This window comes from Solibacillus sp. FSL W7-1464 (genome assembly GCF_038004425.1).
In the GTDB taxonomy this organism is placed as follows: domain Bacteria; phylum Bacillota; class Bacilli; order Bacillales_A; family Planococcaceae; genus Solibacillus.
Window position 1 is genome coordinate 1263084 of record NZ_JBBORC010000001.1, and the last position, 115343, is coordinate 1378426.

Genomic DNA, 115343 nt, shown 5'->3' on the forward strand with positions numbered 1-115343 from the left:
AGAAAAAGTGAGAACACATATATCGAAAGCTATTTTACAAGGAAATGTAAAATTACTCGTTTGGAATCTAGAGCATTTGCATTTTATGGACAGTTCCGGAATTGGGTTAGTGCTTGGCAGAATGCGAGAACTCCGAGCTGTCGATGGACAAACGATTTTGTTAAATCCGTCAAAAACGATGCAGAAAATATTCCAGTATTCCGGTTTAGGAAATCTCATACAATTTGCATCTGAACAGCAAGTTATTTCACACAGCGAGGGGGATTGTCAATGGATAACGAAATGACGCTAACTTTTTTGGCGCGCAGTGAAAATGAAGGGTTGGCCCGTATTGCAGTTACAAGCTTTATGGCGCAACTCGATCCGACAATTGAAGAGCTATCGGAATGTAAAACAATCGTATCGGAAGCTGTATCGAATGCCATTATTCATGGTTATGCCGATAACCCGCATGGCATTATTACGGTTTATGCGGTTCGTTACGGCTCGGAAGTAAGTGTGACAATTAAAGATGAAGGTTGCGGAATTGAAGATATTGAACAGGCACGCGAGCCATTATTTACAACGAAACCGGAGCTTGAACGTTCCGGAATGGGCTTTACAATCATGGAAAGTTTTTCTGATTTCCTGCAAGTGGAATCCGTACTAGGAAAAGGTACAGTCGTAACATTCACAAAACAAATTTTGCCAATAGGGACACTCGTGACATAACGAAATAAGGGGATGGGGAACATCGAGCAGTCATCTGAAACGTTATTAACGCAAGCTTATATGCGTGAACTAATCGCCAAGTCACAACAAGGTGATCAAGTTGCGAGAAAAACGATGATTGAAGGAAATACTAGACTTGTTTGGTCTATCGTTCAACGTTTTGCTTCTAGGGGCGTTGAACTGGAAGATTTGTTTCAAATTGGCTGTATTGGCTTAATGAAATCGGTTGATAAATTCGACTTGTCCTATGAAGTGAAATTTTCCACATATGCAGTGCCGATGATTATTGGGGAGATTCAACGTTTTTTAAGAGATGACGGTATGGTAAAGGTAAGTCGTTCTATCCGGGAATTGAATTACAAAATTCGTCATGCGACCGATGACTATTTAAAAACGAATGAAAAACCTCCATCTGTTGCACAATTGGCGGAAATCTTGCAGGTTTCACAAGAAGATATTTTATTGGCAACAGATGCGATGCGGGATCCGGCAAGTTTGCACGATCAGCTCTTTGAAAATGATGGAGATTCCATTACATTAATGGACCAGATGCGGGACGATAAGTCCGAGCTCGCATTTGATTATGTTCCATTGAAAGACATGTTGAAGAGACTAGGGAAGCGGGAACAATCGATCATTTATTTCCGCTATTATCTGGATTTAACCCAAACGGAAATCGCCGATCGTCTCGGTATCTCACAAGTACAAGTATCACGATTGGAAAAGAAAATACTAGCCCAGTTGAAATCATGGATGGATCAGTCTACATTAAGCAGATAGGTTAAGCGACCCGCTATTACTCCATGGTGTTTTAGACTAAATATGAATAAGCGGTGAAAAAATGACAAATCAGCTTTTTACATCAATGAAAATTGCAGAAGGCTACTTCAATTCGCAATTTGAACCAGAAAAGAACTTTGATTTATGTATTAAGGAAATTACGATAAAGAATTTACCGACATTAACGGTATATGTGAGCGGTCTTATCAATGGGGACAGTCTGACGGAAATACTCTCTGATCTACAACGGGACAATGATGATGAAGAAATACTGGATGAACAGGACTATTTTCACGCCCACTTCAACTTCTTCGGAGTAGATTTAGCATCATCGATTGATGACTTTATGCTCGGAGTTTTAAGTGGCCGAGTCGGCTTTGTCACGAAGAGCGGTTATTGTTATTTGGCGGAATTCCGGAATTACCCGGGACGTAATCCGGAAGAACCGGATAATGAAAAGGTTATTCGTGGTTCGCGGGATGGTTTTGCTGAAAATATTATTTTGAATACGGCATTGATTCGTCGTCGGATTCGAAGTGAAAAGCTGCGTTTTCATATGCATCATGTAACGACGTATGGACAAACCGATATCGTTCTTTCGTATCTGAGTGATCTAGTAAATGATAACCATTTGAAATGGATTATTGAAAGGCTTCAGGAAATTGATCATGATGGGTTAACGATGAGTGACAAATCGCTGGAGGAATGGCTGTTTAAGCAAAAATATCATCCGTTGCCGTTTGTCCGCTATACGGAGCGGCCGGATATTGTAGCTGCCCATATTTTAGAAGGACACATCGCGATTATGGTCGATACGTCACCTTCTGTCATGCTCGTCCCTGTCACCATGTTCCATTTGCTGCAGCATGCGGAAGAATACCGGCAGGCACCGTTAGTCGGGACAATAATGCGGTTCCTGCGTTTTGGAGCAGTAATTTTAAGCTTTCTTTTACTCCCATTCTGGTATTTAATCGTTACACATCCGGAGCTGCTCCCCGATAAGCTGGCGTTTATCGGAATAAATGAGAAAGGTGAAATTCCTATATTCCTGCAAATATTATTTGCGGATATCGGGATTGAATATTTGCGAATCGCTGCGATTCATACACCGACCCCGTTATCGACCGCAATGGGATTAATCGCCGGTATTATCATCGGTCAAATTGCGATCGATGTGGGACTATTTTCAAGTGAAATCGTATTATATACTGCGATTACCGCAATTTTTACATTTGCGATTCCAAACTACGAATTGAGTATTTCGGTGAAAGTGTTCCGTTTAGTTCTATTAAGCGCAACAGCGTTATTTGGAATTAATGGATTCTTTATTGGGGCATTCCTGATTTTCACTTATTTATGTTCAATAAAACCGATGGATGTGCCGTATTTATGGCCGCTTGTGCCGTTCTTCCCGAAAGCATTCGCTCGAGTTGTTATTCGAACACCGATGTCGGAAGATGCACCAAGGCCATTTATCGTGAACGCAAAAAAGCGAAAACGTGTATAAACATGAATTGCATCACTTTGACACCTATGTTAAAGTTCTCATATAATATTTTGTGATTTTTGAGAATATTAGCGAGGATTAGCTAAAGTCAGGGGAGAATACGATGCATTTATATGGAACACAGCAAATTAATGAACTCGGTCATTTAACAATTGGCGGGGTAGATACAATTGAGTTAGCAAAACAATACGGAACACCGTTATTTGTTTATGATACAGCGTTAATTCGTAAACGTTCACGCGGTTTTATCAATACATTTGAACAATTAGGCGTCAAGGCGCAAGTTGCCTATGCATCTAAAGCGTTCGCATGTGTTGCGGCATATCAGTTGGCTGCACAGGAAAACCTGTCGCTGGATGTAGTATCGGGCGGAGAGCTATATACAGCGATTAAAGCTGGATTCCCGGCAGATCGCATTCATTTCCATGGCAATAATAAATCGGTTGCCGAACTTGAATTGGCGTTTGAAACAGGAATCGGTTGTATTGTAGTCGATAACTTTTACGAGATTTCGTTAATTAAAGAAATCGCACAGCAGAAAAATCAGCAAATGAAAATTTTATTGCGTGTAACACCAGGTGTTGAAGCGCATACACATGATTTTATTACAACGGGTCAAGCAGATTCGAAATTCGGCTTTGACTTAAATAATGGACAGGCTGATGAGGCATTTAAGCAAGTAGTAAACGATGAACAGATCGAGCTATTAGGTTTACATTGCCACATCGGCTCTCAAATTTTTGAAACAGAAGGCTTTAGTTTGGCAGCGGGCAAAGTAATGCAAAAAATGGGTGAATGGAAAGAACAGCATGGTTTTGCTGCACAAGTACTAAACCTGGGCGGGGGCTTCGGAATACGTTATACTGAAGAGGACAAACCTCTGGAACCTCATGAATATGTTGCGGATATGATTCGAACAGTTCAGGATGAAAGTAAAAAGCTGAATTTAGCGATGCCGGAAATTTGGATTGAGCCAGGCCGTTCATTAGTTGGCGATGCAGGTACATCACTGTACACAATCGGTTCTCAGAAAACAGTACCAAATGTGCGTGAATATATTGCGGTTGATGGCGGAATGAGTGATAATATCCGTCCAGCACTTTACGATGCAAAATATGAAGCGATTATTGCCAATAAAGCAAATGACCCGAAAACAAGTACATACACTGTTGCAGGTAAGCTATGTGAGTCAGGAGATAAGTTAATTATTGATGCGTCTTTGCAAAATGCACATACCGGTGATATTTTAGCGATGTTCTGTACAGGGGCATACGGTTACTCGATGGCATCAAACTATAACCGTGTTCCAAGACCGGCCGTTGTATTCGTTGAAAATGGAGAGCACCAATTAGCGATCAAACGTGAAAGTTATGAAGATTTAGTGACAAATGATTTGCCGTTAACATTAACAAAGGGTGAATAGTCGTTGAAATTATCCAAGCAAGCTAAATGGGGTATCGGTCTATTAATTGGAATTGTGATTTGGTCGCTGTTGTTTATTTACATTATTAGTCCGCTAATTTACAAATTTTCAAACTGAACGTTGGAAAATTGTGTTATTGCATTTCGGTCAAACTTTTGATAGGATGTGCAATGGTAGAATTGAGGGAATGTAAAATGTTAGTTCGATATAAAAAAGCACTTGAAAAAATTGCAATGGGATTAATTTCGTTAATGCCACAAGAAAAAGACATTAAACGCTTAATGGAAACCATTCAACAATATGAACAAAATGAAAATTGGACACTCTTCTTATGGAAAGATGGGGAAGAATATGTAGGGGCTATAGGGATTGCTGAAGAGAATGATACGGCAATCGTTCAGCATATTACAGTTATCCCGTCGTATCGCGGTGAAGGTGTCGCATTAAAAATGCTGCATGAACTGCAGAATATGGGATATGTGCATATTCAAGCGAATGAAGATACAAGTGCATTTGTCCAAAAATGTATACCTATATTAAAAGAAGTCGACTAAATTACTGTCGACTTCTTTTTTTAAATTCTCTGGCTTCCAGTATTTCTGTCCGGTCCCGAAGCATATGTTTATTGAATAGAAAGTGTGAATCCATAATAGGAATCGCCTTTATTCTCTGTTGTACGATCTCTTGCAAATGCTGGTTGGTAATAGGCAGTGGAAAGTGTGCAAATGGTTCTTTATCCTGCATTTTTCGGAGCAGGTTCCTCATTAGATGAAGCAGTTGATCTACATCAATATACTCGAAAAATTCACTGCTGCGGTTGAGCTCAAAGTTAACAACCGCTTTTTCCATTATGCGTGCAGCGCCGGTTACATTTGCCCGCCGAAAGTGGTACATACCTGTCGCAAGCTGGACATAACCTACTAACGGATGGAGCTTTTCTTTTGGTGCAATTTCCTTCCAATATTCTTCTAAAACTTCATGGCATTCAAAATAGTCATTATTGCCGTTAAAATAAGCGCAATAATTGATAAATAGTGGATGAAACAAAGGATGCATTGTTGTCCCCTTTCCTCTATACTAATTAGACAGGTTCTGCTGTATTTTGTTGAATTTTGACGAATAAGGCAACTGGCAAAACGTAAAATAATCATAGCGAATCAGGTGCTAATGATAATTTCCGAATAACGATAGGTGGTATTTTATGTCTTACGAAGTGAAACTAGACGCCTTTAGCGGGCCGCTAGATTTATTATTGCATTTAATTCATCGTTTGGAAATTGATATATATGATATTCCAATGGCGGAATTAACAGAACAGTATATTGATCACATCCATGCGATGCAAACATTGGAACTGAATGAAGCGAGCGAATATTTAGTAATGGCCGCAACATTATTGGCGATCAAAAGCCGTATGCTCATTCCGATTAATGAAAATGAAATCGATGCAGAGGAGCTCGAAATCGATGAAGTCGACCCACGTGAAGAGCTTGTTGCACGTTTAATTGAATATAAAAAATATAAAGAAGCAGCTGTCCAACTTCAGGAATTGGAAACCGAACGCGGCCAAGTGTTCACAAAAGCACCGGCGGACTTGTCGGAATTTATGCCGGAAGAACAATTAGCGCTATTTGATCAAAATGTAAATGTTTACGATATGTTAAGTGCGTTTCAAAAACTAATGCGTCGTAAACAGTTGAAAAAACCGTTATCAACGCGCATCGCAAGGCAGGAAATTTCGGTAAAGGAACAAATGCGTTCCGTTGTGAACATTCTAAAAAATGCAGGCGGAAGAGTAATGTTCTCGCAATTGTTTGAAGCAGAGGATAAGCCGATGCTAGTATTGACATTTTTAACATTACTGGAATTGATGAAGCGCCAAGTGATATTTGTCGAACAGCAAAATAACTTCGATGATTTATCTGTATTATTGACAAAAGAGGAGATCAATGATGAATTCGAACAACTTACTGAGCCGAATTGAGGCACTATTATTCGTAGCTGGTGATGAAGGTATGACCGTTAAACAACTTGCACAATATATAGAAGTGGAACCAATGGATATTGAAGCGGGATTGAGCGAGCTTCTGTCTCATTACAATGAGGAGGAAATGCGGGGGATCACATTAAAACAGCTTGCCGGTACATATCAGCTGACAACAAAACCGGAAGTGACCGACACGTTGAAAAAACTAATTGAAAACCCGACAAATCAAGTATTAACCGCAGCTTCATTAGAGGTTCTGGCAATTATCGCGTATAAGCAGCCAATCACGCGCGCGGAAGTGGAAGATCTGCGAGGGGTGAAAAGCGAACGCCCGATTGCGACACTCGTTTCAAGGGCGCTTGTACAGGAAGTCGGTAGGGCGGAAGGTACAGGACGGGCAATCTTATATGGAACAACAAAAGAATTCCTGAATTATTTTGGCCTGAAAAACATTAAAGAATTGCCGCCATTACCGGAAGAAGTCGATCAGGAAGATGATCAGCCGACCGATTTATTTTTAACGAAGTTCCAGGAAACATTTAACCAAAATTAAAGGAGTGGCCTGTTGAAAAAGTGGTTTGTTTCTATTGTTGTATTGTTCGTATTTTTGAGTGGTTCGTCACAAACTCGGGCAGCGTATAATAGCTATGTTGTTATCGATGCGGAAAATGGACGGACATTAATGGGTGTGAATGAACATGCACGCCTGCCGATTGCCAGCCTGACAAAAATCTGGACGGCCCTCGTTGTTTTGGAAAATAGCAAGCTTACCGATGAGGTAGTGGTTTCGAAGGAAGCGTCGCTCGTGGAAGGCTCCTCGATCTATCTACTGGAAAATGAGACGTATACGATCGATTACTTGCTTCATGGTTTAATGATGCAATCGGGAAATGATGCTGCTGTTGCGCTGGCAGAACATGTTGGAGGATCTGTGGAAGGTTTTGTTCAGCTTATGAACGAGAAGGCAGAGCTTTATGAATTGCATGAAACAACTTTTACAAATCCTACAGGGCTGCACAATGAAGCCCACCTATCCTCTGCCTACGATACGGCAAAAATGCTGCAAATAGCGATGATGAATCCACAGTTCAGAAAAATTGCCTCTACACAAAATTTTTCGGATGGCAGACAGTGGAGAAATAAGCACAGACTCATGCACGAGAAGGTTGGAGCCATCGCAGGAAAAACAGGCTATACAAAAGTTGCTGGACGAACATTGGCAACTTACTTTGAACGGGAACAAAAATCATTTGTAGTCGTTACTATTAATGAAGGAAATGATTGGAATATCCACCGGAACTTGGCGGATTTCATCGACAAAAACTTTGAACAGCAAACGATTGTGAAAAAGGGAAAATATAATGCGAACGGATTGGCAATCGAGTTGGATGAACCGTTCCAAATGCTGCTTCATAAGAAAGAACGCCCGAACTTTGAACATATTGTCAAAGTTTCGCGACTGAAAGGTTCGGATCGAGGCGTATGGCTTTTATACGCAGATGAAAATCTCGTATCATCAAAACTAGTTACCGTAAAATAATCCCAAAAAAGAAATATCTTTAACTTCAGGGTTGAAGTTAAGCCCCCGGGGGATGTCATGGAGGCATAATTGATTAAGTTCTGAAAGTATGACATAATTTTTATTCGTTAAGGATTTATTTTTCGCTCGTAATTGTGGATTGCAGCAATATTATATTATTAACAGAGCAGTAAACGAAAGTTGCAAGGGCGAATGCTGAAGAAGTATGCGTCTTTGCAGTTTATCAATCAATGAGGTGAACTTATGGAAAGATTACAAAAAGTGATTGCCTATGCAGGCGTTGCATCACGACGTAAAGCAGAGCAATTAATCGTAGAAGGTAAAGTAAAAGTAAATGGAGTCGTAGTTAAAGAGCTTGGTACAAAAGTATCCAACTCGGACACGATTGAAGTAGAAGGCGTAAAACTTGAAAAAGAAGATAAAGTATATTTCCTGCTATATAAACCACGTGCCTATATTTCGGCAGTTACCGATGATAAAGGGCGAAAAACAGTAACGGATATTTTTAAAAAACATGTCCATCAGCGAATTTTCCCTGTAGGACGTTTAGATTATGATACGACAGGATTATTGCTATTAACGAATGACGGCGAGTTTTCTAACTTGATGACACATCCGAAATTCAAAATAGACAAAACGTATATTGCACGCGTTAAAGGGATTCCAACAAAACAAGGTTTAATGAAATTGCAGAATGGAATTAAGCTGGAAGACGGAAAAACAGCTCCTGCAAAAGTAAGCATGACGAGCTTTGATGAGAAGGCCGGAAAAGCAATTTGTGAGATTACGATCCACGAAGGGCGAAATCGTCAAGTCCGCCGTATGTTCGAAGCTATCGGTACACCTGTTGTGAAATTAAAACGTGAGCGCTTTGCATTCCTGGATTTAACAGGTCTTAGCCCGGGCGAATACCGTCAGCTGACAAAACATGAAGTAAAACTACTGCGTGTATTAGCCGAAACAGGAAAAATTGAGTATAACAATTAAAAAGATTATACGATTCATAATTCATTCTAAAAGAAAAGAATTTAAATTTTGTAATAATTTGCTATAATAGGCAACAGTACTTGCTGAAGTGGAAGGGGGTTTTTTATTTGGATAAAAAGAAACAACGTTCTGTGACTCGCGGCATCATTTTAACCATTTTAGCAATCGCAATCGGATATACAGTATACGCTGCCGTAACGAAAGATAAAATAAATATTGTACAAGCCGGGGCACAGGCGCCTGATTTTGAAGTAGTAGATTTACATGGAAAAAAACATAGATTGAAAGACTACGAGGGAAAGGGTGTCGTACTGAACTTCTGGGGCACATGGTGTGAGCCGTGTGAACGTGAATTCCCTGCAATGACGCGTCAATATGCGGAATTTAAGGACCAGGATGTTCAAATTATCGCCGTTAACTTCGCACAGTCTGAATTCGAAGTAAAAAAATATGTGGCAAATATGGGGATGACGTTCCCGGTTGCGATCGATAAAACGAAGAGTGTTTTCACTGCCTATAATATTGGACCCCTGCCTACATCAATTTTCATTAAACCCGACGGTACAATAGACCGTATTATTACTGGAGAAATGACCGAAGGAGAAATTGTGCAATATATGGAGTCAATAAAGCCGGAATAGGAGTTTTTACGCAATGAATAAATTACTTTGTGAATGCGGGCATGAAAATCCTGAAGGTACAACACTCTGCCAAAAATGCGGTTCTCCATTATCCGCAGAAGAAAAAAGCAAAAAAATTGCAGATATGCGGTACGAAGGGTCAGCCATACGTTCAAAAACTTATAATAAGTCAATTATTGACAAGGTTTGGAATTTTTTCTCAAGTGTGAAAGTCGGAATTACACTCATTATTATCAATTTAATAGCAGCATCAATTGGTACAATCCTGCCTCAGGAGTTCTACATAAGCGTAGCGACTGACGCGGAAAAGGAAAAGTACTATTCTGATGTTTATGGATGGTTCGGTGAAATATACTACGCGTTAGGTTTATCGGATCTTTATTCATCCTTATGGTTCCAATTACTTGTATTAATGTTAGGCGTGTCCATTATTATTGCAAGTATAGATAGAGGTATTCCATTACATAAATCTTTGAAAAACCAACGAGTTAAACGACATACAAATTTTATGAAGCGTCAGCGAATTATTGGTGAGGGGAAACCAACGGAAACGCCTGAACAAACGCTCCAGCTCGTTGAACAATCATTAAAAAAATTAAAATACAATGTCAGACGTGAAGACGATTCCATTTTAGCGGAACGCGGACGTTTTTCCCGCTATGGTGCCTACGTAAACCATGTTGGATTAATTGTCTTTATAATTGGGGTCATGCTCCATTTAGTACCGGGCATGTACGTGGATGAATCGATGTGGCTTCGTGAAGGCGAGACACGTGCCGTACCGGGAATGGACGGGTACTTCCTGAAAAATGATAAATTTATTCTGGAAACATACGATAATGTTCCGCAGGGCGAGCAGATCAAACAAGGTGTCAATGTAGTCGCGAAAAACTTCCAGACAGACGTGACATTGTATAAACAGAAAGAAAACAGTGTGCCGGGACAGGCGGAAAACCTGGAAGAAGTGAAGCAATATGGAATTCAGGTAAACCATCCACTCAAGCATGAGGGGTATGCATTTTATCAGATGGATTTCCGTTTAAATGAGATTAGAACAATGGTGTTTGATTTGACGAATAAGGAAACGGAACAATCGCTTGGTCAAATTAGCATTGATTTAACAAACCCGCAGGAAGTGTATATGCTCGAAAATGGCGCACAAGTTGAATTAATGGGTTTTTATCCGGACTTTTCAGGTTTTAAAGAAGGTGTACCGCAAACCGCGACCCAGACACCGAATAATCCGGCATTTATTTTTAAAATGATTACTCCCGAAACACCAGAAGGAGAGACAAGCTTTGTTGCGATCCAGCAAACACTGGAGCCTGAAGGTGACAATATTTATAAGATGAAGTTTTCGAATGTGGAAACACGCCATATGTCAGGTTTAACGGTCCGATATGATCGGACAATCCCTATTTTAATCGTAGGGGGTATTATCTTTATGATAGGTGTTGCAATCGGTTCCTACTGGAATCATCGCCGTATATGGATTGAACAGATGGCGGATGGAACAATACGTCTGGCAGCACATACGAATAAAAACTGGTTTAGTATGAAAAAAGACTTAGATTCATTAACGAAGCATGCTCATTTACCGCAATACGTAGATCAACAGGAAATAGAAAACAATGAACATGTTGAAACAGAAAAGGATGGTAAAACCTTATGAGTTTAATCGATTTAAGCGGTTATTTACTGTATGCTGCATTCATTTCTTACTTAGTAGGTACATTTTTATTTGCAGGCGCAATCAAAGTGAAAAATGACACGGCTGCAGCACGGGCAGATAAATACGGTAAAATTGCCCTTATTGTTACTATTATCGGTTTTGTTGCACAGTTAGGCTATTTCATTACGCGCTGGATGTATACAGGACATGCACCGGTTAGTAATATGTTCGAATTTACGACAGCATTCGGTATGTTCATCGTACTGTCGTTTATCGTCATTTACTTTACGTATAAAGTTGCGGCATTAGGTGTTGTTGCTTTACCAATTGCATTATTGATTATTGCCTATGCCTCTATGTTCCCGACAGAAGTAAGTCCATTAGTACCTTCACTGCAAAGTCATTGGCTGACAATCCATGTGACGACTGCAGCATTAGGCCAGTCGATTTTTGGAATTAGTGCGGTAGCCGGACTTATATACTTGCTGAGAAATGTGAATATGGACGAGCGCTCAAAAGAGAGTTTTTGGCTGGAAACAGTCATGTTCTGCTGTGTATTGGTTGTAGGTTTCGTTGCGGCAACAGTTACATTCAGCGCGATGGATTATGAAGCGAAGTATGAATACGTTGATACATTGGATCAAGTGAGTACTTCAACATATTTGATGCCGGCTATTTTCGGTATGAATGAATATGTCGAACTGTCTGAAGACCGTATGACACCATTATTTGAGTTGCCGGCATTGATCGACGCACGAAAACTTACTACCGTTTTCTGGTCTGTTCTATTTGGTACAATCATTTATATATTGATTCAACTGATCTTTAGAAGAAAGATTGCGAAAATGTTCCAGCCATTAGTGAAACGGGTAAACTCGACGCTGATGGATGAAATCGCTTACCGTTCAATCTTGATTGCTTTCCCGATTTTTACATTGGGCGCACTTATTTTTGCGATGATTTGGGCCCAGGAAGCATGGGGCCGGTTCTGGGGCTGGGATCCGAAAGAAGTATGGGCACTTATTACATGGCTGTTTTATGCAGCATTTTTACACCTTCGCTTGTCAAAAGGCTGGGAAGGAAGAAAGAGTGCATGGCTTACGGTAATTGGTTTCCTTATTATTTTGTTCAATTTGGTCGTAGTAAATCTAGTTATCGCCGGATTACATTCTTATGCATAATGTGACAACAATTTGCTTTTTAAACTATCATGAAAGCTAGGTTGATAGTTTCCAATTCTATGCAAAATAATAAATAAACTGTCATAAAGTTAGAAAAGTTCAATCGGAATGATTGGGCTTTTCTTTTCAATCGTGTACTAAAAAGGTACAATAGAGAAGAGAAATAGAGTTTGAAAGGGGCAACACCAGTGTCTGAAAATATTTCTGTGTTAATTGTGGATGACGAGGATCGAATTCGTCGTTTGTTAAAAATGTATTTAGAGCGTGAGGGCTATACAGTAGAAGAAGCGGAAAATGGAGAACAAGCACTTTCGATGGCGCTTGAAAAAGATTATCATTGTATTTTGTTGGATATTATGATGCCTGAAAAAGATGGTTTGGAAGTTTGTGCTGAACTGCGTGAAAAGAAAACAACGCCTATTATATTGTTGACGGCAAAAGGTGAAGAAGCAAACCGTGTACAAGGTTTTGAACTTGGTGCGGATGATTATATTGTGAAACCTTTTAGTCCGCGTGAAGTCGTGCTCCGTGTGAAAGCGATATTACGACGTTCAGCAGTGTTTGCACCTGTTTCCAATGCTTCATCTTCGAAGGATTTGGTTGTGTTCCCGCATTTAACAATCGACCATGATGCGCATCGCGTAACGGCAGATGGAACAGAAGTAAATTTAACACCGAAAGAATACGAATTATTATACTTTTTGGCGAAGGCACCGGATAAAGTATTCGACCGTGAGCAATTATTAAAAGAAGTATGGCATTATGATTTCTTTGGTGATCTGCGCACAGTGGATACACATGTAAAGCGTCTGCGTGAAAAACTGAACCGTGTCTCTGAAAATGCAGCAAAAATGATTGTTACGGTTTGGGGAGTAGGCTATAAATTCGAGGTTGTAAATGATTAGAATAGCAACAAGTATTGTCGGGAAGCTATGGGTAACCATTTTGCTTCTCGTTTCATTTGTCCTGTTTATTTTCACCATTTTCATGTTGGAGTTTCTTGAAAATTATCATAACGAACAGTCCGAGGCTTCATTAAGGCAAACAGCCGCAGCTATTGCGAGTATTATCGATGAGGAAGAAATTGATGATAAACAGTTTGCGATCATTTCGGAGCTGTTAACGGAAACGACCAATGTACTGATCGCCAAAAGTTCAGATGAAATATTGTATGCAAGACAAGAAGGCATCAATAAAGAAGAAATACAGAAAAAAATTATTAGCAGTAAAGCATTTGAAGAAGTATATGCATCTTCAGAGCCGATAGTAAAGGAACTGACGCTGCCTTCAAATCGGGAAGAAACGAGCAGCTCCAATTATATTGTATTAGGTTTCCCGCTGAAAAGTGTGGAAGATTTACATGGGGCCGTCTTTATATACAAAAATCCCGATGCATTACACCAGACGAGTAATGAAACGACAAAAATTGTTGTTTTAGCGGCAGCTATCGCATTTATATTGACGACAATTTTTGCATTTTTCCTTTCTTCTAAAATCACGCTTCCATTGCGTAAAATGAGAGAGCATGCATTTGAATTGGCAAAGGGCCGATTCGATTCGAAGATTGAAACGAAGCAAAACGATGAAATTGGTCAGCTTGCCGTTGCATTCAACCAGATGGGCCGCCAATTGAAGCATCATTTGGAAGTAATCAACCAGGAAAAAGAACAACTATCGAGCATTTTAACATCAATGACCGATTCCGTGATTACATTCAATCGCGATAAAACGATTTTAGTGAGCAATCCCCCTGCTGAACGACTACTGCAAAAATGGTTCGTTGAAAACGGGTTGGATAGTTCAAAACCAATACCGGATGAACTTTATCAAATGCTTGATCATGTATTGAATTTTGAAGATCAGCTGGACGAAGAGTTTGAAATGGGAAAATCCTATTACAGTATAACAATTAGTCCCCTTTACAGCAGGGATACAATACGTGGTGCGGTCGCTGTTATACGAGATAAAACCGAAGAGACAAAACTGGAAAAGCTTAAATCGGATTTCATCGCCAATGTTTCACATGAGCTCCGGACACCAATTGCCATGCTCCAAGGCTATTCTGAGGCAATTATTGATGGGGTTGTGACAACGGAAGAAGAACGTATTGATATGATTCGGGTAATATATGATGAATCACAGCGTATGAGCCGTCTCGTAACAGATTTGCTTGACTTGGCGCGGATGGAATCTGGACATATGACCCTGTATAAGGAAGACGTTCCGTTAGTTGCGGTTATTGAACGAATGACACATAAGTTTGACCAGACAGCGAAAGAAAAACATGTGCAACTGCTAATTGAAACAGACTTTTCGGATGATACCCTTATTTCGATTGATGAGGACCGCATCGAACAAGTGTTAACGAACCTGATCGACAATGCGATTCGCCATACACCTGCCGATGGATCAGTAACTGTTTCCATGACTAATGAGCAAAATTATGCAAAGTTTCAAATTAAGGATACAGGGCAGGGCATTCCCCAAGATGATTTGCCATATGTATTCGAACGGTTTTACAAAGCTGATAAAGCACGTACGCGTTCGAAAGGTGGAACGGGCTTAGGCTTGGCCATTACAAAGAACATTGTGGAAGCGCATAACGGCAGAATTTCTGTCGATAGTGTGGAACAGCAAGGAACAACCTTTACATTTTACTTGCCATTATCTTAATTTAATGGGGTAATGGATTTATGAGTACGAAAAGTTTATCATTTTGAATCGTTCAAAGTGATAGACTTTTCTTTTTAATTGATTAGTTCGTTCGCAAACAGATGATTAATGTAACTTTTTTGTTTCGGATACGACAAATTACGTGAATGGAGGTGGGATGGGTGCAGCAATCCATTTTCCATCGGTTATACGATACGTATCATCAGGATGTGTTTAATTTCTTGTTTTACTTAGTAAAAAATCGAACGGCAGCTGAGGATCTTGCCCATGAAGTATACGTTCGTGTATTAAAATCATACGACCGTTTCGAAGGGAAAAGTACCGAAAAAACTTGGCTGTTTTCAATAGCAAAAAATGTGGCGATCGATTATTTCAGAAAAAAACAAGTCCGTGATAAGCATGCATTTACAGCGTTTGACTGGGAGACAGAGCAACTCGTAAGCCCGGTCCCTTCACCTGAACAATTTACCGAATTAAATGATCAGCTTCATCAATTGCTGGTTGCATTGGAAGAATGTTCAGGAGATCAGAAAATGGTGATTATTATGCGGTTTATTCAGGAACTTTCAATTCAGGAAACAGCTGAAATATTAGGATGGACGACCGGAAAAGTGAAAACGACACAACACCGTGCTTTGAAAAATTTGAGGGTGCTATTGGAAGCGCAAGAAGGAAGGGAGGCGAATCCATTATGAAAAAGGAGCAATGGGATGAAAAAGAGATTGAACTTTTTCTGAAAAAAGCACCGAAAGTAACCGATCATCGTTCAAAAGATGAAGTATTTAATCGTTTAAAGGATGAAGGGGTATTTAATGAAGATCCGCCTCACATACAGCAAAACAATCAAAAAGGTATTCGCTGGGCACCATTATTCGTTTCGATCGCGTCCATATTTATAATTGTTTTAATCAGTGCACAGTTTATAGGTAACAATGATTCGGTTACTATGCAGAATGAAGCATTCGATCTTGCTACTCCGGATTCGGAAGAGAATATGACGATGAGTGCGAAGGAAGATGCGTCCACACAAACCGAGCGCGCCATGATCAACAGTTTCTCGACGGAAGCACAACCGGAGCAAACATTGGTCTATGAAAATGAGCTCGCGGACAACACATTATTTGAAATTGGCCTTGCAGGGGATGATGCAGAAAGTGTACCTGTGAGCATATTGATTCCAAATGAAGTTGTTGCCGAAAAAACGGGTAAAGAAAATCCGTCGAAACTGGAACTTTATAAAACATTCGGTCCATTGCTTGATGAGCAGTCACTCGGGTTCAACGAATATCATCCGTACAAGGGTGAATTGCGAGAAGAAGAGAACAGGCTTGTTCATACGCTACCGGAAGATCACCAATATGATGCCGGAACAGCGTCCTTATCAAATTATCTCGGTTCCCTTGTCGATACTTTCAGCGACGCATATACGGAAGTGAAAATTGAAAATACGTCCGGAAAACCGATTTACTTTGATCATGTAGGCGATGTAAATGAGCCGTTTTTATTAAATGATGAGAACGCTCAATATAATTATTTTATGTATCAGATGCGGAATGGGGCGGTCTATTTAAGTCCGAATTTCCGGATGAGCTTTACAAATGTGGAAGAAGCAATAAAAAATATGACGGTGGAAGCGAATGATATATACAGAACGGTTATATTGCCGGGCGTCTATTTGAAAGTGCAAGACACTGAGTCAATCGTTACGATTACATTTGAAGAGCCTTTAAACTTGGAAAATTATGAACCTGCTCAAGCAATGCGCATGATTGAAGGATTAATCATGACAGCGGCAAGTTTTGATAAACAGGTTAAATTTAAGAATATCGTACAGGAACAATGGGGCGGTTTTGACTTCACAAAACGATTAGAGAAGCCGATTGCGGCAAACCGAATTCACTATGAATTTCAATAATTCAAATAATTTTACTAGGAATTGTAAGCAATGGGCTTTACAATTCCTTTTTTTTAGATATAATAATAATTATAGCAAGGTAATTGCTACATAATTTCATATTGATTCATCTTCGGGGCAGGGTGTAACTCCCGACCGGCGGTAATAAAAGTTATAACCTCTGACCATTTACTTGGAGGAAGTTATGTCGAACTTTTCGAGCCCGCGAGCCACTTTTTGTGTGCAGGATTTGGTGCAATTCCAAAGCCGACAGTATAGTCTGGATGGGAGAAGGTGAAGGTACGGTCGTCATTTTTGAAAATGCCGTGCTTTGCAGTACTTATTTCTAATTCCTTATTTGTTAACGGAATATTTTTCGTATACAAAAAACAGGAATGGCTGCAAATGCACAGATAGACCCTTTATTTAAGTGTGCCTATTTCTCCCTTATGCTCTATTTTTAGCATAGGGGTTTTTTCATGAAATGATTTGATACGTCCTTTCTTCTTGCGAGATGGAATCAGCAAAGAGGAGAGATTTATATGCAAAAAAGAAGTTTGAAGTTACGGTCATTCGTAACAATCGCAATGCTGAGTGGGGTTTCATTTGTACTAATGTTGTTAAACTTCCCACTACCATGGTTCCCAGTGTTTTTACAAATTGATTTCAGTGATGTGCCAGCATTGATTGCGGCAATTACAATGGGACCTGTTGCGGGTATTTTAGTTGAACTTGTTAAAAATGTGCTTGACTGGATTTACACAGGGGCTCCTGAAGGAATTCCGGTAGGTCATATGGCGAACTTCGCTACAGGTGTGTTATTCATTTTACCAGCTTACTATATTTATAAAAAATTCCCTTCTGCAAAAGGGTTAATGACAGGCTTAGTTATTTCTACAGTTGTAATGTCACTGGGAATGGCGGCATTAAACTACGTGGCGTTCCTGCCGTTGTATACGTACTTACTAGGCTTCGAATATAATATGTACGAAACGATCGTATTGGGTATTTTACCGTTTAATATTGTTAAAGGAATTATGATGATTGTTGTCGTGACGATACTATACCGCTCGATGCGTGTATGGATTGAAAACCAGCGCAGACAATATTCAGCTTAAATTTTATAATAAATGATGGAGTGATGTCATTAAAGTGTTAACTTTATGACGTTGCTCCTTTTATATTTACTTTGACTATTGTCATTCTGTTATAGTACTGATATGATATTGTACATTGTTAAGAAAATTAGGACGTTTCATTAAAACACCATGAAATGACATCTTGGGAGAGAATATGATGGACAAGAAAATACCATTTTCAACCTATGCAGTAATCGGGACGATGCTGTTTGGGATGTTTTTTGGAGCAGGGAATTTAATATTTCCGATTCAAATGGGGCAATTGGCAGGGACAAATTATTGGTTCGCGCTAATTGGCTTTTTAGTTACAGCAATTGGTTTACCGTTTTTAGGAATTCTGGCGATCGGATTGTCGGGAAGCAATGGACTGCGTGATCTGGCGAGTAAAGTACATCCGATGTTTGGATTGTTTTTTGCATTGGCGTTGTATTTGACGATCGGACCGTTTTTTGCGATTCCGCGTACAGCAACAGTACCGTTTGTCGTGGGATTTGAACCGTTTATCGATCCTTCTCAGGCAGCATTGTGGCTGGCGGTATTCAGTTTTGTTTTTTTCGCGATCGTTTTTTACTTTTCGTTAAATCCGGCGAAAATAATGGACATTATCGGAAAGTACTTAACACCTGCCTTTTTAATCTTTTTATTTGTATTAATCGGCATTAGTCTGTTTTCTCCTATGGGGAAATTCGTTGAGCCTGCCGGAGCCTATATTAACGAGGCATTTATGACAGGTTTCAAAGAAGGTTATAATACGATGGATGCGCTTGCTTCGCTTGCATTCGGTATTGTAGTCATCCATGCCATTAAACGGACAGGTATTACAGATAAAAAAGAAATTGCAAAAGCGACTTGGAAATCGGGTATTTTTGCAATGGCATTAATGATGCTAATTTATGGTCTGATTGCTTATATGGGGGCCTCGAGTGTAACGGCTATAGGTACATTTGATAATGGCGGGCAAATTTTTGCTGCAGTTGCAGATCATTACTTCGGTTCTTACGGCGCGATTTTATTGGCAATTATTATTGTACTTGCCTGTTTGAAAACGAGTATCGGGCTCATTACTTCGTGCAGTGAGTTTTTCCATGAGGTGTTTCCGAAAATCAGCTATAAAACATTTGTAGTCATGTTATGTGTTGTTTCATTTATCATTGCAAACTTCGGTTTAACGAATATTATTACCTATGCGATTCCGGTGCTGATGTTCCTTTACCCGCTGGCAATTGTATTAATTCTATTGGCTCTTTTAGGACCGCTGTTTAACTATAAAAAGCCTGTATTTGCAGGGGCGATTTTACTTGTATTCTTTATTAGTATAATTGACGGCTACAATGCATTGATTGGAAGTGTACCGGCATTTGAATTGAGTGTGCTGTCATCTGTTTCTTCGTTCTACGCGGATTATTTACCGCTTTATTCCATTGGTTTAGGATGGATTGTTCCGGCTGTAGTGGGAGCGGTTATCGGATTATGTGTTCCGAACACTAGTAATGATGTAAATACGAATTAAAAAATGTGTGTGTAAAAGGAGAAAATCCTTTTACACACACATTTTCTGTTTAGTGGATATTTTGTTTTTTGAAGCTGCCGCCTTTAACTTCAACCACTTCATAAACAGTCACAAAGGCATTCGGATCGATTTCACGAATGATTAACTTTATTTTACTTTCTTCCATCCGGTTGATTACGCATGTAATTTCCTGGAATTCCTGATTGGAGTAAGCACCGTATACCGTATTGAATGTCGCGCTTCGTCCTAAACGGTCACGGATTGTTTCGACCATTTTAACGGGTTCTTTTGTAATGATTTTATACGTTTTGGAACCGCTTAGTCCTTCTTCAACGATTAAAATAACTTTTGATGCGATATAGTACGCAATCGCTGATAATAATGCACCTTTAAATCCGAAAACAAACGATACAACAATGAAAACGAAAAAGTTTAAAAATAGAATGAGGTCACTTGTACTGAAAGGCAGTTTTCTTGAAAGCAGCACAGCAAGCATGTCTATCCCATCCAACGCACCACCATTACGGAGTGCTAACCCCATACCGATACCTAAAATGATTCCCCCTACAACTGTAATGAGCAAGGCATCGCCTGTAATGATTGTCGGTACATGGTGCATGAGTGAAGTACCGATCGCTAATGATGCAATCCCGATAACAGAATTAATCGCGAAGGTTTTTCCGATTTGTTTATAGCCTAAATAAATAAACGGGATGTTCAGTAAGGCGATCAGCATGCCTAATGATAATGGCGTTAGCTGAGAAATAACGATACTGATCCCCGTGATTCCACCATCCGATACGTTATTTGGTATTAATACAGCTTCTAATCCGTAAGCGGCGATTAAACCGCCAATAATAACGATGATTTTTTGTCCGATTGACTTTGCGATGTTTTGCTTCGTCATAAAATTCCCCCTCAATTTGCATGGTAATAATTATACATCAATTTCGGCTGGATGACTTTTCAACGAGTAAATTAACCAATTTTATTGCGTAAAAAATGGAAATCAAGTTATGGAATTATATATGCCAATAAAATTTTATTTCATTTCATTATAAAGTATGTCTCGAAATATAACATGGTTTAAAAAACCAAATAAGGAAATGTTCGAATTATGCGATGAAATCGTTCTAAAAAACGTATGTTAGTTTTTATAACATTAGATTGACAGTGGATGTTACATTGGTTTAAAGTAAATGGTAAGAAGAGGGAGGCGAGATAATGAGTCGAGAATTTCGAAGAGCGATGCCGTTACTGCCGATTAGCATGGTAATGCAATTGACTGAATTAACGGCCAGACAAATTCGTTATTATGAAGAACATGAACTAATCGTCCCTGCCAGATCAGAAGGGAATCGAAGGATGTTTTCTCTTGATGATATTGATGCATTGCTGGAAATAAGGGAGTTACTCGACCAGGGCATTAATATGGCGGGTGTGAAAAAGGTATTTGCAATGAGATCGAAAGAGTATGTAAAGAAACCTGACGTAGTTCGCGTGACAGATACAGAATTGCGGACGATATTACGTGAAGAAATGCAGCAAGCACAGCGCATGCAAAAGACATCACTACGTCAAGGCGATTTATCGCGTTTCTTTCAATATAAAACAGAGTAGGACCAACTAAAAAGGAGAGTGTTGAAGTATGGCAAATGTAATGGTGAATGGAACAAGCAAAGCGACGAAAGAAAGCATTAAAAAAATTGTGGCAGATAAAAATGTAAAATTTATTCGTCTGCAATTTACTGATATTTTAGGAACAATCAAAAACGTTGAAATTCCGGTAAGTCAGTTAGATAAAGCCCTGGATAACAAAATGATGTTTGACGGTTCTTCAATTGAAGGTTTCGTGCGTATTGAAGAATCTGACATGTATTTGCGTCCGGATTTAGATACTTTCATGATTTTCCCATGGACTGCAGAAAAAGGGAAAGTTGCCCGATTAATTTGTGACATCGCACGTCCGGACGGCTCTCCTTTTGAAGGGGATCCACGCTCAAACTTAAAAAGAATGTTAAAAGAAATGGAAGACTTAGGTTTTACAAGCTTTAACTTAGGACCTGAACCAGAATTCTTCTTATTTAAATTAGATGAAAAAGGCAATCCGACATTAGAATTAAATGATGATGGTGGCTATTTCGACTTGGCACCGACAGATTTAGGGGAAAACTGCCGCCGCGATATCGTACTGGAACTTGAGGAAATGGGCTTTGAAATTGAAGCATCACACCATGAAGTAGCTCCGGGTCAACACGAAATTGACTTCAAATATGCCAACGCGGTAGAAGCGTGCGATAACATCCAAACGTTCAAATTAGTAGTAAAAACGATTGCGCGTAAACATGGCTTACATGCGACATTTATGCCAAAACCTTTATTCGGTGTGAACGGTTCAGGAATGCACTTCAACTTATCATTATTCCAAGGCAGCAAAAATGCATTTTGGGATGAAGGGGAAGACTTGCAATTATCAAAAACTGCGAAACATTTCCTGGCGGGCGTATTAAAGCACGTTCAAGGATTTACAGCGGTGACGAATCCGACTGTCAACTCATACAAACGTTTAGTGCCAGGCTATGAAGCACCTTGTTATGTGGCATGGTCACCGAAAAACCGTTCACCGTTAGTGCGTATTCCGGAATCTCGCGGTCTATCAACTCGTATTGAATTACGTTCAGTTGACCCATCTGCAAACCCGTATTTAGCAATGGCTGTTATTTTAGCGGCAGGATTGGATGGCGTGAAAAATGAAATCGAGCCACCAGCACCGGTTGACCGAAACATTTATGTGATGAATGCTGAAGAGCGCGCTGCTTATGGTATTGCAAGTTTACCAGGTTCATTGGATGCTGCATTAACTACTTTAGCGAAAGATGAAGTAATCATCGATGCGTTAGGTGAACATATTTATGCAAACTTCAAAGAAGCGAAAGAAGTGGAGTTTGATATGTTCCGCACATCTGTCCACCAGTGGGAACGCGACCAATATATGAAGATGTACTAAGAGAAATGCGTTGGGGCTATATGCTCCAACGCTTTTTCGTTTTTACTGTCCACAAGCTGATTTTTCATTGTCCCAATTTCTCCATGTATTCATCGAAATTATGAAGTGTATTTTCTGCATGCTTATGCGATATATGAGTATATGTATTAATCGTGGTAGTAGCAGATTCGTGGCCAAGACGATCTGCAATGGACTTCATATCCCATCCAGCTTCAATAAGCATTGCCACATGCGTGTGTCGGGTAGAGTGAATGGGTATTGGTTCCAACTCTACGTCGGTTTGGGGACGTTTTACCTCAATAACTTTAATTAAACATATGGTAAAATTGTACAAAAGGGGGAGTGCGATTGTTTAATGAAATGAAAGATATGATTAATCATTTGGAAGATACAGAATTAAAATCATTATTACTTCAAGTCTTTTTGCGTATGCAAACTGTTGAGGAAAGAAAAGGCTATTCGGAGCAGCAATTCTTTTTAGAGGTAAAAAATACATATAACGACCTGTTAGCGTATAAAAAAACAAGTTAGTATCGAACAAGAACAATTCCACACGATGCATATTGTATTTGGCGATTCACCTACTGGTAGTTTAAAAATCGCTTTAAAAGAGTCCGGTTTAATTCAACAAGAAAATATTATTAACTTTTCCGATTTATTTTCAATAGGCCCGATTTTGAACTTACATGACGCACAAGGGTTTAACAGTCGGTATGAATGGTTAAGAACACATATAAGGATGGATGATGAAGGGATATTTACTTATGAAACAAGCTTTCGACAAACTATATTAAATATTGAACAAATTCCAAGTCACCACCTGATTGTGATTTGGGCTGGAGAAAATGCACATGAACAAACTGGCTTACGATTTGTTCTCTATTTATTAAAAGAGAAAAGAAACAATATCGTGATGATAAATATAAATGAGGCATATAAAACTCATTTTGAACGACCTGAAATCGATTTTATACCTCGATGTATGGGAGAACTTTCATCTGGGCAATTAAAGCAAATTTATGAAAATGAGAAAAATGCTCATGTACTAACACAAACGGAACGTAAAGCATTTGAACAGCAATGGGTGCAGCTATGTAACGAGAAAGAAGTTTTGCGAATCTGGGAAAATAATAAAATCATCAGTGTTCCAGAAAACTACTACGATGAGTACATCATCAATACAGTGAAGAATTTTCAACAGAAGAAAAAGCACAACGACTTTATAAAATCAGCTAGAATCATTGGCGAAGTAATCGGTCACTTGAATCAATATATTGGCGACCAATTTATCCATTATCGCATCATACGTTTAATCATGGATGGCGTATTGGACATGGAAGGTGTTCCAACAGCAATGCGATACTATAGCATTAAAATTCGATAATACATTAACGTCCGAACTGTAATTTCAAGATGTTCCCAAACACCGCTTTGGGAACCATTAAAGGAATCTATTGACCTCTTCTAGAAATATTAATATAACAACTTAGGAGGTGTTTAGATGTCTGCAAGAAAAGAAACACCAGAACAGGAAAGAGAACGTTTATATCGAGAAGAACAAAAAAAGAATCCTGCTGGGAATTTCAATGACAATCTTAATCGCACACAAGCAGGTATGCCTAATACTACTGGAATGAGTATTAAAGAAATCGGTGTATTAATTCTAATCATTCTTGTAATTTTTATTGTATATAGTATTTATAAGTCATTCTAAAAACGTTCCCAAATGACACTTTGGTAACCACACCTCTTAATTAATTGAACAGAGATGTTTTAATTTCTTATGAACAGTTACTAAACAAATATTACGGAAAATTCGTTAATATCCTTTGCGGATAAATGGGGGGATTGAGTATGGCGAATAACATTATCGAACAAGCAAAACGTGGCTTGAAAGGTTTTGCAATAGGGCATTTTCATGCTAGCGGTCATTATGGTAGGTATCAAGAAGAATATTTTAAATATTTTGGAGACTCAGATTTTGAAACTAGAAAATATTCAATCGCTGCATTTACTTGTATGTTAGGTACTTGGGAAACAGGGTATTGTCAGGTATTTCAGCCAATAAAAGAATGGGAAGAACGAAAAAAAAGGAGCTCGCATCCCTCGAATCAAATACGTTTTTATCACTTAAATGATTATGTTTATTCATTGTTAGAACATCATGAACAGATTGAAGAAGAATTTCCTTATATGTTCGAAACTATCATCTGGTGTTTAATAAATATTGAAAAAAATGAAGGAATCGATTATGAAGAGTGGTTTCCTGAATTTAACCCGAACATGTTTAAACGATTAAGAGAAGAAATTTTAATCCCTAAAAAACATTTAGCAGAAAAACTTAGCCATATAAAATACTTATTAAAAGAAATAGGTATTGAACCTGTTTTTGAATAAGATAAATTTTAAAATAAGTTTCAACACTAAAGGTTTATAAAGTATACAAAATAAACCTAATAAATCCCAAATTAAAGCTTGGTAACATTTCAAACAGCGACAAACACTGCTTTAACAGTGCTGTCGCTGTTTTTATTAGAAAATAACGATCTGAGACGCTGTGAGAAAATATTTTAAAGAGGACTGTTCGATTCACTTGTTCTGAATGGCGATAACATAAAAATAGAATCTCGATGAAATGTTCCCAAAGGACGTTTTGAGTGCTTTATTTTATTCAACTAAAGAGATAGGTTTATTGAATAAAAAGTAACAAGATACGAAGAATAAGGAGTAAACGTAAACCAGAGGTGAGTGTTGATGGTTAAGCATTACTTAGTCTTATTAGGATTTATATTGATTATTCTTACTTCTATGCAAGTAGCAAAATCAGAAACAATACCAAAAGCAGAAGAAATGTATGTCACAACAGAGGACATTATTTCAGACATTATCTTCCCAACTATTGATAAAAGAGTTATCAAAGAGTATGGAGGAGATAATCGCCTTATTTGGCACTGGAAAAGGATTGTTGGTATTACTTACAACGAGAATCATTCCTATGATGTTACTGTAAGAATTGAGATTCCTTCAAAACACATTAATGAAAATGTTGAAAATGTTAAAGAAGATTTGGTTAAGGTAAGAATATCCCCGTCCTGTGATAGTGAGAAGATTAATAGGCAGAAATGTAATCACGGTTTCAAAATTGAAATATTAGACTACAAACATTTATCTCAATAAGTAATATTACCTTTAACTAAACGCAACAAGGATTTTTAAAGTATACAAAATAAACCTAATAAACGTTCCCAAATGGAAGCTTGGTAACATTTCAAACAGCGACAACTACTGATTTAACAGTGGTTGTCGCTGTTTTTATTAGAAAATAATGCTCTGAGACGTTGCGAGAAATCATTTTAAAGAGGACTGCTCAATTCACTTGTTCTGAAAGGCATGAAAAGTTACCAAAGGACGCTTTTGGGATTAAATATAAAAGATTCAGACCATACCAAACATTTCCTTTTCCTTTATGATATCTTGCCAATTCTTAGGAAGTTCATAGGTTTCTATATGCTTAAAATTCTTAAGACTGACTCCACTACCTGCCGAAATAGAAAATGTTAATTGGTCTTTTCCGACTTCAATATGTGGACCAACAACTGGTGTGACTTCAATGGTTACTAAAAACAAAAACCCCCGATATCCATTAGTTCTTTCCATCTTTAAAATTTTTATTTGGTACGGATACACCAAAGGACTTGTGGTAAGATAATCTGAATAGTAATTAGAAACTGCCTCTTGAACATTCGGTAAAAGTAGTGAAAAAAACAAGTCCATCATGAGTTCTTCTTTTGACTCTTCAGCAGGCTGATAATAATCTGGTTCAGCATGAGTTAATATTTTTGGTATTAGAAGTAACAGTAAAAAAGAAGGAACTATAATAATTTTTTTCATTTTTACACCACCCTTTAATGTTTATTTTGCTCAGAAAAGATTAACTTATCTCAAACAAATATTTCATTTTTAAGGGTGCTTTAGTGCATCCAGAATTTATAAAGTACTCAAAATATGCCCAATAAAGTTCCCAAATCAACGAAAGTTTGGGAATGAACATAATGATCTATAGCTAATAAAGTCATCCAAAAATAATGAAGGTATTAAAAATGTTAGCCACTCTGTTCAACAATCGGGTGCGATTCTTTAATAAGATGATCGCGTTTTTTCTTAATAGGGCCATTTTCTGGAATAACAACAATACAACAATTGGATATATATGTTAAGTTTAATCTCCTAAAGTGAAAAGGGAGGGAGGGCCAAGTTTTAAATCCATTATTAACTTCAGGTACTTCTACAGGTACTTTTGTTGCAACAGTGGGACCCCGACCAATATATGAAGATGTACTAAGAGGAATATGTTGGGGCTGTATGCTCCAACGTTTTTTTCGCTATACAATGGTCTATATTTCATCCGAATGTTGTACAGTTTTTTCCTTCTTTTCCCTTTAAAATGAGGTTAGGAGGGGATGTAAATGAAACAATGGACAGAAACATTGCATGTAGCGCAATTTCGTATCGCGCGGCCGACGGATCAAATAGAGCAGATTGAACGCTTTTATTGTGAAGGGGTGGGTCTAAAAAAACTTGGAGGCTTTAAAGGGCATCGTGGATATACGGGTATTATGATTGGCTTGCCGGATGCATCGTATCATCTGGAATTTACCGAACATATTGACGGAAGCCCGTGTCCTGCACCGACGGAAGATAATTTACTTGTATTTTATATGCCTGATGTTGAGCAAATTCAAGCAGTGAAGGCTCGACTCGCCAGTATGGGATACCACGAGGTGCCGCCGGAAAACCCGTATTGGGAAGAAAAAGGCGTGACGATTGCGGACCCGGATGGCTGGCGTATCGTATTGATGAACACAGAGGGGATTTAATAAGTGGTAAACAATATATAGGAACAAACCTGCATTTTAATAGCGAGGACGTGTCCATAAATAAATACGGATAAAAAGAAAGCGTTGGGGCTGTTTGCTCCGACGCTTTTCATAATAAAACATAAATATGGCAGGTCCATGGGATGAACCTGAACAACATTATTTATGTATTCTCTCTATTTTACGCAGCAGTATCCGAATACTTATTAAGTAAATCATCCAATTCTTGACTGCAATGTACTACTTCAGGGTGTGTGAATCCTAGATCATTTGCTTTTTTGTACATGTCTTTTCTTTTAGATTCAATTCTTATTCTCAATCTTAGTCTGAATATTTTTTTGAAAAATAAAAATCTCATTGCTAAATTTATATTCCTTTCTAAAGTATTACGATATTTTATTAGTTTACCTAGAAATAAAACAACGCTTATCCATCGTAACTTATGAATATATAATAAAGTGTCGAAACATGGTAGAAATATAAAGTTCATAAATTTGTAAAAAATAGGTGTATTATACAAAAATAATTTCATCTCATATTGACTTCAATTATGAAACGAAATAGTTAAAGAAAGGTACTGTTTCAGAGGGGTTATTTCCTTTTAATTGAAGAATTTACCTTTTAATTTGTAAATTATTAATTGATAGATTATTCTAATAAAGTACCTGATACATCGAAACTTAAGTTTGTAACCGTTTTCAATGTCGATATATAGAAGGGGGAGGAGATTACACACATGTTGCAGGCATTAAAAGTTGGATTACTCATCGAACGCTCCAACCGAAAAAATATTGTTGCGTTACTCGCAGTGATCGTCATTGTGTTCGGATGTATGTTTTTTATTAAAGCACAGGCAGTAGGAGATCAGCTCAATGAAAAAAGGGGCGACTACTACAGTTCACGTGCTGTATTATCCAAGTTCCAAGTTCAGGATGCCTCAAGGGACGGGGATGGCAGTGATTTATTTAAAAATCTGACCCAGCAGAAAAGTGCCGTCGCTTTACAAATTGCCTCATTAACTTTAGAAAACTATCCGATGTATTATGAAGCGTCCTATCGTATTGCCGAACTACGGCAACAAGCGTTTGATATGGAAGATTACGAAAAAGTGAAGGATTTGCTGCCTACCAAATTCCAAAATTCATTGAATTACCTATATTTTAAAATGATGTACGAATCGGGCAAAAATACGATTAGCGATATATCTCATTACATACCGTTTTTGTTGTATTTCTTTAGTTTAGTAGGTGTGGGCTGGTACATATTTATGAGTTTCTATACGAGTTCGATTTTACTGGATGATTTTGAGCATTCAAGCATTATTAAAGGCTACCCGGTTCGGTTTGACCAATATGTGATATCCAAATGTATCATTGCCTTTTTGTATGTTGTCGCATTTATTGGGCTCATCTTTATTAGTGCGGCGCCATTGTTATTCAATGGAATGGGCGATAGTGCCGAAAAAGTGGCTGTTTATTTAGGGGAGCCGGCATTAATTTCAAGTGTGCGCTATATTGTGCTTTGCATTGTCTATATGCTGGTCATTTCAATGTTTGTCATGCTATTGTCCATTATTTTAAATGTACTGCTGAAAAATATGTATTTGACATTGTTTGTTCATTTTATTCTATTCTTTTTACCGATAATTTTCCCTTCGATTATTAGTGTGTTCCCGTACAATCCGTTCCATTTCATGAACTTCAATGAAATTTTAAATGGAATGCCGTTGGATTTAGTGCGTCCTGTGGATGTAACGATGAATATCGGGTTATTGATTATGAGTATTTGTATATTAATCATGTTATTCGTCATTAAAACATTCTTCTCTACAGGAAAAATTAAAAGGGCCTAAGGGGGGATAGAAATGTACGGATATTTTAAATTTGAACTGAAACAGTTTTTTACGAATAAGAAAAACTTGGCGATTTATTTTCTCTTGGCGTTTGCTGCGATATTTTATGCGTTTAAGATTGCACCTGCCTATGATCCGATTGAAAAAGTGGATCGAGAGGAAATTGAAGCCCGCTATTTAACACGTCAGGAATTTATCGATGATTTAAGTAAGAGGGACTTATGGCAAATTCATCCGCTTACAGTTGATGCGTACCATAAGTTTTCTGCTGTCAACCCGTTGGATAAGGCAAGAATGGATGCACTTGATGCAAATGATCTGAAAAAGTATGCGGAAGTAACGAGCACCTGGTATTTTGAGATGAGCTATATGACTTTTTATAATGAGCACCTTTCCTATAATGACCGTTATTATGTGGCAGACAGGGAATTTGCAAATAATGAAGGTGCTTTAAATGCAATGGATCAACATTACCGGTACAGTGCTTTTAATGAGGCGGATTACGAGTTGTCAATTGGTGTATTTGAACAGCGTACAGCATTGCAAACGCTTGAACGACTTGTAAAAGGACCGCTTCCTTTAATATTAATTATTTGTTCCTTGTTACTGGCAATCGATATTGTGGCGAAGGATCGTCGTCATCCGACTGTGCTGAAAGGTTTTCCGATTGCCGACTGGAAGAAGCTGCTCATGAAAGCAGGTGTTGCTTTTATCGGCAGTATTACTTTATTTGCTCCTTTACTTATTGGTTTTATGATCATTGGAGCTCAATCAGGTTTCGGGCATCTTAAGCTGCCATCACCTGAGTATGTATTTGCTTTCATACCATGGGGAAATGAGAGTTTAGCTAATATGATGACATTGGGCACGTTTTTGGGCCGGTCTTTATCACTCTTAATTTTATGGTTCATTGTCATCATCAATGTTGTGATTTTAAGCAGTGTGCTGTTCCGACAAGAAATGGTGAACTTGGCGGCCGGACTATTCGTCATTTTTGGCGAAAAGTTTTATCTGAGCCGCGGTATCGGTTATTTCTGGGAAGTGGAAAAAGTACCTACAACGTATATCCATGTCGGAAAAGTTGTGTCTAGTTATCAGAACTATTATTTAGGAAGTGAGAATGTAGATTATCAATACGGCTTGCTATTATTGACAATATGCGCGGTAGTATTATTGATAATTCCGTTGCTCATTTCACTCAGTAAACGTTTCAAGCTTGTAAAATAGGGGGGACAACGAATGATCGCTATTGAAAATATAACCGTTCAGTTTGCTGATAAAAAAGTGCTCAACGATATTTCGATCGAGTTTGAACAAGGTGAGATGATCGGTCTGGTAGCACCGAACGGAACCGGGAAATCGACTTTGATGAATGTCATTATGAACTATTTGCCGCCGACAAGCGGGAAAGTATCGTTTAACGGAAACCTTAGCTATTCGAGTAAATCAAATGAGGTGAAGATTCACGAGTTTGTGTCGATGATGCCGGACCAAAGTGATTTATATAATCATTTAAGCGGCCGTGCGCATTTAAAAATGTTCGCAACGATGTGGAAGTCCGATCCAAAACTGATCGACGAAACAATTGAAGCATTGAATATGGGCCATTATGTAAATAAAAAAACCGGTACGTATTCACTCGGCATGCGTCAGCGTCTTTGTTTTGCAATGCAGATTGTTGCCAACACCGACATTATGATGATGGACGAAGTAATGAACGGGCTCGACCCGAATAATATTGAAGTTATTTCAAAGATTTTAATGAAAAAAAAGGCCGAGGGCAAAATGATCATCATCGCTTCGCACTTGCTCGATAATCTGGAAAAGTATGCCGACCGGATTTTCCTGTTCAATGGAGGCAAACTGGTCGATACGAATGAAATTATTGAAGGGTTCAGCCAGGCGAAAATCAAAACAGTACGTGTAAAAAATATGGAGGAATCCGTAAAAGCGCTGCTGAAGGAGAAATATCCGCAAATTGAACAGCAAACACTCGTTACGGATATGACACTGCTGCATCTCCCTAGTTCGGAACCGATGCTGTTAAGCGATCTGACTGAATTTATGGTGGATAACAATGTAATGGATTTTGCATTTGGTAAAGTGACATTGAATGATTTATATGCTCTTTACTATCATGAAGTTGTATAAGATAACTCGCGAAAAACGCCATTCTTTTTAGGGAATGGCGTTTTTAACGTATGCATAAGGGGATGATGTAGCATAGTAAAATCGAATTTGACTAATTCATCAATGTAATGGATGGTGCAGATGCAATGGTGGAGGAATGAGCCAGCCTTTTGATTTGTTCAGGCGTAATAACTTTGCCCCAAGCTGTGCCTTCGCTGTATGGAATTGACCATACATTAACCCGATATCTTCCCTGATCGTCATACCCATCGCCTGGCTGCATGCAACTAAACCGGCAGCGACATCCACAGATAATGCGGCACTTATTTCAGAATCGTTGAATTTTGCTCCTGGCGGGATATTTTCGATCCGTGCTTCAGGACGTTCCGGTGGCGCAGGAGGAAGCCCAACGCCATTCAATTTAAGAATTTTTTCTAATTGCTTAACTTCATCTCGTGCAAATTGGATAAAATCTTCAATAATTTTTTTCAGTTCCTGGTCACCGGCATGATTATAAAATGTCTGATACCCGGCAATCATACTGTAACCTGCAGCTAAACTTGTCCAAATATTAAAGACTTCTCCATAATGTAACGGTTCATCTTTTGGGTTACCCGTTAAAATTCCCATCTTTACACTGAGTACTGCGGAGCGTTTGAGCCAGCAGTGCGGAACTTTAAGCCAGTGAATGCGGAGTTTTGAGCCACCGATTGCGGACAATTGAGCCACTTTTAAGAAAAGGAAAACAACTACTGAAATTGCAGCTAGTTGTTTTCCTTTTTAATTTGAAAATAATCTATCGCTTAAGTGGTTTTAGACCATGGCGCTCGCGCATCGAGACTTCGCCATCAATTAAAATGTGGTAAGAATCATGTACAATACGGTCTAAGATAGCGTCTGCGATTTGGGCATGGCCAAGTTTCGCGTACCAGCCTTCCGGCGCAAATTGAGAACAGAAGATAGTTGAGGCCTTTTTTAAACGAGCCTCCACAATTTCGAAAACGTTTAAAACTTGTTCCTCTGATAGGTCTGTTAAAAGCCATTCGTCTATAATGAGTAAATCGATTTTTTTGTAATGCTGAATAAGTTTTCGGTAGCTGCCATCTGCTTCATATTTCGCTACAGCTAGTTCATCTAGTAGTTCCGGGAGGCGTATATATTTAACTTTGTGAAATTGACGGCAGGCATGAACACCGAATGCATTGGCTATATAGCTTTTTCCGTTGCCTGAAGCGCCCATTAAAATGATGTTGTGGTGATTTTGAATGTAGTTTCCTGTAGCTAATTCTAAGATGAGGTTTTTATCTAAACGGCGATCTGGATGGTATTCAATATCTTCAATGGCAGCCGACGGCTCATTGAACGTCGCTTGTTTGATTAAACGAGCGAGTTTATTCGATTTGCGGCGATCATATTCTGTATCTGTTAAGAGACTAAAAAGATCATTAAAATCCATATCACGATAGGCTGGATTTTGGTTGATTTCCTGATAGAGTTCCGCCATTGCGCTTAAACCCATTTCTGAAAGCTTACGTAGTGTTTCTTGTTTACTCATTTTTTCTCCCTCCCGAAATAAGCAGCACCACGTGTAAATCCGTGATTTTCATTCGAAGTTTTTATGGATGGTACGCTCTTTGTTTTTGAAGCCTGTTTTGTTCTTTCTAATAGGCCTTTTAAAACTGTATTAGAGGGGCTTGATGAGATTTCAAGTAACGTCTTAATGGCTTGCTCAAGTTCTTCTGCCGTATATTTCTTCACCATGTTTTGTAATGTACTTAAAATTTGGAGTGCTTTTTTCTCTACATGATTTTCTAAAATATACGCGACATATTTTTCCGTAAATGAACCGATGGTTGTTGCCCATTTAGTTACGTTTTCAGGATTATGTTCTACGTAAGAACGATGGTGATCTGGCATATGATCAATGTTTGTAGAATATTGTCCTATCTCACCTTTTAATCGTTTATGGGATGCAATTCGTGCTTCTTTAAAGTACACTTCAATTAGATCTGTTGTTAAACGAATATCGACCGATTCACGGGCGTATTCGTAAGGGACGGAATAATACATGCGTTCAACTTGGATGTGGTAGTTCAGTTGAACCTTGGCGGTTTTCCATTCCGTCATTTTGAAGCGTGTTTGAGGCAGTTGCTGGAGAGTGCTTTTCTCTTCTTCCTCAAATACGCTTTTTCGTGTTCCTGGACGTTTTTGAAAATCGGTTGTGTTGATTTCTTCTAATTTTTCAGCGATATACTGATTCAGCTCGTTAATGTGAAAACACTGTGCGTTGCGTAATGCAGCGATGATTTGTCTTGAGGCATGTCCTACGCTACCTTCGGCACTTGGCTTATCTTTTGGCTTTTGCACACGACTTGGCACGATAACTGTACGATAGTGATCAGCCAGTTCACGGTATGCCTCATTTAAAACAGATTCTTCGCGTTTCGCTTTAATGACACCGGTTTTTAAATTATCAGGTACAAGGGTTTCCGTAACACCACCAAAATAATCGAAGGCATGGATGTGTGCTGTTAACCAACTCGTCGATTTCATGTCTAAAAAAGCTTCTACATACATCATTTGGCTGTACGGCAAAGCAGCGACGAATACATACGCAGGCATTTCTTCACCTGTTGCACGGTCTCGAATAGAGAGTGTTGCACCAGCCCAATCGACTTCCATAATTTCACCTGGCTTGCGTCTTAGCGGCATCGTTAGTTTAAATTTTCGCGCATAATGACCATATTTTTCAGCGAATGTCCGATAGGCATAGGGGATTTTCTCTGCTTCCTTTGCAGCTAGCGCGTACTCGTGATGTAAAAGTTTGAGCGTCACATGCTTTTTCTGTAATTCTTTATGCACCTTCTCCCAATCCACAGGATAATAGCCTTTTTCAATTGGCTGTTTCTCGGGGTAAAGATATTCCTCTAGCCAAGCGTTTGTCATCGTGTCGTTTAACAAAGTAATCCTGAGATTTCTCGCACGTTGGATTACGTCAGATATGGTATTGCGAGAGTGTCCGGTGCTAGCGCTAATCGTTCTTTGGCTAATGCCATCAAAGGAAAGAGCTAGTATTTTACGGTAATCAATCATAAAAAATCCTCCTGTTCTGAAGTGTCATGCTGGGTGGCATGCTCCTTCATTATACAGGAGGTTTAAGGGAATATATGTAAGTGGCTCAAAGTTTCCGCACTCGGTGGCTCAATTGTCCGCATTGAGTGGCTTAATGTTCCGCACTAGTGGTCTTTTTTGATCGCAATATTCATTTACACTTCCTTTCAAAATTAGGTGAATTTCATACAACGGTAGTATGAGCAATAAATATGTTTTAATTCATACCTGAATGAAAAACTTGATACACTTCATCAGACTTCAGAAAGCGAAGCGAACAATTTAACAATAAAAGTGAAAGTTCTTTTTTAACGGCAAAAAAATAAGACGCCTGCTACTTATCTGAATAGCAAATGTCTTATTTGTTGAATTTTATGTATAAAGTGGTAAGTCACTCAGTAACGAACAGTGTTGAAGTAAACGGGAGTTACTTCAACTCGTTAATGAAGAAATGCTTATTTTATAAATCAGTTAGCAGGTCCTTGAACTCTTTTATAAATTTCTTTTTCAATCACTTCTTTTGGCTTTTTAAGGGCAATTTCCAAGACATCAAAAATAATTGTTGAGAGTTGCTGTAAAATCTGCGAATCTTGTGAAGTTATTTTTTTCTCTTCTTTTTGTAATTCCAAATCTTTTCGTAGGAGTGTATTCATTAATTGGGCAGCTTCCAGATGATTATTCGCACTTAGGATTTCTGCGTGATTTCTTTGACGGTTTGTACTGCGGTCATTCCATTCGCTTGGTTCATTAGAGAAACAATCCATAATTTGAACAGCCTCTTCATAGCTTAATATTTTTTCAAGTTGTGAGTTTTTGCTCTCAACTGGATGATATAGCGTTACGCCCGGTCTGATTTTTGATTGCATAACATAGTAAAGCATAGGCTCTCCTGTGAAGTTCTGTTCTACAATACTATCAATCTGACAAATACCATGGGATTTATAAAACGTTAAGTCACCAATTTTATACATATATACGCCTCCGGAAAAAGTTATACATTTAATAATAAAGTAATTTACCATTTAAGTCAACTAGGTTGACTTAAATACACTGATAGTATCATGAACTTGAATTAATAGAGTAGCTTTAGTATGATGCTTGAGAATTATTTAAGAATGTTGTTAATAGAAAGAAGGGGGGAAGATAATGATTGACTTTATAGAATTATTGTATCGCCAGCATAAACAGTTACGCCAAAAGGCAGAAATTATGTGGAATGAAAATAATGACCTTCATATTACGAGTTCGGAATGGTTCGTCCTGAAAAACATCTATGAGGGCTATGTAACGGTACCGGAATTAGTGAAACAGTTGGACATTTCAAAACAAGGGGTTCATAAATTTGTGACTTCTTTACAAGAAAAAGAATTAATTACGACAGAATTAATAAAAGGCTCGAAAGTTCAAAAAATGGCTCATTTGACCGAAAGAGGTATCGTTATCTTTAATGAAAGCAAAAAGATGGAGCTTGAAATAGAAAAGATGGTAAGGAACACAATCGGGGATAAGGAATATGAGCTGCTGTTGGCAATGCTCAAAAAGCCGCTCCTGAAAATTTAAATCCGATAATTTATAAATGAAGGCATCTGAAAAACCGCACGAAAATACAGCTCCTTCATGCGGTTACTTCATTATATTTTATCTTATTTAAACGAACCTTCAAATACAATCTCGTTTAATGGGCGTCGACCTGATGGTGTTTCACGTGCCTGTAATTCAGGAGAAAGCATCTCTTTGTCTCCTTTGTAACCAACAGCGATTGCTAAATGCACATCAAACGTATCCGGAATGTTAAACGCCTCTTTTGCCACATCTTTATGAATACCGCTCATTGGATGTGTGATTAAACCTTCCTTAGCTGCCTGAAGCGACAAGAAGCCCCATGCCGTCCCTGCATCAAACTCATGTGAGCCCTTTGTATTGTCAGAAACGACTAATACTAAAACAGGTGCACGTTTTGCCCATACTATGTTACCTTCCACTAATACGGGATGGAACTTTGCTAAATCCTCTTCTGTTTTCGCTACGATAAAACGCCAAGGTTGGTTGTTGCCTGCCGAAGGTGCCCAGCGCGCTGCTTCAAATAGACGGTTTAAAACCTCATCGGCAACAGGTGTGTCTGCATAGGCACGTGGTGACCAACGATTTAAAAATACTTCAGAAATGTCGTGCTCCGCTGTTCGAAACTCTTTTGCTTGTAATACCATGAAAAATTCCTCCTAGTTCTATGTAATACATCTCCTATATTAACCAACGCTAAAATATAATTGCAAACAAAATGCTTACAAAAAGTAAGTAAATAATTTTTAGTTAGCGAATGTGGTTATTTAGCAAAAATATGCGTCTACCCATAAATAATTGATAAGGCAGAGAAAGTTGAATTTATAGTAGACAAATCCGATTTTTTGCTATATACTAAGGTCAATGAGATAGTTACAAGACATTAAATTCACCTATTACAAAGAGTATTCGTGGTTTAGTTGGTACTTTTTGTAATATGTGAATTTTTTTCTTTTTGAAGAATTGCGATCTTATTAAATTTAATTAATTGGAGGTCATTTATATGACACAAGGTACAGTAAAATGGTTTAACTCAGAAAAAGGTTTCGGTTTCATCGAAGTTGAAGGCGGTTCTGACGTATTCGCTCACTTCTCAGCTATTCAAGGTGACGGTTTCAAAACTCTTGAAGAAGGCCAAAAAGTTGAGTTTTCAGTAGAAGACGGTCAACGTGGACCACAAGCTACAAACATCGTAAAACTTTAATTTTAATGATGTAACGATATAAGAGGGATCCTTTCATTAGGATCCCTTTTTTTCGAGTATTTTTAAACAAAATAAAGCAGTTCAAATTTATGGGGAAGTAAATTTGAACTGCTTTTAATTTTGCTTATATTTAAAAAGCTTATCCGACTAAGTTATGCTTAACTACTTCATAAGCTTGGCAAATATTCTTGTACGCATCTTTTTGCTCTGCAATCATTTCAACTGCAATTTCATATAAGTCAGAAGAGTCTGTTGTAACTAAATCGTTTAGTACTGCAGCTTCCATTTTTTCTACATATGATAAAATTTCCGTATTCATCATGTCATCTCCGAATCTGTTTTGTTGTTACCCTTAATATACAGTAAACAGACGTCTGACTTCAAAAGGAATGAGTATGAATACGGGAAAAAATTTTAAAGTTTGACGATAAAATGAACTTAACGGATTTTAGCTCTTTGAAAGCGTTTTTCTAATAATTGTCTAAATATTACATAAAGAACTGTTTCAAAAGCGTTCTTCTGAAACAGTTTTATAGCATCTTTATAGGTTTACTACATCGGAAAACACAGCATCAATACCAAGTGATCCGATTTGCCGAGCTACTCTTGCATCATTTACTGTATATGTTCTGACGGTCATTCCGTTTTTAATCGCTTGCCGAACAATGGAACGCATCCCGTAGTAATAGGGGATATGTATAGCATCCGAGCCAAGCGTCTTGACATACTCCTCTAAGTTTACAATAAGCGAAGCAAATAGCAGTGCGGTTTTCACATTTGGCATGATTTGCTGGAAACGCGCAATACTTTCATGATTGAAGGAAGAAATAATGACCCGGTCTTCTAAATTAAAGTTATGAATTTCATTAGCAATGAGCGCTTCAATGCCGGGATACTCAAAAATATCCGACTTTATCTCGATATTGATGTGGAACGGGGTTGATTTAAAAATGGCTAATGTTTCCGCTAATGTAGGAATTGTCTGACCAGCAAACTCCGGTGCAAACCATGAGCCATAATCGAATGCCCGCAGCTCTTCCAGGGTCATATCCTTCACATAGCCTTTCCCTGTTGATGTACGGTCAATTGACTCATCATGAATAACGACTAACTGGTTGTCCTTTGTTAAATGGACATCAAATTCAACGCCCCAAATATCCAACTTTGCAGCTTCCTGAAAAGCAATTATTGTATTTTCGGGGTAGTTGGCACTGTAGCCACGGTGAGCGAGAATCTTCATTTAATTCACTCCTCCTATTTTTCGCAAGCAATCCCGTCCTTATCACGGTCACTTTTCTCATTTAATTTGTAAAGCTCCGCTGATACGAAAGGTTTATATTTTGTTTTGCCGCCTTTGTTCGTTGTTTTCGCATCTTTTGCAACGCCGCCTTTATATACCTTATTTAATTCAGTACAATTTTTATAAGCTACTGCTTTTACTTTTGTGGCTGCCTCTGCTTCAATTGCAGAAAACGAGAAACCGCTAATTAAAACAGCGCCCATTAATAATCCTGAAATATACTTTTTCATCGTAATGCTCCTCTATAAACAGTATTTTCCAGTATTTTACCATATAAAAAAGCGAATTCACAAGGGAGGCAGTGAATTCGCTTTGGACTAACCCATAATATTATAACCGCTATCGATATAAATCGTTTCGCCTGTCACACCTCGGGATAGGTGGCTTAACATCACGATTGTCATGTCAGCTACTTCTTCCTGGTTTGTGTTGCGTTTTAACGGAGATGTTTCTTCGATTTTATGCAGAATCTGATTGAAGCTTGGAACTCCTTTTGCTGCCAATGTACGAATGGCACCGGCAGAAATGGCATTTACACGAATATTATCTGCACCGACATCGGCTGCCAAATAGCGCATCGAAGCTTCCAGTGCAGCTTTGGCAACGCCCATTACATTGTAGCCGTCAAGAACACGCTGTGCACCTAAATACGACATCGTTACGATAGAACCGCCTTCTGTCATATAAGGTTTTGCAGCTTTTGTTACAGCGATCAGCGAATAGGCACTTGTATCTTGTGCAAAGGCATAGCCGTCACGTGTTGTTTCGACGAATCGGTTGTGCAGGTCTTCGGCGTGTGCGAAGGCAACAGAATGGATAATGCCATGAATTACTTTAAACTGCTCACCGATTTGATTGAACGCTTTTTCAATGCTTTCGTCGCTGTTTACATCACATTCAATAACAGTTGCATTGTGTTCTTCATAATTTGTTAAAAGCTTTTCGATTTTTCCTTTTGAACGTTCTTTACGATATGTGAAGATTACATTTGCTCCGACATCAAATAGTCGTTTTGCGATGCCCCAAGCAATACTTCGCTCATTGGCAACACCCATTACGACAATATTTTTCCCTTTTAATTGCAATAAATCCATAACGACACCCCTAAAATGATTAGTTAATATTAGTACCTACTACTAATATTAACTATAACATCTCGATTATAGATGCGCAATGAGAAAAAAGAGCAAAATAAAAAACGACCCTTTAAAAGGAATCGTTTCGTATGTTTGTATACTATTCGAATTTTAATGAGTCGCCGTCAAATGTTTCATCCGCAACTTTAATAGAGTCTGTTGGACAGCCTTCAAATGCATCTTGCATATCTTCTAGTAGATCTTCTGGAACTTCAGTAGTACCCATGTTATCATCTAAAATAACGAAAGCGATTCCTTCATCATCATAATCATAAATATCCGGTGCAGCAGCGCCACAAGCGCCACAAGCGATACAAGTATCTTTATCTACGATAGTATATTTTGGCATTGTTACCTCTCCTTTATCCGTTCGTTTCCATAAAGCTCTTACTTATTCTAATGGTGTTTTCAGCACTTTTCAACAGTTAAAACATTATATTTATGGAATTACAAATAATTGTAAAACCTTGTAAAATAAAGCCTCGCCTGTTAAAGGTGTCTCATCCGACTATATTGTATCATATTTCACCACAATCAAATTCCCGTTAGGAGATTATAATTTATAAACTGATTTAATGAGTACCAAGTTATATGTTTAATGCCTTCGTGATTTTCTTCACTTCTTTTGTTAAGTAATAAAGCTGTTCTTGTATTTGTTGTATTTCGATATCAGTATTGGCTTGATTATTAGCTTGTTGCTGAACTTCTTGTAAGGCCATAGCAGCTGCAATTGTCGAAATTCCTTCGGCTAATGTGGCGAATAAACCGGCTATTATTTCAAGGGAAGCTGCCTGACTTATCGGTGAATTATGCTGTGGGGGGTCATTATTTTTCTTTCGATTATTATTTTGCAATACTATAACCTCCAAAAATATTATTGTATATCATATGGAACTGATTAACATTTAAGAATAGTAAGAAAAGATTAAGGATATCTTAGTGCAGTTACATTTAACAGATAGTTAACGTACCCATTAAATTTCTACGGATTTATAAAGCCTTTAAAATACTGATATAATAGACATCAACAATATTTACGACGTACTATGTAACCTAATACTACGAAAAAGAGGGGTTTGATATGCTATTCCAACAAATTCTTTTGAAAATTTTACATACCTTCAAGCAAGAACGCACCATTTCGGCCGCATTTCACCTGTTAAAGGGGAAACGGTCAGGGCAGACGATTCACGATGTAGGATTATATAATTTGCATCAGTATTTTGGCCTTCTACCAAAACTATCCCGTAATAATTATGATGAACACATCGATATATTATTTGCAGGGAATTCAATAGTGATAGAAGAAAACGGTTATTACAGTATGACGGAAAGCGGAAAGGAGATTGCATCCAAACCACTTCCGGTATCGTTTGACAGTTGGAACTACCGTGGAAACGAGCATTTATTTTTTTCTCGACTTTCACTTGTTGTGCAAAGCTTATCCTATCAGCTCAATCAAAAAAAAGCGTTCATACCTATTGAAAAAAATGAGCAGATACAACAATGGGTAAGGGGATTTTTAATTCGGCATCACTATCAAAAACAGCAGCTGCAACAGTTGCTCTATACTGAAATGAAAAGTAGTCTGTCACAGCTGACGGTAGAAGACCATATAAAAGACTTCCTTATGTATCGACTTACAGGCTACAATGAACCAGGATTAACGTGGCAACAACTCGCGATTGGCTATGAAATGCAAGAAATAGATGTCCAGCTGCTTTATATAAGCGGGCTCCATTCATGGCTAAATGAACTATTTGACGGGGAATCCCGGTATCCGTTGTTAAATGATATGGTGCAGGATATCCGTGTTGAAAGTTTGTTGACTACCTCTGCAAGTGCTACTGCAAAGTTATACAGAAGTGGACGTACGATTGAGGAAATTAGTCATATTCGACGTTTAAAAATAAGTACGATTGAAGATCATATCGTCGAACTCGCGATGAATGAGGTAAACTTTTCTATAGAACCATTCGTTACAACAGAACAACAACGGCAAATTTTAGCTGCGGTAGAAGATTACGAGACGAAACGCTTGAAAAACTTGAAGGAAATATTGCCGCATTTGAGTTATTTTCAATTGCGGTTAACATTAGCGAAAGGAGCGGCAACATGATGAATTTACAACAGGCCTTAAAGCAACACTTCGGCTATGAATCTTTCCGTCCGGGGCAGGAAGAGATTATCGGAAATATTATCGCGGGCAAAGACGTTGTCGCCATTTTACCGACCGGTATGGGGAAATCTCTCTGTTACCAGCTACCGGGATATTTATTTCAAAAACCAGTGCTTATTGTCTCACCGCTTTTATCGCTCATGCAAGATCAGGTCGATCAGCTAAAGCAAATGGGGGAAAAACGGGTCGTTGCACTGAATTCTTTTTTAACGGTGGATCAGAAGAGATATGCACTTCATTTTTTGGAAGAGTACCGGTTTATTTTCGCCTCTCCGGAAATGCTGTTGCAACCTCAAGTAAAAGCAAGAATTCAAAACATGGAACTTTCTCTCATTGTCGCCGACGAAGCGCATTGTATTTCTCAGTGGGGTTTTGATTTCCGTCCGGACTATTTGCGGATTGGAGAAATATTATCGGAATCGAACCGTCCGCCAATACTGGCATTATCTGCCACAGCTACAGACACCGTATTGGCTGATATCCAATCCTATTTGAAAATGAATTCACCTTTTCACTATATGCATGCTGTAAACAGAGAAAATATTCATCTAGTAAAAAAGCTCTTTTCAGCGCGTGAGGAGAAGAGTGAATGGATTTTCGAACATGTTAAAAATACAGCCGGTCCGGGCATTATTTATACACAATCCAGGTCGAAAGCAGAAGCGATCAGTTTACAGCTTTTGCAGAAAAATATTTCGGCGGCTGCTTATCACGCCGGTAAGGAAGCACAGGACCGTCAGTTTATACAGCAGCAATTTTTAGCGGGTCAGCTTGAATGGATTGTTGCGACAAATGCGTTTGGTATGGGTGTCCATAAAGAGAACGTCCGTCAAGTCATTCATGAAACAATGCCTGCAACACTATCAAATTATATGCAGGAAATCGGCCGGGCAGGTCGTGATGGTAAGAAAGCCGTCGCTATTTTATTATATTGTGAGGGCGATGAGCAATTTGCAAAATTTATTGCATCAGAAGATTTGCCGAAAAACATTCATGTGGACAGGTTTACCGAAGTAATGGCAGCAGGTGAACAGCCGCAGTCATTACTTGCAAGTGGAGAAATGTCAGAAGTGGTTTTTCGTGTATTAAGTTATTGGCTGGCACGTGAATCGGCTCAGGAGGTAAAGAGCCGGATGCTGAAATTGCAGATTAAGAAATTTGAAGAAGTCCAGCTCGTATTAAAGCTTATTGAGCATGCGGAATGTATGCGTAAGCAAGTAGTTCAATACTTTGGTCAACAATTAACAAAGCAGCAGGAAAATTGTTGTTCCAACTGTGGGATCGAACTTTCTCAACTTGTGGAGGAGCGAGATCCATCAAGAAAAACGATTAAAATGACCAATTGGCAACATCGCCTCGAGAAAATATTGTTATAAACTCGTAATCTACTATCGAACCGTTTACTTTTATGTAGAAATTGGTCATAATAAAGTTATAATTTTTAGTAGTTGGAGGGGTGCAGGCCATGACAAAAGAAGATTACCGGGAAAAGGTAGAGGAGCATCGTCAAGAGATTGACCTACATAACGAGTCAGGTACAAAAATGTCACGTGTTAGCCGACATCGAAAGAAAAACGGAAAAAAACAAACAAATCCAATAATGACGGTCTTAACAGTTGTCTTAATTTTTATTCCTTTAGTTATTTTAGCTTATGTGTGGTTGATCTATGAACCGAAAACATCAGCAATTGAAAACGTAAACGTGGATAAGAAGGACGATTTGGTAGTGGAGATTCAAAAGCAGGATCCGAAAACACAGCCATCTGCTACGAACGATGACGAAGAAAAAGAAGAAACAAAGGATGACAATACAGCCGAAGTGGATGAGGCTAAAGCAGAAAAAGCAAAATTAGCTGCTGAAGAAGCGAAAAAGGCAGAGGCACGAATCGCAAGTGAAAAAGCAGCAAAAGAAGCAGCGGAAATCAAAAAGGCGGAAGAAGCCCAGAAGGTAGCGGCGGCTAAAGCGAAAGAGCAGGAAGCAAAGAAAAAAGCTGCTCAGGAAGCGGCTAAAGGACAGCAAAAAACACATACTGTCCAATCGACTGACAATCTATACCGCATTGCATTAAAGTACTACGGTAACGGTAGTACGGAATATGTCAATAAAATAAAAGCTGCCAACAATCTATCATCCGACAGTATTGCAACGGGGCAAGTATTAGTAATTGTTCCATAATTTTTTCTATCTTGTATAACGACTTGTAAAAAGACGAACCGTTCCGGCTCTCGTCTTTTTCTTTATGAGGGAAATTTATTGTTTAGCAAACTTAATTATGTTTACGCTTAATTAATGTTTATTAAAACATTAAATCAGGCTATTTTATAATTAGTCTTTTTGAATTGGAGGACCGTGTATGGTCATAATAAGTAGTATCGGAATCGCCTGTATTTTAGTCCTTCTCTATATGTTTAAAGAAGCACATGAGAATAATATCCGGTCACATGAAGTGAAAGCAAATGGCGATATGGAAACAATCCATCTTTTTTTTATATCAGATACACATGCGCGCAAAATTAATAAGGGAATGATTCATTCCATTGATCAAGATATAGATGCTGTCCTCATAGGAGGAGATTTTGTCGATCGTCGGACTTCTGAAGAAACCGTTCTTCATAATATACGCATGCTCACAAAACTTGGCCCTACCTATTTTATATGGGGGAATAATGATATCGAATTCGGTGAATCAAAGCTGCGTCAACTACTGGCAGATCATCATATTCGAATTATAGAGAACGGATCAATCAAACTGAAGAGCAAAAATGATGTGTCACTTAGCGCAGTATCATATAGTCCTGGGGATCAGAATATGAACCGGGCCATCGAGCAATGCGAGGAAAGGAACACAGTTTTCGTTGCACATAATCCGGAGTTGTTTCGCAAAGTACATAAGCATTTTCAACCATTGCTCAGTATTGGGGCCCATTTACACGGCGGGCAAATCCGCCTCGGGAAATTTGGGGTGCAACCGCACGGATATTTTAAAAAAATCAAAAACCGCTATGAACTTGTCAGCAATGGGTATGGCACGACTCTTATCCCGCTGCGCCTCTGTGCTAAACCGGAAAGTCATCTTATTACAATAAAATTTAAAAAAGATGAATGGGAATAAGCGAATCGCAAGCTATAGGAATTGAATTAAGGAGATGTTAGTATGCAAAAGGTAGAAGCAATCATTGTTGGTGGTGGTCCTTGCGGATTAGCTGCTGCAATTGAACTACAAAATATCGGATTGTCCCCAATCATTATCGAAAAAGGTAATATTGTCAATGCGATTTACAATTATCCGACACATCAGACTTTTTTTAGTACGAGTGAGAAACTGGCGATCGGTGATGTGCCGTTTATTATTGAGCAACGAAAACCGAAACGCAATCAGGCACTTGTCTATTATCGTGAAGTGGTGAAAGCAAAAAAACTTCAAGTAAATCGGTTTGAAACAGTGAAGAGTGTTGCAAAGGTAGATGATCTATTTACCGTGCAGACAGATAAAGACAGCTATGAAACACCGTATGTAATCATTGCGACAGGCTATTACGATCATCCGAACTATTTGAATATACCAGGAGAAAGTTTGCCGAAAGTTCATCATTATTTTAAAGAAGGGCACCCGTTTTTTGATTTGAAAGTGCTTGTAATCGGCGGCAAAAATTCTGCAATCGATGCTGCGTTGGAGCTTAACAAGGCAGGCGCACATGTGACGGTCATTTATCGCGGGAATGATTATTCCCCGAGCATTAAGCCATGGGTATTGCCGGAATTTCTTGGGCTTGTCCGTGAAGGGGAAATTACAATGCACTTTAATACTGAAGTAAAAGAAATTCGAGAAAACGAAGTCGTTGTAGTAATAGAAGGCCAAACTGAAATAATTGATAATGATATTGTATTTGCAATGACCGGTTACCACCCTGACCATCGCTTCATCCGTGAAATGGGCGTTGATATTGATGAACAAACCGGTAGACCGACATTCGATCCTGAAACAATGGAAACAAATGTAGAAAATCTATTTATTGCCGGTGTAATTGCTGCAGGTAATAATGCAAATGAAATCTTTATTGAAAACGGCCGCTTTCATGGTAATATGATCGCACAAAAAATTGCTCGTCAAACTACATAAGGGGTGAATGATATGAAGAAAAAAGTAGTGCTTATTACGACAGGTGGAACGATTGCGAGTACACGCAATAAGAAAAATAAGCTCGAGTCCGGTAAACTTGATGGTCAAGCCATTTTATCAATGTGCCAGCTGGAAAATGAGATGGATATTGAACTGATTGATCTCTATCAAATACCATCGATGCATATGACATTCGATAATTTAAATCTACTGAATCAAACGATCAAAAATGTCTTCAACGATCAATCAGTGAGTGGAATTGTCATTACACATGGTACGGATAGCTTAGAGGAGACAGCCTATTTTTTAGAGCTGACAATACACGATGACCGTCCGATAATCGTAACAGGTTCACAAAAATCGCCTGGCGACATTGGTACAGATGTATATTCGAATCTGCGTAATTCTTTATTGGTTGCCTCAAATGAAGAGGCGAAAAATATAGGCGTGTGTGTCGTCTTTAATGAAAAAATCATTCATTCCAGATACGTAAAGAAAATGCATTCTTCAAGTATTAACGGTTTTGGTGCCATTGGCTATGGAATGCTTGGCTTTATCGATAACGATGAAGTAATCATTTACCAGAAGCCGACCCATAAGGAAGTATATGAAATAAAAGAAAGTTATCCTGCTGTCGAGATTGTATTTGCGTATTTAGGCGCAAGTTCCATCATATTGGATGCCCTTTACGAAGCAAATGTCGAGGGTGTGGTACTTGTCGGAGCAGGCCGCGGTCAAGTTGCCCCGAATATGATGGGTGCAATCGAAAAGCTTTGTCAAAGGGGAACGAAAGTCGTATTGACGACATCGACAGAAGAAGGGCGTGTTTTCCCGACTTATGATTATTACAGTAGTGCGAACTACTTGAAAGATAGCGGTGTTATTATGGGAGGGGATTTTGATCCGAAGAAAGCTCGATTGAAGCTCCTGTTGATGATTGCAAACGGCAACACGAATTTTGATACATTTATGCATTAATGCTAAAAACTCGGTGGAAAAATCAGCCGAGTTTTTATATTTTCTAGACAAAAATTGGGTATGCTACACTGTTATGAAAAAAATAGTGCTATACTATTAGGAGTCGAGAATCGAAAGGAGCCGGCATGATGTTTATACTTTTATCAGCAGCGATTGCGCCGGGTTTAGCCCTTTTAAGCTACTTTTATTTACGCAATGAGATGGATACCGAACCACGGCGAACATTATTGCATTCCTTTATATATGGTGGGGTTATTACATTCCCTGTTTTATTCATACAGTTTGTTATAAAAGAAGAACAGACATTTTCGAATCCGTTCTTTATAAATGTAGTATTTACCAGTTCGATAGAAGAATTCGTAAAATGGCTTATTATTCTTGCGGTAATATTACACCACATTGAATTTGATGATCCGTACGACGGTATTTTGTATGGTGCAGCTGTATCGTTAGGTTTTGCGACTGTTGAAAACGTCATCTATCTATTATCTTTCGGAATTGATCAGGCTTTTATGCGTGCATTATTACCGGTTTCGAGCCATGCTCTGTTCGGTGTAGTAATGGGTTACTATTACGGAAAGGGGAAGTTTTCAAGTGATGAAATACAGAAGAAGTATATCGCACTTGCCCTCTGTGCCCCTATAGGACTGCATATTATGTACAATTCGATTTTAATGTTAGAAGAATATTTCATGTATGTAATGTTACCGTTTATGCTATTCTTATGGACGTTTGCATTGCGCAAAGTCAAGCAGGCACACGAACATCTAATTGAACATTTATCCCGCAGCAACGGGTAGTAATTTATTTGCCTCGAAAGCGTAGCGGCAGAGGCAAAACTACCCGTAACAGCCCGATTGGTTCGGGCCAATACGATGTTGGTCACACAAGCGCTGTCACAGGATGTGACGGTTTTAGCTTGTGTTCTTTCGAATCAGCGGGATGAAGAGTCCGCTGATTGAAGTTTCACTTTATCCCGCAGCAATAATTTATAAAAGGTTTGTTACAAATATTTTTGTAGCAAACCTTTTTCTATGTAAAAAACGGATTAGCCAAATGAAAATAAGTGAAGAAAATATTTTCTTCACTCTTAAAAAAGCAGTTTGACAATGTATAAACTTTTCAATTTTCTCCATCCTACTGAAAAAGGAGTGGAAATGTCAGTGAAAAAAATCGTCTTGTTCGTATTCATTATATCAAGTAGTTTTGTAAGTCATACATTTGCATTTTCAGGTCAGGATGTGCAGCGGGGTGCATTTGGTGACGATGTAATCGAGTTACAGGCACGACTTCAATATTTAAGTTTCTATAATGGAAAGATTGACGGGAAATTTGGTTACGGAACATATTGGGCACTTCGAAATTTCCAGGAGCAGTACGGCTTACCGGTGGATGGGATTGCCGGAAGGGCAACAAAGGAAAAGCTGGAGAATAATTCGGATTATGATAAGGCATGGGTTCATAAACAAATCAATGCAGGGAACAGCTTTACGTACTATGGCGGAATCGCGTTGGAAAATCAGGTGAAAAAAGGGGGGAATGGCGGAAAAAGTGCAAACGATACGACCTCCATGCAGCTTCCGCCAGGCTACACCGATCAGGACCTGCAAATTTTAGCGAATGCAGTATACGGGGAAGCACGAGGCGAGCCGTATGAAGGACAAGTTGCTGTTGCCGCTGTAATCCTGAATCGCCTGGAATCTCCGGAATTTCCGGATACAATTTCGGAAATTATTTTCCAGCCATTAGCTTTCACGGCTGTTGCAGACGGTCAGATTTGGCTTACTCCGAATGAACGTGCAAAACAGGCCGTATTGGATGCGATCAACGGTTGGGACCCATCCGAGAATGCTTTGTATTATTTTAATCCTGTTACAGCGACGAGTAATTGGATTTGGTCAAGACCTCAAATCAAACAAATTGGTGAGCATATTTTCTGCTTATAGGCGGGGGTAAAACATGAAAAAATTTGCATATTTATTAGGTTTATTTGTCGTCATATTAGCCTTTGTTTCCTTTGATCTATTTACACAAAATAAGGATTTGGAGCGAGCTGTTTATGCAACGCAATCAAGAGATTTATCGGCAGCTACTGAAAAATTATCGACATTGCATACAACAGTGGAGCAATCTCTACTTTTTCAGGATGAAAATGCATTAAATAATGAATTGGACTCCATCTGGCGGCTGAGCAGTGATTTAAGAAAAACTGTCGCGAATTTGCCGATCCAGGCAGAAGTACAAAATGAATGGATGCGTTATTTAGGGAAAATCGGTGATAATGCAAAACAGGCGGCTGCAACAGGAGACTACGAAAGTTGGCGCAAGAAAATGGGAACAGTAGCTTCCAATTTACATGCATTCGCCGAGGAATGGAATATTGCGACAGTTGCATTTTATGAAAATGATGGCAATTTAAAAAAATGGTCCAATAATCATACGACCGATTTAAAAGAGTCGCCATTCATGAATGCATCGAAACAACTGAAAACATATAATGAAACGGATTTTCCATTAACGGCCAGTGAATCGGATTATGAAAAAAAACGCGAGTTACAGCATCTAAAAGATAAAAAAATTACGAAAAACGAAGCCATTCAAAAATTCAAAAAATTTTTCCCGAAAATCGATGATGCCATTGTAACGGTCACAAAAAGCAGTGATGATGCACCATACCCGTTCTATCACATACAATTTATCCGCGGTTCCAAAATCGGGTATGCCGACATAACAGAAAATGGCGGTCATCTTCTTTCGTTCCTGCTTGAACGTCCGGTCAAAAAGGAGCCACGTTCACATGAAGAAATCTTAAATACAGCAAAAAGTTTTATGAACAAAGTGGGATACACGGATGTGAAGCTTTCCGAATCACGAGAAAACCACGAAGCGTGGCATCTCGTATTTACGAGAGTGTACGGAGAGGATGAGGCTTTAATTTACCCGGATAGTATTCAAGTGAAAATCGCTAAGGATAACGCGGAGATTTTGGGTGTCAACGCAATGGAATATATTCAGGAAGAAAAAATTAAAGAGCAAAGCGAAGTACCGATTGATTGGGATAACTTTTTTGCCGATCATGTAGGTGTTGAACAAGTGCAAAAAATTTATACTGGCAATGGCAATCTGGAACTTCGTAAATGTTATGAGGTTATTGCAAGGCTCGACAATAAGACACAGGATACGTACCGTGTTGTCATCGATACGGAAACACATGAAGTAATTAAAAATGAAAAAGTATTTTAGTGCCATGTATCAGGTGCAAGGGTGTATGGTTCAGCAAAATTAATTGTAAAAATATAGCTATATTTACATTCCCATGAGATAATAAAGTATCAATAATTTCTTATGGGGAGAGGCAAATGGAACTGAAAATTGGAACACAACTGACGCTGGAGCCAACCTATACGGAAAGGGTCGAAAAATTTAAATGTCGTGTTGTCGATAGACAGGACAATATAATTTTTATCGATTATCCAATTAATACGGCAACAAAAAAAATCGCATTTTTAGTTGATGGTGCACAATTTCGTGCAACATTCATTACTGAAAAAAAAGAAAGTTACAGCTTTAATACGGAAGTTTTAGGACGTAAAAGCGGCAATGTTCAAATGATACTGCTTGCATGTCCACCGGCTGAAGAGTTTATTAAAATCCAGCGACGTGAATACGTTCGGGTGGAAACACCAGTAGATATTGCCGTAGAACATGATGGACAGAAATTACAGTTTGCGGCCGAAGACATTAGTGCCGGGGGGACATTGATTCATATTAAATCACCGGTCAATTTTACTGAAGGTGATATAGTAAAGGCTTTTGTCGTACTGCCGTTTGTTAATGGCGAAATACGCTATGTCGAAACAGATGCGAGAGTCGTGAACATGTTCGAACGTAATGAAATGAAGTTGGCATCACTGAATTTCACGGATACAGATGATTATGATAAGCAGCAGATTGTCCGTTTCTGCTTCGAACGGCAAGTAATGATCCGTAAAAAAGAAATGAATGAATTATAAGCTAGATTGGCTAGAACTTAGATTTATAAAATGCTTATATAAACACGGATATTTTTCACACAGCAAAAAAATGCCATTTTTCCTTGGAGAAAAATGGCATTTTGCATTATGTTTCTGCCTGTTTTAAATAATGGAAACAAAGTTCACGGAAGAAAGTCAGCATTGTTGCAGGCAGCAGTTTTTTCAAAAAAATATAGCGTAAAGAAGGTAAAAAATTTTTCGGTTATGATACAATAGCAAACGGAAAGTAGGGAGTTAATTATGATGAAAAAAATTCAAATTGCAATTGATGGTCCTGCAGGTGCGGGGAAAAGTACCATTGCAAAAATTGTAGCCGAAGCACTTCGATTTACATATATCGACACAGGTGCAATGTATCGGGCAGTGACGTATAAAGCGATGAAAGAAAACATACAATTACATGACGCAGGAGCGATTGAAAAAATGCTGCAGCAAACGGCGATAACATTAAAACCGTCGGAGCAGGGACAACTCGTTTTTGTTGATGGACAAGATGTGTCACAGGCGATCCGTTCAAATGAAGTTACCGCAAATGTTTCAGAAGTTGCTGCACATGCCAATATACGTGAAATTCTTGTAGCAATGCAGCAAAAGCTGGCTGCTGACGGTGGAGTTGTCATGGATGGCCGTGATATTGCAACGCATGTTTTAAAAGATGCTGAGCTTAAAATCTACATGTCAGCTACAGTGGAAGAACGTGCACACCGACGCTTCCTGGATAATGAACGCCGCGGTATTCCTTCAACAATCGAATCATTACAGAAGGAAATTGCATTGCGGGACAAGCTGGATAGTGAACGTGAAGCTTCCCCACTTATCCAGGCGGAAGATGCTTTATTTTTAGATACGACGCATTTATCAATTGATGAGGCGGCACAGGAAATTTTGAAATTAGCGCAGCAAAAAATGCAGTAAACGCTATTGAAAAATGAAGCTAACGTACGAAATTTCTGAAAATAAAGGGTTATTTTTTGTCTTTGTAGAACTTATCGAATAAAATAAAAGTGGAATACGCGAAGGAGGGCTACATATGTCTGAGGAAATGAATTTAGGGTCAAACCAAAAATTTCAAGAAGGAGATATTGTGAAAGGTGTTGCTGAACAGGTTGAAGAGAAGTCAGTAACGGTTTCGATCGAGGGGGCACCTTTCGACGGGATTATACCTATTAGCGAACTTTCAAGCTTACACATTGAAAAAGCTTCTGATATAGTTTCAGTTGGCGATCAGCTAGAGCTTATGATTACGAAAGTTGAAGAAGAGAATTTTGTATTATCAAAACGCAAGGTGGATGCACTGCATGCGTGGGATGAATTAAAAGCAAAATTCGAATCTGGTGAAGTATTCGAAGCAGAAGTGAAAGATGTTGTGAAAGGCGGACTTGTCGTCGATTTAGGCGTGCGCGGTTTCGTTCCGGCTTCACTCGTTGAAGATTATTTTGTCGAAGATTTTGAGGATTACAAAGGCAAAACTTTACGTTTAAAAATTACAGAGTTAGATAAAGAAAAAGGCCGACTCATTTTATCTCATCGTGCAGTACTGGATGAAGAAAAAGCGTCGAAAAAGCAACAAGTGATTCAAAACATCCACCAGGGTGACATGCTGGAAGGTACGGTTCAGCGGTTGGCGAAATTCGGTGCGTTCATTGATTTGGGCGGCATCGATGGATTAGTCCACATTTCGCAAGTAGCGCATGAACATGTTGAAGATATTTCTACGGTATTACAGGAAGGACAATCTGTTACTGTAAAAGTACTGTCAGTGGATATTCCGAATGAGCGTGTTTCATTATCGATCAAAGATACGTTGCCTGGTCCGTGGACAGACATTGAAGAGAAGGCTTCTAAAGGCGCAATTTTAACAGGGACAGTAAAACGTCTTGTTACATTCGGCGCATTTGTAGAGGTGTTCCCTGGAGTAGAAGGACTTGTCCATATTTCTCAAATTTCCCACAAGCATATTACGACACCGCATGAAGTCTTAAAAGACGGCCAAGAGGTGGAAGTAAAAGTACTTGAGGTAAATGAAGCGGAAAAACGCCTTGCACTGAGCATTAAAGCATTGCAGGAAGATTCGGCAAGCGACGAAGATTTCGATTACGAGCTGCCTGAAGAAAATAAAGGCTTCTCATTCAGCGATGTCATCGGTGATCAGCTAAAAGGATTTAAAAAATAATACTATGAAAACCGCCCATGTAATGATAGCTTATATGGGCGGTTTTTTTTGGAGTAGATCGGACGGATTTAGTCAAATTTGGTTGGGATTTAGTCAATAATCGGGGGTTTTTAGTCAGCGCCGAGTTAAATTTAGCCAATCATGACATGAATTTAGCCAAACAGCGACTATTCACCAGCACAGGCGAAAAACCTTGCCGATAAAAAACGAAATCGATTTTGAATGTTGCGAAAAAATGATATAATAGTCAAATTCGTGTATAATACGGAAAGACAAGAGTTTGGAAGGATGAAGTACAGATGACAAAACCAGTAATCGCCATCGTAGGACGTCCGAACGTAGGTAAATCGACAATTTTTAACCGAATTGTTGGAGAGCGTGTATCGATCGTGGAAGATATTCCAGGTGTAACACGTGACCGTATTTATAGTTCGGCTGATTGGCTAGCACATGAATTTAATATTATCGACACTGGTGGTATTGAAATTGGGGACGAGCCGTTTTTAGAGCAGATTCGTCAACAGGCTGAAATTGCAATTGATGAGGCGGACGTTATTATTTTCATGACAAATGGACGTGAAGGTGTTACAGCTGCAGATGAGCAAGTAGCAAGAATTTTATATAAAACAAAAAAACCGGTTGTCTTGGCAATCAACAAAATCGACAACCCGGATATGCGTCATATGATTTATGACTTCTATTCATTAGGTTTCGGCGAGCCTTGGCCAATTTCAGGTTCGCACGGTTTAGGTTTAGGGGATTTATTGGACGAATGTGCCAAACACTTCCCGCAGCCGGATGAAGAACAATACGATGAGGATACAATTAAATTCTCACTGATCGGGCGTCCGAATGTCGGAAAATCTTCACTCGTTAATGCCTTTTTAGGTCAGGATCGTGTTATTGTAAGTGAAATTCAAGGGACAACGCGTGATGCAATTGACTCTCCGTACTCATATGATGGACAAGATTATGTCATCATTGATACAGCAGGTATGCGTAAAAAAGGGAAAGTCTATGAATCAACAGAAAAATACTCAGTTCTACGTGCACTGCGCGCTATCGAGCGTTCAGACGTTGTTTTAGTCGTTCTGAATGCGGATGAAGGCATTCAGGAGCAGGATAAGAAAATCGCCGGCTATGCACATGAAGCTGGTAAAGCGGTTATTATTGTTGTAAACAAATGGGATGCGATCGAAAAAGACGAGAAAACGATGAATATCTTTACAGAGCAAATTCGTGAACATTTCCTGTTTTTAGATTATGCACCGATCATTTTCGTTTCGGCGAAAACGAAACAGCGTGTCCTCAATATTTTACCGATTATTAAGCGTGTTAGTGAAAACCATGCGATGCGTATCCAATCATCAATTCTAAACGAAGTAATTGAAGATTCAATCGCACGTAATCCGGCACCGACAGATAAAGGTAAACGTTTACGTATTTACTATGCGACACAAGTGGCGATTAAACCGCCGACATTCGTTGTATTCGTAAATGAACCGGAAATGATGCACTTCTCATACGAGCGCTTTTTAGAAAACCGTATTCGAGAAACTTTCGACTTTGAAGGAACTCCAATACGCCTAATTACACGTGCTCGTGACTAAAATCAATAAAAAAGGGCGCTAGTTTATGCAAATGAACTAGCGTTTTTGTTCATAATAGGGTTTGACTTGAAGGATAAATTTTCAACAGACTTTAAGTGGAATTGGGGGTTTTTTAATGGAAAATGTAGTAGTTTTAGGAGCAGGTTCCTGGGGAACGGCACTGGCCATTGTTTTAGCGGAAAACGGTCATAATACGTTGATTTGGTCGCATCGCGAAGATCAGGCAACTGAAATTAATGAACAGCACACAAATAGAAAATATTTGCCGAATACGATTTTACCAAGTAATTTAAAGGCGACTTCAAATTTAGAAGAGGCTGCAAAACACGGTTCTACTATCGTTATGGCAGTACCGACTAAAGGAATACGGGAAGTCTGCGGCAAAATCTCGGCGTATTTAACTGAAAAAGCATTATTTGTTCATGTTTCGAAAGGGATTGAGCCGGATACATTAATGCGTATTTCAGAGCTGATGAAGGAAAGCCTTGATGAAAATGCGGTAAGTGACATCGTAGTTTTATCCGGTCCATCACACGCGGAGGAAGTTGTTTTAAAACATCCGACAACAGTAACGGCTGCATGTGAAAACTTAGAAGCTGCAGAAAAAGTGCAGGATTTATTTATGAATCAGTATTTGCGTGTCTACACGAATGATGATGTAATTGGCGTTGAAATAGGCGGGGCACTGAAAAACGTCATTGCACTGGCTGCTGGAATGACGGATGGTCTGGACTTTGGTGATAACGCAAAGGCTGCTTTAATAACACGCGGTCTCGCTGAAATTACGCGTCTCGGTGTAAAAATGGGGGGAAACCCATTTACATTTGCCGGACTGACAGGGATGGGCGATTTGATCGTGACATGTACGAGTGTCCATTCCCGAAACTGGCGCGCAGGCAATATGCTCGGCAAAGGAATGAAGCTTGAACAAGTATTGGATGAGATGGGGATGGTTGTAGAAGGAGTACGTACAACAAAGGCTACATACCAGCTCTCAAAAAAATACGATGTCTCAATGCCGATCACATCAGCGCTGTATGATGTGTTGTTTAATAATCTGGAACCGAGAGCATTGGTCGAATCATTAATGCTGCGCACGAAAAAGAGCGAAATTGATGAGATGAGCTGAACAAGCAGCGGATGACGTATCTACAGCAAGAGCACGTATTCATTTTCAATCAATGTGGATCATCATCCATATTTTGAGGTTGCTTTTAATATAACGTTCTGCCCTCGTAAATAAGCTTGAAGCAATAAAACATCCACGAATTTATATAAGAATTGCTACCATAGGAAAAACAGCTCCACCTTGGTTGAAAAGATAGTAGTGGCGTTGAGTACAGGCGGCACACTCCTGCGGGGGCAGCATGCGCGGAAAATCCAATGACCGGTGCCGCCGTCTAGGTACCGGTAATATAGTTGGAGCAATAACCGCGGAAAGCGTCCGCCGAAATGGAGCAGAGCGGCTCAAAAGAAAAATTTTTTGTCGTCCTCCATTTTTGGTGAAGAGCCATTAATTTAATATTTTGTCACAAATAAGGAGGGATACTTGTATGCCTCCTGTTTTTTTTACCTTGAAAAGGCTATAATTATTACCGGTATCAACAATAAATGGAAAGGCGGTTTTAATAGTGCAACATACTCTGCAGCTCATGAATCCACTATCAAATTTACTCTTAAATTCTGCACGTGGCCCATTAGCGAGCATGCATGCGTTAGATGTTATGTGGGTTTCTTTTTATTCGATCGGTTTACTGTTAGTATCAATTCTTATTATTACGGCAGTCCGCAAGTGGATACATAATATGGTTTTGTCATTTTTATTGAAATTAGTTGCCTACGTCATGTTTTTTATCGGCACATTGCTAATGGTTCTTGTCGTGCTTACATGGCCGAACTAATATAGGGGGAAATACATATCATGAAATTATCAAAATGGTTTGTTCTTTTATCGATGGTCATTTTATTGTCTGGGTGCGGCTCAACGACAAATTTTGACCAGTCCAGTTTAAGGCCGGATGTCGATATGCTTGCGGGTGTACAGCGTGCGGTCAATGAATATCGTGAAGATACAGGGGTCCTTCCGATTAAAACGCGCGACCAGGATACAGACATCTTCATTAAATACTTAATAGATTTTGAAAAACTGATTCCGAAATATATTGGATCCCCGCCGGCAAATTCCTATGAGAAGGGCGGCATTTTTCAGTACATTATTTGGGATCCGGAAGAAAATCCAACTGTAAAGCTCGTTGATCTGCGCACTCCGGAACGTATTCGTGAAATTAATATCCGCTTCAAAGGAACAACCTATCCGCAATTTAAAGATAAAGTAGTGGAGCACGTTTATACAGTTAATTTTAAGAATATTGGCTATAAAGAAGATATAACTGTACAAAGTCCCTATTCAAACAATCAATTACCGATTGTCGTGTCTGCTGAAGGGGATCTGTATGTCGATTATTCAATCGATTTATATACTTATATGAAAGACAACAATATTACAGCGGAACCGGGTGACGATATTCGTGAAATTCTTGTGGAAAACTTCCCGGTCGTTCCTGCTTACTCATTGCCGTATACGGTAGATGAAAACAATGAGCCTGTCATTATGTATGATCCGACTGAAAAATAAACAGTAAAAGGTGTGTAAAAAGTTAAATCTTTCTGCACGCCTTTTTCATATTTAAAAATGTCAGTACATATAGTGTTTTGATAATGAATACTTCTAATTGGAGAAGATTACGGTATATAAAGGAGGCAATACAATTAGCGAGCATATTTTTCAGCAATTGGCAGAACGTACGAATGGTGATCTTTATATCGGCGTTGTAGGACCTGTTAGGGTAGGGAAATCGACGTTTGTTAAAAAGGTAATGGAAGGCGTGATTTTACCTAATATCGAAAATGCCGAGGACCGCATGCGGGCGATGGATGAACTACCACAAAGTTCACCTGGACCTACAATTATGACGGCTGAACCAAAGTTTGTCCCAGCACAGGGAACTACGGTTGCCTTTGGGGAAAGTGCAATACCGTTTCGCGTAAGATTGGTAGATTGTGTTGGCTATGTGATTGATGGCGCAAAAGGCTATGAGGATGAGTCAGGACCGAAGTTTGTGCAAACACCTTGGCATAATGAAGCGATAGCGTTTCAGGAGGCTGCTAAAATCGGTACCGACAAAGTAATTCGGGACCATGCCAATATCGGAATTGTTGTGACAACTGACGGAACGGTAAATGGCATGTCGCGAGCGGCGGTGGAAAAAGCCGAACAGCAAATTATTGAGCAACTTACAGAGATCGGAAAACCTTTTGTCATTGTGCTGAATAGTACAACACCGCATTCAGCCGAAACCTTGCAATTACAGAATACCCTGGCACAAAAATATGATGTTCCTGTTATTCCGACGGCCATTCAACATATGCAGTTGAGCGATGTAATGCTCATTTTGCAAGAAGCGTTATTTGAGTTTAATGTAAATGAAATTCAAGTGGAAAAACCGGATTGGTTGGATGTTTTGGATGATACTCATCATTTAAATGAAACATTGGCATTTGCGACGGCGCAATTACAGGATGATGCAATGAAAATCCGTGATGTGGAAGCAGCAAGTCAACTGCTTCGTGAAATCGATTTTGTAGAAAGTTGCACCGTTGAAAATATTGATGCTGGACAGGGGATTGCAACATTACGTGTCAACATTCACAACGATTACTATAAGGAAACGTGTACCGAATTTCTCGAAAAACCGGTCGATACAAAGAAAGAATGGCTCCTATTTATTAAGGAAGCTTCAGAGGCAAAAGCGGCACAGAGAAGATTCCGCGATGCGATTGAACAGGCGAAGGAACACGGTTATGGTGTCACATTGCCTGCGATGGATGAATTTGATCCGAGCGAGCCGGAACTGATTGAACAAAACAATTTCTATGGGGTCCGCATGAAGGCGAAAGCTCCTTCTTATCATATTATTAGAATTGATATGGAAGCGGAATTCTCACCATTGATCGGATCTGAATTCCATAGTCAGCATCTGCTGAAAGATTTGCAGCATGCCTATGAATTTGATCGCCAGGCATTATGGCAAACGCAACTGTTCGGGACTCCGCTTCATGAAGTGCTGACGGAAAGTATTCGTTTCAAAATGAAAAGTGTTCCGACACATGCGAAAAACAGAATGCGTCTAATGCTCGAAAGATTGATAAATGAAGGTGAAAGAGGTTTAATTACATTTATTATCTAACATAATAACTGAATATGAAATACGAGAGATTACAGGGCTGTTCACTTTTATAGGTGAATTGTCCTGTAATTTTAGTTTTTTTTCGAAAAATGATGAAATATATATAAAACATGGAGGAATTCAGTTGCGTCGCGGTTTTCTGTATGTTAATCTTTTTACAGGATTTAGATTCATGACCCTTTGAGAGGAGGTGAATGGTGTGAATAAAACAGAATTAGTAAACTCTGTTGCTGAAGCTGCAGGTCTTTCTAAAAAAGACGCTTCTAAAGCAGTTGAAGCTGTATTTGATACAATTCAAGATGCTCTTGCAAAGGGTGACAAAGTACAATTAATCGGTTTTGGTAACTTTGAAGTTCGTGAGCGCGCAGCACGTAAAGGTCGTAACCCGCAAACGGGTAAAGAAATCGAAATTGCTGCTTCTAAAGTACCTGCTTTCAAGCCAGGTAAAGCACTTAAGGACGCTGTAAAATAATTCAGTTTCTCGAGGTACATAGAGCAGCTCTCAGTCTAACTGGGAGCTGCTCTTTTTTACGTCCAGGCTCAAGTGCCAGCTTCTCGCACCATTAGGACCCTCTTCCAAAACCAGTGAAGCGTTTACTTTTACGTCGGGACCTCCTAGTCTAGCGGCTCACATGAAGTGAGTCATGGGGGTTTGCCACAAGGTAGTGGCGTTTTGCCCACTCTGAGATGAACGCGCGCTTCAGCCCATCTGTTCATTTCAGTTGTTTTTAACCAACTATGCTAAAAATAGTAGAACTGTTTTGAACTTATGAGCTTAATGTGCTACGATTCAAGAGTGTATTTAACCTTTTTCGTATAGGGATTATCAAGCAGTGAAAAATTCAAATAGAATAAAAATTGATTTCATATAGATTTATACATAATAAACGTTTTGGTTTGTAGGAGGAATTTGTTTCATGTCAAATGTCGATTTAAAAAAGATAGAAGAAGCAGTAAAGATGATTTTGGAAGCAGTGGGGGAAGATGTGGCGCGTGAAGGATTACTGGATACACCAAAACGTGTTTCAAAAATGTATGCGGAAATGTTCAGCGGCTTACAAGAAGATCCGCGTGATTATTTCAGCACTGTATTCCATGAAGATCATGAAGAACTTGTATTAGTGAAGGATATTCCATTTTATTCAATGTGCGAACATCATTTAGTTCCGTTTTATGGAACAGCCCATATTGCCTACATTCCGAAAGACGGAAAAGTTGCAGGTTTAAGTAAACTTGGACGCTGCCTGGAATCGGTAGCACGCCGCCCTCAACTTCAGGAACGTATTACATCAACTGTAGCGGATACAATTATGGAAATGCTAAATCCAAAAGGTGTATATGTTGTCGTGGAAGCGGAACATATGTGCATGACGATGCGCGGATTAAAAAAACCGGGCTCTAAAACGGTTACAGCTGTAGCACGGGGAATTTATGAACAGGACGATGTAAAACGCAATGAAGTGAATACATTCATCCAAATGAAATAATAATAACAAATATGGTATTATAGACAAAGAAATTAACACGTGGGGAGATTGTATAATGGGACAATCAGAATATATTATTATCGAAGCAGAAGAAGATGGTGTACATGTTATTGGTTTAACGCGCGGGACAGATACAAAATTCCACCATTCAGAAAAGCTGGATGCCGGAGAAGTCATGATTGCCCAGTTTACTGAACATACATCAGCCATGAAAATTCGAGGGAAAGCTAAAATTCACTCTGCACATGGTACGGTTCAAAGTAAAAAGTAGCATATCGTAATTCTCAGACAAATATAGGATTGTACTTATGCTTTATAACATTGAAATGGAGTAATTTCTATGAATGCAACATCTATTACACAATCGGTTCAGACACTAAAATCTAATATTCTTCAGCATGTTCATCATAGAGCATTACTTCAAAATGTTGGACAACCGACTTTACAGGAAGAACAACTGTTTTTCATTCAGCTTCCGTTTTTAAACGGTGCTCTTATGGACGATGGACATAAGGTAAGTGCGGTCACTGTCGGGATTGTACATGCTTCACTTACAGAGCACGAAATGGTGAAGGAAGTGGAAGCAACGAGTAAAGAACAGCAGCTGCTTGTCCTTTCAGGTGATTATTATAGTGGCCGATATTATCAGTTACTTGCACAAACTGGGAATATTTACTTAATCCAAAAGTTATCGGAAGGAATCGTAAATCGCTGCGAGCATCAAATACGTGTTTACGAGGCGCAAAAACGGTCACTTGAACAGTGGATTGAAAGTTTGATGATAATTGAAAGCGAATTAATCGCCAAATATTATGATGTATACGGTTTCACATTCTATACAGAACTGATGCAGCAAACATTAACATATATTCGTTTGAAAAAAGAGCTGGATTTATTGAAAAAAGGGCAGCCTTGTTTTTTATCTAAGGCGTTTTCAGCGGATTTGACTCTGATGGACTCTATTGTTGAGGCTTTCCAAGATCATTTACATGACATGGAGCGACAATTGAGGGATAACTTGTCGAATATCGATATAAAAGATGAATTAAAACATTCCATTGAGCAATACATCACTTTTTAGTGAGTTTAGAAAGGTCTTGAAAAAAATGGCGAAATCGAAAGAACAACATGTTCATGAAGTGTTTGAAAACATTTCAGAGAGCTACGATAAAATGAACTCGGTCATTAGCTTCCAAATGCATGTTGGATGGCGTGAAGATACGATGAAACGTATGGCAGTAAAAAAAGGGTCGAAATGCCTTGACGTTTGCTGCGGAACAGCTGATTGGACGATCGCTTTATCAAAAGCAGTCGGTGAAGAAGGGGAAGTAAAAGGGCTGGATTTCAGTGAAAATATGCTGAAAGTCGGCAAGCAGAAAACAGAGAGCATCCCGAATATCGAACTGATTCACGGAAATGCAATGGAACTACCATTTGAAGATAATACATTTGATTACGTAACAATTGGCTTTGGCCTGCGGAATGTACCGGATTATATGCAAGTATTGCGTGAAATGAATCGGGTCGTTAAGCCAGGCGGAATGGTTGTATGTCTGGAAACGTCTCAATCTGAAATTCCGGTTTATCGTCAACTTTTCCGTTTTTACTTTAATCATATTATGCCGCTGTTCGGAAAGATTTTTGCGAAAAGCTATAAGGAATATTCATGGCTGCAAAAGTCCGCGAATGATTTTCCTGGCATGAAAAAATTAGCGCAAATGTTCCGTGAAGCCGGATATGAAAATGTCACATATAAACCATATAGCGGTGGGGCAGCAGCTATGCACATGGGTTTTAAGAAGAAATAAAAGTGGGAGTAGGTTTTGACGCGTGGAAAAGATGAAAATCAAAATGCTATATGCCGATATTAAATCAGATATAGAAGTCATCGAAAACGAATTGGAACAAGCGTTGAATTCATCTTCACACTTATTGAATGATGCCTCTATCCATTTACTGCAAGCTGGTGGAAAACGTATTCGACCAGTATTTACGTTACTAAGTGCCAAGTTTGGTGACTATAATATTGACCGAATGAAAAACATTGCCGTCCCCCTTGAATTAATTCATATGGGTTCATTGGTACACGATGATGTAATTGATAATTCCGATATGCGCCGAGGCCGGGAGACGGTGAAAGCACAATGGAACAACCGTGTGGCGATGTATACAGGTAATTTTATATTTGCACGTGCATTACAATATGTAACAAGCATTGAAAACCCAAGAGCCCATCAAATATTAGCCAAAACAATGGTTGAGCTGGTAAATGGTGAAGTCATTCAAATTGAGGATAAGTTTCGTTTAGATCAAAGTTTGAAAGATTATTTCCGACGTATTAAACGTAAAACTGCTTTATTGATTGAATCAAGTTGTGAACTTGGTGCGGTCGTAAGTGGTGCCGATGAACAAACAGCAAGGCATTTAAAGCGCTACGGTTATTTTGTGGGAATGAGCTTTCAGATAGTAGATGATATATTAGATTTTACAGCGACAGACAAACAGCTCGGGAAACCGGCTGGCAGTGATTTAATGAACGGGAATGTCACATTGCCGATATTGCTGATGAAAGATGATCCGCAGCTTGCCCCTTATTTAAAGAAAGTGGCATCGGCAGGATTAACGGAAGAAGAGCGCCAGAGTATGCTGGCGCTTGTTCGTAATTCGGAAGCAATTAAAGAAGCAACCCATATTAGTAATTTGTATTTAAAAAAGGCTTTAAAAGAGGTCGAGGCACTGCCGAAGCACCCAATGAAGAAAAAGTTGCGTGATATTGCGCTGTTCATGGGGAAGAGAAAATCCTAAAATAATCTAGCCAAATGATAGAATGATCATAAGTTATGGATGACAAAATTTAATGTCAAGGCAAGTTGATTGGAATGGAGGGGAGGCGAGTGTTCGTGCTGACGGTTTCACCTTTCGCACTGTTAAAACACTAGCTGACGGCTAGCGCCTTTCGCTAAAAGATTTTCTCTGTGACGAAAGCGTAAGCGACAGGAGCACTGACGCCTGAGACTGGGAACAAAAGCTAAGAACGCCACGTCCTGTGGCAATGCTTTTTGTGACCAACTTCGTGTTGGCCTCACGCCCGCGGAAAGCGTCCGACCCGCAATGGAAATCAACTCTATGTTATGAGACGTGCCAATTTATGGGCAAATCTAATATTTGTTGCAGTATGAGTAGGAATTTGGTAATATTTATCGGTAGGTGTAAAACCTTTTACTCAAATTTAAGGAGTGTTTATAATGGCAATCGAAAAAACATTTTTAATGGTTAAACCAGATGGCGTAGAACGTCAAGTAATCGGAGATATCGTTGATCGTTTTGAGCGTCGCGGTTTCGTAATGCGCGGAGCAAAATTAATGGTACCAACTCGTGATTTAGCTGAAAAACACTATGCAGAGCACGCTGAGCGTCCTTTCTTCGGTGAACTAGTAGACTTCATCACTTCAGGCCCAGTATTCGGTATGGTTTGGGAAGGCGAAAACGTTATCCAATTATCTCGTATCATGATGGGTGCTACAAAGCCGGAAGAATCAGCTCCTGGTACAATCCGCGGTGACTACGCTGTAACTTTATCACACAACGTAATCCACGGTTCTGACTCTTTAGCTTCTGCTGAGCGTGAAATCGGTTTATGGTTCCCAGAAGGAATCGCAGAATAATTAAATTTACAGAAAAGCTATCACTTTTAAAGTGATAGCTTTTTTTATATGGAACAGGAAAAGCATGGACGATTAATGGTATAATAAATCGGAATAATGAAACTATTTTTGGAATACATACGTATAAAAAGTATCGATTGAATTTAGTAGAAAGGGTGACATCCATGTTCTGGGCAATGATTACAATAATCGCTGTAGTAGGGATTTTAACGGATACGTATACGAAAAATAAAAATATCGAACTAAAACGCCTTGATAAAGAAATCAAGCTGGAAAAACTGAGACTTGAAACTTACGATAAAGAAACAGCGAAGATGCAGCTTGAATTGGAACAGACAAAGCAATTACTGCTGGAAACACAATTAACGGATCGGTCAGACAAGTAAAATAATAATAATAAGAGGAGCGTAATGAAGCGTATGGAAGATATTATTATTTTGTGCATTATTTTTGGTACAGGGGCTGGTATTGCATTAACGGCTATACTGACCGCACATAAACGATCGAGTATGAAGCTGCAAATCAGAATGCTGGAAAAAGAAGCTGAACTTGAACAGATACGTCTGCAAAGCTACCATTCCGAAACGGAAAAGATGAAGCTTGAACTTGAGCAATCGAAACAACTTTTGCTGGAAAGACACAATGATTAACGTTTATGGACAAAAGGTGTTTCGGGTTCTGAAATTTTCAGCTATAATAGGCATACGTTAGATGAGGGGAAAGATGAGTAATGTCAGATTATGTACAATTTATTGATGGCATTAAGCGCAAAACGGGCATTGATCTAGCCTTATATAAAGAAGCGCAAATGAAACGTCGGTTAACATCATTATATGAAAAAAAAGGGTATCGGAATTTTGTTGATTTTTATAATGCATTGGAGAAAGACCGCGAACTGATGAATGAATTTTTGGATCGCATGACGATTAACGTTTCCGAGTTTTACCGGAACGGAAAACGTTGGGAAATATTACAAAACAAAATCTTCCCTTTACTGCTGCAATCAAACAAGCGCCTTAAAATATGGAGTGCGGCTTGTTCAACCGGAGAAGAGCCATACAGCTTGGCAATGGTGCTGTCCCATCATTTACCTTTATCTCAAGTGAATATACTGGCAACGGATTTGGATGAAAATGTTATCCAAAAAGCGAAGTTGGGACTTTATCCGGAACGGTCTCTTGCAGAAGTGCCGAAACCTGTCCAGTCAAAATACTTCGTTCAGGAAGGTCCGTTTTACAAAGTGAAAGATGAGATTAAGCGAACGGTTAATTTTAAAAAACATAATTTACTAAGGGATCCTTATGAATCCAATCTTGATCTAATTGTTTGCCGGAATGTCATGATCTATTTTACCGAAGAAGCGAAAGATCAGATCTATGCAAACTTCAGTAAAGCATTGCGTCCGGGCGGCATTTTGTTTGTAGGGTCAACAGAGCAGATATTCAATCCTGCTAAATATGATTTTGAAGTCGAAGATACATTTTTTTACCGTAAAAAATAATAGGACAAACATAGATGCTCTGTCGAACGTAGAAGCTTAAAGTGAGATATACTTTTAAAAGCTATATATGAATGCGCTTTTCGGATAATAGAGCGAAAAGCGTATTTTTGTTTCTTTTTGCTGAAAAATGTGCCGTTTTTTAGTTGGAACGTTCAGAATATTCTAAACTGTATTATTTAATGGCGGAATCGGTACTGTTATTTAATTTGAAATATGTTATAGTGAAAAATACATACTTTAGCGAGTTGAAGGGAGAAAGTGTTTAATGCGTTATTTAACAGCAGGTGAGTCACATGGACCACAATTAACAACAATTATCGAGGGGTTGCCTTCTTTACTTCCAGTAACAGCAGAAAAAATTAATTATGATTTAAAACGTCGTCAAGGTGGTCATGGCCGAGGTCGTCGTATGCAAATTGAGACAGATACAGTGGAGATTGTATCAGGGGTCCGCCACGGAAAAACATTAGGCTCACCAATAGCATTAGTCGTAACAAATGATGACTGGAAACATTGGACAAAAATTATGGGTGCAGCCGAGTTGCCGGAAGATATCGATCCATCTGAAATTAAACGTCAGATCTCACGTCCACGTCCAGGCCATGCTGACTTGGTCGGAGGGATGAAGTACGGTCATCGTGACTTGCGTAACGTACTGGAGCGTTCAAGTGCACGTGAAACGACAGTGCGTGTGGCAGTTGGCTCTGTTGCAAAAGCATTGCTAAACGAGCTTGGGATTTCGATTGTTTCCCATGTTACGGAAATTGTAGGTATTAAAGCCGACAGCAGTTTGCTGGAAGGTAAAACAGCAGATGAAATCCGTGCAATCATTGAGAACGATCCATGTTACTGTATCGATCCTGAAGCTTCAGCAAAAATGGTTACTGCTATTGATGAAGCAAAGCAAGCCGGGGATTCAATCGGCGGTGTCGTAGAAGTCATCGTAGAAGGTCTACCTGCCGGAATCGGATCTTACGTGCATTACGACCGTAAACTGGATGCAAAACTGGCATCAGCTATGCTGAGCATCAATGCATTTAAAGGCGTTGAGTTTGGTATCGGTTTTGAAATGGCTCGTAAAAAAGGGTCTGAAGTTCATGATGAAATTTTATGGGATGAAGAAAAGGGCTATACGCGCGCAACAAATCGTCTAGGTGGTTTGGAAGGCGGTATGACGACGGGAATGCCGATTGTCGTTCGCGGCGTAATGAAGCCAATTCCAACATTATATAAGCCATTGCAAAGTGTTGACATTGAAACAAAGGAGCCGTTTAAAGCAAGCGTGGAACGTTCTGACAGCTGTGCAGTACCTGCAGCTTCCATCGTTGCCGAACATGTTATTGCCTGGGAAATCGCCAATGCAATTGTCGAGCAGTTCCATAGTGACCAATTACCACAATTAAAGGCGCAGTTAGATGAAATGCGTCTGTACACGAAGGAGTATTAATATGGAGATTCCGGTTCGTACTCCTTCACACTCGTATACTGTAACGATTGGAAAAGGCATATTACGTGAAGCTTTAACAGCACAGCATGACTTGTTTTCCAAAGCGGATAAAATCATCGTATTGACGGATGAAAATGTTTGGACAGCCCAGCAAAGCTATTTTGAAGCGAATTTCCCATATACATTCGAAGCACATGTCATGCCCGCAGGAGAAACATGTAAAAGCTTTGAAAATTACAATGACGTGCAAACCTATTTACTTAAGCAAAAATGTACGAGAAAATCACTCATTATCGCATTTGGCGGTGGAGCAGTCGGTGATTTGGCCGGCTTTGTTGCCGCTACTTATATGCGGGGAATTCCGTTTATCCAAGTGCCGACAACGATTTTGGCACATGATTCTGCTGTTGGCGGAAAGACGGCCATCAATCATGAATTAGGAAAAAATATGATCGGTGCTTTTTACCAGCCGGAAGCTGTAGTTTTTGATACAACATTTTTACATAGCCTATCTGAAAAAGAAGTGCGCTCCGGGATGGCAGAAGTAATTAAACATGCTTTAATTTCCGATGCGCTATGGGTGGAAGAGCTGCTCGAAGGAGATCATGTTACGGAGCTTCCGGAAGAACTCTTGGCGAATTATTTGGCGCATGGCATCCAAGTGAAGGCAACTATTGTCGAGCAGGATGAAACCGAACAGTCCGTCAGAAAGTACCTTAACTTAGGCCATACATACGGGCATGCGATTGAAGCTGCTGCAGGATATGGACGTGTAGCACATGGAGAAGCTGTCATGATGGGTCTTATTTTTACACTTTTATTAAGTGAGAAATTCGGAAAAGTAAATCATCAATTTACAAAGCGCTTTTTACATTTTGCAATGGAAAATGGCTATCCTTTCGAAGCGGTTCAGGAATTTACCTTTGAGCAGCTGACTGAATATTTACTGAAAGATAAAAAAGCCGACTACGGCCAATTGCAGTTCGTGCTGCTAGAAACGATCGGTCAGCCATTTGTCCAAAAAGTTGAACTTGAACAATGCAGAGAAATTGATCGTCAACTAAGAGCATTATTAGCGGAGGTGCAGCAATGATTCGTGGAATTCGCGGCGCAATTACGATTATTGAAGATAAAGCCGAGTATGTTTGGGGAGAAACGGCAAGACTTGTGAAAGAAGTTGCGAAACAAAATAAGATTGAACCGGAAGATATTGCCTCTGTGACAATTTCTACAACACCGGATATTCATTCCGCCTTTCCTGCCAAGTCGGTACGGACGATGCCGGGATGGCAGTATGTACCGATTATGTGTATGCATGAAATGGATGTGCCGGGTGCATTGCCGTTATGTATCCGTGTATTATTACATGTGAATACGGATACACCACAGCACGAAATCCAACATGTATATTTGGAAGATGCGGTAAAGTTAAGACCAGATTTAGTGAAATAATTGCGAGTTAGAGGAGACGTTGAGGATGAAGTGGAAACAACAGTTATTTGGAATGAAAGCTTACCAACCGGGAAAACCAATTGAAGAAGTTAAGAAGCTTTTCGGATTAGATGAAGTCGTGAAGCTTGCTTCAAATGAAAATCCCTTTGGCAGCTCACCAAAAGTAAAACAATTTTTACAAAAAGATGAATCCAATCATGCAATCTATCCGGACGGTTATGCTCAAAGTTTACGAACATCATTGGCGAATTTCTATGGCGTTGCTGAAAATGAACTCATTTTAGGGAACGGTTCGGATGACTTGATCGCAATCATTACCCGTGCACTATTATATCCGGGTGTGAATACAGTCATGGCGGATCTGTCATTTTCTCAATACTGGCATAATGCGGAAATCGAAGGAGCAGAAGTGCGTAAAGTACCATTGAAAAATGGTGTGCACGATTTAGAGGCAATGGTGGAGGCTATTGATGAAAATACATCGGTTGTTTGGGTATGTAATCCGAACAATCCGACGGGTACAATCGTATCGGACGAAACATTGAGTACCTTCCTGGCAAAAGTGCCTAAGGATGTTTTTGTAGTATTGGATGAAGCATATGTGGAATACATTAACGATGCCTCTTATAAAGATACATTGCATTATTTCCGAGACTACCCGAACTTGATTTTACTGCGCACATTCTCGAAAGCGTATGGACTGGCTTCTTTCCGTGTCGGTTACGGAATTGCCCAAGCGGATGTTATTGCGAAGCTTGACCCGGTCCGTGCACCGTTCAACAATACAATCTTGAGTCAGCAAGTTGCGCAAGTCGCGCTACAGGACCAGGAATACATCGCCAGCTGCCGTGAAGCAAATGAAATCGGCAAAAAACAGTTTGTAGAATTTTGCGAGCAGCACGGTTTAAATTATTTCCCGTCACAGACGAACTTTGTCATGTTTGAAGTGAAAGCTCCGAGCAATGTCGTATTTGAAGAAATGATGAAGCGCGGATTTATTATCCGAAGCGGTGCAGCACTAGGATTGGAAGGCTATATTCGGGTGACGATCGGTACAGAAGCTCAAAATGCGAGATTTTTACAATTACTTGGAGAAGTCTTAAATGAGCAGGGAGTACTTGCATGACACGAAATGTCTTCGTAATCGGACTGGGGTTAATTGGTGGATCTGTGGCGATGGCTTTGCAGAAGGCACCACATACAAAAGTATTCGGCTATGATGCTCATGAACAGACGCGACAATTGGCGGACACATTACAAGTCGTCCATGAAGTTGTTAAAAATCCTGCAGAGTTTGCAAAAGAGGCGGACGTAATTATATTTGGCACTCCGGTAAATATAACACTCGATTTTATGGACAAGTTAAAATCTTGGGAATTAAAACGCAATGTCATTATTACGGATACAGGCAGTACGAAGGCGAAAATAATGGAAAAAGCATTAGAGCTGAGGCAAATGGGCATTACATTTATCGGAGGGCACCCAATGGCGGGTTCCCATAAAAGCGGTATTACTGCAGCAAAACCGTATCTACTGGAAAATGCCTATTATATGCTGACACCTCTTGAAGGAGAAGAACTTGAAAAGCTGGCGGCACTGGACGACCTGCTGAAATTTACGCTCGGGAAAATGGTCGTTGTCGATGCAAAGGTACATGATCATATGACGGCTGTTGTCAGCCATTTTCCTCACATAATTGCGGCATCTTTAGTACACCAGTTAAATAGTGAAAAGCAGACTTATCCAATGACCTCTTCGTTAGCTGCCGGCGGTTTCCGTGATATTACACGTATCGCCTCCTCAAACCCTGCTTTATGGCGTGATATTACAATGCAAAACAAGCAGGAACTAGTCGGACAGCTTGATAAATGGCTCACAGAAATGCAGCGGGTACGCAATCTGTTGGCTGAGGGTGATGCGAAAGCAATCGAAAACTACTTCAGTGAAGCGCGTGATGTCCGGGACCGTTTGCCTGTTGCAAACGGTGCTCTGTATATGCCGTATGATCTGTATGTCGATATCCCGGATTATCCTGGGGTTATTTCAGAAGTGACAGGTTTATTGGCAGAAAATAATATAAGTATTACTAATATACGTATCGTTGAAACACGGGTCGATGTATTCGGGATTCTGGTCATTAGTTTCCAGACAAACGAAGACCGGGAACGTGCAGCGCAGTGCATTGAACACAAGGCAAAGTACGATACATATATTTCATAAAAGCATAAAAGAATTTCTTAAGGGGGGTTCATAGATGAGTACTACATTGCAATACAGTCAACCGTCATTACAGGGAGATATTACAGTACCGGGTGACAAATCGGTTTCGCATCGCTCGGTTATGTTCGGCTCGATTGCAAAAGGAAAAACGACGGTCAGCGGCTTCTTATTAGGAGAAGACTGTCTCCGTACAATTGACTGTTTCCAAAAGCTTGGGGTAGACATTGAAGTTAACGGGACTGATGTAACGATAAACAGTTCGGGAATCGATGGTTGGACAGAACCGAAAGAAGTGCTTTACACAGGAAATTCCGGTACGACAACGCGTTTAATGCTCGGGCTATTATCCGGCACGAAACTACATACAATTATGACAGGTGACGAATCGATTGGTAAGCGTCCGATGCGTCGTGTAGCAGATCCTTTACGTTTAATGGGTGCACAAATAGCAGGGCGAGACAATGGACAATATACGCCACTCGCAATTCAGGGTGGACCGTTAAAAGCGATCGACTACAAAATGCCTGTTGCAAGTGCCCAAGTGAAATCCGCTATTTTACTTGCCGGTATACGTGCGGAAGGTACAACGGTTGTGCGTGAGGAAGAGATTTCACGTGATCATACAGAACGTATGCTGCGACAGTTCGGGGCAACGGTAACAGTTGAAGATGGTGTCGTGTCATTGCAGGGCGGCCAAACACTGACAGGAACACATGTAAATGTACCGGGAGATATTTCCTCTGCTGCATTTTTCCTTGTTGCTGGTGCTATTGCGAAAAACAGTAAAATTGTTCTGAAAAACGTAGGTATTAATGAGACACGTGACGGCATTTTGGAAGTGCTTCAACAGATGGGTGCGAAAATGTCTGTTGCAATCGATGACAAGCATGCGGCAGAGCCAACTGCTACAATCACGATTGAAACATCCAATCTAGAAGGAACGACAGTGGGAGGCGCTATTATTCCTCGCCTAATCGATGAAATACCGGTTATTGCGCTGCTTGCGACACAAGCAGCCGGTAAAACAATCATTAAAGATGCGGAAGAACTTAAAGTGAAAGAAACAAACCGTATTGATGCGGTTGTCAATGAGTTAAAGAAGCTGGGCGCAAATATTGAAGCAACAGAAGATGGTATGGTAATCGAAGGTCCGACACCTTTACATGGTGGAAGTTTAAAAACATATGGTGATCACCGTATTGGGATGATGGGCGCAATCGCTGCCCTGATTGCGGACGGGGAAGTGGAATTGGATGATGCGGACTGTATCGCTGTTTCCTACCCGACATTTTTTGAACATCTGAATAGTTTATCGAAATAAAAGGAAAGCGGCAAAATTGTCGCTTTCCTTTTATTTTTTCTCGTTTAAAAAGAAATTTTAAAAATGTAATGAAATTTCTAATTATTTGGTTTATTATGAAATAAAGTTTCATAAAAGGATGTTTTGAATGAAAAATGCTATTACAAGAATTGAAATGATTTTCAACAACTTAAAACCTACTCAGAGAGAAGTTGCAAAATTTATTTTGGATAATCCTAATTTTGTAATAAATAATTCTATTCAACAAGTAGCACAGGCGAGTAAAAAAAGTGAAGCAACAATCGTGAGATTTTGTAAGGAATTGGAATTCGAAGGGTTTAAGGACTTAAAGATGGGAATACTAACATCTTTGAATTTGCAAAAGGATCAACAACAGCAAGGGATTTACAAGCAACTATTGAAAGACTCTACCTTGGAGGAATCTGTATCAGTTATCTCAAACAATAATCAAAATGCGATATTGGAAATGGTGAAATTGATTGATTATGGAAAGCTCAATGACGCAATTGAAATAATGTATAAATCCGATGCCATTTTCATTGCAGGTGTAGGGGCATCGGCATTAGTAGCCCAAGATTTCCTGCTGAAATGCCAAAGGATTGATAAACGTTGCGAAGCTTTGACGGACAGCCATCAAATGCTTGTAAAATCCGTTCATTTAAAACCGACAGACATAGTTTTTCTAGTGACTTACTCAGGAGAGACGAAGGAAATAGTAGAATTTGCAAAGTTGGCTAAGGAAAAAGGAACAACGATTATTGCCTTGACTACTTTTATTAATAATACGGTTCAATCGTTGGCTGATATTAATTTGTATGTTTCAGCTACTGAAGCCAATGAGCGTATAGGAGCGACATCTTCTCGTATTTCACAATTAAATATGATAGATATTTTGTTTACTTGCATTGCTCGGAAAGACTTTGAGAAATCTGTTCAACTATTTAAAGAGACGAAGGCAGTCATACAAAAAGGGGTGTGATTATTTGCTTCAGGACATCATTCAAAGAGGTATTGACGAACAATATTATGCAGGAAGTATTTGCAGTATTTGGGAGGCTGGAAGAGAATGTGAAACTATTATTTTAGGGTGGGCAAATAAAGATAGGGAAGTCTTAATGGACCAGTCGAAGCTATTTGATTTGGCAAGTTTAACAAAGTTATATACTACAACACTAATACTCCATCACATCTCAAATAAGCGTTTGTCTTTAGATGACCGACTGGGAGATTTCAAGTTAGGGCCAGCCGCAATTAGTAATATTACGGTTCGTGAATTGCTGCTTCATACATCAGGTATTACTAGCTGGTATCCATTTTATAACGATAAGCAGCATGGGAAAAGTTTTGAAATGATACTGAATAATATTGATGTAACAAAAGACGCACAACGCAATAGGGTGACGTATAGCGACCTTAATTTTATGCTATTGCGATTTATCTGTGAAAGCATTGACGATCGAACATTTGAACAGCAGATACAATTTATCCTGAAAGAGATTGGAGATGACGAGGGCGGGTTTTTATTGAACCGTCCGACTTCGGATTTTGTTGCTACGGAATATGGAAATCAAATTGAACAGAGGATGTGCAACGAGAGGGACTTAACATTTACAAATTGGCGGTCTACCCAACAATCAATAGTTGGTTATGTTAATGATGGGAATACCTATTATTTTTTTGAAGGGGTTTCTGGACATGCAGGATTATTCGGAAGTTATCGAACGGTTAGTAAGTTAGGTCAATTATACATTGAAGGGGGTGGTTCGCTCTTAGATGCTGAACTTGTAGAACATGTGCTGAAACTTAATGAGAATGATCGAACATTAGGATTCAGCAAAAGTGAATTATTTACCAACGGGCTGGGACACACAGGTTTTACTGGAACAATGTTGTACATTGAACCAAAAACAAAGAGAGTCATTACATTTTTAGCGAATCGACTGCATGTTAAAAATCCAAAAGACATGTATGAAATTCGGAACGAAGTAATTCATTATGTACGTTAATGGAGGGGTTTCAATGAAGAAGTATTTATTTTTGTTTGTCAGTATATTATTGACAATCGTTTTAGTAGCATGCTCAAACGATGATGCAGATAATTCAACAGAATCAGAACCTGCTACTGATGGTGGGGCAACTTCAGAAAATTCAGCAACAGAGAGTGAACTTAAAATTGCAAATGACCAAGAGCCTGCCGGGTTAGATCCTCATAAAGTACCGGCTGCTTCATCTACACGAATTTATTCACAAATATACGAAGGCTTACTTACGTTTGATAAGGATATGAATATTATAGGAAGTCTAGCAACTGATTGGACTCTGGAAGATGACACAATCTATACATTTAAATTAAAGGAAGGCGTTAAATTCCACAATGGTCGTGAAATGAAGGCTGAAGACGTGAAATACAGTTTTGAACGTATTATTGATGAAAACACAGCTTCCCATATTCGTTCATATTTTGCTGATGTGGCTTCGATTGAAACTGTAGGGGACTATGAAGTGAAAATTACATTAAGTAAACCACAAGCTACCTTCCTCTCTAACTTAACACATGCGAGTGCGGTAGTAGTTCCTAAAGAAACAGTGGAAGCAAATGGAGATTTACAGCAAAACGCTGATGGTACAGGTGCCTTTAAACTTCAACAATGGGTACCAGACAACAATGTTACATTAGTTAAAAATGAAGATTACCATGTAGAAGGCGAACCGAAAGCCGCAAAACTGGCATTCTATACAATGACAGAAGAATCAACTCGTTTATCTGCTATTCGTACAGGCGAGATCGATTTTACAACGATTTCAGCCAAGTCCACAAAACTATTGGAAAATAATGAAGATTTATCAATCATTCCGTACCAATCATTGGAATATAGCTATGTAGGATTTAATAATGCAAAGGCACCATTGGATGATGAGAAAGTAAGACAAGCACTAAGTTTAGCAACAGATCGTCAAGAGATTCTTGATATAGTTTGGAGTGGTGAAGGATTAATCTCAGGTCCGGTGGCACCATCGATGGGAGATTGGTCAGTAGATGTAGCTGCACTTGACCTTTATAAATTGAATATTGAAAAAGCGAAGGCCTTGTTAGCAGAAGCCGGTCATCCAAATGGCTTTGATATAACAATCACAACGGCTTCAAGTTATCCGGATATGGTGGATACAGCCCAATTATTACAGCAGCAATGGAAGGAAATCGGTGTAAATGCCACGATTAAGCAAATTGAGTGGGGCGAGTATATTGATACTTGGAGCAATAAGACTGCCGATATTTTAATAGGGCGTAACTCATCGGGTATTGACCCTGACCGTGCGTTAAATTACTTCTTCAGCTCAACAGGTTCTGCAAACGTTTGGAATTTTGCGAACGCAGACTATGATTCGATTGTAGTAAAAGGGTTGGAAACAACTGATCCGGCAGAGCGAAAAACAATTTATGCAGAAGCACAGGAAATGCTGATTAATTTATCACCAAATTTATTTTTAGTTTCTCCAAAAAATTATGTAGCTGTTCGAAAAAATGTTGCGGGTTATACGCCATATCCTCATAATGCATCAGATTTCAATTCAGCAGTAAAAGAATAAAATAAGCTATGAATAGAGTGGTAGGGAATACACTAGCACTCTATTTTTTAATAAGGAGATGAAATCGATACATGACAAGCTATATTTTAAGGCGGCTATTTATGCTTGTGCCTGTGTTGTTTGGTGTTTCTATTTTTATTTTCTTAATGATGCGAGTCGTGCCGGGAGATGTAGCGCAAACAATATTAGGTACGGATGCAACACCGGAATCTTTAGAAACATTACGTAATAAATTTGGGCTGAATGATTCTTACATTAAACAATATATGAATTGGATGGGTGGAGTTCTTACAGGAGATTTTGGTCAATCGATGAGAAATGGCCGGGATGTATTTCCGGAAATTTTAAGTCGCTTCACATTGACGTTCGAATTAACAATTCTAGCGGCTATTATATCTTGGCTAATTTCAATACCGTTGGGTGTATTGGCAGCGGTTAAACGAAATGGTGCTACAGATATTACCGTGCGTGCCATCTCATTATTAGGTGTTTCGATACCGAACTTTGCCTTTGCCACTGTATTGATTCTGATACTGGCTTTATTTTTTAATTACAGTCCACCTATAGGCTATGCCGGATTATTCGAAGACCCAATAAAAAACTTGGAAATTATGCTTATTCCGGCACTAGTACTTGGTACGACGATGGCAGCTGCAATTATGAGAATGACCCGATCCACCGTTCTGGAAGTTTTGAGGCAGGATTTTATCCGAACAATCCGTGCGAAGGGTGCAAAAGAACGGGTGACGATCTTAAATCACGCATTAAGGAATGCATTAATTCCTATCTTAACCATTATCGGTATGCAAATCGGTACATTACTTGGTGGTGCGGTCATAATTGAACAGATCTTCTCATTACCGGGATTGGGACAGTATGTATTAACAGGCATCACACAACGTGACTTAACCGTTGTACAGGGAAGTGTCCTATTTATTTCATTCGTCTTTGTTATGGTCAATTTAATCGTGGATATATTATACGCTTATTTAGACCCGCGGATAAATTACAAATAATGGTTTGAGGTGAAAACATGAAAGGATTTGCAAATCGATTAGTGAAAGATCGAATCGGGCTATTAGGAGCAATCGGAATTATTCTTGTCGTTATTATCAGTATATTTGCGCCAATTATTGCACCTTTCCCGCCAGATAAAATGTTTACAAAACATATTTTAGAGTCACCAAATAGCAGTTATTTTTTCGGAACGGATGAGTTTGGTAGAGACATATTTTCACGTATTTTATACGGTGCACAAGTATCGGTAAAGGTAAGTGTCATCGCGGTAGGAATCGGGGCATCGCTTGGATTGATTTTCGGGTTGCTTAGTGGTTATTTCCAAGGGAAAGTAGATAATTTCATTATGCGAATCATGGATATATTGTTCGCTTTTCCGGATATTTTACTGGCTCTTGCGATTGTAGCTGTGCTTGGTGCGAATATTACCAATACGATGATTGCGATAGGGATAGTATTTACGCCGGTATTTACGAGAACGGTACGGGCAGCAACGATTTCAGTAAAGGAAAATGAGTATATTCAGAGCGCTGTAGCAATTGGTGTAAAGCCGTTTCAAATAATTATAAGACATGTAATACCGAATATTTTAGCACCGTTTATCGTTCAGGTGACACTAGCTTTGTCGGGTGCAATCTTAACGGAAGCAGCATTAAGCTTTTTAGGTTTAGGAGTCCAACCACCAAATCCATCTTGGGGAAGTATGTTAAATGAAAGTCGGACATATATGGAATTTGCTCCATGGACAATAGTATTTCCAACGGTTGCAATCGTATTTACAATATTTTGTTTCAACCTGTTAGGAGATAGTTTACGAGATATTTTAGATCCTAAGATGAAATAAAGGAGTGCTGACATGACTGAGTTTCTTACTACAGAAGCATTAAATCCTGCAACTGAATGGATTGATAAACAATCCGTAACAACCATATTGCAGTGGATAAACGATGCAGATGCGACTATAGCAAATGCAGTACGGAACGAAATTCCTTCTATTAGTAAAGCAGTGGAAAAAATCGTCGAAGCTTTTCAAAATGGAGGTAGATTATTTTATATAGGGGCAGGGACAAGTGGCCGATTAGGTGTGCTGGATGCTTCGGAATGCCCGCCTACATTCAATGTACCAAATACATTAGTACAGGGCATTATTGCTGGGGGGACAAATGCTTTAACAAATGCAGTCGAAAATATAGAAGACAGTGAACAGGAGGCCATTAAGGATTTAGTTAGTAAAGGTTTGACGGCTAAAGATGTCGTGGTAGGAATAGCAGCCAGTGGCCGTACACCTTATGTGAAATCTGCACTTTCGTATGCACATGGGATAGGAGCCTATACTGTTTCACTTGCCTGTAACACCAATAGTGAAATTGCTCAGTTTGCGAATACAGTCATTGAAGTAAATACAGGTCCGGAAGTCATTGCCGGTTCAACAAGAATGAAGGCGGGTACTGCGCAAAAAATGGTTTTGAACATGCTGAGTACGGCATCGATGATTAAATACAATAAAGTGTACAGCAATATTATGATTGATGTACAGGCGACAAATGAGAAGTTACGTAGACGCGCCTTAACAATTTTGAGGAAATTCACAAATATAGATGATAATGAAGGAATGCGATTATTGGAAGAAACGGATTATAACATTCGCTTATCCATTGTTCATTACAAGTCAAATGCTTCAATAGAACAATGTAAGGAAGCGCTGATAAGTTCCAATCAACAAATCGATAAAGCCATCACGATACTTCTTAAGGAGGAATGAGTTATGTATGGAATTGGTGTAATGTCAGGTACTTCTCTGGATGGGTTGGACATCGTAATGATAGATTTAAAATTATATGATGAAAAGAAAGAGATACATATAGTAGCCAGTGATATGGTTGACTATGGGATTTACTTCAAAAGAAAGTTAAGTGAAATCTGTCATGAAAATACAGCCACTATATCTAAAATCACAATGATGAATGCTTATTTGGGGAAATTTATTGGGGAGCATATTAATAACTTCATTAATCGTCATAATATCGATAAAAATTTGATTTCATTTATCAGTTCACATGGTCAAACTATTTTTCATGTACCCTCAGGTGGAACAGAGTTTTATGAAGTGCCATCTACATTGCAGATTGGAGATATTTCATATATTTCGGAACTGACGGGACTACCCGTTATCGGTGATTTCAGAACTGCGGATATGGCGGCAGGCGGGCAGGGTGCCCCACTGTTATCTTATTTCGATATGGCTTTTCTTCAGGATAAAAACGCAGGGAGAGCTATTCAGAACATCGGCGGAATCGGTAATGTAACATACCTGCCTCCAAGTGGCAGTGATGATGTTATTTCATTTGATACAGGTCCGGGAAATGTTTTAATCGATAGAGCCGTTCAGATAATAACAGATGGACAGAAAAACTTTGACAATGATGGGGAAATTGCACGTAAGGGGAAGATTCAATATGAGATTATTGAAAAGTGGTTGGATCATTCTTATTATTCACTGCCATTGCCAAAAACAACGGGTAGAGAGCTCTATACCGAAGATTACCTAAATGACTGTTTAAAAATGATGGGAAATTGTTCTGATGAAGACCGTATTGCAACATTAACTGCTTATACAGTACAAACGATAAAACGAAGCTATGAAAGCTATCTGCCAATGGATGAGCTAAAGGAAATCTATATCAATGGTGGTGGAAGTCTAAACTCTTATTTAATGCAGCTTTTAAAAGAAGCTTTTCCTCAAATTAAGGTTTCCAGGCTAGATGAAATAGGTGTGCCTGGCGTGTGGAAAGAAGCGATTGCTTTTGCCATTTTCGGATATAACACAATGCTGGGAATTCCTAATCAGTTGCCAATCGCTACGGGAGCAAAAAAAGAAGTTGTAATGGGAAAAGTGGCATTTTCCAATGGAAATCCGTGGAAACGATTTGAACGATTGAGAGGTGAAAGCAGTGGAGAATCTATTATCAATTGAAAACTTAACCATTTCGTTAGATAAACATAATAATATTGAACCCCTCGTTAAAAATGTAAGTTTAAAACTGAAGGAAGGAAAAACTTACGGTATTGTGGGGGAATCTGGCAGTGGTAAAAGTTTAACTTCATTGGCAATATTGAATTTACTTGCAGATAAACTATCTGTCATTGACGGGGAAATCAATTTTTTATCAAAGGGAAATTTACTGGAATTAAAAAAACATCATATCCGTAAAATTAGAGGAAATGAAATATCGATGATTTTCCAAGAGCCTATGACTGCTCTTGATCCGATGTATACTATAAAGTATCAACTGTTTGAAGTATTAAAGTTCCATCAAAAGCTTAAAAAAGATGAAATGTATGAACAATCTTTGCAAATGTTGAAATCAGTTGGTATATCTAGACCTGAAAAGGTACTGAATAACTACCCGCATGAACTATCCGGGGGAATGCGTCAGCGAATCATGATTGCGATGGCATTGATATGTAAACCGAAACTATTGATTGCAGATGAGCCAACTACGGCATTGGATGTAACGATACAAGCGCAAATACTGGATTTGATGAAAGATTTGAAAAAACAGTTTAATACAACGATACTTCTCATTACACATGATTTAGGAGTTATTGCAGAGATTTGTGAAGATGTGGCGGTCATGTACGCTGGTGAAATTGTTGAACAGGGTATGGTCCAGGAAATATTCGATCAGCCAAAGCATCCATATACGAAGGGACTATTAAAAGCCGTTCACAGTATAGGTGATCAATCAGCAGAATTATATTCAATACCCGGCAATGTCCCAACACCAGATGAATTTCCTGAAGGTTGTCGCTTTGCATCAAGATGTCCTCATGTGATGGATAAATGCTGGAGTACCTCCCCCAAACCAATACAGATTACGGAAACACAGTTTGCGAAATGCTGGTTATTTGCAGAAGGAGTCGAAAATAATGAATGAGCAGCCAATCTTGCAATTAAAAAATATTAAGCAATACTTTCCTATTAAAGGAGGGCTTTTCAAGCAAACGGTTGGGCACATTAAGGCGGTAGACGACATTTCGCTTTCTATATACAAAAATGAAACGATTGCCTTAGTAGGTGAAAGTGGCTGTGGAAAGTCAACTACGGGTAAAATGATTTTGAGATTGCTGCAACCTACTGATGGAGCGATAATCTACAACGGAAAAAACATCGTGGAATTATCAAACTCGCAATTTAGGGAATTGCGTCGTGATATTCAGATTGTTTTTCAGGACCCTTATAGTTCCCTAAATCCCCGTATGACCGTTAAACAGTTACTTTTGGAGCCACTTTTGACACATAAACTATCGAATCGTAAAGCAGCGGAGCAGGAGATAAAAGAAATTATTCAAAATGTTGGACTGACAGAAAAAAGTTTATCAAAATATCCGCATGAATTTTCTGGAGGGCAAAGACAACGAATAAGCATTGCACGTGCGCTTGTTTTGAAGCCGAAATTTCTCGTGTTGGATGAACCTGTTTCAGCATTGGATGTATCCATTCAGGCACAAATACTAAATTTATTAAAGAAACTTCAGGAAAAGTATGATTTAACGTACTTATTTATATCGCATGATTTAAATATAGTTCGGCATGTAAGTGACCGAATAGCCGTGATGTATTTAGGCAATATCGTAGAAGTGGCCACAAAGGAGCAATTATTTTCAAATCCAAAACATCCATACAGCCAGGCGTTGATTTCTGCCATTCCTAAAAGCCATCCTAATGAAGAAGTTGAAAGAATTATACTGAAAGGCGAGATTCCGGATCCATCAAATCCTCCACAGGGCTGCCCATTTCATACACGCTGTCCATTCGCGATGGAAGACTGCAAAAAAGAAGGTATTGGAATGACGAAACTGTCAGAGGAACATGAAGTCGCGTGTATACTATATGAAAATAATTAAAAGAACATTATGTTGTCTCTAGTTGAAGTTGTATAGCTAGGGACAATTTTTTTTACTAACCTGATATTGGTTGAAATGCTTGATTTCAATAAAAAAATGTTATATGTTAAAGCTTTTCCTTGAGAAGCACCATTCAGTCATGTAGCATAAATATTGAGAACAAAAGAAAAAGGTGAAATACACATGGAACTATTACTACAAGCGATTCAAGAAGGCAATTTAGAGGAGATTAACCGACTTCTTGAATCTTTTTTAATGGATGCTGAACCCGCAGCACAATATGAAGTAGCTGAAGCACTTATGCATTACGGATTTTTAAACGAAGCAGACCGCGTTTTTGAGCATCTGCAATTTTTATTTCCTGAGGAAGCGCAAATTTCAATCGATCGCGCTAGTGTTCTGATTGAGCTTGGTGAAGAGGATAATGCCCTTGATTTATTAATGGGAATAGCCGATGACGCACCGGAATATCCTCAAGCGCTGTTAGTATTGGCGGACTATTATCAGATGCAGGGGTTATTTGAAGTGGCGGAACAACGGATTAATGATGCGTTGCAAATTTTACCGCATGAACCCTTACTGCAATTTGCCAAAGCAGAATTATTATTTGAAACAGGACGTTTTACAGAGGCTGTTCGAATATATGAGGAGCTTTATGCAATTGATAAAAAGTTTGCTGGTATAATATTAGCCCAACGTCTTGCGGAAGTTTACCGTGCAGGTGCAGGCTATGAGACGGCCCTGGATTATTATATGGAAGCACTTGAAGAAGAAGTTACAGCTGACTTGCTGTTTGGTTCGGCATATGCAGCTTTCCAGACGACAAAATATGAACTAGCTATAAAACAGCTGGAAGATTTAAAAGAGTTGGACCCTGATTATTTCTCTGCTTATCTACTGCTGGCAGAAAGCTATGCAATGCTTGAGGATAATGAGCGTGCTTTAAAAGTTATTAAAGAGGGTCTAAAACGAGACGAATACGATAAATCCCTCTATTTATTTGCAGGAAAAATGGCGATAAAAAACGGCAAACAACAGGAAGCGGTAGAATTTTTAAGTGAGGCCATCGCTCTGGATCCGGAATATATGGAAGCAATTTTAGTATTAATGTCTGTTTATAGTACGGAACAACGCTATGAAGAAATTATTTCACTATATGAACAATTGCATCAAAATGAGTTCGAATGGGTCGCATTATATCCATTTGTGGCCAATGCTTATAATGAAGAAGAACTGTTCGAAAAAGCATACGAAATTTATAAAGAGGCATATAATGAATTTAACGATGATGTTGAGTTTTTAGAGAAATATTTCCTGTTTTTAGTTGAGGACGGCAAGCGTGATGAAGCAAAACAAATTGCAGAGCGACTTGTCCAATTACAGCCTTCTGAACAGCAATGGACTGATTTATTAGAACGCTTTGAGTAAAGGGAGGATTGCATGTTGACATATTCCGTACCACTGAATGACAAAAAGTTGTTTATCAGGTGGTTTTTGAAAAATTTTCAGTTAAAAAGACGTGAAGGTGTATGGATTTTAAATTACTTATTAAGTAATAATGACTTATTGCAAAACGTTCACTTCGTTGATGAAGCACATTATTGTCCGCGTTCCATTGTTATGTCGACAATTGAAACGACGAGTATACCATTCCGATTTTATAAAGAAAATATTATGACATCCGATGCTGAAAAAGCATTTCATGATTTACGAATTAATGCACAAGAAGCGATTTATTTTCAGCTGAACTTCCCTAGTGTACCGCCTGATCCTCTCTATTTGGCGGTACTTGAGGAAAACCCGTATGTCCCTGCCGATCTATTTATCAGTGAAAAAGATCGTCTGGCAGCAGAGCGTTTGCTGGAGAATAGTGTGGTGGAATTTCAGGAACAGCAGCTATTAAAAGAAATTGATGAAGCGCTGGATTCCGGTAATAAAGAACGTTTTTTCGAGCTATCTAATTTATTGCAAGCATTAAAGCATACGAAGTAATTTTGAACATTATAAAAAAATTACTTCTTTCCTATTTTCAGAAGTTTTAAATGTACTAGGAGGAAAGAATATGAACTTTATTGTAAAAGATGTAGAACAGTTTCAGGCACAAAAGCAATTTATAGATACGGCGATTGTCCCGCTCGTACAATTGGATTTTACGGATCATGGAATGAAGCAGAGCAGTTCTGCATCAGAATATTTAATGACGTTGACGAACTTCATAGAACAGCAATTTAAAGGTCGTCTACTATTATTACCCCCCTTTTCATATACAATGGGAACGAAGTCAGATAATATCCCGGCAACAATGGAAAAAGAATTGAAGGAAGCAGGTTTTAGAGCAGTGGTCTTTATTACCTGTGACCATTCATGGACCGAATATAAAGAATATTTAAACATTATTTGGCTTCCGTCTATCCCGTTAGAGTCCATGGAACAGAGTGTCAAGCAGAGAATATTGGAAGATCAGCTGAAACAAGTCCTCCCGACTTTTACGAAAATTTGGGTTTAACGAGCATTTTTGTGCTACATTTGTTTCATTAAATGTTCACAAACTACACTTTTGGAAATGAATGCTATATTGACCAACTTATTCAGTTGATATATCATAGATATGTCCTAGTTATTTACTATTTTTAAAAGTATATGTCCGTTGGACTGACCTTTTAGTAAGAGGGGGGAAAAGGATGAGTAGGAATCGAGTTACAAGACGTCAATTTTTAACTTATACAATTACTGGTGTAGGTGGATTTATGGCGGCAGGAATGTTAATGCCAATGGTACGTTTTGCTATTGACCCAATTCTTCAGTCAAAAGAAGATGGAGATTTTGTACAAACAAGCAAAAAAATTGCCGAAATTACAGAAGTTCCGGTAAAAGTGGACTTCTCGTATGAACAGACGGATGGTTGGTACAAATCAGAAGTAGCAGATGCTGCTTGGGTTTACAAAGAAGGTGACGAAATCATCGCAATCTCACCTGTATGTAAGCATTTAGGGTGTACTGTAAACTGGGAAGGTAATCCAGAACACGCAAATCAGTTCTTCTGTGCATGTCATGCGGGGCGCTATGAAAAAACAGGTGTTAACGTTAAAGGTACACCGCCTCTTGGACCACTGGATATGTATGAAGTGTCAGAAAATGATGGTTTCTTAATGCTTGGGAAAAAAATCGCTAACACACACAGTAACTAAATAAGTTAGGGGGTACGACACAGTGCTAAATAAAATTTATGATTGGGTCGATGAACGTTTAGATATTACTCCTATTTGGCGTGATATTGCCGACCATGAAGTGCCAGAGCACGTTAACCCTGCCCATCACTTTTCAGCATTCGTTTACTGTTTCGGGGGATTAACATTCTTTATTACAGTAATCCAAATTCTATCAGGTATGTTCTTAACGATGTATTACGTACCGGATGTAGAGAATGCTTGGAAATCAGTTTACTATTTACAAAACGAAGTAGCATTCGGTGAAATCGTTCGTGGTATGCACCATTGGGGGGCATCTTTAGTAATTGTTATGATGTTCTTACATACACTTCGTGTATTCTTCACAGGTTCATATAAAAAACCGCGTGAATTAAACTGGTTAGTTGGTGTAGGTATCTTTGCCATTATGTTAGGTTTAGGTTTCACAGGTTATTTATTACCATGGGATATGAAAGCGTTATTCGCGACTAAAGTAGGTATCGAAATTGCTGCATCTGTTCCGTTTATAGGTGAGACAATAAAAATATTACTAGCTGGGGATTCCACGATTATCGGGGCGCAAACTTTAACTCGTTTCTTTGCCATTCATGTATTCTTCTTACCGGCAGCATTATTTGCTTTATTGGCAGTTCACTTTATTATGATCCGCCGCCAAGGTATTTCAGGACCTCTATGATCCGATACTAATTGTACTATTTTTTAAGGAGGGGACACTATGCAACGCGGAAAAGGTATGAAATTCGTAGGTGACTCACGTGTAAAAGCGAGTAACCGTATGCCGAATGTGCCAAAAGATTATTCCGAGTATCCGGGGAAAACAGAAGCTTTCTGGCCTGACTTCTTACTAAAAGAATGGATGGTTGGTGCAGTTTTCCTGATCGGTTACTTACTATTAACTGTCGCACATCCTTCACCACTTGAAGGTCCGGCAGATCCAACAAATGCATCGTATATACCGTTACCAGACTGGTACTTCCTATCAATGTACCAGCTATTAAAATACTCTTATGCATCTGGTCCATATAACGTCATTGGCGCAATGGTTATTCCGGGTATTGCATTTGGTGCATTAGCATTAGTGCCATTTTTAGATCGAACACCTGAACGTCGACCATTTAAACGACCATTACCGACAGCATTTATGTTGTTGGCAATAGCAGCACTTATTTATACAACATGGGAATCTGTTCAGGCGACTAACTGGGAAGCAGTTCATGCACAAGGTGAAATTACGGATAAACATCTAGGCTTACTTCCGGATGTTGAAGTAGATGAAACGTCTGAAGGTTATGAAATCTATCAGGCCCAGGCATCATGTATAGGATGTCATGGTGGAGACCTGGCAGGAGTATCCGGTCCTATGCTTCTTGGCAATGAGTTAACAGCCGAAGAGGTTCACGATGTAATTGTGAATGGGCGTGGCGGTATGCCTGCTGGAGCATTTTCAGGTACAGAGGAAGAACTTCAAGTATTAGCTGAATTCATCGCAGGATTAAAAGAAGCTGAATAATTTTTTACACTGGAGAGTCAGAATATTGACTCTCTTTTTAATTTTCCTTTAGTTGCGGTTTGCATTGTATGCTTGCGTAACAAATAAGAACATATATAATAAAAGACGTACAATATTTGGTTTAGTTGCACAGAATACATAATACGGATTAAAGAAGAATGAATAAGAAAAAGGTGAACAAATGAAAGCATATATGATGCAATTATGGTACGTATTAAACCATCGTGCCTTTTTAACCTTACTGCTTATAATTAACTTGCTAGGCACAGTGTACGGCTATTACTGGTATCGAGGGCAGTTGGCAATAACCGAACCGATCTACTATATATTCGTACCGGATTCGCCCACTGCAAGCTTATTTTTCTGTTTTGCCATTATTGGCTGGCTGATCGGCAGGAATTTCAGATTAATGGAAGTACTTGCCTTTATCACGTTGATTAAATATGGATTATGGGCAGTTGCGATGAATCTGCTGACGTTTGCAGAGAATGGACAGTTGGGAGCGGACGGATGGATGCTCGTTGCTTCACATTTTTTAATGGCAGTACAGGCTGTTTTGTATTTACCGAATTACCGATTTAAAATGTGGCACGTGCTGGTTGCGGCTGTTTGGACATTGCATAACGATATAATCGACTATTTGTTTGGACAAATGCCATTTTACAGAGTCATTTACCAGTATCCAAGCGAGATTGGATACTTCACTTTTTGGCTTTCGATGGCATGTATAATCTTTGCTTTTCTTGAAAGTCGTAAGCGGGAATATTTGCAACAAGACTAGAAAGCCTTTAAAATTAAAGAATAGAAAGAGATAGAAAGGGAGTTCGATAATAGTGATGTATATTATTTACTTTATCATCATTTTGCTGTTACCAATTTACGCACAAATGAAGGTGAAAAGTACGTACAAAAAGTTTGCTAAAGTTTCAGCTGAAAAAGGAATGACAGGTGCTCAAGTAGCACGTTATATTTTAGATCAACATGGTTTAACTGATGTTCGTGTAGTACCGACTCAAGGGTTTTTGGCTGACCACTATAATCCTGCAACTAAAACGGTTGCCTTGTCTGAGGACAACTACCACAATTCTTCAATCGCCGGTACAGCTGTAGCAGCGCACGAGGTTGGTCACGCGATGCAGCATGCGGAAGCTTATTCGTTTTTAACATTACGTTCGAAATTGGTGCCGGTTGCTAATATTTCATCGAATATGTCTTGGATTTTTGTAATTATTGGTATGATTGGTTCAATTCCATCATTATTATTACTAGGTATCGTGTTATTAGCGGCAGGTGTTGTGTTCCAATTAATTACATTGCCGGTAGAGTTCGATGCATCCAAACGTGCGATGAATGAAGTCGTATCTTTAGGTATTATCAATAATTCCGAGGAACGCTCTGCAAGCAAAGTTTTAAATGCGGCGGCAATGACATACGTTGCAGCAGCAGCTGTAGCAGTAATGGAGCTATTGCGTTTAGTCCTGATTTATACAGGCATGAATTCGGAAGATTAATATTTAATAGAAATTAGAAAAAGTCATTTTCCCATTGTGGAAAATGACTTTTTTGTTTGGATCAATGTTTAAGAATGAATCATAACCTCTTCATAACCTCTTCTTAAAATAAGTTAGGTTCACTTTGACTAAAAGCGAGTTGATTGAAATGGAGGGCGGCAGACTCCCGCGGCGTGCGTCAGCCCGCAATCGAAACCGACGGACATTGCAACGATAGATAAAATAACTTATTTAGCTTAATGAAGAGGCTGTTTTTTATCATCCAGTGTGAAGCCCTCTCCAGTTACATCACGGACGTCCATGATGGAAACAAATGCATGCGGATCGACGCCATGGACGATATTTTTTAGGCGGACGAGTTCGTTTCGGCCGATTACACAGTACAGAACATCCCGATGCTCTTTCGTAAAATGTCCATGCCCGTCAAAAACGGTTACGCCACGATCCATGTTATTCGTAATTAAGTTTGCGATTTCATCGGACTTTACTGAAATAATAAACGCACCTTTTGCCGAATAGGCGCCTTCCTGCACTAAATCAATGACACGGCCGCCTACATACACGGCTACTAATGTATACATCATCGAACGGGCATCCAAAAACGTCATCCAGGAAAGAATAATGACAAAAAAATCAAAGCCGAACATCGTTTTCCCCATACTCCAACCAAGATATTTATTCGAAAGTCGAGCTAGAATATCGACCCCGCCGGTTGTCCCGCCGAATCGGAACACGATCCCTAAGCCGATACCGACAAATACCCCAGCAAACAATGATACAAGGAATAGATCATCCTGCAAGTTCATATCGACTTCGTAAATTTGAAAGATTTTCAAGAATACAGATACGCTAAGTGTACCGATGATCGTATAGATAAATGATTTTTTTCCTAGTAAACGCCAGCCTAAAATAAACATTGGAATATTTAATAGTAAATTCATTAATGCTGGGTCCCAATTTAGTGTAAAATATAAAATAAGTGTAATACCACTAAATCCACCTTCACCCAGCTGGTTTTGCATATTGAAGTGGACAAAACCGAAACTGAATATCGCGGAACCGATAAGAATTCCGATGATATTCTGTATTTTTATTCCTTGCATAGTAAACCTCCTAAAATCGGTTGAGTAAAAATATATGTGTTGGAGCAGAAAAAAGGTTACATTGTTTATTATGTTTGATTTTGGCCTATTTGACAACAATATGGATGAACGCAATATTGCCGCATCCTATTACTCAAATTTATTAAACAAGGATAAAAAGCAACTAACAGTAAAAAGGAGTTTTTTCAGTATGACAATCAGAGTAGCAATTGCCGGTGCACGAGGCAAAATGGGAACAGAAGCAGTACATACAATTATGAAAAATGACGGAATGGAACTAGTATCGGCACTTGATTATAAAGAAGTCGGTACATCACTAGGCTTGCTCGAAGAATTTCCGGATCATTATGAAGTTCCGATTTACACGAATTTTGTCGAGCTAGTGCGTGAGACAAAACCGGATGTGCTTTTGGATCTAACAAATCCGCTTTGTGTTTATGAACGAACAAAACAGGCTTTACTACATAATATACGTCCAGTTGTAGGGACGACAGGTTTTACAGATGAACAACTTGAAGAACTGCAGCAAATGGCAACAGAAAGACAATTAGGTTGTATTATTGCGCCGAACTTCGCGATTGGTGCGATATTAATGATGAAGTTTGCCAAAGACGCCGCAAAATATTTCCCGGATGTGGAAATAATCGAAATGCACCATGATCAAAAGCTTGATGCGCCATCTGGTACAGGCATTAAAACAGCTCAAATGATCAGTGAAGTCCGTAAGGCGAAAAAGCAAGGACATCCGGAAGAAAAGGAAACACATACTGGTGCAAGAGGCGCAAACATTGACGGCATGCATATCCATTCAGTAAGACTTCCAGGTTTAGTTGCGCACCAGCAAGTTTTGTTTGGCAGTACTGGTGAATTGTTAACGATTCGCCATGATTCTTTAAATCGCGGAAGCTTTATGAGCGGTGTTACATTTAGTATTGAAGAAGTAATGAGAACCAATACATTAATCTACGGATTAGAGAACATCATTTAGAAATGGGTTGATAATTATGAAAATCGCATTAATAGCACATGATCGAAAAAAGGATAATTTAATTCAGTTTGCGATTGCCTATCGCGATATTTTGAAAGAACACGATTTATATGCAACAGGCACGACGGGCACAATGATTGAAGCCGAAACAGGTTTACCGATTACAAAGTTTCGATCGGGTCCATTAGGGGGAGATCAGCAAATCGGTGCGATGATCGCTAATAACGATATGGATATGGTATTTTTCTTCCGCGATCCATTGACTGCACAGCCGCACGAACCGGATGTTATGGCACTAGTACGGTTATGTGACCTGTATCACATACCGCTTGCGACAAACATGGGGACAGCGGAAATTATATTAAAAGGGCTTCAGGAAGGTTTTGTTGACTGGCGCGTTTTAGAAGAGCGCAGAAAATAAAGTGACAGTCAATTTTACTTTATAAATGCAGAATCATTTTGAAGAAAATTAAAATCGTATTGTTGAAAGGATGGGGAGCCGAATGAAAAAATTAAAAATTGGTATTACATGTTACCCGACAGTTGGAGGTTCGGGAGTTATCGCAACGGAGTTAGGCAAAATGTTGGCAGAACGAGGACATGAAATTCACTTTATTACATCAAGTGTGCCATTTCGACTTAATAAAATTTATTCAAATGTGTTTTTCCACGAGGTGGAAGTGAATAATTATTCGGTATTTCAGTACCCACCATACGATATTGCATTAGCAAGTAAAATGGCTGATGTTGTGAAAGAGGAAAAACTGGATTTACTGCATGTCCATTATGCGATTCCTCATGCGGTTTGTGCAGTTTTAGCCCGTCATATGAGCGGTGAGAACTTCGGCATCGTCACAACACTTCACGGAACAGACATTTCTGTTTTGGGCGAAGATTCAACATTAGCGCAGGCAATCAAGTATGGAATTGATTGTTCCGATGCAGTGACGACAGTTTCGGAGTCGTTAAAACAGCAAACATATGCTCTAATCGATACGAAGAAACCGATTGAGACAATTTTTAACTTCGTCGATGAGGATGTGTTTAAGCCTGTAGACCCTGGAAATTTAAAAGAGCAATTTGGCATTTTACCGCATGAAAAAGTTGTTATCCATATTTCGAATTTCCGTAAAATAAAAAATCTGCCGGACATCGTCGATTCATTTTTGAAGATTCGTGAGCGTATGCCGGCCAAATTATTATTAGTCGGGGATGGACCTGAAAAACACCGTGTCACAGATATGGTAAAAGATTCACCGTATACAGATGATGTGTTGTTTTTAGGTAAGCAGGAAAATATTACAGAACTTTTTGCAATCAGTGATTTGAAACTGTTGCTTTCAGAAAAAGAATCATTCGGGCTTGTTTTACTGGAAGCTATGGCATGCGGAGTACCTGGTATCGGTACAGCGATTGGCGGGATTCCGGAAGTGATTACTCATGGTGTGAACGGCTATTTGGTTCCGCTTGGAGATACGCAGGCTGTAGCGGACTATGCGGTTGAACTGCTGCAGGATGAAGAAAAACATCAAGCTTTCAAAGAAGCTGCACTAAAATCTGTACGCGAACAGTTCCATGAAACGAAAATGGTTGAACAATATGAACGTATCTATGAAAGAGTGGCTGAAAAAAAGAATGATTCCACAACAATGGCAAGCGGCAAAGGAAGTCATTAAAAAGATTGAACAAGCCGGCTTTGAAGCATTTATTGTAGGAGGAGCGGTACGGGATTATTATTTAAAAAAGGAAAATAATGATGTCGATATCGCAACAAGTGCATTGCCTGAAGAGATCCAAACGATTTTTTCCAAAACAATCGATGTAGGAATCGCTCATGGTACGGTCATTGTATTGGACTGCGGGGAACCGATTGAAGTGACAACTTACCGGACCGAGTCGACTTACAGTGACCACCGCCGTCCGGATTCTGTCGAGTTCGTGCGAAATTTACAAGAGGATCTAAAACGCCGTGATTTTACCATGAATGCGATGGCCCTTAGTCAAGCGGGAGAATACATCGATTATTACAATGGCCGCCAACATATCGACAGCAAAGTTATTTGTGCGGTAGGAGAGCCGGCTCAACGTTTTGAAGAAGATGCTCTCCGAATGTTGCGTGCTGTACGGTTTGCTGCACAGCTTCACTTCTCGATCGAGGAAAATACATTCGAAGCAATCCGAAAAAAAGCATCTTCAATTGAATATGTTTCAATCGAGCGCATTCAAGTGGAGCTTTCAAAGATCTTTACTTCTTCTCATGCATCATTCGGCATTGAATACATGGAAAAAACGACATTGGGCGATTATTTGTATGGCGATTTTGCAGCTTCTAAATGGGCACGATATTGTTCGGAAGACCGCCAAGTCGGCTGGGCATATTTCTGTTTAGTAAACGGCAGCGATGTGACGCTCCTTACGAAGTACCGCTGTTCAAATAAGGATAAGCACTTCGTAAAAACGGTGTTGGATGCTTATGAAAGTCTACAGAATGGGATAAGCCTTGGTGATCTAATGCACTTTGACTCAATGACTCTCAAAACAGCCTGCCAGTTCACTATCTGGCAAAATCGCAAACTTGAATTGAGCTACGAAGAGTTGGCGGCACGAAAAGATGCATTGCCAATTCAGCATGTGCATGAGCTCGCAATTACAGGGAAAGACTTGCTGGAATGGTCTTCGAAAAAGCGCGGAAGCTGGATTAAACAGACGCTTGATGCAGCAGTTGAAGCGGTCTTAAACGGGAAAGTATACAATGATAAACAACAATTAAAGGAATGGTTTTATGCATTTCACGATGAAGGATGAAATTTTGAAACGGTTTTTGACTGCAAATGGAGAACCGATTTCCGGTCAAGTGCTCGCGGATGAGCTAAATGTTTCTAGAACAGCAATATGGAAACATATGCAAACATTGAAGCAGGAGGGCTATGAGTTTGAAACAGTTAAAAAGCGCGGCTATAAACTGCTATCTGTACCGGACAAAGTGGATATGGGTCAATTGCAGCAATTTTTAACGACGGAACGCTATGGCCGTCAAGTTCACTATTATGAAACGGTCGAGTCGACACAGCTTGTTGCGCATGAACTTGTCCGAGCTGGTGCGCCGGATGGCACGGTTGTCATTGCGGAGCATCAAACTGCAGGGCGAGGGCGTATGATGCGGGAGTGGGAATCAACGGAAGGGCAAGGAATTTGGATGACCGTCATCATTCGCCCCGATATTGCCCCGCACCAGGCCCCTCAATTTACTTTGGTTACTGCTGTGTCCATTGTTGAAGCGATGAAGTCATGTTTTAAAAATTTCACACCTGAAATCAAATGGCCGAATGATATTTTGGTCAATGGTAAAAAGACAACGGGAATCTTGACTGAAATGGTAGCTGAGGCTGATCGAATCCAGGCATTGCTAATTGGAATCGGCATCAATGTCAATCAGCAGGAGAGTGATTTTCCAGAATCGCTGCAGTCGATTGCAACTTCAATTGCGATTGAAGAAGGAGAGCCCGTTGAACGTGTGCATTTCGTCGCGAATGTGCTTGAAGCCTTGGAGAAATACGGTGACGAATACGTTAAAAATGGCTTTAGTCAAATAAAACAGCTATGGGAAAAGTCTTCGGGGACGATCGGAAAACAAGTTAAAGCAACAACACTGCGTGAAGTTGTTGAAGGGGAAGCTGTCAGTATTACTGAGAGCGGTGTCCTGGAAATCCGTCAGGCAAACGGGGAAATTAAAGGCATTTACTCTGCTGACATTGAACTTTTATCATAAATACCTAGTTGAAAAAATCTTTTACAGTAATTATTTATTCTGTACGTTTTCTTCCAAACTTGTTATAGTAGCTCTAGGACAGTATCTTCATAGAACTGTACCTGCAACTGCTAGCCAACACTAAAAAAAATCTGCTTTGATCTACACAGGACAGAGACGGAAGAAAACGCGCATAAATAAATTCATTTTATACTATTGTCCGATTATATTTCCATTTAAAGTATGAAATGTATTGAATTTACGTATGGTACTACCCTTCTGTCTAATTTTAGATAGAAGGGTATTTTTGTTTTCTTTCCACTTAAGGAGGAAGAACATGAAAACAACAGCACAGTTTTTAAAAATGAAAGAGCAAGGCGAGAAAATTGTCATGATTACAGCTTATGATTATCCGGCAGCGAAATTTTCCGAAGCGGCGGGTGTTGATATGATTCTTGTCGGGGATTCCCTCGGGATGGTCGTATTGGGTTATGAGTCAACAATGCGTGTAACGGTAGAAGATATGATCCACCATAGTAAAGCGGTTCGCCGCGGTGCACCGGATACGTTTATCGTCGTCGATATGCCATTTGGCTCTTATCACGGAGATGTTAACGAAACATTGAAAACCGCTGTAAAAATGATGCAGGAAACAAATGCAAATGCCGTAAAAGTTGAAGGTGCAGATGATATTATACCTGTAATTAAGAAGCTGACCGATGCAGGTATCCCGGTTGTGGCCCATTTAGGATTGCTGCCACAATCGGCAGGAGTACTTGGCGGCTATAAAGTGCAAGGGAAAACTGCAGAGCAGGCGGAAAAATTAATAAAGGATGCTTTCCTTGTTGAACAGGCTGGTGCATGTGCGGTCGTACTGGAATGTATTCCGCATCAGTTGACGGAGGTTGTTTCGCATAATTTAACCATACCGACGATTGGCATCGGTGCAGGTGTAAAAGCAGATGGTCAAGTACTTGTATTTCATGATCTATTGCAATACGGTAAACATCACATCCCGAAATTTGTTGAAGCATTTGCTCAAGTGGGCGATGAGGTGGAGCAGGGGATTACGAAATATACAAATGCAGTAAAATCAGGTGCTTTCCCGACATTACAACAAAGTTTCACAATGAAAGAAACAGAGCTGATCGAGCTTTACGGAGGCGTAAAATAATGAACGTATTAACAACAATAGCCGAGTTGCGTGAAGTTGTCCAAATGGCGAAGTACAATCGGCAATCAATCGGTCTAGTCCCGACAATGGGCTATTTACATGAAGGACATTTAACATTGGCGTCAAATGCACGCAGCGAAAATGATCTTATCATCATGAGTATATTTGTTAATCCAACCCAATTTGGACCAAATGAAGATTACGAATCGTACCCGAGGGATTTGCCACGCGATACAGAACTTGCAAAATCTGTTGGGGTTGATTATATTTTTGCACCATCTGTAGAGGAAATGTATCCGCATAATGGAGGGATTTCCATTCGTGCAGGACGGCAGGCGCATATTTTATGCGGAGCGAGCCGACCTGGCCATTTTGACGGGGTTTTGCAAGTCGTAGCGAAGCTCTTTAATTTAGTGCAGCCGGACCGTGCTTATTTCGGACAAAAGGATGCCCAGCAAGTGGCGATCATTCAAACAATGGTACGCGACTACAATTTCCCGGTGACGATCCGTGTCGTGCCGGTTGTACGCGAAGAGGATGGATTAGCCAAATCAAGCCGCAACGTATATTTGTCTGCTGTAGAACGTTCTCAGGCACCTGCAATTCAGCAGGGGCTCCAACTGGCGAAAAGAGAACTGATGGAATCAGGAAGTGTGGAATCGGCCATTTCACTGGCAAAAAAAGTAATACATCACAACACAGATGGACATGTGGATTATTTGATGATCCTATCCTACCCGGATTTACAGGAAGTCGATGATCAGACGGAGCAAATTGTTGTTGCAGCTGCCGTTTATATTGGTAAAACACGTTTAATCGATAACTTAATCTTTTCGTTAAAAGGGGAAATAATCCATGTTTAGAATGATGATGAACAGTAAAATCCACCGTGCCCAAGTGACACAGGCAGATTTGAATTATGTAGGCTCCATTACAATTGATAAAAATATTTTGGATGCGGTCGGGATGCTGCCAAATGAGAAGGTCCATATTGTCAATAACAACAACGGTGCGCGCTTTGAGACGTATATTATTGCCGGCGAACGCGGTTCAGGGGTTATTTGCGTAAATGGAGCAGCGGCACGTCTTGTTCAAAAAGGTGATATAGTCATCATAATTTCCTACGTGTATGTGGATAATAATGAAGTCGCCGAACATCATCCGACTGTTGCCATTATGGGGGAAAGCAATACAATTAAAGAAATAATCGCATACGAACCGGAAGCTACGATAATGTAAAAGAAAATATATGAAGCTGTCATGAGGATTATTCCTAAATGACAGCTTTTTTTATATTACATTTTTGGTTGATAAAGGATATTTTTGTAATTTTTATATCATCTTCCTGTAATCTTTATGAAATATAAAATGTGTAGACTTGGGCTTAGCTATAGTTGACAAAATAGACAAAAGATACAGGGGGAAATAATTAATATGTTTCATAAAAAACTATTATTTAGCTTTGCCTTCTTTATGGTCACTACCTTATTCTTCGTGAGCGCTGCAATCGCAGCAACGCATACAGTGAAGAAAGGTGAAGAATTGGATGAAATTGCAGATCGTTATAATATCTCGTTAAATACGTTACTTGAATTAAATGGTGTAGAAGACAAAAAGGAAGTTTATGAAGGGTTTGTACTGATATTACCGGATCAAATTAAAGATAAAAAAGTAGTGGAAGAAAAAAAAGCGGTAGAAGAAAATAAAAAGGAAACAATCGATGATTACGAAGTTGTTAAAACATTGACTGTTGAAGCAAGTGCATTTACAGCAAATTGCAAAGGGTGTTCCGGTAAAACGGCTACAGGGATTAATTTAAAGAAAAATCCGGATATTAAACTAATTGCCGTTGACCCGAAGGTGATTCCATTAGGCACGAAAGTATGGGTGGAAGGATACGGGATAGCGGTTGCCGGAGATACGGGCGGGTCGATCAAAGGAAAACGAATCGATGTATTTATGAAATCGAAAAAAACGGCTCTAAATTGGGGACGTAAAAAAGTAGAAATTAAAGTATTGAAATAACGGCTAAATAAGCGGCGAATGCAATTGGCATTTCGCTGCTTTTTCCTTTGTCCCAATATTGGGAATTGAAAGAAAACCGGCGTCTGATTTGTTGCATTCCCGGAAGTGTAATGCTAATGTGAAAAATGAGGTGGTATGTATGGAAAAATTTGATTTAGCCGTTATTGGAGCAGGACCTGGAGGATATGTAGCCGCAATACATGCAGCAAAAAGCGGGTTGAAAGTAGCGCTTGTTGAAAAAGACAAAGTTGGTGGTGCCTGCTATAATGTCGGCTGTATTCCATCAAAAATTATGCTAGAGCATAGTAAATTAGTTCAGGAAATCCGGCGCGGAACCGATTGGGGCGTGACGGTACCAACCATTAATATTGATTTTCCGAAGTTAATGAAGCGAAAAGATCAAGTTGTTGATGAACTATTAATGAATATTGAAACGTTTATCGAAAATGCCCAAATCACGATGTTCAGAGGAAAAGCGACAGTAACTGCGGAACGGAAAGTAATCATCGGCAAAGAGGCATTCACAGCAGATCAGGTCATTTTAGCAACAGGCAGCCGACCGTTCGTTCCACCATTTAAAGGACTTGAAAACGCACAATATCATACAACCGATACGTTTTTTTCGATTGAGGAGCTGCCGAAACAATTAACGATTATCGGAGGCGGGGTTATTGCAATTGAAATGGCATTTGCTTTAGCGCCAATGGGAACAAAAGTAACCGTATTAAACCATAGTAAAGACATTCTGCAAACAGAAGAACCGGATGCAAGACCGATTATTAAAGAAAAAATGGTACAACTGGGAATCGAACTTGTGACAGACTTTACGTTCGAAGAAATCCATGCTGATCATGTCCAAACCTCAATCGGGAATTTCCCGTTTGAAAATTTACTGTTTGCGACAGGGCGCCGTCCGAACACCGAAATTGCGGAAGTGCTGGAGATGCAGATGGATGGCCGTTTAATAAAAGTAAACAACCACTATGAAACAAGTATTCCCGGCATTTTTGCAATTGGCGATTTAGTCGGCGGATTCCAGCTAGCCCACTCTGCAAGTGCAGAAGGTGTACATGCAGTCGACTATATTTTAGGTAAGCATCCGAAAGTGATTAATCAGCAGGAAATTCCGCGATGTGTTTATACACATCCTGAAATAGCGACATTCGGCATGCTGGAACACGAAGCACCTGCGGACAGTATTGTAACGAAAATGTATTTACCTACGAACCCAAAAGCATTGCTTGAAGGAAATACACAGGGCTTTATGAAGTTCGTGGCGAGTCCTGAAGGCGATATTTACGGGGCTTGTGTCGTTGGTGACGGCGCGACGGAAATGATTAACTCCATGCTGGCGGCTAAAGTATTAGGAGGATCAGTAAAAGATTTGGCAAGACTTATTTTCCCGCATCCAACGGTCAGCGAGCATGTTGGCGATGCGGCACGTTCTGTCTTCGGGAAAGCGATTCATGCAAAATAACTTGTGGCTACGGTGCAGAGGAGATGCTCCGTAGCTATTTTCAATCCAATTTCTTTTTTATTGTGCTGAATTCTACTATACTTGTTGTATACAATTCCAACATGAGGTGACATATGGAAAATCAGTCAATGGAGCTTGTAGAAAAAGAAGTGGAAAATACATTATATCAATGTATTGATTTTAATATAGAAGAAAACTACATTGCGATGGGACAACAGTTTGCTAAAGTACTTGCATTACTGCAGGAACATGGGCTTATCAGTCCGGCATTGAAAGTAATTACTGATCCTGAACAATGTCTGACGGAAACACGTATCTTGCTTGAAAGTCTTCAAGAGGCGCAAAGAAGGCATGCCTCACGCAGAAAACTGCTGACACACCGTCATATATTAAATGTATGGCTTAGAAAAAATCAGTATTTTCAGCGTGAAGTTTTGCCGGGGTTTTTCTAATCTTTCTATCTGACGATAAATAAAAAATATTCAGATAACGATAAAATGTTATTGCTTTTTCTATTTTAATTGTTTAAAATTAAGCTAATCTTATATGAAGCAAGGCATGGTGGAGTCAGTCAAATCTGGCACCCCCATGCCTTTTTGTATGAAAAAGGGGGATATTATGTTTATTTTTCAAATTGTAATTGTGCTGTTGGCAACAAAAATAGCAGGCCATTTATCAGTCCGTTTAGGCCAGCCTTCAGTACTCGGTAAAATTCTGATCGGTATCATTATTGGCCCTGCAATGCTTGGCTGGATTACTGACAATGAAATTATGCAAACATTCAGTCAAATAGGGGTTATTTTATTAATGTTTTTAGCCGGTTTGGAAACCGATCTGGAAGACTTGAATGCAAATATGAAAGGGGCCATTTTTGTTGCGATTGGAGGAGTCATTTTACCGATTGCAATGAGTTATCCGCTGGCATTGGCATTTGGTTTAACACAGGGTCAGGCGATTTTCATCGGGCTAACATTAGCCGCAACGTCAGTTAGTATTTCTGTACAGACTTTAAGCGAAATCGGCTGGCTGAAAAGTAAGGAAGGCTCTACATTGTTAGGAGCAGCCGTACTCGATGACATTATCGTCGTTGTGTTAATCGCAATTGCAATGAGTTTCCTTGTAGGGGATGATGTATCGATTCCTGTATTAATCGGTGGTAAAGTATTCTTCTTCGTTTTACTGGCTGTTGTAATGATATGGGTGATTCCTACATTCTTAAAGCTGTTTAGCCGCCTGAAAGTAACGGAGGCCCTATTAAGCGGAGCACTTGTTGCATGTTTTGCTTTAGCTTACATAGGTGAACATTATTTTGGTATCGCAACAATTATCGGAGCGTTCTTTATTGGTATTGCAATCGGACGCACGCCGTTCAAAGATACAGTCGAACATAAAGTAGAACCGATTGCAAACGGGTTATTTGTACCGTTTTTCTTCGTAAGTATCGGATTGTCGGTTACGTTTGCGGGGATTACAGAAAATATTTGGTTCTTAGTCATCTTCTCAATCGTTGCAATTTTATCAAAGCTTATCGGTTCTGGAATTGGAGCGAAATTGGCAGGCTTCAGCTGGAAATCTTCAACAGGGATCGGTGCAGGGATGATTTCTCGTGGGGAAGTTGCACTGATTCTTGCTGGTATGGGCTTATCTAGCGGATTACTGCCGGCAGAAGACTATACACCAATGGTAATCGTCATTATTATTACAACATTGGTTACTCCACCAATGTTAAAAGGTATTTTCGGAAATCGTTCAAATTTAATTGACTAATTTAGTTGAATAATTTCCTATATTGCGGTATTCTAATTTTTAGGTGCCAAAACCTCGGTGAAGATTTAGTCTTCACAACAAAAGCCTCCACCAACAGCACGGATTTGCTGGGAAGCTTTTGAATTGTGCAGGGAGATGAGCCCCTGCACACCTATACATAGTATATTAACCTAGTGTTGCCCTTGAGGCGGCACTAGGTTTTTTTCGTAATAAGAGTAAAGGTGCGCTGCGAATGAATTATATTGGAACATTTAGGAGTATAGTAGAAAACTTGCGTTGGGTATTCGAAGAACCGGAAAGGTATTAGAACAAATTGAGCTTTTATTAGAACAGTTAGCGGTTATATTGAAAAATCTATTTAATTAGAACAAATCAGATTTTATTGGATCAATTTAAAATATATTAGAATTTTTAACAACGTTCATATCGGCTCCAGCTCTCTATTTACGAAGGCAACATTCCACCGTCAGATTTCCGCTGATCTATTCAATTACATGACCTCCTTACCTCCAGTATGATAAAATGCCGTTATATTACTTGAACTGTGAGTTGAAGAAAAATGAAGGAAAGTCAAAAATATGCGATTGTCGATATTGAAACAACAGGCCATTCCCCTGTAAGCGGCGACCGCATGATTCAAATCGCCATTGTCATTATGCAAGAATGGGAAATTGTAAAAAAATATTCTACATTTATCAATCCGGGAAAACCGATTCCATTATTTATACAGGATTTAACTAATATTACAGACGAAGATGTAAAAGATGCGCTGCCATTTGAAGCGTATGCGGATTATATTTATGAGCTGCTGGAAGGGGCGGTATTTGTAGCCCATAATACCGATTTTGACTTGAACTTTTTACAGGAAGAATTTAAACGCGCCGGTCTATCGAAGTGGCATGGGAAGAAAATCGACACGGTTGAACTGACAAAAATTTTGTTCCCGATGTCGTTAAGCTACAAATTAGCAGATTTAGCGAATGAATTTCATATCGAGCTGCAAAGTGCACACCGTGCGGATGATGATGCACTCGCGACAGCCTATCTGCTTAAACATTGCTGGGAAGAGCTGTTAACATTGCCGCTCGTTACTTTGGAACAATTGCATAAACGTTCTTTCCGTTTGAGAACGGACCTGTCCCAGCTGTTTTTTGATGCGCTTGTTATAAAACGTACTAAAACAACACTAACGGATGAAGGGCATGTCTTTTACCGTAGAATTGCTATTCGTAAAATGGCACCAACGCCAAAAAGTGATGGGGAAGAACTTGTTTATCCGCAAACAACAGATGAAAAAATGGCCTTATTATTAAAAGGGATTCCCAATTTTGAAGAGCGCCCGCAGCAGTTTCAAATGATGGACAGCATATGGCATGCCCTTAATACAAATGCGGAGCATGTTATTGAAGCATCTACGGGAATCGGAAAAACGATGGGCTATTTAGTACCATCAATTTATTATGCTAAGAAAACGAATCAGAAAATCGGAATCAGTACGTATACTTCGCATTTGCTTGATCAGCTTATGCAAAATGATATTCCGATATTGGAAATTGCGCTTGGTAAACCGATTAAAATGGCCTTATTAAAAGGGATGAACCACTATATCGACGTCGAAAAATTCGAAAAAGAGCTAAAAACTCAAGACGATTCCTATGATCAGACATTTACCGTACTGCAAACACTTATCTGGCTTGCGAAAACAGAGACAGGTGATTTGAGTGAGCTGAATGTGTCAGGCGGTGGCCAGCTGCTCATTGATAAAATACGAAAGACCGCATTGCCGAAAACGACAATGCCGCTCTATGATTTTTATTCACGTGCAATTCAAAACAGTCGCCAGGCCGACATAATCGTGACAAACCATGCGATGCTGCTCAGTGATCTTGTACGCAATGAACAGATTTTTAATTCATTAGGCGGCTGGGTAATCGATGAAGCCCATCAGTTTATTCAGGCTGCAATCAATCAGCATGAAAAAATATTTACTTATATGAATTGGAAATATTTATTTGGACAAATTGGTATACAGGAAGATGAACAGCTGTTTTATAAAATTCGTCGGGTTGCCATTAAAAAACAGCTGCTGAACTATCCAACACTGGATCAGCTGGAAAAGCGCTACATTCAAATGGTCAATGCATTTGATACAGCAATGGCGGCATTGCTTCGTGGAGTGAAGGATGCGCATCATCAGTCTAAACAACAGAAAATTGAAGTCTTTGTTTCTGAATTGCCGCTGGGACGTGAAGTTTTAATGAAAGTTTCATTCACTGTACAACAATGGGTGGATGAGGCGACGGAGCTTATCCGGAAATTCACTTCAAGTGTTGAAGAGCTTGCGCCGGAGCATGAATACTTAATTGAGCAATGGCAGTATATCGTCAATGAGTTCACGATTAAACTCTCAGAGTGGGATGATGTGTTTTTAAGTCAGGATTCGGAGTATTCATGCTGGCTGGAGTTGGACCAACGCAGTGTTCCAGGAAGTATCCAGCTCTATAAAAAACCAATTGAAGTAACCTCGACGATTAGGAAACTAATGGATCCGATCCGAGAAAAAAGCGGCATTGTCTGGACATCCGGCACGTTGACAGTGCCAAGTAATGAGCGTTTTATTACGAACCAGCTTGGCATCAATCCATCAATTCCGATCGAAAAGCTGCATGCGGACCCAAGCTATTATGACGGGGCGGAAGTGTATATTGTTAATGACATGCCCGATATTCAGGCTGTTTCCCAATCCGAATATATTGAAGAAGTCGCACATGCAGTCACAAATACGGTGCGAATGACAAATGGAAGATGCTTTGTTTTATTCACATCTCAGGACATGCTACGTAAAACGGTCAATCTTATACAGGAAAGTGAATTGTTGAGCGACTATATGATATTTGCACAAGGTGTCACATCCGGAAGCCGTATGCGGTTGTTAAAGTCATTTCAGAAATTTAATCATTCCGTATTATTCGGAACGAACAGTTTTTGGGAAGGGGTCGATGTGCCCGGGGATGGCTTGTCTGCAGTAATCGTTGTCCGACTGCCGTTTTCATCGCCGGAAGAGCCGGCTTTTAAAGCGCGGGCCAATTATATAACGCAGCAAGGGCGAAATTCCTTTACGGAGCTTGCGCTGCCGGATGCTATTATTCGGTTCAAACAAGGTTTCGGCCGATTAATACGTTCCAGCCATGATAAAGGGGTATTTATCGTGTTGGATCGGCGGATTGAAACGAAATCATACGGACAGCAGTTTATCGAGTCATTACCGCCAATTTCCATACAAAAACTGCCTCTACACAGTATGGTGCAAAGCTTAGGAAATTGGTATAATGAAAAACGATGAGGAAGGAAAGCAGGTTGACAAAAATGAAACAATATTTTAAACAACAAACAAATACACCGGAATGCAAGGTGCAGTTATGAAAAACTGGATTATCTTTTCGGTTGTCTTTATTTTATCTTTGTCGCTTGTTATTTCAGTGTTCGTATTTTGGAAGGCCAATGCACCGTTTAGTGAAATAGAACAAAAGGCGGAAAGTTTTGCGCTGGATACGAAAGCACTTGCTGTTGTTGATGAGTCCTATGTTTATAATGGGAATAAGCCATATGTCACTGTTTTCGGTGTGGATGAGTATGGGAAGGAAAAGGCAGTCTTCGTCCCGATGAGTTTAGATGAGAATTCAATGCAAGAAGTATTTTTAGCAGATGGCATCACAGAAGATCAGGCATTGTCTGTTTTTCAGGAGGATACTGCTGTGAAAGAGATTCTTCATATGAAGTTAGGATTCGAGGAGCCGGGTCCTGTATGGGAAATCACCTATAAGAGTGAATCCGGCAGCTTGAATTATGTCTATCTTCTATTTGAAGACGGGCAATGGTGGAAACGCATATTGAATTTGTAGAGGAGAGAGCAACATGAAACAATTGTTGGCAAATCGTGTAAAGACTTTAACACCATCTTCAACTTTAGCAATCACAGCTAAAGCGAAAGAGTTAAAGGAGCAAGGTATTGATGTAATTGGTTTAGGTGCAGGGGAGCCGGACTTTAATACCCCGGAAAATATTTTAAATGCAGCAAAACAATCGATGGATGCTGGTCTTACAAAATATACACCGGCTGGTGGTTTACCTGCTCTAAAGAAGGCAATTATTGACAAATTGGCTCGTGACAATAATCTTACATACAAAGCTAATGAGATAATCGTTGGTGTCGGAGCAAAACACGTTCTGTATACATTGTTCCAAGTTATTTTAAATGAGGGCGATGAAGTAATTATCCCGATTCCTTACTGGGTTTCATATCCTGAACAAGTGAAGCTTGCTGGCGGTGTTCCTGTATATGTAGAAGGTACACAGCAACAAAACTTTAAAATTACAGCCCAGCAACTCCGTAATGCTGTAACAGAAAAAACAAAAGCAGTGATTATTAACTCGCCGTCCAATCCTTCTGGTATGATTTACACGAAAGAAGAATTGGCAGAGCTTGCACAAGTGGCGGAAGAAAAGGATATTTTAATCGTTTCAGATGAAATTTATGAAAAGCTTGTTTACAATGGAGTAGAGCATTATTCAATTGCGGAAGTTTCAGACGCAGTGAAAGCACGTACAATTGTAGTGAACGGTGTTGCAAAATCTCACTCTATGACAGGATGGCGCATTGGCTATGCAGCTGGTGACGCGACAATCATCAAAGCAATGACGGATTTAGCTTCTCACTCAACTTCAAATGCAACAACAACAGCACAATATGCAACGATTGAAGCATATAATGGATCGCAACATGCAGTAGAAGAGATGAGACAAGCATTTGAATCGCGTTTAGAAGCGATCTTCCCGAAACTGGCAGCAATTCCAGGTGTAAAAGTATTAAAGCCACAAGGTGCTTTCTACTTATTGCCGGATGTTTCGGAAACAGCCGCAAAAACAGGTTACACTTCAGTGGATGATTTTGTATCGGCACTATTAACGGAAGCAAATGTTGCGGTCATTCCAGGTTCAGGATTTGGTGCACCTGCGACAATACGCTTATCGTATGCGACATCTTTAGAATTATTAGAAGAAGCAGTGCGCCGAATCGATGCCTTTGTTAAAGCAAAATGGCAAGATTAAGCGGTCTCTGCAACTTAAGCTTTGGAGGACTATATGAAGAAAATTATGATTAAAGATATGCCAAATCATATTGGCGAAACAGTAAAAATTGGTACATGGTTGGCTAACAAACGTTCTAGCGGTAAATTGGCTTTCCTTCAGTTGCGTGATGGCTCAGGCTTCGCACAGGGCGTAGTTGTAAAAGCAGAGGTAGGAGAAGAACTATTCGCAGTAGCTAAAGGTATGACACAGGAAACATCGATGTATGTTATTGGTGAAGTAAAGGCGGACGAGCGTTCTTCTTTCGGTGCTGAATTAAATGTTACAGGTATCGAAGTAATCAGTCCTGCTAAAGACTACCCAATTACACCAAAAGAGCACGGTACAGAATTTTTGATGGATAACCGTCACTTATGGTTACGTTCTCGTAAACAACATGCAATCATGAAAGTACGTAATGAAATTATTCGTGCAACATATGAATTTTTCAATGAGAATGGTTTTACAAAAATGGATCCGCCGATCTTAACGGGCTCTTCACCTGAAGGTACGTCAGAGCTGTTCCATACAAAATATTTCGATGAAGACGCATTCCTTTCTCAATCAGGTCAGCTTTACATGGAAGCTGCTGCAATGGCATTAGGAAAAGTATTCTCATTCGGTCCTACATTCCGGGCAGAAAAGTCAAAAACACGCCGTCACTTAATCGAATTCTGGATGATCGAGCCTGAAATGGCATTTGTTGAGCATGATGAAAGCTTGGAAGTACAGGAACAATACGTATCACATATCGTACAATCTGTTCTGAAAAACTGTAAGCTTGATTTAGAGCGTCTGGGCCGTGATACATCAAAACTTGAAAATGTGAAAGCGCCATTCCCGCGTATTTCTTATGATGAAGCGATCGAGTTTTTACATGAGCAAGGCTTTGATGATATCCAGTGGGGCGATGATTTCGGTGCACCACACGAAACAGCAATTGCCAACCATTATGACAAACCGGTATTTATCACATGCTACCCGATCGGTATTAAACCGTTCTACATGCAGCCACACCCGGAGCGCGATGATGTTGTATTATGTGCGGACTTGATTGCTCCTGAAGGTTATGGTGAGATTATCGGTGGTTCTGAACGTATTTATGATTATGAATTAATGAAATCACGTTTAGAAGAACATAACTTATCAATGGATGCATATGCATGGTATTTAGATTTATGTAAACAAGGTGCTGTACCTCACTCAGGCTTCGGCTTAGGATTAGAGCGTACAGTTGCATGGATTTCCGGAACAGAACATATCCGTGAGTCCATCCCGTTCCCACGTTTATTAAACCGTTTATATCCATAATTTATGGCCATTCATCAATTGTTGATTGGAATGAAGGGGAGGCGACTCCTAGGGGACAAGCACGTTGCCTGAGACTACAGGCTCAGGACGTGCCCCTGGAAAGCGTCCGACCCGTAATGGAAATCAACATTATACTATGATGAAGAACTTAATTTATACAACGAGAAAACGTCCGGAATTTTGCCGGGCGTTTTGTCGTTACTAACGCACAAAGGGGGATTCAACTATGTCTAAGAATTTTAATCGAATCCGCGTTTGGACGGAGCAATTACAAATTACTATTCCACAATTATTTTTCAGACATTATAACGAACTGAACATACAAGATGATGAAGCATTAATCATTCTACATTTACTAACGTTCGAACAGGAAGGAATCGACTTTCCGACACCAAATGATTTAATGCAGCGGACAAATTTCCAATTGACTGCTATTTCTCAAATAATACAACGCTTAATGCAAAAAGGCTTTGTCGAAATTTCTCAAAGTACTGATGAATCCGGACGCCTTGCCGAGAAGTATTCAATTTATCCTTTGTGGGAACGACTGCTGGATCTTCTGCAGTCTAAAGCGCAACAACAGGTTTCAACTGCCAATAAGCTGGACGAGGCGAAAATTTTCCAGCTATTTGAACAAGAGCTGGGGCGCCTGCTTTCCCCAATGGAAATCGAAACGATCGGCATGTGGATGGACTTGGATCAGCACAGTCCGGAAATCATAAAAGCTGCATTAAAGGAAGCGGTACTGGCCGATAAAGTGAACTTACGCTACATTGACCGTATTTTGATCGAATGGAAGAAGCGTAACATAAAAACACTTGCCCAAATTGAAAAACATAGCGAGCAATACCGGAAAAATACGATGTCTGCATCACCGGTACAACCAGTACATCAGCAAGAACCGGTTCAAAAAACGGAGAAAGTTACTTTCTATAACTGGTTAGAGGAGCGAGAATAGGAGGACACTCAACTAAATATGTTAACAAAAGCAAAATGGAATCATTTTTTAGATGAGATGGATCGCATGTATCCCGATGCACATTGTGAATTAGTGCATGACAATCCGTTTGAGCTGACAATTGCCACATTATTGTCTGCACAATGTACGGATGTTCTCGTCAATAAAGTGACGAAACAATTATTTCAAAAATATAAGACTCCACAGGATTATTTAAATGTTTCGCTTGAGGAACTGCAAAATGATATCCGTTCGATTGGACTATACCGGAATAAAGCGAAAAATATTCAATTACTATGTGCACGTCTATTAAATGAATATGGCGGGGAAATTCCAGCTTCCCGTGAAGAACTTGTTACTTTGCCTGGGGTAGGCCGTAAAACAGCGAATGTCGTATTGTCCGTTGCGTTTGATATTCCTGCGATGGCTGTCGATACGCATGTAGAGCGTGTCTCGAAACGATTGGGACTTTGCCGGTGGAAAGACAGTGTGCTGGAAGTAGAAGAAACCATCATGAAAAAAACGCCGATAGAACGATGGAGCCGTGCACACCATCAAATTATTTTCTTTGGACGTTACCATTGTAAAGCGCAAAATCCGGGGTGCGGGTCCTGTCCGTTATTGGATGACTGTCGTGAAGGGCAAAAGCGTTTGAAAAAAGGTTTGGTGAAAATTTAATGATTTCAGTTCAACAAGAAGCAATTTCAAAAGATGTGGTGGACGCATGGTACAGTGAATGGGAGAAGATGCGTGAAGCGATTCATGCAGCCCATGAACGACGTGATGGATCAGCACAGCAATTCATGGTAGAAGGAATTGAACATTTTGAACAGTTTATTGTCAGCGGTTCTATGGCCGATACACCGTTCTCTGTACAAAGTGAGTATGAGCTCATGCCGATCAACGGGATGGAACGTCTGCAGTTTATAAAGGTGCGACCTGGGCAATATGCATGCTATCGTCAATTGGACGAACTTTATAAAGAAACGAAAAAGCGTTGTGCAAGACTGAGAGTTAAAAAGTAAAGTAACGAACAGTCATTGTTTTTAACATCTAATATAACTAGAAAAAAACATCAATTTTTCCCGTATTGAGAAAAATTGATGTTTTTTATTTTAATCTTCTTCTGAGTCTTCAGGTCTTGTTTCGCCGCCTGTAGTCGGTGGGCTAGGCTGGGTCGGTGATGGGGGTTCAGGAGTAGATTCATCCGGCTCGACGGTATTGCCATTTCCATTTCCATTGTCATTGCCATTATTACCATTCCCGTTTCCGTTTCCATTATTGTTATTGTTCCCGTTGTTTCCATTATTGTTACCATTACCCGGCTGTTCTGGTTGTTCCGTCTCAGTAGGGTCTTCAATAGAGTCATTCGGATCTTCGGGTTCTGTTATTTGTTCACCCTCAACAAACAATCCAACACTTGCCGGATCACTTCGTAAATCACCTGAAATCGCTGTAACTGTAAATGTATATTCTTTACCGCGCTCGATGTTAGGCACCTGAATTGCGGTTGCGCTTGTCGTTGAAATGACCGTTGCCGGACCGCCATCTATTTTCATCGAGACTTCAAATGTAACGGGGTCAGTATCTTCATCTGAACCGTCAAGTGATGAGTGTGACCATGAAACATCTGCCAGTTGAGCTGCATCATTGTATGACGCTTGTAAACCAGTAGGTGAATCCAGATTCTGAGGGACAAATTCCTCTGTATACTCAGTTGGCTCTGTTCCTTTAACAAACAGCTCTGTTGCACGTTGTGATGCCGGTGTATATTCATTCGCCAGTTTTAAAGGATTTGATCCAATTACAATCGATGCCGATACGACACTGCTTGGCTGTTTAAATGATGAAGACGGGTTATGCTCATTTAAATCCGTCATAATCGATTTGAACAATTGCTGTGGCAACCAGCGTTCTTCCCATGTTGTAATAGGATCTTTACGCTGTGGATAACCACCCCAAATGGCGATTGAATAGTTCGTTGTATAGCCGGTAAACCATGTATCCGGTACTGATCCGCTCTTTAAATTATATTTTTTGAAATCGTCCGAGCTGTAGTTTGTTGTACCTGTTTTACCTGCGATATCCACGCCTGAAACCATTGCACGTGGAGCAGAAGCGTTTCGTTTGTTACTGACAACATCACGTAAAATATCCGTTACCATATAAGCTGTATAATCACTCATCGCTTTTTTGGATTCCTGTTTATATGATTTTGACGTTTTTCCGTCACGGAATACGATTTTAGTAATGGCATGCGGACTGTTATATGTCCCGTTATTGCCGAATGCCGCATACGAAGCAGCCATTTGGACAGGAGAAATATTGACGCGTCCTCCACCCAACGCTTCGGCTTCCGTTAATCCTTCTGTTGTTTCAATGCCTAAGTTTCCTAAAAATTCCTCGGCACGTTTCGGACCAACTTCACGGAAAGTTTTCACCGCCGGAATATTTCGTGATGTATAAAGTGCTTCACGCACAGTCATCGCACCTAAATAGCGGCCGTCCCAGTTCCCGATGACCTGATCAGAACCGGAATACGTCATTTTTTCATCGACCGTAGTTTGACCAGTCGACCATTTTAAATATTCAAATGCTGGTCCGTAATCAATTAACGGTTTTAAAGTCGAACCAGGCTGACGTGTTGTCATATCATAGGCAAAGTTATAGTTGAATTCACCTGTATAGTTACGTCCTCCGCCAATCGCACGAATTTCACCTGTTGGTGTATCGATGACTGCAACACCGGCCTGAATCTCTTCAGTAGGGAAGGTGCTGTCATTGTTCATCAAATCTTCTACAATTGTCTGTGCTTTCGGATCAAGCGTAGTATAGACTTTGATACCTTCGGAAGTCAGTTCGCTATCCTTGTTCTTTTCAAGTTCTGCCAAAACAACATCCAAAAAGGCAGGATATTTCGTTGTACTGTTTGCTACACGTTCCTCTTCAGGAATAAGCCCACTTGTGATTTCTTCCTTTTTTGCCTTTTCAGCTTCTGCTTCGGAAATTTTTCCATGCTGAACCATTAAGCCTAAAACGATGTTACGCCGTTTTTCTGCACGGTCCGGTTTTTTATATGGATTGTAGTTGTTCGGACTTTGTGGCATCCCTGCTAATTGTGCAGTTTCAGCCAATGTTAATTCACTTAATTCTTTTCCGTAAAATTCTTTCGCGGCTGTACCAAAACCGTGAATTCTACCTGACATCAGGATTTTATTAAAGTACATTTCAAAAATTTCTTCTTTACTGTATTGACGTTCCAGCTGTACTGCGAGCCAAGCTTCCTGCGCTTTACGCTCCAGCTTTTTCTCATTCGTGAAGAATGAATTTTTTACGACTTGCTGAGTGATTGTACTGGCACCTTGTGCACCAAACCCGTCTCGGAAATTGGCAAGTACGGCACCACCTAGTCGCCATAAGTCAACACCGAAATGATCGAAAAATCGTGCATCTTCTGTTGCGATAATCGCATCAATCATTTTCTGCGGAATATCTTCATACTTTACGTAATTTCGTTTTTCTGCACCAATTGTTGCAAAAAGTTCGCCATTTATATCATAAAACTCTGATGAGATCGGATCCTTTAATGCTTCCTCGTCCAGTTCGGGTGCTTTGCTTACATAGTAGCCAAATAATGCGGCACCGCTTAGGAACCCGATAACCCCAATTAAAACGATTGCCAAAACAATACGCTTAATCCATTTCCCTGCAGAAGTTTTCGGTTTTCTGGATTTTTTATTTTTTTGTTGACGTTCGCGCTTAATTTGTTCGCGTGTTTTTCTATTTTCCGTCACGTTGTTTCTCCTCACTTTCACAAACATTGTTGTTTGCAATTAACTTTTTTACCGCTTGCAAATAATCGAGCCTTGGTACATAGCCTTCGGAAATTTCGATGGCCTCCTGCTCAAAAACGGCGATGGGTATGGATTTTCTTCCACCTTCATCCATTGCCGAAAACCATTTTGCCACAACATGATATGAAATGACAAAATTACGGTTCAGTGTGCTGAATCGCACAATGAAAAATGCAATTCCTTTTTGGCTTATAACGGAATGCATATGATCCATTTGATGAAGGTGAATGTTTTTTAATGGAAAGGAAGTTTTACTATCCGTTTCTTTTGCTTCAAAGTCAATGTAATATCCATTCCATACGCCATTATAATCCGTCGTTGAAGGGGTGCGGAAATATGCTTCTTTAATAACCGCTGCACTTCTGGCCGGATAATCTACTTTGACGATTTGTATAGGAACAGGTTTCTTGTGTATATTTGCCATATTCCTATGTAAATAAAACATATTTGTTTCATTTAGGTCATCTTCTAAGCTTTTTCCACGGTTACTGTAATTGACGGCTCTTTTATTTTTTTCTTTAGCAGCCGGTTGAGATTTAGCGGATTCCTTTTTATTCTCCATCTTTGGCGCATTTTCATAGAGTTTACCGTTCGGATAACGAATCACCATGGAATCACCTTCTTTCCTGGAAGAAATAATACTTTAATAGTGTATCACAAACAATGTACCCGTTAATAATTTTGTAAAAGCTATGCAAAATATAACTTCTTTTAGCGAATAGACACTATTTTTGCCACATGACAAGGATTCGCTGAAAAAAGAAAGAATCATTGTGAAAAGGGGGCATTATATGTCGAAATTATCACGCTTAATCGAACAAGTTGAAATGGCACAAACATTATTAACTTTGCAAATGGAACGCGAGCAATTAAGAATGAAAGTGGAGCATTTAACCAATCTACTCTCAGTTTATCAAAAAGTTAGCTTAGCTGAAACAAAGAGTCAAGTAAAGAATGCCTGTTCGCATATGAGTAGTACAAACGATGAGAATTTGATACACTTAAGAACAAATATACTTTAGCCTGAATGGGTAAAGACTAATAAAAAAGTAGCTGTTGTAGCAAACTCAGATAACTTATGCTACAAGGTTCAAACAGATGAAATTATTCGAGGTGCTTTATGCAATTAGTAAATGAAACAAACCAGTTAATAGAAGAATGTGATGCGTGTTTACACCGTTTTCAGGAAATGCGACGTCTGGACAGGGAGCCGGATTTCTTTAATGAGGTCAAGCCACATGTCGATGAAGTCCATACACGTATTCACGAATGGCAGCAGCATGCGACAAATTGGATAGAAAGCCAGCACCCAAAAAATTTATATGTACAGCAAATTGACCACGCAGCTGATGCGATGGAGCAATTTGTTGTACAGTCTTTCTTTAAAGGAACGAGCAAAAAACGGTTTATTCAATCGATCCAATCTGCCCAATACACATTGAAGCTGCTTGCAACAAAGATTGAGGAAGGTGAAGGCGGTGCTTAGTAAGAAAAGAACGATTTCGCAGCTTGTCGACGAGTGGCAATACGATGAAGAAATGAAACAGAATATTGTCGCTATGCATACGATTGATGAAAAGCAGGCCCAGTACGCAGATTTCCCTTCTAAATTACATCCATCGATTATTAAAGCATTGCATGGCCGAGGCATCGGGCAGCTTTATATCCATCAGCGCCAGGCATTCGACTATGCACAACAGCAAAAGCATTTTACTGCGATTACACCGACTGCTTCGGGAAAATCGTATTGCTACCATCTGCCGGTTTTACAGCAAATTCTAGAAGATCGCTCAAGTCGCGCTATTTATTTATTTCCTACAAAAGCGCTTGCCCAAGACCAGAAATCAGATCTTAATGAACTGATTGAACTGATGGATGAGGATATTTTGAGTTACACATACGATGGAGATACTGCACCAGGCATTCGCCAAAAAATCCGGAAAGCCGGCCATATCGTTATGACAAATCCCGATATGCTGCATTCAGGCATTTTACCGCATCATACGAAATGGGTGTCCCTTTTTGAAAACTTGAAGTATATCGTCATTGATGAGTTACATACGTATAAAGGCGTGTTCGGTTCACATGTCGCACATGTTATAAGAAGACTTCAGCGTATTTGCGAATTTTATGGAAGCAATCCGATTTTTATTTGTACGAGTGCCACAATCAAAAACCCTAAAGAACTGGCAGAAAGCCTGACAAACAGTAAACATGAACTGATTGAGCAATCAGGTGCGCCGATTGGAAAGAAAACATTTATTTTTTACAACCCGCCGATCGTCCACCCTACTTTTGGAGTTAGACGGAGTGCCGTGCTCGAAGTACGCGATATTTCGAAGCGTTTGTTTGAAGCGGGCATTCAAACGATTATTTTTGCGAAATCAAGAGTTCGTGTGGAAATGCTTGTGACGTATTTAAAGTCGTTAACATCGAAAAAGATTATGGACGAATCGATTCAGGGCTATCGTGGCGGCTATTTGCCGAGTGAAAGGCGAGAAATCGAAAAAGGCTTGCGGACAGGGTCGATACAGATGGTCGTCAGTACGAATGCACTTGAATTGGGTGTTGATATCGGTCAATTGCAGGCATGTATTATGACCGGCTACCCGGGAAATATTGCGAGTGCCTGGCAGCAGGCAGGCAGGGCAGGGAGACGTCAGGATGAGGCGCTCATTGTGTATGTAGCGCAATCGACGGCATTAGATCAATATGTTGTCCAAAATCCTAGCTATCTATTAGGAAGTTCACCAGAAGAAGCGCGTATCAATCCGGAAAACCTGTTAATTTTAATGGAGCATTTAAAATGTGCGGCGTTTGAACTGCCATTTACGATGGAAGATACGTATGGGGAATATGAAGTTCAGGAACTATTAGCCTATTTAGAGGAAGAAGGTGTGCTTGTCCGGACAAGCACGAAATGGCATTGGATGAGCGACAGATTCCCGGCACATGAAATTTCACTGCGCTCAGCCGCACAGGAAAACGTCGTCATTATCGATATTTCAACACCTGCCAATACGAAAGTAATCGGAGAAATGGATACTTACAGTGCAATGACTCTTCTGCATGAAGAAGCCATCTATTTGCACCAGGGGATTCAGTTCCAGGTCGAAAAGCTCGATTGGGAAGAGAAAAAGGCATTCGTGCGGGAAGTGGATGTCGACTACTTTACAGATGCGAATTTGGCTGTCGAGCTGAAAGTGTTAAGTGAAGATAAATCGGCACCGTTCAAAAATTCGACAGTAAGTTACGGAGATGTAAGTATTTTAGCTATTCCGACCATCTTTAAGAAAATCCGTTTTAATACACATGATAATATCGGATCTGGTCCGATTTCGATTCCCCCAATGGAAATGCATACCAATGCAACATGGATGAGCTTCGAGTTGCCGAATAATTGGACGGAAGAACAACTGACCGATGCGCTGACAGGGGCTGCCTATGCAATGGGAAGCTTTATCCCGTTATTCATCCACTGTGACCGGTCGGATGTGTCGGTTGTCCCGCAAGTAAAAGCAATTCATAATGAAAAACCGACCTTGTTTATTTATGACAGTTATCCTGGTGGGATCGGTTTGAGTGAACGTGTGTATGATGTTTTACTGTCGCTGCTTGAAAGAACAGCACAGCATGTAGAGAACTGTCCATGTCAGCAGGGGTGTCCTTCATGCATTGGTGCTCAGGATAGTTTAGGAGAAAACAAAAAACAGGTTATGAAAGTGCTGAATATTTTAATTAACGAAATGATGTGAGAACATGTCGTATGAAAATAAGCTATTGCAAATGAAAAAACTGCTAGGCAAAAAAG

At 39.5% G+C, this 115343-nt stretch carries 124 protein-coding genes and 1 riboswitch (2 of these 125 cut by a window edge); of the genes, 105 read left to right on the forward strand and 19 right to left on the reverse strand.

Going from position 1 to position 115343, the window contains the following annotated elements; all coding sequences use genetic code 11:
• The 6 genes from spoIIAA to MKZ25_RS06025 form a co-directional block, all read left to right on the forward strand.
• Positions 1-286, forward strand: partial view of an anti-sigma F factor antagonist gene (gene spoIIAA, locus MKZ25_RS06000; RefSeq protein ID WP_008408083.1) — the 3' portion only. 77 nt of this gene lie to the left of the window's left edge; only the last 286 of its 363 coding nucleotides appear in the window; its start codon lies beyond the left edge, outside the window; it ends in the stop codon at positions 284-286.
• Positions 271-711: an anti-sigma F factor gene (gene spoIIAB / locus MKZ25_RS06005; protein WP_079525739.1), complete on the forward strand. Its 441-nt coding sequence runs from the start codon at positions 271-273 to the stop codon at positions 709-711. The genes spoIIAA and spoIIAB overlap by 16 nt, the downstream gene beginning before the upstream one ends.
• A gap of 12 nt (positions 712-723) precedes the next feature.
• The gene (locus MKZ25_RS06010) at positions 724-1491 is read left to right on the forward strand and encodes a SigF/SigG family RNA polymerase sporulation sigma factor (protein WP_008408085.1); all 768 of its coding nucleotides are present in this window, start codon (positions 724-726) and stop codon (positions 1489-1491) included.
• Positions 1492-1552: 61 nt separating this feature from the next.
• Positions 1553-2998 carry a spore germination protein gene (locus MKZ25_RS06015; RefSeq protein WP_340800694.1) on the forward strand — a complete coding sequence of 482 codons (1446 nt, stop codon included), beginning with the start codon at positions 1553-1555 and terminating at the stop codon, positions 2996-2998.
• 103 nt (positions 2999-3101) lie between these two features.
• The gene (gene lysA / locus MKZ25_RS06020) at positions 3102-4421 is read left to right on the forward strand and encodes a diaminopimelate decarboxylase (RefSeq protein ID WP_340800695.1); all 1320 of its coding nucleotides are present in this window, start codon (positions 3102-3104) and stop codon (positions 4419-4421) included.
• A gap of 194 nt (positions 4422-4615) precedes the next feature.
• Positions 4616-4975, forward strand: a complete 360-nt coding sequence (locus tag MKZ25_RS06025; protein ID WP_340800696.1) for a GNAT family N-acetyltransferase — start codon at positions 4616-4618, stop codon at positions 4973-4975.
• A gap of 1 nt (position 4976) precedes the next feature.
• Here the strand turns inward: MKZ25_RS06025 and MKZ25_RS06030 are convergent, their stop codons facing one another.
• Positions 4977-5477 carry a DUF309 domain-containing protein gene (locus tag MKZ25_RS06030; protein ID WP_340800697.1) on the reverse strand — a complete coding sequence of 167 codons (501 nt, stop codon included), beginning with the start codon at positions 5475-5477 and terminating at the stop codon, positions 4977-4979.
• A gap of 145 nt (positions 5478-5622) precedes the next feature.
• On the opposite strand from MKZ25_RS06030, the gene MKZ25_RS06035 reads away from it, so the two are divergent.
• From MKZ25_RS06035 to brnQ, 13 genes are all read left to right on the forward strand, one after another.
• Positions 5623-6405, forward strand: a complete 783-nt coding sequence (locus MKZ25_RS06035) for a segregation/condensation protein A (RefSeq protein ID WP_251688975.1) — start codon at positions 5623-5625, stop codon at positions 6403-6405.
• Positions 6371-6961 carry an SMC-Scp complex subunit ScpB gene (scpB, locus tag MKZ25_RS06040; RefSeq protein ID WP_251688973.1) on the forward strand — a complete coding sequence of 197 codons (591 nt, stop codon included), beginning with the start codon at positions 6371-6373 and terminating at the stop codon, positions 6959-6961. Before MKZ25_RS06035 ends, scpB begins: the two co-directional genes overlap by 35 nt.
• 12 nt (positions 6962-6973) lie before the next feature.
• A complete protein-coding gene (locus MKZ25_RS06045; RefSeq protein ID WP_340800698.1) occupies positions 6974-7948 on the forward strand; it encodes a D-alanyl-D-alanine carboxypeptidase family protein in 975 nt (324 codons plus the stop codon).
• A 243-nt stretch (positions 7949-8191) separates the two neighbouring features.
• Positions 8192-8935 (forward strand): pseudouridine synthase, encoded by a 744-nt coding sequence (locus MKZ25_RS06050; RefSeq protein ID WP_340800699.1) that lies wholly within the window; start codon positions 8192-8194, stop codon positions 8933-8935.
• A gap of 107 nt (positions 8936-9042) precedes the next feature.
• The gene (gene resA, locus MKZ25_RS06055; protein WP_340800700.1) at positions 9043-9576 is read left to right on the forward strand and encodes a thiol-disulfide oxidoreductase ResA; all 534 of its coding nucleotides are present in this window, start codon (positions 9043-9045) and stop codon (positions 9574-9576) included.
• 13 nt (positions 9577-9589) lie between these two features.
• The gene (locus MKZ25_RS06060) at positions 9590-11248 is read left to right on the forward strand and encodes a cytochrome c biogenesis protein ResB (protein WP_340800701.1); all 1659 of its coding nucleotides are present in this window, start codon (positions 9590-9592) and stop codon (positions 11246-11248) included.
• Positions 11245-12429: a c-type cytochrome biogenesis protein CcsB gene (gene ccsB / locus MKZ25_RS06065; RefSeq protein ID WP_340800702.1), complete on the forward strand. Its 1185-nt coding sequence runs from the start codon at positions 11245-11247 to the stop codon at positions 12427-12429. Before MKZ25_RS06060 ends, ccsB begins: the two co-directional genes overlap by 4 nt.
• A gap of 188 nt (positions 12430-12617) precedes the next feature.
• Positions 12618-13334: a response regulator transcription factor gene (locus tag MKZ25_RS06070; protein ID WP_340800703.1), complete on the forward strand. Its 717-nt coding sequence runs from the start codon at positions 12618-12620 to the stop codon at positions 13332-13334.
• Positions 13327-15102, forward strand: coding sequence for an ATP-binding protein (locus MKZ25_RS06075; RefSeq protein WP_340800704.1), 1776 nt, complete (start codon positions 13327-13329; stop codon positions 15100-15102). Before MKZ25_RS06070 ends, MKZ25_RS06075 begins: the two co-directional genes overlap by 8 nt.
• Before the next feature lie 161 nt (positions 15103-15263).
• Entirely contained in the window at positions 15264-15797 is a 534-nt protein-coding gene (locus tag MKZ25_RS06080; protein ID WP_340800705.1) for an RNA polymerase sigma factor SigX, read from the forward strand.
• Positions 15794-17017, forward strand: a complete 1224-nt coding sequence (locus MKZ25_RS06085) for a hypothetical protein (RefSeq protein ID WP_340800706.1) — start codon at positions 15794-15796, stop codon at positions 17015-17017. The genes MKZ25_RS06080 and MKZ25_RS06085 overlap by 4 nt, the downstream gene beginning before the upstream one ends.
• Positions 17018-17121: 104 nt before the next feature.
• A riboswitch (FMN riboswitch) is annotated at positions 17122-17296 on the forward strand.
• 242 nt (positions 17297-17538) lie between these two features.
• Positions 17539-18114 (forward strand): ECF transporter S component, encoded by a 576-nt coding sequence (locus tag MKZ25_RS06090; RefSeq protein WP_340800707.1) that lies wholly within the window; start codon positions 17539-17541, stop codon positions 18112-18114.
• Positions 18115-18292: 178 nt separating this feature from the next.
• On the forward strand, positions 18293-19645 hold the full coding sequence (brnQ, locus tag MKZ25_RS06095; RefSeq protein ID WP_340800708.1) for a branched-chain amino acid transport system II carrier protein: 1353 nt from the start codon (positions 18293-18295) through the stop codon (positions 19643-19645).
• Positions 19646-19694: 49 nt separating this feature from the next.
• Here brnQ and MKZ25_RS06100 read toward each other — a convergent pair whose 3' ends face one another.
• Positions 19695-20552 carry a YitT family protein gene (locus MKZ25_RS06100; protein ID WP_340800709.1) on the reverse strand — a complete coding sequence of 286 codons (858 nt, stop codon included), beginning with the start codon at positions 20550-20552 and terminating at the stop codon, positions 19695-19697.
• Between the two features lie 317 nt (positions 20553-20869).
• Here MKZ25_RS06100 and MKZ25_RS06105 point away from each other — a divergent pair, with 317 nt between their 5' ends.
• Positions 20870-21265 (forward strand): MerR family transcriptional regulator, encoded by a 396-nt coding sequence (locus tag MKZ25_RS06105; RefSeq protein WP_339198452.1) that lies wholly within the window; start codon positions 20870-20872, stop codon positions 21263-21265.
• Between the two features lie 40 nt (positions 21266-21305).
• On the forward strand, positions 21306-22652 hold the full coding sequence (gene glnA / locus MKZ25_RS06110) for a type I glutamate--ammonia ligase (RefSeq protein ID WP_340802977.1): 1347 nt from the start codon (positions 21306-21308) through the stop codon (positions 22650-22652).
• A gap of 64 nt (positions 22653-22716) precedes the next feature.
• Here the strand turns inward: glnA and MKZ25_RS06115 are convergent, their stop codons facing one another.
• Entirely contained in the window at positions 22717-22986 is a 270-nt protein-coding gene (locus tag MKZ25_RS06115) for a tyrosine-type recombinase/integrase (RefSeq protein WP_340800710.1), read from the reverse strand.
• Between the two features lie 14 nt (positions 22987-23000).
• On the opposite strand from MKZ25_RS06115, the gene MKZ25_RS06120 reads away from it, so the two are divergent.
• The 5 genes from MKZ25_RS06120 (at position 23001) to MKZ25_RS06140 (ending at position 25829) form a co-directional block, all read left to right on the forward strand.
• Positions 23001-23183 (forward strand): hypothetical protein, encoded by a 183-nt coding sequence (locus MKZ25_RS06120; RefSeq protein WP_340800711.1) that lies wholly within the window; start codon positions 23001-23003, stop codon positions 23181-23183.
• Positions 23184-23208: 25 nt separating this feature from the next.
• Positions 23209-24036: a DUF1835 domain-containing protein gene (locus tag MKZ25_RS06125; protein ID WP_340800712.1), complete on the forward strand. Its 828-nt coding sequence runs from the start codon at positions 23209-23211 to the stop codon at positions 24034-24036.
• A gap of 117 nt (positions 24037-24153) precedes the next feature.
• A complete protein-coding gene (locus MKZ25_RS06130; RefSeq protein ID WP_340800713.1) occupies positions 24154-24366 on the forward strand; it encodes a DUF6366 family protein in 213 nt (70 codons plus the stop codon).
• A gap of 140 nt (positions 24367-24506) precedes the next feature.
• Positions 24507-25049 (forward strand): hypothetical protein, encoded by a 543-nt coding sequence (locus MKZ25_RS06135; RefSeq protein ID WP_340800714.1) that lies wholly within the window; start codon positions 24507-24509, stop codon positions 25047-25049.
• A 357-nt stretch (positions 25050-25406) separates the two neighbouring features.
• A complete protein-coding gene (locus MKZ25_RS06140) occupies positions 25407-25829 on the forward strand; it encodes a hypothetical protein (protein ID WP_340800715.1) in 423 nt (140 codons plus the stop codon).
• A gap of 258 nt (positions 25830-26087) precedes the next feature.
• Here the strand turns inward: MKZ25_RS06140 and MKZ25_RS06145 are convergent, their stop codons facing one another.
• Entirely contained in the window at positions 26088-26543 is a 456-nt protein-coding gene (locus MKZ25_RS06145) for a DUF3888 domain-containing protein (protein WP_340800716.1), read from the reverse strand.
• Between the two features lie 575 nt (positions 26544-27118).
• Here MKZ25_RS06145 and MKZ25_RS06150 point away from each other — a divergent pair.
• A complete protein-coding gene (locus tag MKZ25_RS06150) occupies positions 27119-27529 on the forward strand; it encodes a VOC family protein (protein WP_340800717.1) in 411 nt (136 codons plus the stop codon).
• Positions 27530-27710: 181 nt separating this feature from the next.
• On the opposite strand, the gene MKZ25_RS06155 is transcribed toward MKZ25_RS06150, so the two are convergent.
• On the reverse strand, positions 27711-27887 hold the full coding sequence (locus tag MKZ25_RS06155; protein WP_340718898.1) for an aspartyl-phosphate phosphatase Spo0E family protein: 177 nt from the start codon (positions 27885-27887) through the stop codon (positions 27711-27713).
• 378 nt (positions 27888-28265) lie between these two features.
• Here MKZ25_RS06155 and MKZ25_RS06160 point away from each other — a divergent pair, with 378 nt between their 5' ends.
• Genes MKZ25_RS06160 through MKZ25_RS06170 form a run of 3 tightly spaced genes read left to right on the forward strand, consistent with a single transcriptional unit; the run spans position 28266 to position 31532 of the window.
• Positions 28266-29381 (forward strand): ABC transporter, encoded by a 1116-nt coding sequence (locus MKZ25_RS06160; RefSeq protein WP_340800718.1) that lies wholly within the window; start codon positions 28266-28268, stop codon positions 29379-29381.
• A 12-nt stretch (positions 29382-29393) separates the two neighbouring features.
• Entirely contained in the window at positions 29394-30608 is a 1215-nt protein-coding gene (locus MKZ25_RS06165; RefSeq protein ID WP_340800719.1) for an ABC transporter permease, read from the forward strand.
• Between the two features lie 12 nt (positions 30609-30620).
• Positions 30621-31532, forward strand: coding sequence for an ABC transporter ATP-binding protein (locus tag MKZ25_RS06170; protein ID WP_340800720.1), 912 nt, complete (start codon positions 30621-30623; stop codon positions 31530-31532).
• A gap of 99 nt (positions 31533-31631) precedes the next feature.
• Here MKZ25_RS06170 and MKZ25_RS06175 read toward each other — a convergent pair whose 3' ends face one another.
• The 4 genes from MKZ25_RS06175 to MKZ25_RS06190 all read right to left on the reverse strand — a co-directional run bounded on the left by MKZ25_RS06175 (position 31632) and on the right by MKZ25_RS06190 (position 35593).
• Entirely contained in the window at positions 31632-32141 is a 510-nt protein-coding gene (locus MKZ25_RS06175; RefSeq protein ID WP_340802978.1) for a DUF3231 family protein, read from the reverse strand.
• A 166-nt stretch (positions 32142-32307) separates the two neighbouring features.
• Complete coding sequence (istB, locus tag MKZ25_RS06180) at positions 32308-33066, reverse strand: IS21-like element helper ATPase IstB (protein WP_293927736.1); 759 nt, start codon at positions 33064-33066, stop codon at positions 32308-32310.
• The gene (gene istA / locus MKZ25_RS06185) at positions 33063-34604 is read right to left on the reverse strand and encodes an IS21 family transposase (protein ID WP_340800721.1); all 1542 of its coding nucleotides are present in this window, start codon (positions 34602-34604) and stop codon (positions 33063-33065) included. The genes istB and istA overlap by 4 nt, the downstream gene beginning before the upstream one ends.
• Before the next feature lie 485 nt (positions 34605-35089).
• The gene (locus MKZ25_RS06190; protein ID WP_340800722.1) at positions 35090-35593 is read right to left on the reverse strand and encodes a CarD family transcriptional regulator; all 504 of its coding nucleotides are present in this window, start codon (positions 35591-35593) and stop codon (positions 35090-35092) included.
• A gap of 175 nt (positions 35594-35768) precedes the next feature.
• On the opposite strand from MKZ25_RS06190, the gene MKZ25_RS06195 reads away from it, so the two are divergent.
• On the forward strand, positions 35769-36182 hold the full coding sequence (locus MKZ25_RS06195; protein ID WP_340800723.1) for a MarR family winged helix-turn-helix transcriptional regulator: 414 nt from the start codon (positions 35769-35771) through the stop codon (positions 36180-36182).
• A gap of 83 nt (positions 36183-36265) precedes the next feature.
• On the opposite strand, the gene MKZ25_RS06200 is transcribed toward MKZ25_RS06195, so the two are convergent.
• Positions 36266-36829: a nitroreductase family protein gene (locus MKZ25_RS06200; RefSeq protein WP_340800724.1), complete on the reverse strand. Its 564-nt coding sequence runs from the start codon at positions 36827-36829 to the stop codon at positions 36266-36268.
• Between the two features lie 356 nt (positions 36830-37185).
• Here MKZ25_RS06200 and MKZ25_RS06205 point away from each other — a divergent pair, with 356 nt between their 5' ends.
• A complete protein-coding gene (locus tag MKZ25_RS06205) occupies positions 37186-37386 on the forward strand; it encodes a cold-shock protein (RefSeq protein ID WP_008404960.1) in 201 nt (66 codons plus the stop codon).
• 139 nt (positions 37387-37525) lie between these two features.
• Here the strand turns inward: MKZ25_RS06205 and MKZ25_RS06210 are convergent, their stop codons facing one another.
• The 6 genes from MKZ25_RS06210 to MKZ25_RS06235 all read right to left on the reverse strand — a co-directional run bounded on the left by MKZ25_RS06210 (position 37526) and on the right by MKZ25_RS06235 (position 40676).
• A complete protein-coding gene (locus MKZ25_RS06210; protein ID WP_339175830.1) occupies positions 37526-37705 on the reverse strand; it encodes a hypothetical protein in 180 nt (59 codons plus the stop codon).
• A 222-nt stretch (positions 37706-37927) separates the two neighbouring features.
• Positions 37928-38626, reverse strand: a complete 699-nt coding sequence (locus tag MKZ25_RS06215) for a glycerophosphodiester phosphodiesterase (protein WP_340800725.1) — start codon at positions 38624-38626, stop codon at positions 37928-37930.
• 14 nt (positions 38627-38640) lie between these two features.
• A complete protein-coding gene (locus MKZ25_RS06220) occupies positions 38641-38916 on the reverse strand; it encodes an excalibur calcium-binding domain-containing protein (protein WP_340800726.1) in 276 nt (91 codons plus the stop codon).
• An 87-nt stretch (positions 38917-39003) separates the two neighbouring features.
• Positions 39004-39780, reverse strand: a complete 777-nt coding sequence (locus MKZ25_RS06225) for an enoyl-ACP reductase FabI (RefSeq protein ID WP_079525816.1) — start codon at positions 39778-39780, stop codon at positions 39004-39006.
• A 142-nt stretch (positions 39781-39922) separates the two neighbouring features.
• Positions 39923-40171: a ferredoxin gene (locus MKZ25_RS06230; protein ID WP_099423028.1), complete on the reverse strand. Its 249-nt coding sequence runs from the start codon at positions 40169-40171 to the stop codon at positions 39923-39925.
• Between the two features lie 238 nt (positions 40172-40409).
• On the reverse strand, positions 40410-40676 hold the full coding sequence (locus tag MKZ25_RS06235; protein WP_340800727.1) for a multidrug ABC transporter ATPase: 267 nt from the start codon (positions 40674-40676) through the stop codon (positions 40410-40412).
• A gap of 227 nt (positions 40677-40903) precedes the next feature.
• Between MKZ25_RS06235 and MKZ25_RS06240 the strand changes: the two genes are divergently transcribed.
• The 50 genes from MKZ25_RS06240 (at position 40904) to MKZ25_RS06485 (ending at position 88000) form a co-directional block, all read left to right on the forward strand.
• Positions 40904-41941, forward strand: a complete 1038-nt coding sequence (locus tag MKZ25_RS06240; RefSeq protein ID WP_340800728.1) for a helix-turn-helix domain-containing protein — start codon at positions 40904-40906, stop codon at positions 41939-41941.
• A complete protein-coding gene (locus MKZ25_RS06245) occupies positions 41941-43377 on the forward strand; it encodes a RecQ family ATP-dependent DNA helicase (RefSeq protein ID WP_340802979.1) in 1437 nt (478 codons plus the stop codon). Before MKZ25_RS06240 ends, MKZ25_RS06245 begins: the two co-directional genes overlap by 1 nt.
• Before the next feature lie 89 nt (positions 43378-43466).
• Positions 43467-44177, forward strand: coding sequence for a LysM peptidoglycan-binding domain-containing protein (locus MKZ25_RS06250; protein WP_340800729.1), 711 nt, complete (start codon positions 43467-43469; stop codon positions 44175-44177).
• Between the two features lie 178 nt (positions 44178-44355).
• The gene (locus MKZ25_RS06255) at positions 44356-45114 is read left to right on the forward strand and encodes a metallophosphoesterase (RefSeq protein WP_340800730.1); all 759 of its coding nucleotides are present in this window, start codon (positions 44356-44358) and stop codon (positions 45112-45114) included.
• Between the two features lie 42 nt (positions 45115-45156).
• Positions 45157-46122 carry a YpdA family putative bacillithiol disulfide reductase gene (locus tag MKZ25_RS06260; RefSeq protein ID WP_340800731.1) on the forward strand — a complete coding sequence of 322 codons (966 nt, stop codon included), beginning with the start codon at positions 45157-45159 and terminating at the stop codon, positions 46120-46122.
• A gap of 12 nt (positions 46123-46134) precedes the next feature.
• A complete protein-coding gene (locus MKZ25_RS06265; protein WP_340800732.1) occupies positions 46135-47100 on the forward strand; it encodes an asparaginase in 966 nt (321 codons plus the stop codon).
• A 128-nt stretch (positions 47101-47228) separates the two neighbouring features.
• Positions 47229-47900 carry a glutamic-type intramembrane protease PrsW gene (gene prsW / locus MKZ25_RS06270; protein WP_340800733.1) on the forward strand — a complete coding sequence of 224 codons (672 nt, stop codon included), beginning with the start codon at positions 47229-47231 and terminating at the stop codon, positions 47898-47900.
• Positions 47901-48257: 357 nt separating this feature from the next.
• Complete coding sequence (sleB, locus tag MKZ25_RS06275) at positions 48258-49046, forward strand: spore cortex-lytic enzyme (RefSeq protein WP_340800734.1); 789 nt, start codon at positions 48258-48260, stop codon at positions 49044-49046.
• 13 nt (positions 49047-49059) lie between these two features.
• A complete protein-coding gene (locus MKZ25_RS06280; protein WP_340800735.1) occupies positions 49060-50343 on the forward strand; it encodes a PepSY1/2 domain-containing protein in 1284 nt (427 codons plus the stop codon).
• 116 nt (positions 50344-50459) lie between these two features.
• Positions 50460-51113, forward strand: coding sequence for a flagellar brake protein (locus MKZ25_RS06285; protein WP_340800736.1), 654 nt, complete (start codon positions 50460-50462; stop codon positions 51111-51113).
• Positions 51114-51374: 261 nt separating this feature from the next.
• The gene (gene cmk, locus MKZ25_RS06290) at positions 51375-52049 is read left to right on the forward strand and encodes a (d)CMP kinase (protein WP_340800737.1); all 675 of its coding nucleotides are present in this window, start codon (positions 51375-51377) and stop codon (positions 52047-52049) included.
• Positions 52050-52164: 115 nt separating this feature from the next.
• A complete protein-coding gene (rpsA, locus tag MKZ25_RS06295; protein WP_079525839.1) occupies positions 52165-53307 on the forward strand; it encodes a 30S ribosomal protein S1 in 1143 nt (380 codons plus the stop codon).
• Between the two features lie 299 nt (positions 53308-53606).
• Complete coding sequence (gene der, locus MKZ25_RS06300; RefSeq protein ID WP_340800738.1) at positions 53607-54917, forward strand: ribosome biogenesis GTPase Der; 1311 nt, start codon at positions 53607-53609, stop codon at positions 54915-54917.
• A 115-nt stretch (positions 54918-55032) separates the two neighbouring features.
• A complete protein-coding gene (locus MKZ25_RS06305; protein WP_340800739.1) occupies positions 55033-56046 on the forward strand; it encodes an NAD(P)H-dependent glycerol-3-phosphate dehydrogenase in 1014 nt (337 codons plus the stop codon).
• A 502-nt stretch (positions 56047-56548) separates the two neighbouring features.
• A complete protein-coding gene (locus MKZ25_RS06310) occupies positions 56549-56818 on the forward strand; it encodes a DUF2768 domain-containing protein (protein ID WP_340800740.1) in 270 nt (89 codons plus the stop codon).
• Positions 56819-56838: 20 nt separating this feature from the next.
• On the forward strand, positions 56839-57552 hold the full coding sequence (locus MKZ25_RS06315; RefSeq protein WP_340800741.1) for a hypothetical protein: 714 nt from the start codon (positions 56839-56841) through the stop codon (positions 57550-57552).
• 97 nt (positions 57553-57649) lie between these two features.
• Positions 57650-59164 carry a stage IV sporulation protein A gene (spoIVA, locus tag MKZ25_RS06320; protein ID WP_340800742.1) on the forward strand — a complete coding sequence of 505 codons (1515 nt, stop codon included), beginning with the start codon at positions 57650-57652 and terminating at the stop codon, positions 59162-59164.
• A gap of 199 nt (positions 59165-59363) precedes the next feature.
• Positions 59364-59636: an HU family DNA-binding protein gene (locus MKZ25_RS06325; RefSeq protein WP_004232618.1), complete on the forward strand. Its 273-nt coding sequence runs from the start codon at positions 59364-59366 to the stop codon at positions 59634-59636.
• Positions 59637-60081: 445 nt separating this feature from the next.
• A complete protein-coding gene (gene folE / locus MKZ25_RS06330; RefSeq protein WP_340800743.1) occupies positions 60082-60651 on the forward strand; it encodes a GTP cyclohydrolase I FolE in 570 nt (189 codons plus the stop codon).
• A 55-nt stretch (positions 60652-60706) separates the two neighbouring features.
• Positions 60707-60922 carry a trp RNA-binding attenuation protein MtrB gene (gene mtrB / locus MKZ25_RS06335; RefSeq protein ID WP_008404919.1) on the forward strand — a complete coding sequence of 72 codons (216 nt, stop codon included), beginning with the start codon at positions 60707-60709 and terminating at the stop codon, positions 60920-60922.
• 69 nt (positions 60923-60991) lie between these two features.
• Complete coding sequence (locus MKZ25_RS06340; RefSeq protein WP_340800744.1) at positions 60992-61732, forward strand: heptaprenyl diphosphate synthase component 1; 741 nt, start codon at positions 60992-60994, stop codon at positions 61730-61732.
• Between the two features lie 25 nt (positions 61733-61757).
• Complete coding sequence (locus MKZ25_RS06345) at positions 61758-62459, forward strand: demethylmenaquinone methyltransferase (RefSeq protein ID WP_340800745.1); 702 nt, start codon at positions 61758-61760, stop codon at positions 62457-62459.
• 22 nt (positions 62460-62481) lie between these two features.
• Positions 62482-63456, forward strand: coding sequence for a heptaprenyl diphosphate synthase component II (gene hepT, locus MKZ25_RS06350; protein WP_340800746.1), 975 nt, complete (start codon positions 62482-62484; stop codon positions 63454-63456).
• A 440-nt stretch (positions 63457-63896) separates the two neighbouring features.
• Positions 63897-64316 (forward strand): nucleoside-diphosphate kinase, encoded by a 420-nt coding sequence (ndk, locus tag MKZ25_RS06355; RefSeq protein ID WP_008404915.1) that lies wholly within the window; start codon positions 63897-63899, stop codon positions 64314-64316.
• Between the two features lie 164 nt (positions 64317-64480).
• The gene (locus tag MKZ25_RS06360; protein WP_008404913.1) at positions 64481-64702 is read left to right on the forward strand and encodes a hypothetical protein; all 222 of its coding nucleotides are present in this window, start codon (positions 64481-64483) and stop codon (positions 64700-64702) included.
• Positions 64703-64726: 24 nt separating this feature from the next.
• Positions 64727-64966, forward strand: coding sequence for a hypothetical protein (locus MKZ25_RS06365; protein ID WP_340800747.1), 240 nt, complete (start codon positions 64727-64729; stop codon positions 64964-64966).
• 80 nt (positions 64967-65046) lie between these two features.
• Positions 65047-65817 (forward strand): CheR family methyltransferase, encoded by a 771-nt coding sequence (locus MKZ25_RS06370; protein ID WP_340800748.1) that lies wholly within the window; start codon positions 65047-65049, stop codon positions 65815-65817.
• Between the two features lie 265 nt (positions 65818-66082).
• Complete coding sequence (gene aroC, locus MKZ25_RS06375) at positions 66083-67264, forward strand: chorismate synthase (protein WP_340800749.1); 1182 nt, start codon at positions 66083-66085, stop codon at positions 67262-67264.
• A gap of 1 nt (position 67265) precedes the next feature.
• Entirely contained in the window at positions 67266-68357 is a 1092-nt protein-coding gene (aroB, locus tag MKZ25_RS06380) for a 3-dehydroquinate synthase (protein WP_340800750.1), read from the forward strand.
• On the forward strand, positions 68354-68716 hold the full coding sequence (aroH, locus tag MKZ25_RS06385; RefSeq protein ID WP_340800751.1) for a chorismate mutase: 363 nt from the start codon (positions 68354-68356) through the stop codon (positions 68714-68716). The genes aroB and aroH overlap by 4 nt, the downstream gene beginning before the upstream one ends.
• Positions 68717-68741: 25 nt before the next feature.
• On the forward strand, positions 68742-69842 hold the full coding sequence (gene hisC, locus MKZ25_RS06390; RefSeq protein ID WP_340800752.1) for a histidinol-phosphate transaminase: 1101 nt from the start codon (positions 68742-68744) through the stop codon (positions 69840-69842).
• Positions 69839-70936, forward strand: a complete 1098-nt coding sequence (locus tag MKZ25_RS06395; RefSeq protein ID WP_340800753.1) for a prephenate dehydrogenase — start codon at positions 69839-69841, stop codon at positions 70934-70936. The genes hisC and MKZ25_RS06395 overlap by 4 nt, the downstream gene beginning before the upstream one ends.
• 34 nt (positions 70937-70970) lie before the next feature.
• Positions 70971-72257, forward strand: coding sequence for a 3-phosphoshikimate 1-carboxyvinyltransferase (gene aroA / locus MKZ25_RS06400; RefSeq protein WP_340800754.1), 1287 nt, complete (start codon positions 70971-70973; stop codon positions 72255-72257).
• Positions 72258-72384: 127 nt separating this feature from the next.
• Positions 72385-73236: a MurR/RpiR family transcriptional regulator gene (locus tag MKZ25_RS06405; protein ID WP_340800755.1), complete on the forward strand. Its 852-nt coding sequence runs from the start codon at positions 72385-72387 to the stop codon at positions 73234-73236.
• A gap of 4 nt (positions 73237-73240) precedes the next feature.
• A complete protein-coding gene (locus tag MKZ25_RS06410) occupies positions 73241-74263 on the forward strand; it encodes a serine hydrolase domain-containing protein (protein ID WP_340800756.1) in 1023 nt (340 codons plus the stop codon).
• 13 nt (positions 74264-74276) lie between these two features.
• A complete protein-coding gene (locus MKZ25_RS06415; RefSeq protein ID WP_340800757.1) occupies positions 74277-75845 on the forward strand; it encodes an ABC transporter substrate-binding protein in 1569 nt (522 codons plus the stop codon).
• A 71-nt stretch (positions 75846-75916) separates the two neighbouring features.
• Positions 75917-76861 carry an ABC transporter permease gene (locus MKZ25_RS06420; RefSeq protein ID WP_340800758.1) on the forward strand — a complete coding sequence of 315 codons (945 nt, stop codon included), beginning with the start codon at positions 75917-75919 and terminating at the stop codon, positions 76859-76861.
• Positions 76862-76878: 17 nt separating this feature from the next.
• Positions 76879-77706: an ABC transporter permease gene (locus tag MKZ25_RS06425; protein WP_340800759.1), complete on the forward strand. Its 828-nt coding sequence runs from the start codon at positions 76879-76881 to the stop codon at positions 77704-77706.
• Positions 77707-77718: 12 nt separating this feature from the next.
• Entirely contained in the window at positions 77719-78624 is a 906-nt protein-coding gene (gene murQ, locus MKZ25_RS06430; protein ID WP_340800760.1) for an N-acetylmuramic acid 6-phosphate etherase, read from the forward strand.
• A 3-nt stretch (positions 78625-78627) separates the two neighbouring features.
• The gene (locus MKZ25_RS06435) at positions 78628-79836 is read left to right on the forward strand and encodes an anhydro-N-acetylmuramic acid kinase (protein WP_340800761.1); all 1209 of its coding nucleotides are present in this window, start codon (positions 78628-78630) and stop codon (positions 79834-79836) included.
• Positions 79814-80800, forward strand: a complete 987-nt coding sequence (locus tag MKZ25_RS06440) for an ABC transporter ATP-binding protein (RefSeq protein ID WP_340800762.1) — start codon at positions 79814-79816, stop codon at positions 80798-80800. The genes MKZ25_RS06435 and MKZ25_RS06440 overlap by 23 nt, the downstream gene beginning before the upstream one ends.
• On the forward strand, positions 80793-81770 hold the full coding sequence (locus MKZ25_RS06445) for an ABC transporter ATP-binding protein (RefSeq protein WP_340800763.1): 978 nt from the start codon (positions 80793-80795) through the stop codon (positions 81768-81770). Before MKZ25_RS06440 ends, MKZ25_RS06445 begins: the two co-directional genes overlap by 8 nt.
• Positions 81771-81953: 183 nt before the next feature.
• Positions 81954-83198 (forward strand): tetratricopeptide repeat protein, encoded by a 1245-nt coding sequence (locus tag MKZ25_RS06450; protein ID WP_340800764.1) that lies wholly within the window; start codon positions 81954-81956, stop codon positions 83196-83198.
• A 15-nt stretch (positions 83199-83213) separates the two neighbouring features.
• Positions 83214-83762: a ReoY family proteolytic degradation factor gene (locus MKZ25_RS06455; RefSeq protein ID WP_340802980.1), complete on the forward strand. Its 549-nt coding sequence runs from the start codon at positions 83214-83216 to the stop codon at positions 83760-83762.
• Positions 83763-83832: 70 nt separating this feature from the next.
• On the forward strand, positions 83833-84276 hold the full coding sequence (locus tag MKZ25_RS06460) for a YpiF family protein (RefSeq protein WP_340800765.1): 444 nt from the start codon (positions 83833-83835) through the stop codon (positions 84274-84276).
• 175 nt (positions 84277-84451) lie between these two features.
• A complete protein-coding gene (locus tag MKZ25_RS06465) occupies positions 84452-84958 on the forward strand; it encodes a QcrA and Rieske domain-containing protein (RefSeq protein ID WP_251688852.1) in 507 nt (168 codons plus the stop codon).
• A gap of 22 nt (positions 84959-84980) precedes the next feature.
• On the forward strand, positions 84981-85655 hold the full coding sequence (gene qcrB / locus MKZ25_RS06470) for a menaquinol-cytochrome c reductase cytochrome b subunit (protein ID WP_340798150.1): 675 nt from the start codon (positions 84981-84983) through the stop codon (positions 85653-85655).
• Positions 85656-85694: 39 nt separating this feature from the next.
• A complete protein-coding gene (locus MKZ25_RS06475; RefSeq protein ID WP_340800766.1) occupies positions 85695-86489 on the forward strand; it encodes a menaquinol-cytochrome c reductase cytochrome b/c subunit in 795 nt (264 codons plus the stop codon).
• Between the two features lie 181 nt (positions 86490-86670).
• Positions 86671-87270: a DUF1405 domain-containing protein gene (locus tag MKZ25_RS06480; protein WP_340800767.1), complete on the forward strand. Its 600-nt coding sequence runs from the start codon at positions 86671-86673 to the stop codon at positions 87268-87270.
• A gap of 55 nt (positions 87271-87325) precedes the next feature.
• Positions 87326-88000 (forward strand): zinc metallopeptidase, encoded by a 675-nt coding sequence (locus MKZ25_RS06485; RefSeq protein WP_340802981.1) that lies wholly within the window; start codon positions 87326-87328, stop codon positions 87998-88000.
• Between the two features lie 236 nt (positions 88001-88236).
• Here the strand turns inward: MKZ25_RS06485 and MKZ25_RS06490 are convergent, their stop codons facing one another.
• A complete protein-coding gene (locus MKZ25_RS06490) occupies positions 88237-89103 on the reverse strand; it encodes a YitT family protein (RefSeq protein ID WP_340800768.1) in 867 nt (288 codons plus the stop codon).
• A gap of 190 nt (positions 89104-89293) precedes the next feature.
• Between MKZ25_RS06490 and dapB the strand changes: the two genes are divergently transcribed.
• The 19 genes from dapB to MKZ25_RS06585 all read left to right on the forward strand — a co-directional run bounded on the left by dapB (position 89294) and on the right by MKZ25_RS06585 (position 108703).
• The gene (gene dapB, locus MKZ25_RS06495; protein ID WP_340800769.1) at positions 89294-90091 is read left to right on the forward strand and encodes a 4-hydroxy-tetrahydrodipicolinate reductase; all 798 of its coding nucleotides are present in this window, start codon (positions 89294-89296) and stop codon (positions 90089-90091) included.
• 16 nt (positions 90092-90107) lie between these two features.
• Positions 90108-90512, forward strand: a complete 405-nt coding sequence (gene mgsA, locus MKZ25_RS06500) for a methylglyoxal synthase (RefSeq protein ID WP_340800770.1) — start codon at positions 90108-90110, stop codon at positions 90510-90512.
• Positions 90513-90594: 82 nt separating this feature from the next.
• A complete protein-coding gene (bshA, locus tag MKZ25_RS06505) occupies positions 90595-91767 on the forward strand; it encodes an N-acetyl-alpha-D-glucosaminyl L-malate synthase BshA (RefSeq protein ID WP_340800771.1) in 1173 nt (390 codons plus the stop codon).
• The gene (locus MKZ25_RS06510) at positions 91691-92896 is read left to right on the forward strand and encodes a CCA tRNA nucleotidyltransferase (RefSeq protein WP_340800772.1); all 1206 of its coding nucleotides are present in this window, start codon (positions 91691-91693) and stop codon (positions 92894-92896) included. Before bshA ends, MKZ25_RS06510 begins: the two co-directional genes overlap by 77 nt.
• Entirely contained in the window at positions 92874-93860 is a 987-nt protein-coding gene (locus MKZ25_RS06515; protein ID WP_340800773.1) for a biotin--[acetyl-CoA-carboxylase] ligase, read from the forward strand. The genes MKZ25_RS06510 and MKZ25_RS06515 overlap by 23 nt, the downstream gene beginning before the upstream one ends.
• A gap of 316 nt (positions 93861-94176) precedes the next feature.
• Positions 94177-95013, forward strand: a complete 837-nt coding sequence (gene panB / locus MKZ25_RS06520) for a 3-methyl-2-oxobutanoate hydroxymethyltransferase (RefSeq protein WP_340800774.1) — start codon at positions 94177-94179, stop codon at positions 95011-95013.
• On the forward strand, positions 95013-95876 hold the full coding sequence (panC, locus tag MKZ25_RS06525; RefSeq protein WP_340800775.1) for a pantoate--beta-alanine ligase: 864 nt from the start codon (positions 95013-95015) through the stop codon (positions 95874-95876). The genes panB and panC overlap by 1 nt, the downstream gene beginning before the upstream one ends.
• The gene (gene panD / locus MKZ25_RS06530) at positions 95869-96252 is read left to right on the forward strand and encodes an aspartate 1-decarboxylase (protein WP_340800776.1); all 384 of its coding nucleotides are present in this window, start codon (positions 95869-95871) and stop codon (positions 96250-96252) included. Before panC ends, panD begins: the two co-directional genes overlap by 8 nt.
• Positions 96253-96447: 195 nt before the next feature.
• Complete coding sequence (locus MKZ25_RS06535; protein WP_340800777.1) at positions 96448-97038, forward strand: 3D domain-containing protein; 591 nt, start codon at positions 96448-96450, stop codon at positions 97036-97038.
• Positions 97039-97177: 139 nt separating this feature from the next.
• Positions 97178-98515: a dihydrolipoyl dehydrogenase gene (gene lpdA / locus MKZ25_RS06540; RefSeq protein ID WP_340800778.1), complete on the forward strand. Its 1338-nt coding sequence runs from the start codon at positions 97178-97180 to the stop codon at positions 98513-98515.
• Positions 98516-98628: 113 nt separating this feature from the next.
• A complete protein-coding gene (locus tag MKZ25_RS06545; protein WP_340800779.1) occupies positions 98629-98967 on the forward strand; it encodes a transketolase in 339 nt (112 codons plus the stop codon).
• Positions 98968-99133: 166 nt separating this feature from the next.
• Positions 99134-100282 (forward strand): cation:proton antiporter, encoded by a 1149-nt coding sequence (locus MKZ25_RS06550; protein WP_340800780.1) that lies wholly within the window; start codon positions 99134-99136, stop codon positions 100280-100282.
• 559 nt (positions 100283-100841) lie between these two features.
• Entirely contained in the window at positions 100842-103625 is a 2784-nt protein-coding gene (dinG, locus tag MKZ25_RS06555; protein WP_340800781.1) for an ATP-dependent DNA helicase DinG, read from the forward strand.
• Between the two features lie 76 nt (positions 103626-103701).
• On the forward strand, positions 103702-104184 hold the full coding sequence (locus MKZ25_RS06560; protein ID WP_340800782.1) for a cell wall elongation regulator TseB-like domain-containing protein: 483 nt from the start codon (positions 103702-103704) through the stop codon (positions 104182-104184).
• A gap of 13 nt (positions 104185-104197) precedes the next feature.
• On the forward strand, positions 104198-105391 hold the full coding sequence (locus MKZ25_RS06565; protein WP_340800783.1) for a pyridoxal phosphate-dependent aminotransferase: 1194 nt from the start codon (positions 104198-104200) through the stop codon (positions 105389-105391).
• Between the two features lie 33 nt (positions 105392-105424).
• Positions 105425-106720, forward strand: coding sequence for an asparagine--tRNA ligase (gene asnS, locus MKZ25_RS06570; RefSeq protein WP_340800784.1), 1296 nt, complete (start codon positions 105425-105427; stop codon positions 106718-106720).
• A 226-nt stretch (positions 106721-106946) separates the two neighbouring features.
• Positions 106947-107678 (forward strand): DnaD domain-containing protein, encoded by a 732-nt coding sequence (locus MKZ25_RS06575; RefSeq protein ID WP_340800785.1) that lies wholly within the window; start codon positions 106947-106949, stop codon positions 107676-107678.
• Positions 107679-107696: 18 nt separating this feature from the next.
• Entirely contained in the window at positions 107697-108356 is a 660-nt protein-coding gene (nth, locus tag MKZ25_RS06580; RefSeq protein ID WP_340800786.1) for an endonuclease III, read from the forward strand.
• Positions 108356-108703: a YpoC family protein gene (locus tag MKZ25_RS06585; RefSeq protein WP_340800787.1), complete on the forward strand. Its 348-nt coding sequence runs from the start codon at positions 108356-108358 to the stop codon at positions 108701-108703. The genes nth and MKZ25_RS06585 overlap by 1 nt, the downstream gene beginning before the upstream one ends.
• A gap of 90 nt (positions 108704-108793) precedes the next feature.
• Here MKZ25_RS06585 and MKZ25_RS06590 read toward each other — a convergent pair whose 3' ends face one another.
• Together MKZ25_RS06590 and recU are read right to left on the reverse strand one after the other, a co-directional pair.
• A complete protein-coding gene (locus tag MKZ25_RS06590; protein ID WP_340800788.1) occupies positions 108794-111472 on the reverse strand; it encodes a PBP1A family penicillin-binding protein in 2679 nt (892 codons plus the stop codon).
• The gene (gene recU / locus MKZ25_RS06595) at positions 111459-112142 is read right to left on the reverse strand and encodes a Holliday junction resolvase RecU (protein WP_340800789.1); all 684 of its coding nucleotides are present in this window, start codon (positions 112140-112142) and stop codon (positions 111459-111461) included. Before recU ends, MKZ25_RS06590 begins: the two co-directional genes overlap by 14 nt.
• A 181-nt stretch (positions 112143-112323) precedes the next feature.
• On the opposite strand from recU, the gene MKZ25_RS06600 reads away from it, so the two are divergent.
• The 4 genes from MKZ25_RS06600 to MKZ25_RS06615 form a co-directional block, all read left to right on the forward strand.
• On the forward strand, positions 112324-112554 hold the full coding sequence (locus MKZ25_RS06600) for a molecular chaperone (protein ID WP_340800790.1): 231 nt from the start codon (positions 112324-112326) through the stop codon (positions 112552-112554).
• A 98-nt stretch (positions 112555-112652) separates the two neighbouring features.
• Positions 112653-113018, forward strand: a complete 366-nt coding sequence (locus MKZ25_RS06605; RefSeq protein WP_340800791.1) for a YppE family protein — start codon at positions 112653-112655, stop codon at positions 113016-113018.
• Positions 113011-115287 carry a DEAD/DEAH box helicase gene (locus MKZ25_RS06610; RefSeq protein WP_340800792.1) on the forward strand — a complete coding sequence of 759 codons (2277 nt, stop codon included), beginning with the start codon at positions 113011-113013 and terminating at the stop codon, positions 115285-115287. The genes MKZ25_RS06605 and MKZ25_RS06610 overlap by 8 nt, the downstream gene beginning before the upstream one ends.
• A 4-nt stretch (positions 115288-115291) precedes the next feature.
• Positions 115292-115343, forward strand: partial view of a ribonuclease H-like domain-containing protein gene (locus MKZ25_RS06615; protein WP_340800793.1) — the 5' portion only. 1211 nt of this gene lie beyond the right edge of the window; only the first 52 of its 1263 coding nucleotides appear in the window; it begins with the start codon at positions 115292-115294; the stop codon falls past the right edge of the window.

Excerpts from the sequence above, each read along its gene's own strand:
- MKZ25_RS06510 (WP_340800772.1), top strand. The coding sequence starts at position 91,691 with ATGAACGTATCTATGAAAGAGTGGCTGAAAAAAAGAATGATTCCACAA.
- MKZ25_RS06600 (WP_340800790.1), top strand. The coding sequence starts at position 112,324 with ATGTCGAAATTATCACGCTTAATCGAACAAGTTGAAATGGCACAAACA.
- MKZ25_RS06025 (WP_340800696.1), top strand. The coding sequence starts at position 4,616 with ATGTTAGTTCGATATAAAAAAGCACTTGAAAAAATTGCAATGGGATTA.
- MKZ25_RS06175 (WP_340802978.1), bottom strand. The coding sequence starts at position 32,141 with ATGGGAATTTTAACGGGTAACCCAAAAGATGAACCGTTACATTATGGA.
- MKZ25_RS06415 (WP_340800757.1), top strand. The coding sequence starts at position 74,277 with ATGAAGAAGTATTTATTTTTGTTTGTCAGTATATTATTGACAATCGTT.
- MKZ25_RS06365 (WP_340800747.1), top strand. The coding sequence starts at position 64,727 with ATGAAGCGTATGGAAGATATTATTATTTTGTGCATTATTTTTGGTACA.
- MKZ25_RS06255 (WP_340800730.1), top strand. The coding sequence starts at position 44,356 with ATGGTCATAATAAGTAGTATCGGAATCGCCTGTATTTTAGTCCTTCTC.
- MKZ25_RS06565 (WP_340800783.1), top strand. The coding sequence starts at position 104,198 with ATGAAACAATTGTTGGCAAATCGTGTAAAGACTTTAACACCATCTTCA.
- MKZ25_RS06420 (WP_340800758.1), top strand. The coding sequence starts at position 75,917 with ATGACAAGCTATATTTTAAGGCGGCTATTTATGCTTGTGCCTGTGTTG.
- MKZ25_RS06465 (WP_251688852.1), top strand. The coding sequence starts at position 84,452 with ATGAGTAGGAATCGAGTTACAAGACGTCAATTTTTAACTTATACAATT.
- MKZ25_RS06475 (WP_340800766.1), top strand. The coding sequence starts at position 85,695 with ATGCAACGCGGAAAAGGTATGAAATTCGTAGGTGACTCACGTGTAAAA.
- MKZ25_RS06165 (WP_340800719.1), top strand. The coding sequence starts at position 29,394 with ATGTACGGATATTTTAAATTTGAACTGAAACAGTTTTTTACGAATAAG.
- sleB (WP_340800734.1), top strand. The coding sequence starts at position 48,258 with ATGTCAGTGAAAAAAATCGTCTTGTTCGTATTCATTATATCAAGTAGT.
- MKZ25_RS06075 (WP_340800704.1), top strand. The coding sequence starts at position 13,327 with ATGATTAGAATAGCAACAAGTATTGTCGGGAAGCTATGGGTAACCATT.
- MKZ25_RS06535 (WP_340800777.1), top strand. The coding sequence starts at position 96,448 with ATGTTTCATAAAAAACTATTATTTAGCTTTGCCTTCTTTATGGTCACT.
- MKZ25_RS06160 (WP_340800718.1), top strand. The coding sequence starts at position 28,266 with ATGTTGCAGGCATTAAAAGTTGGATTACTCATCGAACGCTCCAACCGA.
- MKZ25_RS06445 (WP_340800763.1), top strand. The coding sequence starts at position 80,793 with ATGAATGAGCAGCCAATCTTGCAATTAAAAAATATTAAGCAATACTTT.
- MKZ25_RS06140 (WP_340800715.1), top strand. The coding sequence starts at position 25,407 with ATGGTTAAGCATTACTTAGTCTTATTAGGATTTATATTGATTATTCTT.
- MKZ25_RS06280 (WP_340800735.1), top strand. The coding sequence starts at position 49,060 with ATGAAAAAATTTGCATATTTATTAGGTTTATTTGTCGTCATATTAGCC.
- panB (WP_340800774.1), top strand. The coding sequence starts at position 94,177 with ATGAAAACAACAGCACAGTTTTTAAAAATGAAAGAGCAAGGCGAGAAA.
- MKZ25_RS06135 (WP_340800714.1), top strand. The coding sequence starts at position 24,507 with ATGGCGAATAACATTATCGAACAAGCAAAACGTGGCTTGAAAGGTTTT.
- folE (WP_340800743.1), top strand. The coding sequence starts at position 60,082 with ATGTCAAATGTCGATTTAAAAAAGATAGAAGAAGCAGTAAAGATGATT.
- MKZ25_RS06100 (WP_340800709.1), bottom strand. The coding sequence starts at position 20,552 with ATGACGAAGCAAAACATCGCAAAGTCAATCGGACAAAAAATCATCGTT.
- ndk (WP_008404915.1), top strand. The coding sequence starts at position 63,897 with ATGGCAATCGAAAAAACATTTTTAATGGTTAAACCAGATGGCGTAGAA.
- MKZ25_RS06090 (WP_340800707.1), top strand. The coding sequence starts at position 17,539 with ATGCAAAAAAGAAGTTTGAAGTTACGGTCATTCGTAACAATCGCAATG.
- MKZ25_RS06545 (WP_340800779.1), top strand. The coding sequence starts at position 98,629 with ATGGAAAATCAGTCAATGGAGCTTGTAGAAAAAGAAGTGGAAAATACA.
- MKZ25_RS06030 (WP_340800697.1), bottom strand. The coding sequence starts at position 5,477 with ATGCATCCTTTGTTTCATCCACTATTTATCAATTATTGCGCTTATTTT.
- MKZ25_RS06085 (WP_340800706.1), top strand. The coding sequence starts at position 15,794 with ATGAAAAAGGAGCAATGGGATGAAAAAGAGATTGAACTTTTTCTGAAA.
- MKZ25_RS06105 (WP_339198452.1), top strand. The coding sequence starts at position 20,870 with ATGAGTCGAGAATTTCGAAGAGCGATGCCGTTACTGCCGATTAGCATG.
- MKZ25_RS06240 (WP_340800728.1), top strand. The coding sequence starts at position 40,904 with ATGCTATTCCAACAAATTCTTTTGAAAATTTTACATACCTTCAAGCAA.
- glnA (WP_340802977.1), top strand. The coding sequence starts at position 21,306 with ATGGTGAATGGAACAAGCAAAGCGACGAAAGAAAGCATTAAAAAAATT.
- cmk (WP_340800737.1), top strand. The coding sequence starts at position 51,375 with ATGATGAAAAAAATTCAAATTGCAATTGATGGTCCTGCAGGTGCGGGG.
- spoIIAB (WP_079525739.1), top strand. The coding sequence starts at position 271 with ATGGATAACGAAATGACGCTAACTTTTTTGGCGCGCAGTGAAAATGAA.
- prsW (WP_340800733.1), top strand. The coding sequence starts at position 47,229 with ATGTTTATACTTTTATCAGCAGCGATTGCGCCGGGTTTAGCCCTTTTA.
- lpdA (WP_340800778.1), top strand. The coding sequence starts at position 97,178 with ATGGAAAAATTTGATTTAGCCGTTATTGGAGCAGGACCTGGAGGATAT.
- MKZ25_RS06585 (WP_340800787.1), top strand. The coding sequence starts at position 108,356 with ATGATTTCAGTTCAACAAGAAGCAATTTCAAAAGATGTGGTGGACGCA.
- MKZ25_RS06360 (WP_008404913.1), top strand. The coding sequence starts at position 64,481 with ATGTTCTGGGCAATGATTACAATAATCGCTGTAGTAGGGATTTTAACG.
- MKZ25_RS06015 (WP_340800694.1), top strand. The coding sequence starts at position 1,553 with ATGACAAATCAGCTTTTTACATCAATGAAAATTGCAGAAGGCTACTTC.
- MKZ25_RS06370 (WP_340800748.1), top strand. The coding sequence starts at position 65,047 with ATGTCAGATTATGTACAATTTATTGATGGCATTAAGCGCAAAACGGGC.
- rpsA (WP_079525839.1), top strand. The coding sequence starts at position 52,165 with ATGTCTGAGGAAATGAATTTAGGGTCAAACCAAAAATTTCAAGAAGGA.
- MKZ25_RS06225 (WP_079525816.1), bottom strand. The coding sequence starts at position 39,780 with ATGGATTTATTGCAATTAAAAGGGAAAAATATTGTCGTAATGGGTGTT.
- bshA (WP_340800771.1), top strand. The coding sequence starts at position 90,595 with ATGAAAAAATTAAAAATTGGTATTACATGTTACCCGACAGTTGGAGGT.
- mtrB (WP_008404919.1), top strand. The coding sequence starts at position 60,707 with ATGGGACAATCAGAATATATTATTATCGAAGCAGAAGAAGATGGTGTA.
- hisC (WP_340800752.1), top strand. The coding sequence starts at position 68,742 with ATGAAGTGGAAACAACAGTTATTTGGAATGAAAGCTTACCAACCGGGA.
- MKZ25_RS06315 (WP_340800741.1), top strand. The coding sequence starts at position 56,839 with ATGAAATTATCAAAATGGTTTGTTCTTTTATCGATGGTCATTTTATTG.
- aroH (WP_340800751.1), top strand. The coding sequence starts at position 68,354 with ATGATTCGTGGAATTCGCGGCGCAATTACGATTATTGAAGATAAAGCC.
- MKZ25_RS06220 (WP_340800726.1), bottom strand. The coding sequence starts at position 38,916 with ATGAAAAAGTATATTTCAGGATTATTAATGGGCGCTGTTTTAATTAGC.
- MKZ25_RS06490 (WP_340800768.1), bottom strand. The coding sequence starts at position 89,103 with ATGCAAGGAATAAAAATACAGAATATCATCGGAATTCTTATCGGTTCC.
- panC (WP_340800775.1), top strand. The coding sequence starts at position 95,013 with ATGAACGTATTAACAACAATAGCCGAGTTGCGTGAAGTTGTCCAAATG.
- MKZ25_RS06210 (WP_339175830.1), bottom strand. The coding sequence starts at position 37,705 with ATGAATACGGAAATTTTATCATATGTAGAAAAAATGGAAGCTGCAGTA.
- aroA (WP_340800754.1), top strand. The coding sequence starts at position 70,971 with ATGAGTACTACATTGCAATACAGTCAACCGTCATTACAGGGAGATATT.
- panD (WP_340800776.1), top strand. The coding sequence starts at position 95,869 with ATGTTTAGAATGATGATGAACAGTAAAATCCACCGTGCCCAAGTGACA.
- MKZ25_RS06260 (WP_340800731.1), top strand. The coding sequence starts at position 45,157 with ATGCAAAAGGTAGAAGCAATCATTGTTGGTGGTGGTCCTTGCGGATTA.
- istA (WP_340800721.1), bottom strand. The coding sequence starts at position 34,604 with ATGATTGATTACCGTAAAATACTAGCTCTTTCCTTTGATGGCATTAGC.
- MKZ25_RS06200 (WP_340800724.1), bottom strand. The coding sequence starts at position 36,829 with ATGGTATTACAAGCAAAAGAGTTTCGAACAGCGGAGCACGACATTTCT.
- aroB (WP_340800750.1), top strand. The coding sequence starts at position 67,266 with ATGGAGATTCCGGTTCGTACTCCTTCACACTCGTATACTGTAACGATT.
- dinG (WP_340800781.1), top strand. The coding sequence starts at position 100,842 with ATGAAGGAAAGTCAAAAATATGCGATTGTCGATATTGAAACAACAGGC.
- MKZ25_RS06485 (WP_340802981.1), top strand. The coding sequence starts at position 87,326 with ATGTATATTATTTACTTTATCATCATTTTGCTGTTACCAATTTACGCA.
- MKZ25_RS06305 (WP_340800739.1), top strand. The coding sequence starts at position 55,033 with ATGGAAAATGTAGTAGTTTTAGGAGCAGGTTCCTGGGGAACGGCACTG.
- MKZ25_RS06560 (WP_340800782.1), top strand. The coding sequence starts at position 103,702 with ATGAAAAACTGGATTATCTTTTCGGTTGTCTTTATTTTATCTTTGTCG.
- MKZ25_RS06515 (WP_340800773.1), top strand. The coding sequence starts at position 92,874 with ATGCATTTCACGATGAAGGATGAAATTTTGAAACGGTTTTTGACTGCA.
- MKZ25_RS06050 (WP_340800699.1), top strand. The coding sequence starts at position 8,192 with ATGGAAAGATTACAAAAAGTGATTGCCTATGCAGGCGTTGCATCACGA.
- mgsA (WP_340800770.1), top strand. The coding sequence starts at position 90,108 with ATGAAAATCGCATTAATAGCACATGATCGAAAAAAGGATAATTTAATT.
- MKZ25_RS06195 (WP_340800723.1), top strand. The coding sequence starts at position 35,769 with ATGATTGACTTTATAGAATTATTGTATCGCCAGCATAAACAGTTACGC.
- der (WP_340800738.1), top strand. The coding sequence starts at position 53,607 with ATGACAAAACCAGTAATCGCCATCGTAGGACGTCCGAACGTAGGTAAA.
- MKZ25_RS06265 (WP_340800732.1), top strand. The coding sequence starts at position 46,135 with ATGAAGAAAAAAGTAGTGCTTATTACGACAGGTGGAACGATTGCGAGT.
- MKZ25_RS06605 (WP_340800791.1), top strand. The coding sequence starts at position 112,653 with ATGCAATTAGTAAATGAAACAAACCAGTTAATAGAAGAATGTGATGCG.
- MKZ25_RS06285 (WP_340800736.1), top strand. The coding sequence starts at position 50,460 with ATGGAACTGAAAATTGGAACACAACTGACGCTGGAGCCAACCTATACG.
- nth (WP_340800786.1), top strand. The coding sequence starts at position 107,697 with ATGTTAACAAAAGCAAAATGGAATCATTTTTTAGATGAGATGGATCGC.
- MKZ25_RS06435 (WP_340800761.1), top strand. The coding sequence starts at position 78,628 with ATGTATGGAATTGGTGTAATGTCAGGTACTTCTCTGGATGGGTTGGAC.
- MKZ25_RS06150 (WP_340800717.1), top strand. The coding sequence starts at position 27,119 with ATGAAACAATGGACAGAAACATTGCATGTAGCGCAATTTCGTATCGCG.
- MKZ25_RS06245 (WP_340802979.1), top strand. The coding sequence starts at position 41,941 with ATGAATTTACAACAGGCCTTAAAGCAACACTTCGGCTATGAATCTTTC.
- MKZ25_RS06155 (WP_340718898.1), bottom strand. The coding sequence starts at position 27,887 with ATGAGATTTTTATTTTTCAAAAAAATATTCAGACTAAGATTGAGAATA.
- MKZ25_RS06205 (WP_008404960.1), top strand. The coding sequence starts at position 37,186 with ATGACACAAGGTACAGTAAAATGGTTTAACTCAGAAAAAGGTTTCGGT.
- MKZ25_RS06250 (WP_340800729.1), top strand. The coding sequence starts at position 43,467 with ATGACAAAAGAAGATTACCGGGAAAAGGTAGAGGAGCATCGTCAAGAG.
- dapB (WP_340800769.1), top strand. The coding sequence starts at position 89,294 with ATGACAATCAGAGTAGCAATTGCCGGTGCACGAGGCAAAATGGGAACA.
- MKZ25_RS06450 (WP_340800764.1), top strand. The coding sequence starts at position 81,954 with ATGGAACTATTACTACAAGCGATTCAAGAAGGCAATTTAGAGGAGATT.
- MKZ25_RS06215 (WP_340800725.1), bottom strand. The coding sequence starts at position 38,626 with ATGAAGATTCTCGCTCACCGTGGCTACAGTGCCAACTACCCCGAAAAT.
- MKZ25_RS06405 (WP_340800755.1), top strand. The coding sequence starts at position 72,385 with ATGAAAAATGCTATTACAAGAATTGAAATGATTTTCAACAACTTAAAA.
- MKZ25_RS06460 (WP_340800765.1), top strand. The coding sequence starts at position 83,833 with ATGAACTTTATTGTAAAAGATGTAGAACAGTTTCAGGCACAAAAGCAA.
- MKZ25_RS06130 (WP_340800713.1), top strand. The coding sequence starts at position 24,154 with ATGTCTGCAAGAAAAGAAACACCAGAACAGGAAAGAGAACGTTTATAT.
- asnS (WP_340800784.1), top strand. The coding sequence starts at position 105,425 with ATGAAGAAAATTATGATTAAAGATATGCCAAATCATATTGGCGAAACA.
- MKZ25_RS06125 (WP_340800712.1), top strand. The coding sequence starts at position 23,209 with ATGCATATTGTATTTGGCGATTCACCTACTGGTAGTTTAAAAATCGCT.
- MKZ25_RS06480 (WP_340800767.1), top strand. The coding sequence starts at position 86,671 with ATGAAAGCATATATGATGCAATTATGGTACGTATTAAACCATCGTGCC.
- lysA (WP_340800695.1), top strand. The coding sequence starts at position 3,102 with ATGCATTTATATGGAACACAGCAAATTAATGAACTCGGTCATTTAACA.
- MKZ25_RS06395 (WP_340800753.1), top strand. The coding sequence starts at position 69,839 with ATGACACGAAATGTCTTCGTAATCGGACTGGGGTTAATTGGTGGATCT.
- aroC (WP_340800749.1), top strand. The coding sequence starts at position 66,083 with ATGCGTTATTTAACAGCAGGTGAGTCACATGGACCACAATTAACAACA.
- MKZ25_RS06060 (WP_340800701.1), top strand. The coding sequence starts at position 9,590 with ATGAATAAATTACTTTGTGAATGCGGGCATGAAAATCCTGAAGGTACA.
- MKZ25_RS06340 (WP_340800744.1), top strand. The coding sequence starts at position 60,992 with ATGAATGCAACATCTATTACACAATCGGTTCAGACACTAAAATCTAAT.
- MKZ25_RS06230 (WP_099423028.1), bottom strand. The coding sequence starts at position 40,171 with ATGCCAAAATATACTATCGTAGATAAAGATACTTGTATCGCTTGTGGC.
- MKZ25_RS06575 (WP_340800785.1), top strand. The coding sequence starts at position 106,947 with ATGTCTAAGAATTTTAATCGAATCCGCGTTTGGACGGAGCAATTACAA.
- istB (WP_293927736.1), bottom strand. The coding sequence starts at position 33,066 with ATGAGTAAACAAGAAACACTACGTAAGCTTTCAGAAATGGGTTTAAGC.
- ccsB (WP_340800702.1), top strand. The coding sequence starts at position 11,245 with ATGAGTTTAATCGATTTAAGCGGTTATTTACTGTATGCTGCATTCATT.
- MKZ25_RS06345 (WP_340800745.1), top strand. The coding sequence starts at position 61,758 with ATGGCGAAATCGAAAGAACAACATGTTCATGAAGTGTTTGAAAACATT.
- MKZ25_RS06425 (WP_340800759.1), top strand. The coding sequence starts at position 76,879 with ATGAAAGGATTTGCAAATCGATTAGTGAAAGATCGAATCGGGCTATTA.
- murQ (WP_340800760.1), top strand. The coding sequence starts at position 77,719 with ATGACTGAGTTTCTTACTACAGAAGCATTAAATCCTGCAACTGAATGG.
- MKZ25_RS06170 (WP_340800720.1), top strand. The coding sequence starts at position 30,621 with ATGATCGCTATTGAAAATATAACCGTTCAGTTTGCTGATAAAAAAGTG.
- MKZ25_RS06035 (WP_251688975.1), top strand. The coding sequence starts at position 5,623 with ATGTCTTACGAAGTGAAACTAGACGCCTTTAGCGGGCCGCTAGATTTA.
- recU (WP_340800789.1), bottom strand. The coding sequence starts at position 112,142 with ATGGTGATTCGTTATCCGAACGGTAAACTCTATGAAAATGCGCCAAAG.
- scpB (WP_251688973.1), top strand. The coding sequence starts at position 6,371 with ATGATGAATTCGAACAACTTACTGAGCCGAATTGAGGCACTATTATTC.
- MKZ25_RS06190 (WP_340800722.1), bottom strand. The coding sequence starts at position 35,593 with ATGTATAAAATTGGTGACTTAACGTTTTATAAATCCCATGGTATTTGT.
- MKZ25_RS06145 (WP_340800716.1), bottom strand. The coding sequence starts at position 26,543 with ATGAAAAAAATTATTATAGTTCCTTCTTTTTTACTGTTACTTCTAATA.
- MKZ25_RS06550 (WP_340800780.1), top strand. The coding sequence starts at position 99,134 with ATGTTTATTTTTCAAATTGTAATTGTGCTGTTGGCAACAAAAATAGCA.
- MKZ25_RS06010 (WP_008408085.1), top strand. The coding sequence starts at position 724 with ATGGGGAACATCGAGCAGTCATCTGAAACGTTATTAACGCAAGCTTAT.
- brnQ (WP_340800708.1), top strand. The coding sequence starts at position 18,293 with ATGGACAAGAAAATACCATTTTCAACCTATGCAGTAATCGGGACGATG.